104 protein-coding genes and 2 pseudogenes (1 of these 106 running past the window's edge) are annotated in these 113,474 nt (G+C 63.2%); 68 read left to right on the top strand and 38 right to left on the bottom strand.

The window, feature by feature from the left end; all coding sequences use genetic code 11:
- A protein-coding gene (locus tag M5B96_RS28915; protein ID WP_248800341.1) for an aspartate aminotransferase family protein crosses the window boundary here: on the bottom strand, positions 1–561 show its 5' portion. It extends 789 nt beyond the left edge of the window; 561 of the gene's 1,350 nt are visible here — the first part of the coding sequence; it begins with the start codon at positions 559–561; its stop codon lies beyond the left edge, outside the window.
- 137 nt (positions 562–698) lie between these two features.
- Here M5B96_RS28915 and M5B96_RS28910 point away from each other — a divergent pair, with 137 nt between their 5' ends.
- From M5B96_RS28910 to M5B96_RS28900, 3 genes are all read left to right on the top strand, one after another.
- Positions 699–1,619 (top strand): LysR family transcriptional regulator, encoded by a 921-nt coding sequence (locus M5B96_RS28910; RefSeq protein ID WP_248800340.1) that lies wholly within the window; start codon positions 699–701, stop codon positions 1,617–1,619.
- A 284-nt stretch (positions 1,620–1,903) separates the two neighbouring features.
- A complete protein-coding gene (locus M5B96_RS28905) occupies positions 1,904–2,554 on the top strand; it encodes a TetR/AcrR family transcriptional regulator (protein WP_248800339.1) in 651 nt (216 codons plus the stop codon).
- 27 nt (positions 2,555–2,581) lie between these two features.
- The gene (locus M5B96_RS28900) at positions 2,582–3,169 is read left to right on the top strand and encodes an IMPACT family protein (protein ID WP_248800338.1); all 588 of its coding nucleotides are present in this window, start codon (positions 2,582–2,584) and stop codon (positions 3,167–3,169) included.
- Between the two features lie 391 nt (positions 3,170–3,560).
- Here the strand turns inward: M5B96_RS28900 and M5B96_RS28895 are convergent, their stop codons facing one another.
- Positions 3,561–3,983: a hypothetical protein gene (locus M5B96_RS28895; protein WP_248800337.1), complete on the bottom strand. Its 423-nt coding sequence runs from the start codon at positions 3,981–3,983 to the stop codon at positions 3,561–3,563.
- Between the two features lie 86 nt (positions 3,984–4,069).
- On the opposite strand from M5B96_RS28895, the gene M5B96_RS28890 reads away from it, so the two are divergent.
- From M5B96_RS28890 to M5B96_RS28880, 3 genes are all read left to right on the top strand, one after another.
- Positions 4,070–4,453, top strand: coding sequence for a MerR family transcriptional regulator (locus tag M5B96_RS28890; RefSeq protein WP_248800336.1), 384 nt, complete (start codon positions 4,070–4,072; stop codon positions 4,451–4,453).
- The gene (locus tag M5B96_RS28885) at positions 4,446–5,129 is read left to right on the top strand and encodes an SDR family oxidoreductase (RefSeq protein WP_248800335.1); all 684 of its coding nucleotides are present in this window, start codon (positions 4,446–4,448) and stop codon (positions 5,127–5,129) included. The genes M5B96_RS28890 and M5B96_RS28885 overlap by 8 nt, the downstream gene beginning before the upstream one ends.
- Positions 5,130–5,330: 201 nt before the next feature.
- Positions 5,331–6,284, top strand: coding sequence for an adenosine deaminase (locus M5B96_RS28880; RefSeq protein ID WP_248800334.1), 954 nt, complete (start codon positions 5,331–5,333; stop codon positions 6,282–6,284).
- Positions 6,285–6,444: 160 nt separating this feature from the next.
- On the opposite strand, the gene M5B96_RS28875 is transcribed toward M5B96_RS28880, so the two are convergent.
- The 3 genes from M5B96_RS28875 to M5B96_RS28865 form a co-directional block, all read right to left on the bottom strand.
- Positions 6,445–7,818, bottom strand: coding sequence for an MFS transporter (locus tag M5B96_RS28875; RefSeq protein ID WP_248800333.1), 1,374 nt, complete (start codon positions 7,816–7,818; stop codon positions 6,445–6,447).
- A 125-nt stretch (positions 7,819–7,943) separates the two neighbouring features.
- Positions 7,944–8,657, bottom strand: a complete 714-nt coding sequence (locus M5B96_RS28870; RefSeq protein ID WP_248800332.1) for an ArsR/SmtB family transcription factor — start codon at positions 8,655–8,657, stop codon at positions 7,944–7,946.
- 260 nt (positions 8,658–8,917) lie between these two features.
- The gene (locus M5B96_RS28865) at positions 8,918–9,838 is read right to left on the bottom strand and encodes a LysR family transcriptional regulator (protein WP_248800331.1); all 921 of its coding nucleotides are present in this window, start codon (positions 9,836–9,838) and stop codon (positions 8,918–8,920) included.
- 118 nt (positions 9,839–9,956) lie between these two features.
- Here M5B96_RS28865 and M5B96_RS28860 point away from each other — a divergent pair, with 118 nt between their 5' ends.
- Entirely contained in the window at positions 9,957–10,970 is a 1,014-nt protein-coding gene (locus tag M5B96_RS28860) for a zinc-binding alcohol dehydrogenase family protein (RefSeq protein ID WP_248800330.1), read from the top strand.
- A gap of 268 nt (positions 10,971–11,238) precedes the next feature.
- Entirely contained in the window at positions 11,239–11,418 is a 180-nt protein-coding gene (locus tag M5B96_RS28855; RefSeq protein WP_248800329.1) for a hypothetical protein, read from the top strand.
- A gap of 15 nt (positions 11,419–11,433) precedes the next feature.
- Here M5B96_RS28855 and M5B96_RS28850 read toward each other — a convergent pair whose 3' ends face one another.
- Positions 11,434–12,621 (bottom strand): multidrug effflux MFS transporter, encoded by a 1,188-nt coding sequence (locus M5B96_RS28850; RefSeq protein WP_248800328.1) that lies wholly within the window; start codon positions 12,619–12,621, stop codon positions 11,434–11,436.
- Between the two features lie 97 nt (positions 12,622–12,718).
- Complete coding sequence (locus M5B96_RS28845; protein ID WP_248800327.1) at positions 12,719–12,919, bottom strand: heavy-metal-associated domain-containing protein; 201 nt, start codon at positions 12,917–12,919, stop codon at positions 12,719–12,721.
- A gap of 148 nt (positions 12,920–13,067) precedes the next feature.
- Between M5B96_RS28845 and M5B96_RS28840 the strand changes: the two genes are divergently transcribed.
- The 3 genes from M5B96_RS28840 to cueR all read left to right on the top strand — a co-directional run bounded on the left by M5B96_RS28840 (position 13,068) and on the right by cueR (position 16,317).
- The gene (locus M5B96_RS28840; RefSeq protein ID WP_248800326.1) at positions 13,068–13,454 is read left to right on the top strand and encodes a hypothetical protein; all 387 of its coding nucleotides are present in this window, start codon (positions 13,068–13,070) and stop codon (positions 13,452–13,454) included.
- A gap of 63 nt (positions 13,455–13,517) precedes the next feature.
- Positions 13,518–15,905 carry a heavy metal translocating P-type ATPase gene (locus M5B96_RS28835; protein ID WP_248800325.1) on the top strand — a complete coding sequence of 796 codons (2,388 nt, stop codon included), beginning with the start codon at positions 13,518–13,520 and terminating at the stop codon, positions 15,903–15,905.
- Between the two features lie 10 nt (positions 15,906–15,915).
- Complete coding sequence (cueR, locus tag M5B96_RS28830; RefSeq protein WP_248800324.1) at positions 15,916–16,317, top strand: Cu(I)-responsive transcriptional regulator; 402 nt, start codon at positions 15,916–15,918, stop codon at positions 16,315–16,317.
- 137 nt (positions 16,318–16,454) lie between these two features.
- Here the strand turns inward: cueR and M5B96_RS28825 are convergent, their stop codons facing one another.
- Positions 16,455–17,351, bottom strand: coding sequence for a PA4780 family RIO1-like protein kinase (locus M5B96_RS28825; protein ID WP_248800323.1), 897 nt, complete (start codon positions 17,349–17,351; stop codon positions 16,455–16,457).
- A 446-nt stretch (positions 17,352–17,797) separates the two neighbouring features.
- Between M5B96_RS28825 and M5B96_RS32905 the strand changes: the two are divergent.
- Together M5B96_RS32905 and M5B96_RS32900 are read left to right on the top strand one after the other, a co-directional pair.
- Positions 17,798–18,886: pseudogene (locus tag M5B96_RS32905) on the top strand (cache domain-containing protein); the annotation flags it as partial.
- Between the two features lie 90 nt (positions 18,887–18,976).
- Complete coding sequence (locus M5B96_RS32900) at positions 18,977–19,744, top strand: methyl-accepting chemotaxis protein (RefSeq protein ID WP_412548664.1); 768 nt, start codon at positions 18,977–18,979, stop codon at positions 19,742–19,744.
- Between the two features lie 110 nt (positions 19,745–19,854).
- Here the strand turns inward: M5B96_RS32900 and M5B96_RS28815 are convergent, their stop codons facing one another.
- Positions 19,855–20,646 carry an AraC family transcriptional regulator gene (locus tag M5B96_RS28815; RefSeq protein ID WP_248800321.1) on the bottom strand — a complete coding sequence of 264 codons (792 nt, stop codon included), beginning with the start codon at positions 20,644–20,646 and terminating at the stop codon, positions 19,855–19,857.
- Between the two features lie 219 nt (positions 20,647–20,865).
- Between M5B96_RS28815 and M5B96_RS28810 the strand changes: the two genes are divergently transcribed.
- The 5 genes from M5B96_RS28810 to M5B96_RS28790 all read left to right on the top strand — a co-directional run bounded on the left by M5B96_RS28810 (position 20,866) and on the right by M5B96_RS28790 (position 24,083).
- Entirely contained in the window at positions 20,866–21,720 is an 855-nt protein-coding gene (locus tag M5B96_RS28810; RefSeq protein WP_248800320.1) for a MaoC family dehydratase, read from the top strand.
- 119 nt (positions 21,721–21,839) lie between these two features.
- Entirely contained in the window at positions 21,840–22,145 is a 306-nt protein-coding gene (locus M5B96_RS28805) for a MazG-like family protein (protein ID WP_100944316.1), read from the top strand.
- The gene (locus M5B96_RS28800; protein WP_248800319.1) at positions 22,142–22,891 is read left to right on the top strand and encodes a methyltransferase; all 750 of its coding nucleotides are present in this window, start codon (positions 22,142–22,144) and stop codon (positions 22,889–22,891) included. Before M5B96_RS28805 ends, M5B96_RS28800 begins: the two co-directional genes overlap by 4 nt.
- A gap of 14 nt (positions 22,892–22,905) precedes the next feature.
- On the top strand, positions 22,906–23,502 hold the full coding sequence (locus tag M5B96_RS28795) for a DUF4136 domain-containing protein (protein ID WP_248800318.1): 597 nt from the start codon (positions 22,906–22,908) through the stop codon (positions 23,500–23,502).
- Between the two features lie 20 nt (positions 23,503–23,522).
- Positions 23,523–24,083, top strand: a complete 561-nt coding sequence (locus M5B96_RS28790; protein WP_248800317.1) for a DUF4136 domain-containing protein — start codon at positions 23,523–23,525, stop codon at positions 24,081–24,083.
- A gap of 19 nt (positions 24,084–24,102) precedes the next feature.
- Here the strand turns inward: M5B96_RS28790 and M5B96_RS28785 are convergent, their stop codons facing one another.
- Entirely contained in the window at positions 24,103–25,302 is a 1,200-nt protein-coding gene (locus M5B96_RS28785) for a hypothetical protein (protein ID WP_248800316.1), read from the bottom strand.
- Positions 25,303–25,679: 377 nt separating this feature from the next.
- Here M5B96_RS28785 and M5B96_RS28780 point away from each other — a divergent pair, with 377 nt between their 5' ends.
- The 5 genes from M5B96_RS28780 to M5B96_RS28760 all read left to right on the top strand — a co-directional run bounded on the left by M5B96_RS28780 (position 25,680) and on the right by M5B96_RS28760 (position 29,772).
- Entirely contained in the window at positions 25,680–26,096 is a 417-nt protein-coding gene (locus M5B96_RS28780; protein ID WP_248800315.1) for a response regulator, read from the top strand.
- Between the two features lie 90 nt (positions 26,097–26,186).
- Complete coding sequence (locus tag M5B96_RS28775; RefSeq protein ID WP_248800314.1) at positions 26,187–26,480, top strand: hypothetical protein; 294 nt, start codon at positions 26,187–26,189, stop codon at positions 26,478–26,480.
- Between the two features lie 33 nt (positions 26,481–26,513).
- Positions 26,514–27,863 (top strand): MATE family efflux transporter, encoded by a 1,350-nt coding sequence (locus tag M5B96_RS28770; protein WP_248800313.1) that lies wholly within the window; start codon positions 26,514–26,516, stop codon positions 27,861–27,863.
- An 819-nt stretch (positions 27,864–28,682) separates the two neighbouring features.
- Positions 28,683–29,507, top strand: coding sequence for a hypothetical protein (locus tag M5B96_RS28765; protein ID WP_248800312.1), 825 nt, complete (start codon positions 28,683–28,685; stop codon positions 29,505–29,507).
- Positions 29,508–29,544: 37 nt separating this feature from the next.
- On the top strand, positions 29,545–29,772 hold the full coding sequence (locus M5B96_RS28760) for a hypothetical protein (RefSeq protein ID WP_248800311.1): 228 nt from the start codon (positions 29,545–29,547) through the stop codon (positions 29,770–29,772).
- A gap of 31 nt (positions 29,773–29,803) precedes the next feature.
- Here the strand turns inward: M5B96_RS28760 and M5B96_RS28755 are convergent, their stop codons facing one another.
- From M5B96_RS28755 to M5B96_RS28730, 6 genes are all read right to left on the bottom strand, one after another.
- The gene (locus M5B96_RS28755; protein ID WP_248800310.1) at positions 29,804–30,592 is read right to left on the bottom strand and encodes a DUF4123 domain-containing protein; all 789 of its coding nucleotides are present in this window, start codon (positions 30,590–30,592) and stop codon (positions 29,804–29,806) included.
- Positions 30,589–31,944: a contractile injection system protein, VgrG/Pvc8 family gene (locus M5B96_RS28750; RefSeq protein ID WP_248800309.1), complete on the bottom strand. Its 1,356-nt coding sequence runs from the start codon at positions 31,942–31,944 to the stop codon at positions 30,589–30,591. The genes M5B96_RS28755 and M5B96_RS28750 overlap by 4 nt, the downstream gene beginning before the upstream one ends.
- Before the next feature lie 247 nt (positions 31,945–32,191).
- Complete coding sequence (gene speA / locus M5B96_RS28745) at positions 32,192–34,105, bottom strand: arginine decarboxylase (RefSeq protein WP_248800308.1); 1,914 nt, start codon at positions 34,103–34,105, stop codon at positions 32,192–32,194.
- Positions 34,106–34,332: 227 nt separating this feature from the next.
- Positions 34,333–34,704 (bottom strand): translation initiation factor Sui1, encoded by a 372-nt coding sequence (locus M5B96_RS28740; protein WP_248800307.1) that lies wholly within the window; start codon positions 34,702–34,704, stop codon positions 34,333–34,335.
- A gap of 206 nt (positions 34,705–34,910) precedes the next feature.
- A complete protein-coding gene (locus M5B96_RS28735; RefSeq protein WP_248800306.1) occupies positions 34,911–35,438 on the bottom strand; it encodes an NUDIX hydrolase in 528 nt (175 codons plus the stop codon).
- Between the two features lie 3 nt (positions 35,439–35,441).
- Positions 35,442–36,509 (bottom strand): DUF2333 family protein, encoded by a 1,068-nt coding sequence (locus tag M5B96_RS28730; RefSeq protein ID WP_248800305.1) that lies wholly within the window; start codon positions 36,507–36,509, stop codon positions 35,442–35,444.
- A gap of 305 nt (positions 36,510–36,814) precedes the next feature.
- Here M5B96_RS28730 and M5B96_RS28725 point away from each other — a divergent pair, with 305 nt between their 5' ends.
- The 13 genes from M5B96_RS28725 (at position 36,815) to M5B96_RS28665 (ending at position 53,743) form a co-directional block, all read left to right on the top strand.
- On the top strand, positions 36,815–38,476 hold the full coding sequence (locus M5B96_RS28725) for a response regulator (RefSeq protein WP_248800304.1): 1,662 nt from the start codon (positions 36,815–36,817) through the stop codon (positions 38,474–38,476).
- 54 nt (positions 38,477–38,530) lie between these two features.
- Positions 38,531–40,492: a methyl-accepting chemotaxis protein gene (locus M5B96_RS28720; RefSeq protein ID WP_248800303.1), complete on the top strand. Its 1,962-nt coding sequence runs from the start codon at positions 38,531–38,533 to the stop codon at positions 40,490–40,492.
- Positions 40,493–40,758: 266 nt separating this feature from the next.
- Positions 40,759–41,214, top strand: a complete 456-nt coding sequence (aroQ, locus tag M5B96_RS28715) for a type II 3-dehydroquinate dehydratase (protein ID WP_191485832.1) — start codon at positions 40,759–40,761, stop codon at positions 41,212–41,214.
- A gap of 24 nt (positions 41,215–41,238) precedes the next feature.
- Positions 41,239–41,697 (top strand): acetyl-CoA carboxylase biotin carboxyl carrier protein, encoded by a 459-nt coding sequence (gene accB / locus M5B96_RS28710; RefSeq protein WP_248800302.1) that lies wholly within the window; start codon positions 41,239–41,241, stop codon positions 41,695–41,697.
- A gap of 17 nt (positions 41,698–41,714) precedes the next feature.
- A complete protein-coding gene (gene accC, locus M5B96_RS28705) occupies positions 41,715–43,073 on the top strand; it encodes an acetyl-CoA carboxylase biotin carboxylase subunit (protein WP_248800301.1) in 1,359 nt (452 codons plus the stop codon).
- 270 nt (positions 43,074–43,343) lie between these two features.
- Positions 43,344–44,222 (top strand): 50S ribosomal protein L11 methyltransferase, encoded by an 879-nt coding sequence (gene prmA / locus M5B96_RS28700; protein WP_248800300.1) that lies wholly within the window; start codon positions 43,344–43,346, stop codon positions 44,220–44,222.
- Positions 44,223–44,252: 30 nt separating this feature from the next.
- Entirely contained in the window at positions 44,253–45,545 is a 1,293-nt protein-coding gene (locus M5B96_RS28695; protein WP_248800299.1) for a DUF3426 domain-containing protein, read from the top strand.
- Positions 45,546–45,720: 175 nt separating this feature from the next.
- Positions 45,721–46,734 carry a tRNA dihydrouridine synthase DusB gene (dusB, locus tag M5B96_RS28690; RefSeq protein ID WP_248800298.1) on the top strand — a complete coding sequence of 338 codons (1,014 nt, stop codon included), beginning with the start codon at positions 45,721–45,723 and terminating at the stop codon, positions 46,732–46,734.
- A complete protein-coding gene (fis, locus tag M5B96_RS28685; RefSeq protein ID WP_003186237.1) occupies positions 46,731–47,051 on the top strand; it encodes a DNA-binding transcriptional regulator Fis in 321 nt (106 codons plus the stop codon). The genes dusB and fis overlap by 4 nt, the downstream gene beginning before the upstream one ends.
- 81 nt (positions 47,052–47,132) lie before the next feature.
- Positions 47,133–48,740, top strand: coding sequence for a bifunctional phosphoribosylaminoimidazolecarboxamide formyltransferase/IMP cyclohydrolase (gene purH / locus M5B96_RS28680; RefSeq protein ID WP_248800297.1), 1,608 nt, complete (start codon positions 47,133–47,135; stop codon positions 48,738–48,740).
- Positions 48,741–48,848: 108 nt separating this feature from the next.
- Positions 48,849–50,144 (top strand): phosphoribosylamine--glycine ligase, encoded by a 1,296-nt coding sequence (gene purD / locus M5B96_RS28675; protein WP_248800296.1) that lies wholly within the window; start codon positions 48,849–48,851, stop codon positions 50,142–50,144.
- A gap of 99 nt (positions 50,145–50,243) precedes the next feature.
- Positions 50,244–53,030 (top strand): hybrid sensor histidine kinase/response regulator, encoded by a 2,787-nt coding sequence (locus M5B96_RS28670; RefSeq protein WP_248800295.1) that lies wholly within the window; start codon positions 50,244–50,246, stop codon positions 53,028–53,030.
- 116 nt (positions 53,031–53,146) lie between these two features.
- The gene (locus M5B96_RS28665; protein WP_248800294.1) at positions 53,147–53,743 is read left to right on the top strand and encodes a MarC family protein; all 597 of its coding nucleotides are present in this window, start codon (positions 53,147–53,149) and stop codon (positions 53,741–53,743) included.
- A gap of 2 nt (positions 53,744–53,745) precedes the next feature.
- Here M5B96_RS28665 and M5B96_RS28660 read toward each other — a convergent pair whose 3' ends face one another.
- The 5 genes from M5B96_RS28660 to cobG all read right to left on the bottom strand — a co-directional run bounded on the left by M5B96_RS28660 (position 53,746) and on the right by cobG (position 59,427).
- On the bottom strand, positions 53,746–54,927 hold the full coding sequence (locus M5B96_RS28660; protein ID WP_248800293.1) for an ATP-binding protein: 1,182 nt from the start codon (positions 54,925–54,927) through the stop codon (positions 53,746–53,748).
- Positions 54,928–55,048: 121 nt separating this feature from the next.
- On the bottom strand, positions 55,049–56,755 hold the full coding sequence (cobJ, locus tag M5B96_RS28655; RefSeq protein WP_248800292.1) for a precorrin-3B C(17)-methyltransferase: 1,707 nt from the start codon (positions 56,753–56,755) through the stop codon (positions 55,049–55,051).
- The gene (locus M5B96_RS28650; protein ID WP_248800342.1) at positions 56,752–57,483 is read right to left on the bottom strand and encodes a precorrin-2 C(20)-methyltransferase; all 732 of its coding nucleotides are present in this window, start codon (positions 57,481–57,483) and stop codon (positions 56,752–56,754) included. The genes cobJ and M5B96_RS28650 overlap by 4 nt, the downstream gene beginning before the upstream one ends.
- Positions 57,483–58,109 carry a precorrin-8X methylmutase gene (locus M5B96_RS28645; protein WP_248800291.1) on the bottom strand — a complete coding sequence of 209 codons (627 nt, stop codon included), beginning with the start codon at positions 58,107–58,109 and terminating at the stop codon, positions 57,483–57,485. The genes M5B96_RS28650 and M5B96_RS28645 overlap by 1 nt, the downstream gene beginning before the upstream one ends.
- A complete protein-coding gene (gene cobG / locus M5B96_RS28640; RefSeq protein ID WP_248800290.1) occupies positions 58,102–59,427 on the bottom strand; it encodes a precorrin-3B synthase in 1,326 nt (441 codons plus the stop codon). The genes M5B96_RS28645 and cobG overlap by 8 nt, the downstream gene beginning before the upstream one ends.
- 137 nt (positions 59,428–59,564) lie before the next feature.
- Between cobG and cbiE the strand changes: the two genes are divergently transcribed.
- The 23 genes and pseudogenes from cbiE to ureC all read left to right on the top strand — a co-directional run bounded on the left by cbiE (position 59,565) and on the right by ureC (position 81,815).
- Positions 59,565–60,767, top strand: coding sequence for a precorrin-6y C5,15-methyltransferase (decarboxylating) subunit CbiE (gene cbiE, locus M5B96_RS28635; protein WP_248800289.1), 1,203 nt, complete (start codon positions 59,565–59,567; stop codon positions 60,765–60,767).
- 120 nt (positions 60,768–60,887) lie between these two features.
- Positions 60,888–61,985, top strand: a complete 1,098-nt coding sequence (locus M5B96_RS28630) for a cobalt-precorrin-5B (C(1))-methyltransferase (RefSeq protein ID WP_248800288.1) — start codon at positions 60,888–60,890, stop codon at positions 61,983–61,985.
- Complete coding sequence (locus tag M5B96_RS28625) at positions 61,982–62,713, top strand: cobalt-precorrin-6A reductase (protein WP_248800287.1); 732 nt, start codon at positions 61,982–61,984, stop codon at positions 62,711–62,713. The genes M5B96_RS28630 and M5B96_RS28625 overlap by 4 nt, the downstream gene beginning before the upstream one ends.
- 46 nt (positions 62,714–62,759) lie before the next feature.
- Positions 62,760–62,855, top strand: a pseudogene (locus M5B96_RS28620) (transcriptional regulator); the annotation flags it as partial.
- A 184-nt stretch (positions 62,856–63,039) separates the two neighbouring features.
- Entirely contained in the window at positions 63,040–63,441 is a 402-nt protein-coding gene (locus tag M5B96_RS28615) for a DUF2946 domain-containing protein (protein ID WP_248800286.1), read from the top strand.
- Positions 63,442–63,489: 48 nt separating this feature from the next.
- Positions 63,490–63,984: a copper chaperone PCu(A)C gene (locus M5B96_RS28610; RefSeq protein WP_248800285.1), complete on the top strand. Its 495-nt coding sequence runs from the start codon at positions 63,490–63,492 to the stop codon at positions 63,982–63,984.
- Between the two features lie 21 nt (positions 63,985–64,005).
- Entirely contained in the window at positions 64,006–64,431 is a 426-nt protein-coding gene (locus M5B96_RS28605; RefSeq protein ID WP_248800284.1) for a DUF2946 domain-containing protein, read from the top strand.
- Between the two features lie 96 nt (positions 64,432–64,527).
- Positions 64,528–66,648 carry a TonB-dependent copper receptor gene (locus tag M5B96_RS28600; RefSeq protein WP_248800283.1) on the top strand — a complete coding sequence of 707 codons (2,121 nt, stop codon included), beginning with the start codon at positions 64,528–64,530 and terminating at the stop codon, positions 66,646–66,648.
- A 207-nt stretch (positions 66,649–66,855) separates the two neighbouring features.
- Positions 66,856–68,238, top strand: coding sequence for a PepSY-associated TM helix domain-containing protein (locus M5B96_RS28595; RefSeq protein ID WP_248800282.1), 1,383 nt, complete (start codon positions 66,856–66,858; stop codon positions 68,236–68,238).
- A gap of 221 nt (positions 68,239–68,459) precedes the next feature.
- Complete coding sequence (locus tag M5B96_RS28590) at positions 68,460–69,248, top strand: ABC transporter ATP-binding protein (protein ID WP_248800281.1); 789 nt, start codon at positions 68,460–68,462, stop codon at positions 69,246–69,248.
- Positions 69,245–70,195, top strand: a complete 951-nt coding sequence (locus tag M5B96_RS28585; RefSeq protein ID WP_248800280.1) for an ABC transporter substrate-binding protein — start codon at positions 69,245–69,247, stop codon at positions 70,193–70,195. The genes M5B96_RS28590 and M5B96_RS28585 overlap by 4 nt, the downstream gene beginning before the upstream one ends.
- The gene (locus tag M5B96_RS28580) at positions 70,192–71,202 is read left to right on the top strand and encodes a FecCD family ABC transporter permease (RefSeq protein WP_248800279.1); all 1,011 of its coding nucleotides are present in this window, start codon (positions 70,192–70,194) and stop codon (positions 71,200–71,202) included. Before M5B96_RS28585 ends, M5B96_RS28580 begins: the two co-directional genes overlap by 4 nt.
- A gap of 240 nt (positions 71,203–71,442) precedes the next feature.
- The gene (urtA, locus tag M5B96_RS28575; RefSeq protein ID WP_248800278.1) at positions 71,443–72,708 is read left to right on the top strand and encodes an urea ABC transporter substrate-binding protein; all 1,266 of its coding nucleotides are present in this window, start codon (positions 71,443–71,445) and stop codon (positions 72,706–72,708) included.
- Between the two features lie 257 nt (positions 72,709–72,965).
- Positions 72,966–74,468, top strand: a complete 1,503-nt coding sequence (gene urtB, locus M5B96_RS28570) for an urea ABC transporter permease subunit UrtB (protein WP_248800277.1) — start codon at positions 72,966–72,968, stop codon at positions 74,466–74,468.
- The gene (gene urtC, locus M5B96_RS28565; protein ID WP_248800276.1) at positions 74,468–75,547 is read left to right on the top strand and encodes an urea ABC transporter permease subunit UrtC; all 1,080 of its coding nucleotides are present in this window, start codon (positions 74,468–74,470) and stop codon (positions 75,545–75,547) included. The genes urtB and urtC overlap by 1 nt, the downstream gene beginning before the upstream one ends.
- Positions 75,544–76,404, top strand: a complete 861-nt coding sequence (gene urtD / locus M5B96_RS28560; protein ID WP_248800275.1) for an urea ABC transporter ATP-binding protein UrtD — start codon at positions 75,544–75,546, stop codon at positions 76,402–76,404. The genes urtC and urtD overlap by 4 nt, the downstream gene beginning before the upstream one ends.
- A gap of 224 nt (positions 76,405–76,628) precedes the next feature.
- Complete coding sequence (urtE, locus tag M5B96_RS28555; protein ID WP_248800274.1) at positions 76,629–77,327, top strand: urea ABC transporter ATP-binding subunit UrtE; 699 nt, start codon at positions 76,629–76,631, stop codon at positions 77,325–77,327.
- Positions 77,328–77,357: 30 nt separating this feature from the next.
- On the top strand, positions 77,358–78,197 hold the full coding sequence (locus M5B96_RS28550) for an urease accessory protein UreD (protein WP_248800273.1): 840 nt from the start codon (positions 77,358–77,360) through the stop codon (positions 78,195–78,197).
- 43 nt (positions 78,198–78,240) lie between these two features.
- On the top strand, positions 78,241–78,543 hold the full coding sequence (gene ureA, locus M5B96_RS28545) for an urease subunit gamma (RefSeq protein WP_248800272.1): 303 nt from the start codon (positions 78,241–78,243) through the stop codon (positions 78,541–78,543).
- Between the two features lie 8 nt (positions 78,544–78,551).
- Positions 78,552–79,085, top strand: a complete 534-nt coding sequence (locus M5B96_RS28540) for a GNAT family N-acetyltransferase (RefSeq protein ID WP_248800271.1) — start codon at positions 78,552–78,554, stop codon at positions 79,083–79,085.
- Between the two features lie 6 nt (positions 79,086–79,091).
- Positions 79,092–79,625, top strand: coding sequence for a GNAT family N-acetyltransferase (locus tag M5B96_RS28535; protein WP_248800270.1), 534 nt, complete (start codon positions 79,092–79,094; stop codon positions 79,623–79,625).
- Entirely contained in the window at positions 79,622–79,930 is a 309-nt protein-coding gene (locus M5B96_RS28530) for an urease subunit beta (protein WP_248800269.1), read from the top strand. Before M5B96_RS28535 ends, M5B96_RS28530 begins: the two co-directional genes overlap by 4 nt.
- A 184-nt stretch (positions 79,931–80,114) precedes the next feature.
- Positions 80,115–81,815: an urease subunit alpha gene (gene ureC, locus M5B96_RS28525; RefSeq protein ID WP_248800268.1), complete on the top strand. Its 1,701-nt coding sequence runs from the start codon at positions 80,115–80,117 to the stop codon at positions 81,813–81,815.
- A 103-nt stretch (positions 81,816–81,918) separates the two neighbouring features.
- Here ureC and M5B96_RS28520 read toward each other — a convergent pair whose 3' ends face one another.
- Both M5B96_RS28520 and M5B96_RS28515 read right to left on the bottom strand, forming a co-directional pair.
- Positions 81,919–82,173, bottom strand: a complete 255-nt coding sequence (locus tag M5B96_RS28520; RefSeq protein ID WP_248800267.1) for a hypothetical protein — start codon at positions 82,171–82,173, stop codon at positions 81,919–81,921.
- 97 nt (positions 82,174–82,270) lie between these two features.
- Positions 82,271–82,606, bottom strand: coding sequence for a thioredoxin (locus M5B96_RS28515; RefSeq protein ID WP_248800266.1), 336 nt, complete (start codon positions 82,604–82,606; stop codon positions 82,271–82,273).
- 197 nt (positions 82,607–82,803) lie between these two features.
- On the opposite strand from M5B96_RS28515, the gene M5B96_RS28510 reads away from it, so the two are divergent.
- Positions 82,804–83,943: a sensor histidine kinase gene (locus M5B96_RS28510; protein ID WP_248800265.1), complete on the top strand. Its 1,140-nt coding sequence runs from the start codon at positions 82,804–82,806 to the stop codon at positions 83,941–83,943.
- A gap of 174 nt (positions 83,944–84,117) precedes the next feature.
- On the opposite strand, the gene M5B96_RS28505 is transcribed toward M5B96_RS28510, so the two are convergent.
- Both M5B96_RS28505 and M5B96_RS28500 read right to left on the bottom strand, forming a co-directional pair.
- Entirely contained in the window at positions 84,118–84,423 is a 306-nt protein-coding gene (locus tag M5B96_RS28505; RefSeq protein ID WP_248800264.1) for a chaperone modulator CbpM, read from the bottom strand.
- Between the two features lie 2 nt (positions 84,424–84,425).
- Positions 84,426–85,376 (bottom strand): DnaJ C-terminal domain-containing protein, encoded by a 951-nt coding sequence (locus tag M5B96_RS28500; RefSeq protein WP_248800263.1) that lies wholly within the window; start codon positions 85,374–85,376, stop codon positions 84,426–84,428.
- A gap of 309 nt (positions 85,377–85,685) precedes the next feature.
- On the opposite strand from M5B96_RS28500, the gene M5B96_RS28495 reads away from it, so the two are divergent.
- Positions 85,686–86,951 (top strand): Hsp70 family protein, encoded by a 1,266-nt coding sequence (locus M5B96_RS28495; protein WP_248800262.1) that lies wholly within the window; start codon positions 85,686–85,688, stop codon positions 86,949–86,951.
- Between the two features lie 142 nt (positions 86,952–87,093).
- Here the strand turns inward: M5B96_RS28495 and M5B96_RS28490 are convergent, their stop codons facing one another.
- From M5B96_RS28490 to M5B96_RS28475, 4 genes are all read right to left on the bottom strand, one after another.
- A complete protein-coding gene (locus M5B96_RS28490) occupies positions 87,094–87,837 on the bottom strand; it encodes an outer membrane beta-barrel protein (RefSeq protein WP_248800261.1) in 744 nt (247 codons plus the stop codon).
- Between the two features lie 341 nt (positions 87,838–88,178).
- The gene (locus M5B96_RS28485) at positions 88,179–89,189 is read right to left on the bottom strand and encodes an AI-2E family transporter (RefSeq protein WP_248800260.1); all 1,011 of its coding nucleotides are present in this window, start codon (positions 89,187–89,189) and stop codon (positions 88,179–88,181) included.
- Between the two features lie 205 nt (positions 89,190–89,394).
- Positions 89,395–89,760: a PsiF family protein gene (locus M5B96_RS28480; RefSeq protein ID WP_248800259.1), complete on the bottom strand. Its 366-nt coding sequence runs from the start codon at positions 89,758–89,760 to the stop codon at positions 89,395–89,397.
- 84 nt (positions 89,761–89,844) lie between these two features.
- A complete protein-coding gene (locus tag M5B96_RS28475) occupies positions 89,845–90,630 on the bottom strand; it encodes an AraC family transcriptional regulator (RefSeq protein ID WP_248800258.1) in 786 nt (261 codons plus the stop codon).
- A gap of 101 nt (positions 90,631–90,731) precedes the next feature.
- On the opposite strand from M5B96_RS28475, the gene M5B96_RS28470 reads away from it, so the two are divergent.
- On the top strand, positions 90,732–91,607 hold the full coding sequence (locus tag M5B96_RS28470) for a DMT family transporter (protein WP_248800257.1): 876 nt from the start codon (positions 90,732–90,734) through the stop codon (positions 91,605–91,607).
- 23 nt (positions 91,608–91,630) lie between these two features.
- On the opposite strand, the gene M5B96_RS28465 is transcribed toward M5B96_RS28470, so the two are convergent.
- The 4 genes from M5B96_RS28465 to M5B96_RS28450 form a co-directional block, all read right to left on the bottom strand.
- Positions 91,631–92,752, bottom strand: a complete 1,122-nt coding sequence (locus tag M5B96_RS28465; RefSeq protein ID WP_248800256.1) for a GNAT family N-acetyltransferase — start codon at positions 92,750–92,752, stop codon at positions 91,631–91,633.
- Positions 92,753–92,914: 162 nt separating this feature from the next.
- On the bottom strand, positions 92,915–93,418 hold the full coding sequence (locus M5B96_RS28460) for an OmpA family protein (protein WP_248800255.1): 504 nt from the start codon (positions 93,416–93,418) through the stop codon (positions 92,915–92,917).
- Positions 93,419–93,422: 4 nt separating this feature from the next.
- The gene (locus M5B96_RS28455; RefSeq protein ID WP_248800254.1) at positions 93,423–94,694 is read right to left on the bottom strand and encodes a diguanylate cyclase domain-containing protein; all 1,272 of its coding nucleotides are present in this window, start codon (positions 94,692–94,694) and stop codon (positions 93,423–93,425) included.
- Positions 94,691–95,266 carry a YfiR family protein gene (locus M5B96_RS28450; protein WP_248800253.1) on the bottom strand — a complete coding sequence of 192 codons (576 nt, stop codon included), beginning with the start codon at positions 95,264–95,266 and terminating at the stop codon, positions 94,691–94,693. The genes M5B96_RS28455 and M5B96_RS28450 overlap by 4 nt, the downstream gene beginning before the upstream one ends.
- A 333-nt stretch (positions 95,267–95,599) precedes the next feature.
- Between M5B96_RS28450 and M5B96_RS28445 the strand changes: the two genes are divergently transcribed.
- The 4 genes from M5B96_RS28445 to M5B96_RS28430 all read left to right on the top strand — a co-directional run bounded on the left by M5B96_RS28445 (position 95,600) and on the right by M5B96_RS28430 (position 100,096).
- Entirely contained in the window at positions 95,600–96,451 is an 852-nt protein-coding gene (locus M5B96_RS28445; RefSeq protein WP_248800252.1) for a sugar phosphate isomerase/epimerase family protein, read from the top strand.
- 12 nt (positions 96,452–96,463) lie between these two features.
- Positions 96,464–97,522, top strand: coding sequence for an isopenicillin N synthase family dioxygenase (locus M5B96_RS28440; RefSeq protein ID WP_248800251.1), 1,059 nt, complete (start codon positions 96,464–96,466; stop codon positions 97,520–97,522).
- 43 nt (positions 97,523–97,565) lie between these two features.
- On the top strand, positions 97,566–98,354 hold the full coding sequence (locus M5B96_RS28435) for an ABC transporter substrate-binding protein (protein ID WP_248800250.1): 789 nt from the start codon (positions 97,566–97,568) through the stop codon (positions 98,352–98,354).
- A 194-nt stretch (positions 98,355–98,548) separates the two neighbouring features.
- Positions 98,549–100,096: an amino acid ABC transporter permease/ATP-binding protein gene (locus M5B96_RS28430; RefSeq protein ID WP_248800249.1), complete on the top strand. Its 1,548-nt coding sequence runs from the start codon at positions 98,549–98,551 to the stop codon at positions 100,094–100,096.
- A 52-nt stretch (positions 100,097–100,148) separates the two neighbouring features.
- Here M5B96_RS28430 and recD read toward each other — a convergent pair whose 3' ends face one another.
- Genes recD through recC form a run of 3 tightly spaced genes read right to left on the bottom strand, consistent with a single transcriptional unit; the run spans position 100,149 to position 109,374 of the window.
- Positions 100,149–102,236 carry an exodeoxyribonuclease V subunit alpha gene (recD, locus tag M5B96_RS28425; protein ID WP_248800248.1) on the bottom strand — a complete coding sequence of 696 codons (2,088 nt, stop codon included), beginning with the start codon at positions 102,234–102,236 and terminating at the stop codon, positions 100,149–100,151.
- On the bottom strand, positions 102,233–105,919 hold the full coding sequence (gene recB / locus M5B96_RS28420) for an exodeoxyribonuclease V subunit beta (RefSeq protein ID WP_248800247.1): 3,687 nt from the start codon (positions 105,917–105,919) through the stop codon (positions 102,233–102,235). Before recB ends, recD begins: the two co-directional genes overlap by 4 nt.
- Positions 105,916–109,374 carry an exodeoxyribonuclease V subunit gamma gene (gene recC, locus M5B96_RS28415; RefSeq protein WP_248800246.1) on the bottom strand — a complete coding sequence of 1,153 codons (3,459 nt, stop codon included), beginning with the start codon at positions 109,372–109,374 and terminating at the stop codon, positions 105,916–105,918. The genes recB and recC overlap by 4 nt, the downstream gene beginning before the upstream one ends.
- On the opposite strand from recC, the gene tnpA reads away from it, so the two are divergent.
- A complete protein-coding gene (gene tnpA, locus M5B96_RS28410; RefSeq protein WP_248800245.1) occupies positions 109,373–109,729 on the top strand; it encodes an IS66-like element accessory protein TnpA in 357 nt (118 codons plus the stop codon). The genes recC and tnpA overlap by 2 nt on opposite strands.
- 1 nt (position 109,730) lies before the next feature.
- Here tnpA and M5B96_RS28405 read toward each other — a convergent pair whose 3' ends face one another.
- Together M5B96_RS28405 and M5B96_RS28400 are read right to left on the bottom strand one after the other, a co-directional pair.
- Positions 109,731–110,915, bottom strand: a complete 1,185-nt coding sequence (locus tag M5B96_RS28405) for a M20 aminoacylase family protein (RefSeq protein WP_248800244.1) — start codon at positions 110,913–110,915, stop codon at positions 109,731–109,733.
- Between the two features lie 68 nt (positions 110,916–110,983).
- Positions 110,984–112,294, bottom strand: coding sequence for an MFS transporter (locus tag M5B96_RS28400; protein WP_248800243.1), 1,311 nt, complete (start codon positions 112,292–112,294; stop codon positions 110,984–110,986).
- A gap of 161 nt (positions 112,295–112,455) precedes the next feature.
- Here M5B96_RS28400 and M5B96_RS28395 point away from each other — a divergent pair, with 161 nt between their 5' ends.
- The gene (locus M5B96_RS28395) at positions 112,456–113,376 is read left to right on the top strand and encodes a LysR family transcriptional regulator (RefSeq protein ID WP_248800242.1); all 921 of its coding nucleotides are present in this window, start codon (positions 112,456–112,458) and stop codon (positions 113,374–113,376) included.
- The last annotated feature ends 98 nt before the right edge of the window (positions 113,377–113,474 follow it).

Raw genomic sequence — 113,474 nt, 5'->3', positions numbered from 1 at the left:
CAGGGTGTGGGGCAAATGGTCGACATCCATCATCGCCTGACCGAACAGCTTGCGGTTGCCGTTGACACCACCGAGGCTGGTCCCGGCGATGTTCACCCCGTGATAACCCCGGGCGCGACCGATCATCTTGGTCTTGGTCGCCTGGCCTTTCAGGCGCCAGTAGGCACGGACCATTTTCACCGCGGTATCGGCGCACTCGGAGCCGGAGTCGGTGAAGAACACATGGTTCAGGTTGCCCGGGGTCAGCGCGGTGATTTTCTCCGCCAGCTGGAACGACAACGGGTGACCGTACTGGAAGCCCGGCGAGTAATCGAGGGTGCCCAGTTGCTTGGCTACCGCCTCCTGGATTTCCTTGCGGGTGTGCCCGGCGCCACAGGTCCACAGGCCGGACAGCGAGTCATACACCCGGCGGCCCTTGTCATCGATCAGCCAACTGCCTTCGGCGGCAACGATCAGCCGCGGGTCGCGCTGGAAGTTGCGGTTGGCGGTGTAGGGCATCCAGTGGGCATCGAGCTTGAGCTGGCTGGCCAGGGAACCAGGGGCGTGTTCGGGCTTGTTCATCGGAGAAACCTCACAGGGCAATAAGCGGCGCGGGAGTTGAAAGCGCTCTTGCAGCTAAATTGCCATGGCGATAAAGTCTGTGAAATCCAACTTTTCTAATGTTCAGTCAGTAGATCACTAAACTATATGACCAAGCCATGAGCAGCCGCCGCCCCGACCCCCTGGCACAAGTCAGCGACTTTGATATCCGCTTGCTGCGCATCTTTCGCAGCGTGGTGGAGTGCGGCGGCTTTTCCGCGGCGCAAAGCGTGCTCGGCATCGGTCGCTCGGCCATCAGCCAGCAGATGAGCGATCTGGAACAGCGCCTCGGGCTGCGCCTGTGCCAACGCGGACGGGCCGGGTTCTCGCTGACCGAGGAAGGCCAAGAGGTCTATCACTCGGCATTACAACTGTTGGGCGCATTGGAGAGTTTCCGTACCGAGGTCAACGGCCTGCACCAGCACCTGCGTGGCGAACTGACCATCGGCCTGACCGATAACCTGGTCACCTTGCCGCATATGCGTATCACCCATGCACTGGCCCAGTTGAAGGAGCGCGGGCCGGATGTGCAGATCCAGATCCGCATGATCGCCCCCAACGAGGTGGAGCAAGGCGTGCTCGACGGGCGCTTGCATGTCGGCGTGGTGCCCCAGGCCAGCGCCTTGTCGGGCCTGGAGTATCAGCCGCTGTACAGCGAACGCTCGCAGCTCTACTGCGCGGTGGGCCATCCGCTGTTCTATGTCGACGACAAGCAACTGGACGATGAACGCCTCAACGCCCAGGACGCCATCGCCCCGACCTTCCGCCTGCCGGCCGAGATCCAGGCGCATTACCAGGCGCTCAATTGCACCGCGAGTGCTTCGGACCGCGAAGGCATGGCGTTCCTGATCCTGACCGGACGCTATATCGGCTACCTGCCCGATCACTACGCCAACCTCTGGGTCCAGCAAGGTCGGTTGCGCGCACTCAAGGCCAGTAGCCGTTTCTATGACTTGAGCCTGGCTTCGGTGACACGCAAGGGCCGACGGCCGCACCTGGTGCTGGAAAGTTTCCTCGAGAGCCTGGCGGCGACCCGCTGAAGATAATCACGCCCCCTGTCCCGCAAGAACAATACACGGCTCCAGGGCCTCTTAGCGGCGGCGCGGCGAAGGCGTCTTCAAGGACAACGCCAGGCTAGAATCCCCAATCGCCAACAAGCCGGCGCCGGCAAAATATCGCGCCCACTCCACTGCCGCGGATAGTTGCCCCGAAAGCGACAGAATCAACCCGGATCAACGCTTTATATGATCACAGGACTTGTCTCAACCCCCCGGGTACGCTATCTGTGCAGGGGTTGCACCCACAGACCCGTTCGGAACTGCCTATGACCGTTGAAGCCCCTGCCCATGCCGGAAAGCCCGCCAGCCGAATTCGCCAGAAAAACCAGGAAGCGATAATCAAGGCCGCCGAAGACGAGTTCGCCCGCCACGGTTTCAAAGGCACCAGCATGAACACCATTGCCCTGAACGCCGGGCTGCCCAAGGCCAACCTGCATTATTACTTCACCCACAAGCTGGGTCTGTATATCGCGGTATTGAGCAATATCCTCGAGCAGTGGGACAGCACCTTCAATCACCTCAGCGCCGAAGACGATCCGGCGCAGGCGCTGACCCGCTACATTCGCGCCAAGATGGAATTTTCCCGGCGCCAGCCACAGGCCTCGCGGATCTTCGCCATGGAAATCATCAGCGGTGGCGAATGCCTCACCGAGCACTTCAACCAGGACTACCGCACCTGGTTCCAGGGCCGGGCGAACGTGTTCCAGGCCTGGATCGACGCCGGCAAGATGGACCCGGTCGACCCGGTACACCTGATCTTCCTGCTCTGGGGCAGCACCCAGCATTACGCTGACTTCGCCACCCAGATCTGCCGGGTCACCGGTCGCCCGAGGCTGACCAAGCAAGATATGGAAGACGCCAGCAACAACCTGATCCGTATCATCCTCAAGGGCTGCGGCCTGACGCCGCCGCTCTGACCCTCTTGAACTGAAGCCGAATCCCGTATGCCTTTTACCCTTGCTGGCCTTTGCGAATACCGCGAGGAAATTCGCAAAAGCCGCTTTATCACCCTCGCCGCCCCGATCACCAGCGTCGCCGAAGCCCAGGCTTTTATCGAGCAACACAGCGACCCGGACGCCACCCACAACTGCTGGGCCTGGAAGCTCGCCGACCAGTACCGCAGCAGTGACGATGGCGAACCCGGCGGTACCGCGGGCCGACCGATCCTGGCCGCCATCGAAGCCCAGGATTGCGATCAGGTCGTGGTGCTGGTCATCCGTTGGTACGGCGGTATCCAATTGGGCACCGGCGGCTTGGCCCGTGCCTATGGCGGCGGCGCCAACAAGTGCCTGCAGAGTGCCGAGCGCCTGCCACTGATCAGCCGGGTCGCACTGAACTGCGCCTGCGGCTTCAGCGAACTGGCACTGGTCAAACTGCGGGTAGCCGAACTCGGCGGCCTGATCGTCGAGGAGCAGTTCACCGCCAATGGCGTGGAACTGCAGTTGGCGGTGGGCCAGGCGCAGATCGATACACTGCAACGGCAATTGGCCGATCTCAGCCGCGGACGCATTCTCTTGCAGCGCCAGGAGTAACCGGCCCACCCCAGCGGTTGCCCACAGTCACTGTGCACCCGACTGTGGATAACCTGAGTACATCCGGCTGTAACCCTTCTGCAACGTGGCTTTGCGGTCGCTGATCAGTTTTTGTCCAATATCCCTTCAGCGGCGTAAAAATCCCCTCCAAACAGCGAGTTACCTAGGTTTATCGCGTTTGGAAAATAGCCGAATGGCCTTTATGCCCAAGCCTCGAGCTTGCACACAGATACTGTGGAGCAACCTGTGGATAAGCCGTGCAAGGGTGGCCGGGCAGCCGATCCGGCCGAGCCCGCGCGAAATCGATCGTTTTTTGATCAACACCTATGACCCGGAGTTGCCTGCGATGGCGATGGCGAAGCTGATCTCGCCATCGCCGGCAAGCCGGCCCCTACAAAGTTGGTGCGGCGCTCGACAGCGCCGGGCGTACCGGCAATAGCTGGGCGATCCCCCAGGCCAGTTCAAAGAACAGGAACACCGCGATAATCATGCTCGCCCCCTGGCTCAAGGCATAAGCCTGCCAGGTCGCGAACAGCATCCGGCCCGCCGCGTCATAGCGGCCGAATACCTGTTGCGGGTCGCGGATACGCAACACCGCCCAGACGCAGACGATCGAGCCCAACAGGTTCGCCATCAACAGGTGTGCCGGCGCAAACGGCGGAAAGCTGCCGGGCAAGTTCAGCGCCGCGGCCAACGCCAGCAACGCCCCGTGCAGGGCGAGAAAACTCCAGGGCGTGACAAAACCCGCCGTGACGATCAAGTCATACCAGCCACTGGCCCGAACCAGCCGACGATACTGTGCTGCGCTCCACATACTGCATCTCCATGGACAGTCAAAGAGCACAGAGGCTAAAGCCTGGAGTATGCTCCAAGGTCAAGTCTTTCCAGAGAGCGAGCAGCATGCGTATCGGTGAACTGGCCCGGGCCTGTGCCGTCAGTTGCGACACCCTGCGTTTCTACGAGCAGCGCGGCTTGATCGTTGCCCAACGCAGCGCCAACGGCTATCGGGACTATCCCACCGAAATGGTGCAACTGGTGCAGTACATCAAGACCGCCCAGCGCCTGGGCTTCAGCCTGGGCGAAATCGGCAGCAGCGTCGCCGGGGTGTGGAATGCAGCGGATGCCGACGGCGCCGTCACGCAACTACTGCAAGACAAGCTCACGCTGATCGAAGCGCGCATCGCCGACCTGGGCGAATTGCGTTTGGAATTGCAGTATCGCCTGCAACAGAGTTGTCCTCTGAGAACCGGACTTTCATCTGACAAGGAGTTTGCTCATGAGTAATAAGAATGCATTGATCATCGGTGCTTCCCGCGGCCTCGGCCTCGGCCTGGCCAAACAACTGCTGGCCGACGGCTGGGACGTGACCGCCAGCGTGCGCGACGGCCACAAGGCCGAGGCCCTGAAAGCCCTCGGCCCGGTACGCATCGAGGTCCTGGACATGGATGATCACGCGGCGGTGAGCGCACTGGCGCAACGCCTGGAAGGCCAGGTGTTCGATCTGCTGTTCGTCAATGCCGGCGTCAAGGGGCCTGACGACCAGCGGCCGGGCAGCGCCTCGTTGGCGGAGATCGGGCAATTGTTCATGACCAATGCCATCGCCCCCGTGGCCCTGGCCCAGCGTTTCGTCGGCCAGATCCGCCCGGGCAACGGGGTGATCGCCTTCATGAGCTCGGTGCTGGGCAGCGTAACCATGCCCGATGCACCGAACCTGGCCTTCTACAAGGCGAGCAAGGCGGCGCTGAACTCCATGACCAGCACCTTCCTGAGTGAAATCGAAGCACCGACCTTCACCGTCCTGTCGATGCACCCGGGCTGGGTGAAAACCGACATGGGCGGCGACGGCGCGGATATCGATGTGGCAACCAGCGTCCGCGGCCTGGTCGACCAGGTCAATGCCTATGCCGGTCGGGGCGGGCATCATTTCATCAACTACCGGGGCGAGAGCATTCCCTGGTGAACACCGCCTCCCCTTGTAGGAGCGAGCGTGTTCGCGATGGGCGTCAACGATAACGCGGGGAGCCTGATGCCCCGCAGAGCCTGGGCTACCATCGCGAGCAAGCTCGCTCCTGCAAGGGGTACGAATTCGAGCTGGATTTAGCCGGTGTCCCGGCGACACCTGTAGAATGCCCGGCATCTGCACCTGATGAGAAAAACGACCATGTACGACTGGCTCAATGCCCTGCCCAAGGCAGAACTGCACCTGCATCTGGAAGGCTCGCTGGAGCCGGAGCTGCTGTTCGCCCTGGCCGAGCGCAACAAGATCGCCCTGCCGTGGAGCGACGTGGAGACCTTGCGCAAGGCCTATGCCTTCAACAACCTGCAGGAATTCCTCGATCTCTATTACCAGGGTGCCGACGTGCTGCGCACCTCCCAGGACTTCTACGACCTGACCTGGGCCTACCTGCTGCGCTGCAAGGCGCAGAACGTGATCCACAGCGAACCCTTCTTCGATCCGCAGACCCACACCGACCGGGGCATCCCCTTCGAAGTGGTGCTCAACGGCATCGCCGCGGCGCTCAAGGACGGCGAACAGCAACTGGGCATCAGCAGCGGCCTGATCCTCAGCTTCCTGCGCCACCTCAGTGAAGATGAAGCGCAGAAGACCCTGGACCAGGCGCTGCCGTTCCGCGACGCCTTTGTCGCGGTCGGCCTCGACAGTTCGGAATTGGGTCACCCGCCGAGCAAGTTCCAGCGGGTCTTCGATCGCGCCCGCGGCGAAGGTTTCCTGACTGTCGCCCACGCCGGCGAGGAAGGTCCGCCGGAGTACATCTGGGAAGCCCTCGACCTGCTGAAGGTCCAGCGTATCGACCACGGCGTACGCGCCATCGAGGACGAGCGACTGATGCAGCGGATCATCGACGAACAGATCCCGCTGACCGTCTGCCCACTGTCGAACACCAAGCTGCGCGTATTCGAGCACATGTCGCAGCACAACATCCTCGACATGCTTGAGCGCGGCGTGAAAGTCACGGTGAACTCCGATGACCCGGCCTACTTCGGTGGTTATGTGACCGAGAACTTCCACGCCCTGTACACCGACCTGGGCATGACCAGGGAACAGGCCCAGCGCCTGGCGCAGAACAGCCTGGATGCGCGCCTGGTCAAACCCTGATGTAGCCGATCTGATAAACGCCGTCGAACTGTAGGAGCAGGGCTTGTCGGATCGCCGCGCCGCCGCGAAGGGGGCCGAAAGATCGCCAGAAGCTTCGCGGGCAAGCCCTGCTCCTACAAACTTATGCCGTACTCGCTGTTTGCGCTCGACGCCACTGCGCTTATGCCACCTCGCTCAACTCCTCCAGCGCCTTGCCTTTGGTTTCCATGCCAAAGCGCCAGACCAGCAGCGCCGCAATCGCGAAGCACAGCGCCCCCAGGGCAAAGACCCCGCCCTGCCCCATCACCGGGAACACCAGCCCGGTCACCAGCGGCCCGAGCAACGAGCCGATCCGGCCCACCGCCGAGGCAAAACCGGAGCCCGTGGCCCGCGCCGACGTCGGATACAACTCCGGTGTATAGGTGTACAACACCGCCCACATGCCGAACAGGAAGAACTGCATCAACAACCCCGAGCCCACCAGCAAGCCGACATTGCCGCCGAACACCGCGCTCTGCCCGTAGAAAAACGCCATGACCCCGCCCCCGAGCAAGGTGACGATGCACACCGGCTTGCGCCCCCAGCGCTCCACCAACCAGGCCGCCATCAGGAAGCCCGGAATCCCGCCCAGGGAAATCAGCACCGTGTAGTACACCGACTGGGTCACCGCGAAACCCGACTGCTGCAACAAGGCGCTGAGCCAGGAGGTCAGGCCGTAGAAGCCGAGCAGGGCAAAGAACCAGACGCTCCAGATCATCATGGTGCGCTGGCGGTACAAGGGCGACCACAATTGTTGAAAGGCCGCAAAGAAGCTCGGCGCGCGGTCCACGCCACGGGGCAGGCGCAGCGGAATCGGCAGCGCCGTGCACTTGAGCGAGACCCGCACCCGTTCCTCGATATCGTCCAGCACCTTGTCCGCCGCCGCATGATGCCCGGCCTGCTCCAGCCAGCGCGGTGACTCGGGGATGAAAAAGCGAATCGCCAGGACAAACACCGCCGGGATCGCCAGCACCAGGAAGATGTCACGCCAGCCCACCAGTGGCAGCAGGAAATACGACAGTACCCCCGCCGCGACAAAGCCGAGGGGCCAGAAGCCGTCCATCAATGCGATATAGCGCCCACGGCGTTTGGCCGGAATCAGTTCCGAGAGCATCGACTGGGCAATCGGAAACTCCATGCCCATGCCGAACCCCAGCAGGATGCGGAACAGCGTGAGGCTCTCGACGGTCTGCGTGGTGGAGCACAGGTAACTGGCCAGGCCCCAGAGCACGATGCTCCACTGGAACACCGGCTTGCGCCCGAAGCGGTCGGCGAGCAGGCCCGATAGCGAAGCACCGACCACCATGCCGAAGAAACTCGAACTGGCCAGCAGACCGGCCTGGGCACTGCTGAGGGCGAACTCGGCTTTGATCGAGCCGAGCAGGAAGGTCATCATCGCCAGGTCCATGGAGTCGAAGAAAAACGCCAGGGCGATGATGATGAAAATCAGCCGGTGATAACCGCTGATGGGCAAGCGTTCCAGTCGTTCCGCCGCGCTGTAGCCTTGAGCTGCCATGGGATATCCCTCGATTCGAATCTTCGATCGAGTGTGCGGTATCGTCAGGAGGGCTTGTTTCTGGTTACGACCTGCTCACAGCCTTGAGCGACGCCCGCCGCATCCATGCGGCAGGCCACCGGGGCTCAGCCGGCCAATTCGAGCTCGACTTCACAGGCCAGCTTGCCGATCTGCCGCTGCCCGAGCGCGGAGACCTGCAAGGCCCGGGAATCTTCCCGCGAGGCCAACCAACCGGATTGCAGGAACAGTTGCAGCAGGCCGGCACCCAGCGCCCCGCCCAGGTGCGGACGACGTTGCAGGTCGTGGCAGACACAGGCGATCTCACGCTGCCCATGGGCCAGCGCCTGGATGTACAGGCCGCGCTCGGCCAGGCGCGCCGCGCCCTTGCTGGTGACCCGCAATCGCAGTTCCTGCTGTTCGATCCAGCCCGCCACCAACAGGCGCTGGTAAAGCTCGCTGGCCAGTTCACCGCCCAGATGATCGTGGCACACCCGGGCGTGACGCAGGGCCTCCGCGTCGGGGGCCAGGGCCTTGAGCGCATGCGCCATCGCCAACGGTGCACTGGCCAATGAAGCGCTGGCCAGGGCTTGCACCGCCGTAGCCACTTCCGGGGCGGCGAGGCGGAAGAAGCGCTTGCGCCCGCGCTCCTCGATCCGGACCAGGCCGCCCGAACTCAGGCGCGCCAGATGGGCGCTGGCCGAGGACAGCGACAGCCCCGTGCACAGGGCCAACTCATCGGCAGCCCGGGCGCTGCCATCCAACAACGCCCACATCATTGCACTGCGCTTGGGGTCGGCAAGCAGCGTGGCAATCTGACTGACGCAAGGTGCATATTCCATGTATTCACTCCCTGTTGAAACACTGATCGAACGCACACGGGGCATACTGAGGAGTAATCCCGTCCAAGCCAAGACGCGAAAATGCCAAAAACTGGGCGATTTTTTCATCGTTTGGCAATCAACGGCGGCGAATGAAACAAAATGCATCATCCGCCGAAAGGATATTGGATCCAATATCTCCAGCCTAAACCACAATGTGCATGGAGCCGACCTTTATTCCTGAACGGGTTGTAACAGAACCTCTTTGAGATCGACGTGCCTCATACCCGGGAAACCGGCGCCAGGCGCCCGAGTTGTGCGCAGCGCCGGCTCAGCATCTCGCGCAACAGGTTCACCGGCTTACTCAATTGAGCGCGATGAGCGCACAACAGATTCAGTGGAGCGCGCTCACAACGCAGTTCCGGCAACAACACCTGCAAGCGTCCCGCGAGGATATCGGCCGACACATCCAGCCAGGATTTGTAGGCGATACCGACCCCGGCCACGGCCCAGCGTCGCACCACATCGGCATCGTCGCTGAAGCGGTCGCCGCTGACGGTCAGGCTGACTTCGCGCTTGCCGTCATGAAAACTCCAATGGTCATGCACCCGGCTGCTCAGCATGTAGAGCAGGCAGTTGTGCTGCGCCAGTTGCGCCAAGGTCCGCGGTTCGCCGTGCCGTGCCAGATAACCCGGGGCCGCGCACAGCACCCGGCGGTTATCCGGGGCCACGGGCAACGCCACCAGGCTGGAGTCCTCCGGCTCGCCATAACGCAAGGCAATGTCCACCGGCTGGCGGAACAGATCGGCGATGCGGTCGCCCAGCAGCAGGCGCACGGTCAGTTGCGGGTGTTCGCGCTGGAACTCGTCCAGCCAGGGCAGCAGCAGGTTGCGCCCGAAGTCCGAGGGCGCCGATAACTGCAGGACGCCGCTGACCTGGTCCTGCCCGCGCGCCAGCAGCCGGCGCCCCTCATCGAGTTGGCTCAACGCACCCCGGGCATATTCAAGGAAACCCTCGCCCTCGGCCGTCAGCCTCAGGCTACGGGTCGAGCGCGCCAGCAGGCGCGCGCCCAGTTGCTGCTCAATCCGCTTCAAGGCCGCGCTGGCCACCGCCGCCGACATGTCCATGACCCGCGCCGCCGCCGACAGGCTACCCAGGTCGGCGGCACGGACAAACAACTGCAAGTCATCGAAACGCAGCATGGCGCCCTCGTCATTATCAAAAAAATATTGAAAGAGCCTGCTGTTTTAGCCGGTTTTATCTTCAAGGGAAATAGCCAATCATGGCGCCATCGAAATCACAGCCCTCTGGAGTTTTCACATGAAAGCCATTGCCTTCTACGCGGCCCTGCCCGTCAACGATCCGCTGTCCCTGCAGGACATCGAGCTGCCCGCCCCGGTCGCCGGTCCCCGCGACCTGCTGGTGGAGGTCAAGGCCATCTCCGTCAATCCGGTGGACACCAAGGTCCGCCAATTCATGCCCCCGGAAAACGGCGAGGCCAAGGTGCTCGGCTGGGATGTCGCCGGGGTGGTCAAGGCGGTGGGCAGCGCCGTCAGCCTGTTCAAGGTCGGCGACGCGGTTTTCTATGCCGGCTCGCTGACCCGTCCCGGCGCCAACAGCGAACTGCACCTGGTCGATGAACGCATCGTCGGGCACAAGCCGAAAAGCCTGGGTTTTGCCGAAGCCGCCGCCTTGCCGCTGACCGCCATCACCGCCTGGGAGCTGCTGTTCGAGCGCCTGCGGATCGCCGAGGACAAGGCCGATCAGGGCCAGAGCCTGTTGATCGTCGGCGCGGCCGGTGGCGTGGGTTCGATCCTGACCCAGCTCGCCAGCCAGTTGACCGGCCTGAAAGTCATCGGCACCGCTTCACGCGCTGAAACCCGGGACTGGGTAACGGCATTGGGCGCCGACCTGGTCATCGATCACAGCCGGCCGTTGAGCGAAGAACTCAAGGCCCACGGGCAGACGCAGGTGACCCATGTCGCCAGCCTGACCCAGACCGACAGCCATCTCGACCAACTGGTCGAAGCCCTCAAGCCGCAGGGCAAGCTGGCGCTGATCGACGACCCGAAAGGCCTCGACATCAGCAAGCTCAAGCGCAAGAGCCTGTCGTTGCACTGGGAGTTCATGTACACCCGCTCGATGTTCGAGACTGACGATATGATCGAGCAGCACAACCTGCTCAACCGCGTCGCCGAGCTGATCGATGCCGGGGTGTTGAAAACCACGCTGGGTGAGCATTTCGGCCAGATCAATGCCGCCAACCTGCGCCGTGCCCACCAACTGCTGGAAAGTGGCAAGGCCAAGGGCAAGATCGTGCTGGAAGGGTTCTGAGTCGAATCCCCCACACCTGTCGACCTGCCCCCCTGTAAGAGCCGGCTTGCCGGCTCCTTCAGGGTTCGTGGTACCTTCAGAATAATGCCCCTGGGAGGAAGATCGCGCCTGCCAAGCAATCCGGGCAACCACCAGTCAGATGATTGAGCCAGGTCATCTATCAGTAGGAAATCAGCGCTACACTCGTACCCTCACTGCTGTTTTGGTTTTAATGCAGTCATTTTCAAGCAACAGAGAATGAGTCGTTACCAACAGGAGGAAGTCCGCAATGAATATACTGCTCAAAGAACTGCCCCGGCCCCACGGCAATCAATGGCAGGTCCGTCTGGACCAGCACGTGGTGACCTTCCGTAGCGAATCCGAAGCCCGCGCTTTTGTCAGCACCCTGCAAGCCAGGTTGCAGGCCCCCCACGTATTCCCCGAGCACCAGCAACGCGCCGTCGGTTGATCCCGCGCCGGGAATCTAGCCCTGGATGACTCGCGCGTTCTGCACGCGTCGAGTCGACATGGCCAGGCTGACCACCAGTACACCGCACAGGCTGATGACCAGGGCCATCGGCATGGCGCTGCCATCGTGCAGCACCCCGACCAATGACGCGGCGGCCGCCGCCACGCCGAACTGCAGGCAGCCCAGCGTCGCCGACGCACTGCCGGCGCGCGCGCCCTGGCCGTTCATGGCACAGGCCGAGGCATTGGGCAGAATGCAGCCCAGGCTGGAAATACAGATGAACAGCGGCACCAGCAACGGCCACAACTGCTGCGGATGCAGGCTGCTGATCGCCAGCAACGCCAGGCCGGCCGCCAGGTAAACCCACACCGCGCGCACCAGCAGAAAGGCCGGGCCGCGCTTGGCCAGCAAACGTGCATTGACCTGTGCCGTCAGGATGAACCCCGCGGCGTTGGTGCCGAACAACCAGCCATAGTGCTCGGCCGGTACGCCATAAAGCTTGATGAACACGAACGGCGAACCGGCGATATAGGCAAACATCCCGGCAATCGCGATCCCGCCGGTCAGGGCGTGGCCGAGGAACAGGCGATCGCCCAACAACCGGCCATATTGGCGCAACGCCCCGGACAACGGTGGACGTGGCTGATTGGCCGGCAGGCTCTCGGGCAGGCCAAGAATCACCGCGATGGCCGCCAAGGCACTGAAGAGCGTCAGGGCGATAAAGATCGAATGCCAGCCATAGAGATTGACCAACACACCGCCGAGCATCGGCGCCAGGATCGGCGCCAGCCCGACCACCAGCATCAGTTGCGAGAAGACCTTGGCCGAGCCCACGGCGTCGCATTTGTCGCTGACCACCGCACGGGAAATCACCATCCCGGCGCAACCGCCCAGGGCCTGGACAAAACGCGCGGCAATCAACCACTCCAGGCTCGGGGCGAAGGAACAGGCCAGGGACGCGACAGTGAACAGCGCCACCCCAACCAGCAACGGCAGCCGCCGACCGAAACGGTCGGCCACCGGCCCATAGGCCAACTGGCCGATGGACAGGCCGAGGAAATACACCGCCAGGGTCAGCTGGATATGTTTTTCATCGGTGCCGAAGGCCGTGGCCATGGCCGGAAACCCCGGCAGGTAGAAGTCGATGGCCAACGGTGCGAAAGCGCTCAGGGCGCCAAGAATCAGGATGGTTCGCAGGTTCATCAGGTGTCCAGGGAAGATCGGCGCGGGCCGCTAGTCTAGCGGCGCGCGGCGGCCTTGAACATTCTGATAGGTCGCTAACTATTAAAAAAACCGGGGGTCAACCGGCCAGCTTCGCCTCATAACCCTCTTCACTGATGGCGCTGAGCACTTCCTCCGCCGACAGCCGACTGTTCACGCCGACTTCCTTCGCCGCCAGGTCGACCCGCACTTCGGCCGCCGGGTCGCGGGCCTGGACCGCCTGGGTGATCGCCCGTACACAGTGACCACAGGACATACCCTGGACATTGAAAACTTGCATGACACGGCTCCTTTCATGGGGGAATGCCAGTAGTCTCAAGCTTGCCACCATGGCAAGGTCAAGTTCCTGATGACACTGCCGGGCTGGCATTTAACGCGAGCCTGCGCCAAGCTTCGGCATCGACGATCAAACCGTAGGAGATTCAGCCATGCGCTGGTCAGCATTCAGCCTGTTCGGCCTTCTCAGTATTTTCGGTGCGAGTCCTTTCGCCAGCGCGGCCGGAGAGAACTACGCCGTACTGATCATTTCTCGCGAGCGCCTGGAAGTCTCCACCTCCTGCGAGATCGGCATCTATTTCCAGGATCAACTGTCCGGCCGCTTGTTCCAGGAACAGTCCAGTTCCTTCAACCTGCCGCCAGGCAACGTCTCCATCCGCTTGAAATTCTTGCCCGGACAGACCCCAGGCTGCGCCGCCGGCATGCTCACCACCCCCGAGCAGGTGATCAAGCTCAACGGCGGCGATGTGCGCAAGTTCTCCATCGTCGGCGGCCCGGAAGGCCTGCGCCTGAAACCGGCATCGCTGGGTTATCAATAAGCGCTTGACCTTGCCAAGGGGGCAAGGTTGATCCTTGGGCCAACTTCTCCAGGAGTATTGCCCATGCTCGCCCCAACCCTTTTCGACCTGCCGATCGCCGGCATGACCTGCGCCAGTTGCGCCGGTCGTGTCGAGCGGGCCCTGAGCAAGGTCGCCGGCGCCAGTGCCGTCAGCGTCAACCTCGCCACCGAACAGGCCCGCGTCCAGGCCCCGGCCGATAGCCTGCCGGCACTGCTGCGCGCCGTCGAGCAGGCCGGCTACAGCGTGCCCACGCAGACCCTGGAACTGGATATCGGCGGCATGACCTGCGCCTCCTGCGCCGGCCGGGTCGAACGGGCCTTGAGCAAGGTTTCCGGCGTGCAGCGGGTCAGTGTCAACCTGGCCAGTGAACGCGCCCATCTGGATTTGCTCGGCCAGGTCGATGCCGCCAGGCTGATCGCGGCTGTCACGAACGCCGGTTACACCGCCAGCCTGCGGCAAGGCGAGGCCGCCGTCGCCCTGGACCAGCAAGGTCGCCTGCGCCGCGAGCGTTTGTCCCTGCTGTTGGCGATCGCCCTGGCCCTACCGCTGGTGGTGCCGATGCTGGTCCAGCCGCTGGGCTACCACTGGATGCTGCCGGCCTGGCTGCAATGGGCCCTGGCCACTCCAGTGCAATTCATCTTCGGCGCGCGCTTCTATGTCGCCGCCTGGAAAGCGCTCAAGGCCGGGGCCGGCAACATGGACCTGCTGGTCGCCCTGGGTACCAGCGCCGGTTATGGCCTGAGCCTGTATCAGTGGGCCAATGCCGCCCCGGGCAGCATGCCCCACCTGTACTTCGAAGCCTCGGCGGTGGTGATCGCCCTGATATTGCTGGGCAAATATCTGGAAAGCCGCGCCAAGCGCCAGACCGCCAGCGCCATCCGCGCCCTGGAAGCCTTGCGGCCGGAGCGGGCGATCCAGGTGATCGATGGCCGCGAGCAGGACGTCGCCATCAGCGCCCTGCGTCTCGATGACCTGGTGCTGGTCAAGCCCGGCGAACGTTTCCCGGTGGACGGCGAGGTGGTCGAAGGCCGCAGCCACGCCGACGAAGCGCTGATCAGCGGGGAAAGCCTGCCGGTGCCCAAGCAACCCGGCGACTCGGTCACCGGCGGGGCGATCAACGGCGAAGGTCGATTGCTGGTAAGAACCCGGGCGCTGGGCGCCGAAACCGTGCTGGCGAGGATCATCCGCCTGGTAGAGGACGCCCAGGCCGGCAAGGCACCGATCCAGAAACTGGTGGACAAGGTCAGCCAGGTGTTCGTCCCGACTGTCCTCCTGCTGGCCCTGGCGACGCTGCTCGGCTGGTGGCTGCACGGCGCACCGCTGGAGACCGCGCTGATCAATGCGGTGGCGGTGCTGGTGATTGCCTGCCCATGCGCCCTGGGCCTGGCCACGCCGACCGCGATCATGGCCGGCACTGGCGTGGCCGCGCGCCACGGCATCCTGATCAAGGACGCCGAAGCCCTGGAGCGTGCCCATGAAGTCAGCGTCGTGGTCTTCGACAAGACCGGCACCCTCACCTCCGGCACGCCGCGCATCGCCCACCTGATCAGCACGGAGGCTGACGAGGACAACGTGCTGCAACTGGCCGGGGCCCTCCAGCGCGGCAGCGAACACCCCCTGGCCAAGGCCGTGCTGGACGCCTGCGCGGAACGCGGCCTGGCCCTTGCGGATGTCAGTGACAGCCGCGCCTTGAGCGGACGCGGCATTGCCGGTCGTCTCGGCGAACGCGCCCTGGCCCTGGGCAATCAGCGTCTGCTCGACGAAAGCGGCCTGGACGCAGGCGCATTGGCCGAGTCGGCGAGCGCCTGGGAGGCCGAAGGCCGGACCTTGTCCTGGTTGATCGAGCAAAGTCCGCAAGCACGGGTGCTCGGCCTGTTCGCCTTCGGTGACACCCTCAAGCACGGCGCCCCGCAAGCCATCGAGCAGCTCAAGGCCCGGCAGATCAGCAGCCACCTGCTGACCGGCGACAACCGTGGCAGCGCCAGGGTGGTCGCCGAGGCCCTGGGTATCGACGATGTCCACGCACAAGTACTGCCGGCAGACAAAGCGGCCATCATCGCCGAGCTTAAGCGCAAAGCTGTGGTGGCGATGGTCGGCGACGGTATCAACGACGCCCCGGCGCTGGCCGCTGCCGATATCGGCATTGCCATGGGCGGCGGCACCGATGTCGCCATGCACGCGGCGGGCATCACCCTGATGCGCGGCGATCCGCGACTGGTGCCGGCGGCCCTGGAGATCAGCCGCAAGACCTATGCGAAGATCCGCCAGAATCTGTTCTGGGCCTTCGTCTATAACCTGATCGGCATCCCCCTGGCCGCCTTCGGCCTGCTCAACCCGGTACTGGCCGGGGCGGCCATGGCCTTGTCCAGTGTCAGCGTGGTGAGCAACGCGTTGCTGCTCAAGACCTGGAAACCCAAAGATCTCGACTGAAGGAGTTGTCATGAATATCGGCCAAGCAGCCCGCCAGAGCGGCCTGAGCGCGAAGATGATTCGTTACTACGAGTCCATCGGCCTGCTCAAGGCCGCCAGCCGCACGGACAGCGGCTACCGTTTGTACAGCGCGCAGGATTTGCACAGCCTGGCCTTTATCAAGCGTTCCCGGGACCTGGGTTTCTCCCTGGAAGAGGTCGGCAAGCTGCTGACCCTCTGGCAGGACCGCCAGCGCGCCAGTGCCGACGTCAAGGCCCTGGCGCGCCAGCATATCGATGAGTTGAGCCGCAAGATCGAGGAGTTGGCCAGCCTGCGCGATACCTTGCAGGACCTGGTGGAACACTGCCACGGCGATCAGCGCCCCGACTGCCCGATCCTCAAGGACCTGGCATCGGGCGGCTGCTGCAATTGAAAAATCCGGCGTCAATGGCGATGCTATCCACTTAAAGCCGAACACAAATCTTGTGGGAGCGGTGCTTGCCCGCGAAGCTTTTAGCGCTCTCAGGGGCCTCTTCGCGGGCAAGCACCGCTCCCACAGTTTTTACGCGATCACTGCTGCATCCACGGCGGAGGCGGCTCTTCAGCCTTGCCCGGCGGCTTGTCATCCGCCGCGCGGATCGCCTGCCGGCGCTCCTCCTCGAACCGTGCCGCTTCAATTTCACGCATCACACTGCCGACATCCGCCAGTTCTTCCGGATCGTCGAACTCACCGGTCAGGATGCTGCCCGGATGCAAGGTGCCGGCTTCGAACAAGGCCCACATTTCCTTGGCATAACGGGTGTGCCGCAGCTCCGGAGCAAAACGCCCGAAGTACGAGGCCATGTTGCCGACGTCGCGCTCCAGCATGCTGAAGGCATGGTTGTTGCCGGCCGCATCCACCGCCTGGGGCAAGTCGATGATCACCGGTCCCTGTGGCGTCAACAGCACGTTGAACTCCGACAGGTCACCATGCACCAGGCCGGTACACAACATCAGCACGATCTGGGAAATCAGGAACGCGTGGTACTCGCGCGCCTGATCCGGCTCCAGCACCACATCGTTGAGGCGCGGCGCGGCATCGCCGTACTCGTCCGCCACCAACTCCATCAACAGCACGCCTTCCAGGAAGTCGAACGGCTTGGGCACCCGTACGCCGGCGCTGGCCAGACGGAACAATGCCGCCACTTCCGCGTTCTGCCAGGCGTCCTCGGTCTCCTTGCGACCGAACTTGGAGCCCTTGGCCATGGCCCGGGCCTGCCGGCTGTTACGCACCTTGCGGCCTTCCTGATACTCGGCCGCCTGACGAAAACTTCGTTTATTCGCCTCCTTGTAGACCTTGGCGCAACGTAGCTCGTTGCCACAGCGCACCACATAAACCGCTGCCTCTTTGCCACTCATGAGTGGGCGCAGCACCTCGTCGACCAGACCGTCCTCGATCAGGGGTTCAATGCGTTTTGGAGTCTTCATCAGCTTTTATTGTGGGTCCTTTATTGCCAAACACGCGAATGTCACTCGTTATACGGCAATCCTCTCACAGCGGGGAGAGGATGCCGACCTCGAATACTCTCCAATGCACTCAATGTGCCAGATTATTCCGACGAATCGACCAGGAAAAAGCTGCGCCTCAAGAGAATAGCCGAGGATTACCAAGCTACTGTTCACGCTGCACCTTCAGGTTTCCGATCACGGATGAAAGGCCGAGGCTCAGAAAAAATCAGAATATTCCCCTTGTTCCTCAACTTTTTTCCGCGCCAGCCGAAGCGCTTTAAAGACACAGGCGTATTTGTCGAACAATCAGGCACGCCACCAGCGAGACGGATTTTCAACACGACCACCCCCCTTTCACAGCTGCCCTAATACCGACCACACGTGATCAGCACGTATGGGATCTACAAGAAAAATCTGGAGCGCGGATGAACATCAAGCAGAAATTGACCTGGGCGTTTGCAATCGTCGCCTGCTTACCGGTGGTACTGGTTGCCACCCTGGTGGTATTGAACCTGCGCAGCGAAGCCCGCGGCAACTTTGTCGACGGCAGCGGCCGGGAGATCCGCCAGGTCAGCAACGCCATGCAGCTGTTCTTCGACGGCGTCAGCCAGAACGTCGAATACCTGACGAACCAGCCGCTGATAAAAAACTCCGACGGTGTGCTCAAGAGCTACCAGAGCGCCGATGCCGCGCAAATTGCCCTTAACGAGCAGGACAAGCAGATCTACGACCTGCTTGAGGGCATGAGACTGGCCCACCCGGCTTACTCCTACGTGTCCTACGGGGTTGGCAACGGTGGCTACGTCTCCACGCCGGCCGACCCGAAACTGGCCAACTACGACCCACGTGTGCGTCCCTGGTACAAGACCGCGATAGCCAATCCCGGCAAGACCCTGCGGACCTCCGCCTACTACTGGGCGGCCGACGACGCCGTCATGATCGGTACCGTGCGCACCGTGGACAACAAGCTGGGATCCCAAGGGGGGGTCATCGGTGTCGACGTGACCCTCAAGCAACTCACCGAAATCGTCAAGCAGATCAAGCTCGGTGAAAGCGGCTACCTGATGTTGATGGAGAACAGCGGCAACCTGCTGGTGGACCCCAAGCAGCCTGAGCACAACTTCAAGGCCCTGGGCAGTCTCGGTGGCGGTTACGCCGACCTGGCCAAAGCCGGCAAAGGCCTGGTGGAAGTCGACATCAACGGCGAGCACTACATGGCCAATGTCTGGCCATCGGAGCAGTTGGGCTGGACCTTTATCGGCCTGATCAAGCAGAGCGAAGTGATGGCCTCGGCCAACCAGCTGACCTGGCTGGTAGCAATCATCGCCGCCGTGCTCGCAGTGATCTTCGCCATCGTCGGCGCCAGTTTCGCCAGCCTGATCGTGCGGCCGATCCGCAGCGTGGCCAGCGGCCTGGAAGGCATCGCCCAGGGCGAAGGCGACCTGACCCAGAACCTGCAGATCCGTGGCAGCGACGAAACCGCGCAACTGGCGAACTGGTTCAACCAGTTCCTCGGCGCGATCCGCAGCCTGATCCAGCACATCGGCCTGTCGGCCAACAAGATTCTCGATTCGTCGCGTAATTCCACCCGGGTCTCCGGGGACATGGCCGACGCCGCCGGGCGCCAGCGCGAGGCGGTGGACATGGTGTCGACGGCCTTCCACGAGATGGTCGCCACCGCCAACGAGGTCGCCCGTTCCTGCAGCCAGGCCGCGGAATCGGCCGACAGCGGCCAGCGCCAGGCCCGCGAAGGCCAGCAGCAGATCGACGCGGCGGTCAGCAGCGTCGACCAGTTGAGCCAGGAGATCGAGCAGTCGGCCCAGTCGATGCAGCAACTGGAAAGCGACAGCAACAATATCCAGTCGATTCTCGGCACCATTCGTTCGATTGCCGAACAGACCAACCTGCTGGCGCTCAACGCCGCCATCGAGGCCGCCCGGGCCGGTGAACAGGGCCGTGGCTTCGCCGTGGTGGCCGACGAGGTGCGCGCCCTGGCCAAGCGCACCGCCGACTCCACGGCGGAGATCGACGGTCTGCTCGGTAACCTGGCCAAACGTACCAGCCAGGTCGCGCAACAGATGCATGCCAGCCTCGAGGTGTCGCAGGAATCGGTGAACCGTATCGGCCTGGCACGCACCAGTTTCGGGCAGATCCGCGAGTCGGTGGACGTGATCCGCGACATGAACACGCAGATCGCCACCGCGGCGGAAGAGCAGCACCATGTGGCTGAGGACATCAACCGGCATATCAGCCAGATCCATGGCGATGCGCAGTTGGTGGCGGAACTGGCAAACTCGGCGCGGCTCGATTCCCAGGGCCTGGCGGGGTTGTCCAACGAGCTCGATGCGTTGGTCAAGCGCTTCCGGACCTGAGACACGCAAGCATTGTCGGAGCGGTGCTTGCCCGCGAAGCTTTTAGCGCCCTCAAGGGCCTCTTCGCGGGCAAGCTCCGCTCCCGCATTAGTGCCGCGGTGTTTCGATATTCAGTGGCGGAACAGTTCCCCCGGTGTATAGCCAAACAAGCCCTTGAACGCGGCGATAAACGCTGACGTCGAATCATAACCACAGGACAGCGCGGCCCGGGTCACGCTGTCACCCGCCTCCAACGTCCCCAGCGACGAGAGCAATCGCGCACGCTGGCGCCAACCACGAAAACTCAATCCAGTCTCGCGCTGAAATAGCCGCATCAAGGTTTTTTCCGACATGCCCAGGCGCCCGGCCCATAGCCCCAGGGTCACCCCCAGTTCGGGGTTTTCAATCAGTTCGTTGCACAAGCCGAGCAACCGCGAGTGGCGCGGCAGCGGTAGCGAGAACCCCACCTCCGGCAACCCCGCCAACTGATCCAGCAACACCTGCACCAGGCGCCCTTCGCGACCACCGTCCTCGGGATAATCGGCCGGCAACAGGCAGAAACTCTTGATCAGTTCCCGAGCCAGCGGCGTCACCTCCAGCACCCGGCAGCGCGCCGGCGCCCACAGGCAATCCTCGCGACGCACATACAGGCTGCGCATTTCCGCACGCATCGAGGTGACCACCTCATGCTCCAGCCCATCCGGAATCCACACGCCCCATTGCGGCGGCGCGAAGAAACTGCCCTCGGCGGTGTGCACCCCCAGCACCCCGCTGATGGCGTAGGAAAACTGCACCCAATCATGCCGATGACGTGGCGTCCACGAGCCGGCGTTCAGGCTCTCGGCGCGGGCGTACAGCGGGCGCGGCAGGGATGTCAGCGTCGGAATCTGACGTTGGGGACCACGTTGTCCGTTGGTCGGCATGGAGAGACCTTATGTCGCAAGACGGCTTTCAGGCTGCGACCTTAGGCCAAGCCATGGTTTCTGACAATGCCGACAGGGCGATCCGCGCTCGACAGTGGCTCGCGCCTGTCACCACGGCAACACAACGCAAAGAATCAGCCCCACAACTAAAGAGATATAGCCTATAAAGCTGAAAGTCTTTTCCTACAAACAAAGCAAGCATCCATTGAGAGCCCACGCATGCCCGTGAACTGGCAATACCTGACCGCCGCGCCGAGCTTGCCCGCGCTTTACCTGCGCGCCGCGACACGACGCATCATCGCGGGCCAAGAATTGCCAGATCGAGGGCTACGCAGCTGGGTGACCGTCGATGAACGGCGCCTGGCCGCCTATCGCCGGGTCTGCGGTTTTGCCGAGGGCAGCCCGATGCCGGCGACCTATCCCCATGTGTTGGCCCTGCCCCTGCAACTGCAATTGCTGACAGCCAAGGAGTTTCCCTTTCCGCTGCCGGGCCTGGTTCACCTGAACAACCGTATCCGTCTGCTACGCCCCCTCGGCGGCATGCACAATCTGCGGATCGGCGTGCGGGTGCGCAACCTGCAGCCGCATGTCCAGGGCGCGACCTTCGATCTGCTCACCGAGATCGACGATGCCCTCGGCCCGCTTTGGGAAGCCGAAAGCCGGCTACTCTGCCGGGGCGTCACCCTGGACGCCAAGCCGGCGAAGAAAAAAAAGGCCGCGCCCCTGCCCCTGACCGAGCTGACGCACTGGCAGGTTCCAGTCGATATCGGTCGGCGCTACGCCAGGGTGTCCGGTGACTACAACCCGATCCACCTGACGGCCCTGAGCGCCCGCCTGTTCGGTTTCCCCCGGCCCATCGCCCATGGTTTGTGGAACAAGGCCCGTATCCTCGCGGCCCTGCACGAGCACCTGCCGAGCGCGAATATCGAGATCGAAGTGGCGTTCAGAAGACCGGTGCGCCTGCCCGGTGAAGTCGGCCTGTGGAGCAGTGCGCCAGGCTCCAACGGCGCGTTCAAATTGTCCGGGGCCAAGGGCCTGGAGCATCTGAGCGGACGCTGGCAGCCGATTGCCTGACACAGCGCCTACCCGCCCTGACGAATATTTCATCGGCTCCAGGTGTTATCCCTACAGCAAGGCCCTTGCTTCCCGTTCTCATCCACCGGAAGCTAGACGCCTTGAAGGAGAACACCCGCATGAACCTCGATGAACTGACCCAACGCCTGCACGGCATCCGCGATCGCAACGACTGGAAAACTTTCCACAGCCCGAAAAACCTGGCCATGGCCGCCAGCGTGGAGATGGCCGAACTGGTGGAGATTTTCCAATGGCTCAGCGAGGATCAATCGCGCCAGTTACCGCCGGAAAAACTCGCCCATGCCGGGCAGGAGGTCGGCGACATCGTCCTCTACCTGCTCCTGCTGTGCAGCGAACTGGGGCTGGACATGAACGAGGTGGTCCGCGCCAAGCTGGCCGACAGCGAACGGCGCTTCGCCCAATGAGCGACCGTCATTTCGACCAGCTGGCCACCCGCTTCGCCGAGAAGATCTACGGTGGGGCCAAGGGTGCGATCCGCCTCGCCGTGCTCCAGGCCGACCTGGCCGAGAGCTTGCCGCAGCGCCCGTTGCGGGTGCTGGATATCGGCGCGGGCCTCGGTCATATGTCATTGTGGCTGGCCGAGCGCGGTCATCAGGTGACCCTCGCCGAACCCGCCGAACCGATGCTCGCGGGCGCGCGCCAGCGCTTTGCCGAAGCCGGACAACCCGCGACCTTCATCCAGGCACCATGGCAGGAGCTGCTCGGCCAACTCACCGAACCCTATGACCTGGTGCTCTGCCACGCGGTGCTCGAATGGCTGGCCGAACCCCATGCGATCCTGCCGGTGCTGCACCAGTTGTGCACACCGGATGGCTGGCTGTCCCTGGCCTTCTACAATCGCGATGCACTGATCTATCGCAACTTGCTCAAGGGCCATTTCCGCAAGATGCGCAAGAACGACATGGCCGGCGAAAAGCACAGCCTGACCCCGCAACAACCCCTTGATCCACGGGAGCTGGCGGCGCAACTTGAAGGTCTGTGGCGGGTCGAAACCCAGAGTGGCGTGCGGGTTTTCCACGATTACATGCCGGTTGAATTCCAGGCCCGCGCCGCCCTGGCGGACCTGCTGGAAATGGAACTGGCCCACCGTCGCCACCCCGGCTTTGCCGGGCTGGGACGTTACCTGCACTGGATCTGCCGTCCGGTCTGAATACGGAGGATGCAATGAGTCGCCGTTTTTGTCTGCTCGCGCTGTGCCTGGGTGTGACTGCCTGCCAGAGCAACAACCCCTACACCGCCAGCTCCATGCCCCTGCCGCCCGCCCCGGCGCAGGTCGCGCATGCCCCGGACCTCAGCGCCTACCCGGCGCCGCCACGGGACTACGCGCGCTACCGCACCTGGGCCTGGAGCAACGACCGGCTGCCCGCCGGCACCACTTGGGCCGATCCGGCGCAACTGGCCGAAGTGGTGGGCAACGCCCTCGAACAGCAGGGCTTGCGCCCACGCCGCGACACGGCGCCGCCGGACCTGCGGGTCAGCGCCGAACTGCATGTGGAAAAACGCCTGCGCCAGGTCCAGGAAGACTACGGTTACGCCGGCGGTCCCTATGGCAACCGTTATGGCATGTACCCCAGCGCCCCGATCGTGCGCACCTATGAGGTGCAAGTGCTGGTGGTGCGTATCAGCCTGTTCGACGCGGGCTCCGGCCAACCGGTCTGGAGCGCCAGCGCCGAGACCGGCACCCAGGGCGATCAGCTCGAACGCGCGGATGCCTTGCGCGACGCAGTGAGCAAAGCCCTGGCCAGTTATCCACCCAGCTAGACAACTCCCGGAGAAAAATCATGGTCCGCCGTCTCGCTTCAGTGGCTTTTGCCGTGCTGCTCAGTGCTTGCGAAACCACCCGGGTCAACCACGACTTCGACGCCAGCCGCGATTTCGCCGCTTACCGTAGCTGGAGCTGGAAAGAGCCGGCGTTGCAGTACCGACCGGACGATCCGCGGATCAAGAGCGACCTGACCGAGCAGCGGATTCGCCAGGCGGTCGGCGAACAGCTGGACCAGCGTGGCTTACGCCCGGCCATGGCCGGCGGCAAGGCCGATGTGAAGGTCCAGGCGTACCTGATCGTCGATAACCGCCAGCAGCAGGTCAGCACCAGCTACGGCGGCGGTTGGGGTGGCCCTTGGCAGGGCGGTTTCTGGGGCGGCCCGGGATACACCGAAACCCGCAGCGTCGACTATCAGGTCGCGACGATCCAGGTCGACCTGCTCGATGGCAAGGACGGCAAGCTGGTCTGGCGCGGCAGTGCCGAGCAGACGGTCAACGACGGCTCGACACCGGCTGAACGCAGCGCGGCGATCAACCAGGCCGTGGCCAAGTTGATGAGCGCGTATCCGCCGAAGTAGTCGCAGCGGACATGGCGACCTACTTCTGACTCTCGATATCACTGATATCAAGCATGAAGCCAATCATCCGCAGGCTGTCGCCGACACCCAGCACCTGTCCCTGAAGGCGATACCACTGTGGGGGCTGGAATGCATCCTCAGCATGACGGCGCACGATTTGCAGCAGCGCCTTGCCCTGCTGCAAATCGTGCATGCGGCTGGAAAGTTCCTCGCGATCGGAGGCATGGAACAGCCTCAACCAAGCCTGCAGCGATAACATCCCGTACGATGCCTCCACCCCCAGCTCCCGGGCCAATTGCGGAGCCAGTTGCAACTGGTCAATGGCCGGCGTCCATTCCCACCAACCGGTGCCCAACAAGCCTTGCAACACCTCCAGGCGCTCCAGTTGATGATGGTGCGCCTGCTGCCGCAGGCGGGCCAACAACGGCGCGGCCAAAGCCGCCGCCAGTTGCAGCCAGTCACGGTCCTCCAACCGCGCCGCCCGTTGTTGCGCCGGGTAAAAACCGCCGAGCAACCAGGCCGCCACCCCATGGTCGTCGCAAAAAGGAATGAGCAAGCCATCGGCATCGCCCATCACCCCTTGCAGGCGCATATGCTCACTGAGACCTTGTTGTGCGCTAAAGTACAGCGGCACCATGCCGTTTAGGCTGTCCAGGCCACGACCCAGGACTTGACCGGTCTGCCACAGGGCCGGAGCGTCGTGGGCCCGATACTCGCTGTGCACCATCCACTGCTGCTGATGTTCGTCCAGCAGCGCCAGGGCGACACAGGGAATCCGCCAGTGTCGGGACAGCCCCTGCAACTGCTCGTTCAGCACCTGGGGTAAGCGCGCCAGGCTGCACAAGCGCAATTGTTCGCTCATTTGCCCGGCGAAATACTGCAACTGCTCACGTAGCGACGAGCGCAGATTGTGTTCGAGCAGGTCGCCGATATCCACGGCCTGCAGCCACCAGCCCGTATTGCCGGGCTGGACCCAGGCCCGGGTATGCAGGACTTGCCCGGCCGGGCCGATGAAATCCAGGTCCAGGCCCTGCCCGAGCCAATCCGCCGGCACGCCCTCGACACACAGACGGCTGGAGAGCAGCAGCAAGTCGCGCAACTCGCATACTGCATCCCGCGGCGCCAGGTCATGGCGCAAGGGACCGTCGACATTCAATACCCGACCGTCATCGTCGAGCCGGATCTGCAAGCCGAACACCGGGGCGGACAGATCGTGCACAGGCTCGGGCGCCGACTCGCGGCTCCGTCTCAGCAGGAGACCGAGGAGTTTGTCTCCCGCGCTCAAAATTGCCGACCCAAGGTAACGATGATCGTCAGCACGCACACAAGGTCGAACTCAACGGCTGCGGCATCCTTGGTTTTTCTAGGGAGGCTGGGGTTCATGACAACGTCTACCCTGACAACTGCACATTGCTATCAGCATAGAATCATTCGCCGGAAAGGGTGTTTTTTAGCCGATGCATAGCCTGGCTCTATTGGCTTGGTTGGTACGCTCTGCGATCCAGAATCCGGGCCATCCACACCGGGTCGTCGCTGACCTCATCCGAGCAAAGAGGCGCTACACTAAGGAGCGAACTCAGTGACAGGAATGGTCCAATGAACGCCTCTTCCCCCCCACGCCAACAGCTCCTTCTAGTGGACGACGAAGAGGACGCGCTGCTGGAACTGGCCGAGCTGCTGGAGGGCGAAGGCTTTAGCTGCTTCACCGCCACCTCCGTCAAGCTCGCGCTCTCGCACCTCACGCAGCACCCGGATATCGCCCTGGTGATCACCGACCTGCGCATGCCGGAAGAAAGCGGCATGTCACTGATCAAGCGTCTGCGTGAACACACTACGCGTCAGCACCTGCCGGTGATCGTCACCTCCGGCCACGCCGACATGGACGATGTCAGCGATATGCTGCGGCTGCAGGTCCTCGACCTGTTCCGTAAACCCATCTATCACGTGCGCCTGCTGGAGACCCTCAACAACCTGTTTCCACAGCCCCGGATGCATCTGGCCAACCCCTCCTGATGCGCTGTCTGGACAACCTTCGGGGAGGCCTGTAAAACCTGCTCCCTGCGAGTGCGGCGCGTCAGTCGACTTATTCATCAGGGGTAGCTAATGCAGGTAGAAAGTTTTTTTGAATGGCTGGGCCAGGCACTCGGCTCGGTGATCCGCTTTATCATCGATTGCCTCAGCGGCTTCTTCAACGCCCTGACCCATGCCGGCGGCAACTTTATCGACGGTTTCGCCCGCGCCCTGGGCATGAGCCCCTCGTTCTTCAGCATCCTGATCCTGATCTTCGGCCTGATGCTGCTCTACTCCGCGGTGCGCGCCTTCATGCGCGCCTCGATCTTTCTTGGCATCCTCTGGCTGGTGCTCGGGCTCTGGTTGTTGAGCTGGGTCATCCACTAGTCGCTACACTGCCCGCTCTTGCGAGGAGCCCGCATGTCCTCCCTGATCGCCGACTGGCGAGACCGCCCGACTCACCGCCGGGTCTGGGCGCTCGCCGCGCCCATGATCCTGTCGAATATTTCCGTGCCGCTGGTGGCGCTGGTCGACAGCAGCGTGATCGGCCACCTGCCCCATGCCCATCAGCTCGGCGCGGTGGCGGTCGGGGCCAGCCTGTATATCTTTCTCGCCTGGGCCATGGGCTTCCTGCGCATGGGCTCCACCGGTTTCGCTGCCCAGGCCGCCGGGCGCGGCGACGGCGCGGCGTTGCGCCAGGTGCTGGTCCAGGGGCTGCTGCTGAGCCTGCTGCTGGCGCTGTTCCTGGGGAGCATCGCGGTGCCGTTCAGCCAACTGGCGCTGACCTTCATGCAACCCTCGCCCGAGTTGCACGCGCTGACCCTGGACTTCTTCCACATCCGGCTGTTCGGGCTGCCGGCGGCGCTGGCCAGCTATGCCCTGGTCGGCTGGTTCCTCGGGACCCAGAACGCCCGCGCGCCGCTGGCCATCCTGCTGAGCACCAACCTGGTGAATATCGCCCTGAACCTGTGGTTCGTCCTCGGACTGGACTGGGGCGTGGTCGGTTCGGCCCGGGCCTCGGTGATCGCCGAATGGACCGGCGCCCTGCTCGGCCTGAGCCTGACCGGCAAGGCCCTGCGCGCCTACCCCGGGCACATCGCCTGGGCGGCGCTCAAGCTTTGGCGCAACTGGCGCCCGTTGTTGACGGTGAACCGCGATATCTTCATTCGCAGCATGGCGCTGCAATCGGTGTTTTTCCTGATCACCGTCCAGGGCGCGCGCCTGGGCGACGCCACTGTCGCGGCCAACGCCCTGCTGCTCAATGGCCTGTTGCTCACCGCCCACGCCCTGGACGGACTGGCCCATGCCGTGGAGGCGCTCTGTGGCCATGCCATCGGTGCCCGCGATCGCGACACCTTGCGGCGTGCCCTGGTGGTGGCGGCGGGTTGGTCGCTGTTGGCGAGTCTCGGCTTCGGCTTGCTGTTCCTGCTCGGCGGCCACCTGTTCGTCAGCCTGCAGACCGACATCCCCAACGTGCGCGACCTCGCCTTCGGCTACCTGCCTTACCTGGCGCTGTTACCGCTGATCGCGGTCTGGAGCTACCTGCTCGACGGCTTGTTCATCGGTGCCACCCGCGCCCGGGAAATGCGCGACAGCATGCTGCTCAGCGTACTGTTCAGCCTGCCCTGCGCCTGGTGGCTGAGCCGCTATGGCAATCACGGCCTGTGGATAAGTTTCCTGCTGTTCATGGCCCTGCGCAGCCTGATCCTGGGGCTCTACGCCCTGAAACTGCGGAGCAACGACGGCTGGTTCGGCGGCGCCTCCAACTGAGTCAAGTTCATCGCAACAAACACCGTGACGAGCGGAAAATGAACCCTGTTGCCGATCAAGCTGAACCAAAGCTGAACGGGGCTGAAGTTATCAATTCAGGATTGAAGGAAATGGGACGCATTCCTGGCTTGAGAGGCGGCTTTACGGGTCCGCAGGATAGAAAACCATCAGTCAATTGTAAGGAGGACGTTACCTGGCGATCGCGTTGAAAAATAGCTGCCGCCACTGAAAGTATTGATGCGCCGAGCCAACAGGGCCGAGTCGAAGTACAAACTCGCACTTTAATATTTATTTACTGATACAAACCAGCTCAGTTGAAATAGTTCCCCGTGTACGCCCATCAACAAGCGTGGGCAAGCCAAAGCCCGCTTTTTCCGGAGAGTAATAGGTGCTAGCCTTTAATGGCTTTTTGATATTCGATTCAAATCGGTATCAACTTCAAGTTTTTGGAAAGCCCGAATTTTAGCGAAAACCTCTTTTGCCTGTATTCGCCCGCTCAAGATGGATTCGTCGTGCCGGTCATAGCACGATGAACTTCCCTCTGTCGTGAGTGCTATTGAGTTGATATGCCTGATTGTAACGCAAGGAGCAGCGTTTCGCCTGAGACGCTACAACCCACAGGAAGTGAAGACCGTGACATTGCCTCACTCGTTGTCATCGCCCGACTCTCGGTGTCGCCGTCAGTGCCGAGAGTTTCAGGCACCTGTCGGGACTGTCCCGAGCACCTGCAACAAAACTTATGAACATGCTGGCCCGTCACGGCCTTGATGGCCGCTTGCGGCCGGTTGAGTATTGTAGTTTTTAACTTGAGGGAACAAATTGAAAATCAATCAGATAGCATTTTTTGTAGCCACTGCGGTATTGTGCACCACGGCATTGGCTGGAACAGATGATATAAAAACCTCGAATAACCAGTTTGAGGTCCAGGCCATTTCCACGAAAGTCGATTATCAGGAAACCGCCGATGGAAGAGGCGGTAGCTTTTCCGGAAAATATTATACGGAAAAAGGCTATATCCCCGGTTTTGCATTATCGATTTCCTTGATGAAGGACGTGTGGCTGGGCAACGACTTCCTTCAACTTCAGTATAGTAAAAGCGACGGAAACACCGATTATAAGGGCGTACTCAGGCCAACTCGAGTTTATGGCACTGCGACTGGACAGGTTGGCGCTACCGTTTCCGACTACAGTCTGCGTTGGGGAAAAGGTTTTGCGCTTGACGGGGCGTTCATGATCACCCCTTACGGCGAACTTGGTCGTCATGAGCAGCAGATCAAATCCAGTTCTGACGCAACTTTTACCCATAACTGGTATGGAGCAGGCACGCTCGTTCAATACTCGCCTTTTCCCCATTTGGTGTTTACCGCCAATGCCTTGGTTGGGCGCACGTTCGCGGCAGACTTTGATCAAAGTGGTCCCTATGGATATTCTGGTGCGCTCGGAAATTCCAATCTGTATAAGGCCGGCTTGGCCACAGATTATGCATTCACGAAAAATTTCCATGGCAACGTGGGCATCGATTACACATCCTTTAAATATGGCAGCACTGCGACGCACGGAACTTCGGGCGGAACACTGGCATGGATGCCAGAGAGCCGGACTGACGATACAACTTTCAAGATTGGGATCGGCTACGCTTTTTAAGTAGCGCGCCGAATGGTTCAAGCACTAGGACAACCATATGAAAGAAGAGGCAACCAAGTTTTTGCAAACGACCGCCAAGGCTCGAAAAGTTTTGCTGATTTTGTCGATCATATGGTTCACAGCCGTTCGGCACCATCAGGACATCTACCCGGAGGCCCAGATCAGTCAGTTGCAGGAGGTCTTGATTTCACTCGCGCTACCCGTAGTGATCATCATCCTGGCTTGCATCTGGTATCGAGTTTTCAAGTACAAACCTGAGAAATGACCGGGGCTGAATCAAGTAGTGCTGCTGACGCTCAATCGTGGCCTGCACTCCAGATCCGGCGCAGGCTTTCCAGACGCTCGACAGGAGAGTCCCCCGACGAGTCCGGCGGAATCGGCGCAGCCGGATACGCTGCGCGCAGATGCAGCCAGCCATCGAGCAGGCCGTAGTCACGAAAGCCCTGGGTGATGCCCTCCTGCACATGGCACCAGGTCCGGTCGTATTCATGCCCGCTGCAGCGGCTCCACTGGTAGGCGTGGCGCTCCAGCAGGCAGGTTTGCAGCCGGCGCTGCTGGCGGCTGCTCAGGACCGGCGGCGTGGCGAGGGCGGGAACCTCGAGCCCGGGGTTGAACAACTGCTGCCAACCGACACTGCCAATGGCCTTGTCCGCCCAGGTCCCGCCATGCCAGTACAGGCAGTGGATGGGGCCGAGCCAACCACTCAGTTCGTGGGGATCCGACGAATCGAAAAAATAGCTCGCGGTCTGCGGGTTGTAATAACTGAGCAAGCCCCGATGCTGGTCGTCGAAACCCACCACCAATATCTGCCGCAGGTGGGCCAGCAACGCCCGCACCGGTGCCCGGCTATGCAGGAACAGGCCCGGCCAGAGACTCGGGTTGGCCTGGATGAGGCGGTTCAACGGACAATCCCCGGCCAGTTGCAACAGCCGTGGAGCCACTTCACCCTGGCCCTGAAACGGCGTGCCTTCGAACAGGTTGTAAGCCAGGTAGGACGCATAACGCTCCTTCAACACCTCAATCGCCGCCGGCGCTCCAAGCACATCCAGTAACAGCCACTGGCTGCATTCATCCGTCGTCTTCATGACAGGCCCCTTCCCGGCAATGCCCCCCGGCAGGCGCAATCCTGCGCCACGCAATAACGTTCGCTGCCGCCCATGGGTTGCCCACACAGCAACACCAGCGGATAACCACCGTGCAGTGACTCGAGCATCGGGTCACGGCGCGCACGTTGCGTACTGCCGGGCGGCGGCCCCGACCACCGGACATCGCCACGCATGACAATGCGCGGCGCCTGCGGATCGCCGTCCTGAAAGCGCACCCACACCGCCATCCCCACCGTCAGCGCCGAACCGTTTCCCTCGGCCTCCCGTTGCAACGAGCCGGCCAACGGCAGCCAGCAAGGAGCCTGTGGTGAAGCGCCGCCTTGGGAAAAGGCATCAATACGTACCGCCACCCGCCCTTCTGCATCACGAAAGCGCCCCTGCTCATCGGCGTCGACCACCTGCGCCCGGAACAGCCCGGATAACACAGGGCAGGGGCAGCGTCTTCGGGAACGAAACGCCACCTCCCAGGAAGTCGCCGCGAAGGCATTGCCATAGCGCACCTGCGGCCCGGCGTCGGCGGACTCGCCAGGCAGGCTGGCGCCACGGTGGCGAAGCCGGGTGACCAGCCACAAACGGTTCCAGGCCGCGCAAGGGTGGCCGGAAACGGGCAGATACGTGCCGCAGGCCAAACCGGGCAGATCGCTTTCGCCCTCGGCCACCTGAGTCCCACAACCGGCCCGCCGGCGGCGGCTATCGGCCAGCGTGACGCAAAGATCGAGCACGCCCGGACCTGTCTCATCGGCGAAGCGCGCTCGATGAGCCCGTCGAAATGCCCCCTGGTGATCGGCAAAGACCAGCAAGTGCATGTCCCGGCTGTGCTGGAAGTGGAAATGGATACCCTCCTGCGCGCAGAGCCGCCGCACAAAGGCCAGGCTCGACTCCTCGTACTGCACGCAATACGCACGTCGGGCATAGTGGCCCTTGAGCGAGAAACGCACGGCATCGTCGCCCAGGCCATGTTCCTCGAGCACCCGGGCAATGATCGCCGGGACCGAGCAGTGCTGGAACAGGCGTCGGCCCACGCGCTGCGCCAGACACACCAGGCGCGGTCCCAGGGACAGGCGGCAGTGGCCCCGCGCCAGCCCCTGGAGCGTCAGGTTGACGCCCTGTATCTGCGCGTGGAACCCGCCGTTCCCAGTCCCCAGCGCCAGGTAGCAACTGCGGTACATCAACCCGCCCAGGTCCAGTTCGCCTTCCTCGTCGAGGACATCCAGCTCAAAGGCAAACAACTCGTCGATCGCTTCCTCACCGGTAAAGGCGCTGACAATCAGGGGATGGGACAAGCCCGCTACATCCAGCCGAAAAAACGGCTCGTTGACTGGATCGAACATTGGCTTTCCTCACACGTGGGACCAGCCAAGGATTCTCGCCGAGAGACAAGGCCGAGTAGAGGGCTGAAGTAGTGTTAGAGAAAAGGCCTACGCAAAACACGGAACAGGGGAAGCCATCATCTTGACTTCAGAGCATAAAAAAACCACCTCTGAGGGTGGTTTCTTTCACAAACAGACATCGCCTACAAGCTCACAGGAAAAGACCAGCTTAAAACAAGGCCATTTCCCAGGAACTATTGGCGTCGCCTTATGAGGACAGGTACGAGGAGCGGGTCAGCCCCAGACGCAGGGCGTCCAGATACTGGGTACGTTCTTTCACGCTGATATTCGCACTGGCGACTTTGTCGCGGTAGTGGGTCATCAGTTCCTCCGGCGACAAGTGCACATAACGCAGCATGTCCTCGATGGTGTCATGGGTTTCGATACCGGCGTGGTACACGCTGCCATCCGGGTTCTGGTAGATGTTCACCGAATCGGTGTCACCGAACAGGTTGTGCATGTCACCGAGAATTTCCTGGTAGGCGCCCACCAGGAAGATCCCCAGCAGGTAGTCCTCGCCGTCGTTCAGGGCGTGCACCGGCAGGCTGGTTTCGATGCTCTGCTCGTCGACGTACTGCTTGATCTTGCCGTCGGAGTCACAGGTCAGGTCTTGCAGCACGGCACGGCGCAGCGGCTCTTCGTCGAGACGGTGCAGCGGCAGGATCGGCAGGACCTGGCCGATGGCCCAGGTGTCCGGCAGGCTCTGGAATACCGAGAAGTTGCAGATGTACTTGTCGGCCAGCTTGTCGTTGAGTTCGTCGAGCACCTGGCGGTGCGAACGCTGGCGGGCCTTCAACGAGTTGTGCAGGCGCCGGCAGACCGCGAAATAGCACTGCTCGGCCAGGGCTTTCTCGGCCAGGGTCAGCTTGCCGTCGGCGTACTGGGTGGCGATATCGCTCATGTAGTGCGTGGCGCGCCAGTAGGTTTCGGTGACCATCTCGATATCGGTCGGCCCCAGCAACTCCACCAGCCACTGCACGGTTTCCGGCAGGTTCTCGGGGTTATCGATGTGCGGCACGTCGTCGTTGTGTTTCTCGACGTCGGTCACCTGCACCACCAGCATGGCGTGGTGGGCGGTCAGCGAACGACCGCTCTCGGAAAAGATGTTCGGATGCGGCAGGTTCTGCGCATCGCAGAATTCCTTGAGCATGCCGACCACGACACCGGCGTAGTCGTCCATGTCGTAGTTGATCGAGCTGGCGTTGCGCGAATGGGTACCGTCGTAGTCCACGCCCAGGCCGCCGCCGACGTCGATGTGGTCCACCGGCAGGCCGAGGTTGCGCAGTTCGCCGTAATAGCGGATCGCTTCCTTGAAACCATACTGGTAGTCCGCCAGGTTGGCGATCTGCGACCCCATGTGGAAGTGCAGCAAGCGAATGCCCTGGTCCAGGCCGGCGTCGCGGAAGCGCTCGACCACCGACAGCAACTGCGCCGCCGAGAGACCGAACTTGGACTTCTCGCCACCGGTATCGGCCCACTTGCTCGAGGCCAGGGACGACAGACGCACCCGCAGGCCGATCCGCGGCTTGACCTTGAGGGCCGCCGCCTCCTCGATCACCAGTTCGACCTCGGATTCTTTCTCGATCACGATAAACACCGTGTGACCGAGCTTCTGGCCCATCAGCGCGAGGCGAATGAACTCACGATCCTTGTAGCCGTTGCAGACAATGGTGCCGCCCTTCGGCGCCAGCGCCAGCACCGCCAGCAGCTCCGGCTTGGAACCGGCTTCCAGGCCGATGGAGACGTTCTGGGTGGCGATGATGTTCTCGATCACCGCTTCCTGCTGGTTGACCTTGATCGGGTACAGCGCGGTGTACTTGCTCTGGTATTCCAGGCGTTCGATGTTGGCGTCAAAGGCCCCGGTCAACTGGCGGACACGGTCCTGCAGGATATCCGGGAAGCGCACCAGCAACGGCAAGGACAAACCACTCTTGCGCAGTTCGTCGACCTGCTCGAAGAGATCGATGGGCGAACTGCTCGGACCGTTCGGACGAACCTCGACGCGACCGGCGTCATTGATCGCGAAATACCCGGCCCCCCAATGGCGAATCCCATAAACACTGCGGCTGTCCGCAACTGTCCATTGGCTGCCATCGTCTTTGCGTGTGCGTCGTACGGACATCGAAGTCCCCTATAAAGAAGTCAAATAGCGCCACCTGGGTCCAGGCTGCGCGCAGTCTAAAGAATGAAAATGACGATTCGCCTGCATACAGGAGGTTCAGACCCTGAATCCAGCACCGAGTTTAGAGGCTGTTCGGGAACAGCCTCTGTGAAAACCATGGGGACGACAGCCCGACCTCGTTCAGCCGGGCCGGCGGGTCAACTTCACAGTGGTTTTCACAGAGGCTGCTAGCCGCCGGACTTCTTCGCCTTGAAACCGTGTTTTTCCAGCTCGGCCAGCAGCAACTCGACATGATCGCCCTGGATCTCGATCACGCCGTCCTTCAAGGCGCCACCGGTCCCACAGCGTTTCTTCAACGCGGTCGCCAGGTCCTTGAGGGCGTCTTCGGCCAATGGCACGCCAGTGATAGTAGTCACCGTCTTGCCGCCACGGCCCTTGCTTTCGCGGCGCACACGAGCAATGCCGTCACCGGCTGGGAGCACACTTTGTTTGCAGATACAGGCAGCCACCGGCTGGCTACAGTCCGGACAATGTCGACCTGCGTCGGTGGAAAACACCAGGCCACCGAGGGCGGCGAAGGATGCGGCTTTTTTGGCCACCGGCAATCCTCTTGGGAGGACTAAAGACTGGTCACACCCCCGGGAGGGGCCTGCGACCGCGAAGCCCCACTCAGGCAGGGGCAGCGCAACTGCGGCGGGCAATGCCGCCACAGCTTTTGAAAGTCGCGCAGTGTAACGGCAAAAAGCCCCCGGCCCAATAGCCAATCGGCGCCAATTCATGAAGCTTTTGCGACGTCGGCACGGTGTTATTGCAGATAACGTTTCAAGGCCGCCAGGGAGTCCGGGCAATAGGGCTTTGCAAGGGTTTCCGCCAGGGCCTGCGCGACCGGTACAAAGCGCGCCTCAAGCACCTCTTCCGGCTGCAAGCGCAGCGGTCCGTCCCAAACCGCGCTGAACACCGCGCACCAGAGGCGATTGCCCGGCTGGTCGAAGAAAAAGTGCTCATGCTCGGTCAGCGGCACGCCACTGACCCCCAGCTCCTCTTCCAGTTCGCGCGCGGCGGACTCGGCATAACTTTCATCGGCCTGGACCATGCCGCCAGCGGCCACATCCCAATAACCCGGGTAGATGGCCTTGCTCAAGGTGCGCCGATGCACGCACAGCTCGCCGGCGGAGTTGAACAGCAGGATATAGGTGCCGCGCCCGATCAGCCCGCGCTCGCGCAACTCGGCTCGGGCCAGGGCCCCGAGCAGTTGGTCATCGGCGTCGACCCAGGCGATCTGTTCGGCGTCGGAGGCGGCACGGTGCCGGGCCTCCCGCAAGGCCTTATCCATGGCTCAACCCTGGTTCAGCAGTTGGCGCAAATCGATCACCGCCGCGTTAGCCCGGGAAATATAGTTGGCCATCACCAGCGAGTGGTTCGCCAAAATGCCGAAGCCGCTGCCATTGAGGATCATCGGACTCCAGACCGGTTGCTGGGAGGCTTCCAGTTCGCGAATGATCTGACGCACGCTGACCGTGGCGTTCTTCTTCGCCAGGACGTCGGCGAAGTCGACCTCGACGGCCCGCAGCAGGTGCGACAGAGCCCAGGCCTGGCCGCGCGCCTCATAGAACACATTGTCGATCTGCAACCACGGGGTCTCGACGATTTCCTCGTCAACCTGCGGCACCTGCCCCGGGATCACGCTTTCGGTTTTCAGCGCGGTGTTGAGCTTGACCCGCCCGACACTGGCCGACAGGCGCTGGGACAACGAGCCGAGACGGGTGGCGACATCGCCGAGCCAGTTGTTCAGGTTGTCGGCCCGGGCATAGAACAGCGCGTTGTTCTGGTTCGGGTCGGACAAGCGGGCCTGGTAACGGCTCAGGGAGTTGATCCCTTCCTGGTACTCCGACTCGCTGGACGGCAGCATCCAGCTCTTGTTGTCGAAGTTGAAGCGCGGTTCGGCCTTGGCCAGGTCGGCATCTTCAGCCGATTGCGACTGGGAACGCGCGAAGTCCTTGCGCAGGGCACGGGTCAGATCGCGGACCTGGACCAGCACGCCGTATTCCCAACTGGGGATATTGTCCAGCCAGACACCTGGCGGAAAGCGGTCGTTGGACAGGTAGCCACCGGGCTTGTTGAGCAAGGTGCCAGCCACGCTCTTGAGGGTTTCCACGGTGGTGTAGCCCACCACCATCTTGCGGCCTTCCTTCTCGGCGGCCAGTTGGGCGTTCTGCTGCACTGGAAACAACGCCGGTTCCTGGCTCCAGTACCAACCGATGAGGATCGTGGCCAGCAGGTACAAGCCCAGCAGGGTCGCCAAAGCGCGACTGAACAGCATCCCGCGCAAGTAACCACGGGTCGCCGACTTGGCTTCGGCGGCACGCTCCGGCGCGCTGTCTTCGCGGTTTTTCCAGTCCAGCATGGCTCTATCCTTTTCCTGAATTCATCGGTTCGACCACAACCCTGCTCCATCGTGCCTTTCCCGGCATTGCGCAAGGTCAAGGGCACGGCAGCGTTGCCATCCGTGCGAGCACTATAAATCAAGCCCCGGCGGGACGCCTCCTCGATACGACCTCTGCGCTTCTGTTGCAGGAAGCAAAACCGCGAAACCCATGGGTCATCAAATGAATCAGGTTAATTGACGGATGACACCGCCATAGACGAAAAGAGCTGCTAGCATAGAGCCATTAGTCGACCCCAGCCGTTCCCCTAACTAGTAGTCAGGATATGACCGAGCCAGAAGACCCCAGCCGCGAGCGCCTCAAGCAGCACTTTGCCCAGCGGGTCATTCATCAGGCCCGGCAGATCCTCGAGATCTGGCAACGCCTGCAGCGCAGCGAATGGTCGAGTGCCGACATGTCAGAGCTGAGCGAAGCCAACCTGCGCCTGCTGCGCTTCGCCGAGCGCTTCGAACAACCCGAACATACCCAGTTGGCCCGCCATATCAGCCACTCCCTGGAAGAGGTGAGCGCCAACCGCGGGCGTCTGAGCAGCCGCCTGATCACCGAACTCAATCGCCTGATGCAGCGCCTGTCGCGCACCGGCCTGCGCCACGCCGACCAGCTCGAACACACCTTCCTGCCGCCGCTGCGCAAGCCGGTCTACGTGATGCTGCAAGACCACGACCGCGCCGAGCGCCTGGCCAAGCAACTGGAATTCTTCGGCCTCACGGCCCAGTCGCTGGAAAGTGTCGCGGCGTTCCGTTCGTCAATGGCCGAGCGCTTGCCTTCGGCCATCGTCATGGACGTCGACTTCAGTGGCGCCGGCATGGGCCTGCACCTGGCCGCCGAAGCGCAGCTGGGCCTGGAACACAAGTTGCCGCTGTTGTTCTTCAGTCTCCATGAAACCGACACCCCGACCCGCCTGGCCGCCGTGCGCGCCGGCGGCCAGGAGTTCCTCACCGGGACCCTGGAAGCTTCCAGCCTGCTGGAAAAAATCGAAATCCTCACCTGCGTCGCCCAATACGATCCGTACAAGGTGCTGATCATCGACGACTCGCGGGCCCAGGCGCTGCACGCCGAACGCCTGCTCAACAGCGCCGGGATCGTCACCCGGACCCTGATTGATCCGATCCAGGCCATGGCCGAACTGGCGGACTTCCAGCCCGACCTGATCATCCTCGACATGTACATGCCGGCCTGCACCGGCACGGAACTGGCCAAGGTGATCCGCCACAACGACCGTTATGTCAGCGTGCCGATCATCTACCTGTCGGCCGAAGACGACCTGGACAAGCAGCTCGATGCCATGAGCGAAGGCGGCGACGACTTCCTGACCAAACCGATCAAGCCGCGCCACCTGATCACCACCGTGCGCAACCGCGCCGCCCGCGCCCGCAACCTCAAGGCACGGATGGTCCGCGACAGCCTCACCGGCCTGTACAACCACACCCATATCCTGCAACTGCTCGAAGACTGCAGTTTCCGCGCGCGCCGCGAGTGCAAGCCGCTGAGCTTCGCGATGCTCGATATCGATCACTTCAAGCGGGTCAACGACAGCCACGGCCACCCCATGGGCGACCGGGTGATCAAGAGCCTGGCGCTGTTTCTCAAGCAACGCCTGCGCAAGACCGACTTTATCGGCCGTTATGGCGGCGAAGAATTCGCCATCGTCATGCCTGACACCGACATTGAGTCGGCCGTTAAAGTACTGGATGAAATTCGCCAGCGCTTCGCGGAAATCCACTACCCCGCGCAACCCCAGGACCTCTGGTGCACCTTCAGCGCCGGGGTGGTCGAATTGCAAGCCGATTCCGACGGCCTGATGATGGCGACCCAGGCCGACGAAGCGCTCTACCGCGCCAAACATGCCGGACGCAACCGCGTGCAAGCGGCAAGGCAAAGTGCCAGCTTTTCATCGGATTCCACCGACTCGGTCATGACACTGTAACAAAACAGCAATAACTTCAGGCACTTACCACTTTTGTCGTGGATAGAATCCTGAATGCGCCTGAAGCTGCTGACCAATCTCAACACCCTGTTGCTCGTCGCCGTATGCCTGGCGCTCGGAGCCACGCTCTGGTGGTCGCAACAGGCGCTGGAGCGCCCCTACCAACTGATGGAGCGTTACCTCAGCCTGTCGCAGCAGTTCCAGAACCAGGCGGCGCGCAATATCGAAGACTACCTGGGTAGCGGCGACGCCCTGCGCCTGAGCAGTGCGAGCCAGGCCATCGAGCAGCTGGAAAAGCAGCTCGGCGCCCTGCCGCCGGACATGACCGCCAGCCTGCGCCCGAGCCTCGCCGCCCTCAACGACTTCAGCAAGACCGAGTTGCTTGCCGCCGGCAAACTGGCTGGCGACCCGCAAGCCCTGTTGCTCCAGGCCGAACGCGAGCTGGGCGGGAACCTCGATCAACTGAGCCAATACGCGACCCAAACCAAGGCGCCGGAAGCGGCGGCCTACCTGCCCCTGCTGCTGACGGCTTCCTCACACCTGGCCAGGTTGAGCCTGGCGCGGGACAAGCTGGTCAGCAGCGGGCGCAGCGAACTGGCCGCCGACGTCGAGCGCGAACTGGCGAGCATCCGCGGCCAGGCCGAACAACTGGAAGCCCTGCCCCTGCTCGGCGTAACCGCCAGCAGCGAATCCAACAGCGACGATTTCAGTGCCATGATGGGCCTGGAGAACACGGAAAAAGCCGTGGCCCAGGACACCGGCGTCGACCTCAAGCGCGAACTGCACGGCCTGCTGAGCCGCTACCCGGCGGAGCTGAGCCGCACCCGCGAGCAGATCCAGAAGCGCTCGGACCTGGCGACGGCGACCCACCTCAAGATCAACGCCGTGCAACAGGCGATCGCCGCGCTGGAGCCGGTGGTCCGTGCCCAGCATGGCAAGATCCAGGGCGACGTGCGACTGATACAGGGCTTAATGATCGGCCTGATCCTGCTGATCGCCCTGTTGATCGATACCCTGCAGCGCAAGCTGTCACGGGTCCTGAGCAACCTCGCGCCGGCACTCTCGACCTGGGCCGAAGGCGATTTCAGCCGGGATATCCAACTGGGCAAGACCAACCGCGAACTGCACGATATCGAAGCCTCGCTGAACCGCCTGCGCGCCTATCTGGTGGACCTGGTGGGCACCATCCGGCAGAACGCCGAGGAAGTCGCCGGCAGCAGCCGTGCCCTGGCCGACCTCAGCGGCGGCCTGCACAGCGGCGCCGAGCGCCAGGCCGGCGATACCGCGCAGATCCGCGACGCCCTCGGTGAATTGGAAGCCACCATCCAGCAAGTCGCAGGCGACGCCAGCCAGGCCGCCGATGCCAGCCGCAGCGCCGGCAGCGCGGTCGAACACGGCCAGCAGGTCATCGGCCTGAGCCTGACCGGTTTGCACGCGCTGGTGGGCGAAGTCCAGGGTAACGCGCAGATGATCGAGAAACTCGCCGAGGAATCGGCCACCATCGGTGGCGTGCTGACGGTGATCCGCTCGATTGCCGACCAGACCAACCTGCTGGCGCTCAATGCCGCCATCGAAGCCGCCCGCGCCGGGGAAATGGGCCGTGGCTTCGCCGTGGTCGCCGAAGAAGTACGCAGCCTGGCGCAACGCACCGCCGGGGCCACGGGCGAGATCCAGACCCTGATCGCCGGCCTGCAAAGCGCGGCGCGGCAGTCAGTGGAAGGCATGCGCGCGCAAGTCGAACATGCCGAAGCCACGGCCAGCCAGGCCCAGGCGGCGGACGGCGCGCTGGACAAGATTGTCGGCGCAATCCAGACCATCGCCGAGACTGCGGTGCGCATCGCCGATGTCACCGCCCAACAAAGCGGTGCGGTCAGTGAAATTCGCGATCACAGCGAGCGTATCCACCAACTCGGTGGCGACAACCTGCTGCGCATCGGCGAAGGCCGCAGCCAGGGCGAACACCTGCTGGTGCTGGGCGGGCAGTTGCGTACCGCCGTGCAGGCCTTCCGCGTCTGACAGCCCCCGAACCCCGCCCTGCAGCCCCGTCCCGCGTCCGCAACAGCAGCAAAATCGCCCTTGCGAACAGGCATCGGTGACAGCGCCGCGGCGAACTTCGTCGAACCGGCCGCCGCGACGAATGACTGGATCCGAGAAATCAGTCATAAATTTCGCGCGAACATCGGACATCGTGCTGGCTATTGCAGGTAACTGGACAGTCGCCAAAGCTTTCCGGCATAGTCGGCCCGCACCGACAACTGCACGTGAATAACAAGGAACAACCGATGGCGACCCTACTGGTCCTGCACGGACCCAACCTGAACCTGCTCGGCACCCGCGAGCCGGGTGTCTACGGCGCGGTGACGCTGCTCGAGATCAACCAGGACCTGGAGCGCCGGGCCCGCGAGGCCGGGCACCATCTGCTGTACCTGCAAAGCAACGCCGAGTACGAACTGATCGAGCGGATCCACGCCGCCCGTGGCGAAGGCGTGGACTTCATACTGATCAATCCAGCGGCTTTTACGCATACAAGTGTCGCATTACGTGACGCGCTGCTGGCGGTGAGCATCCCATTCATCGAAGTGCATTTGTCGAACGTGCACAAACGCGAACCTTTCCGCCATCACTCCTACTTTTCAGATGTCGCTGTGGGAGTGATCTGCGGCCTTGGCGCCAGCGGTTATCGACTGGCCCTGGAGGCCGCCCTGGAACAGCTTGAATCACAGGCTAAACACCCCTGACCGACCCTTGGGAGTTGACGATTAATGGATATCCGTAAAGTTAAGAAACTGATCGAATTGCTGGAAGAATCCGGTATCGACGAGCTCGAGATCAAGGAAGGCGAAGAGTCCGTACGCATCAGCCGCCACAGCAAGACCCCGGCGCAGCAGTACTACGCTCCGGCACCGATGCCCGCGCCGGTTGCCGCCGCTCCGGCAGCCGCCCCCGTGGCAGCCGCCCCGGTCGCCGCCGCGGCCCCGGCATTGAACGGCACCGTAGCCCGTTCGCCGATGGTCGGTACCTTCTATCGCAAGGCTTCGCCTGCTTCCCCATCTTTCGTCGAAGTCGGCCAGAGCGTGAAGAAAGGCGACATCCTGTGCATCGTCGAAGCCATGAAGATGATGAACCACATCGAAGCTGAAAGCAGCGGTGTGATCGAGTCCATCCTCGTCGAAGACGGCCAGCCGGTTGAGTACGACCAACCGCTGTTCACCATCGTTTGAAGCGCGGAGAGACAACGATGTCGAAACCTGCGAAGTTGGAAAAAGTCCTGATCGCCAACCGCGGTGAAATTGCACTGCGGATCCTGCGCGCGTGCAAGGAACTGGGGATCAAGACCGTCGCCGTTTACTCCAAGGCCGACAAGGAGCTGATGCACCTGGGCCTGGCGGACGAATCCGTGTGCATCGGCCCGGCGCCTGCCGCCCAGTCCTACCTGCACATCCCGGCCATCATCGCGGCGGCGGAAGTCACCGGTGCCACGGCGATCCACCCGGGCTACGGCTTCCTCGCGGAAAACGCCGACTTCGCCGAACAGGTCGAGAAATCCGGTTTCGCCTTCATCGGCCCGCAAGCCGACACCATTCGCCTGATGGGCGACAAGGTTTCGGCCAAGGACGCCATGATCAAGGCCGGTGTACCGACCGTTCCCGGTTCCGACGGCCCGCTGCCGGAAGACGAGGAAGAAGCGCTGCGCATCGGCCGTGAAGTCGGCTACCCGGTGATCATCAAGGCCGCCGGTGGCGGTGGTGGTCGCGGCATGCGCGTGGTGCACAAGGAAGAAGACCTGATCTCCTCGGCCAAACTGACCCGCACCGAAGCCGGCGCGGCGTTCGGCAACCCGATGGTGTACCTGGAAAAATTCCTCACCAACCCGCGTCACGTGGAAGTCCAGGTGCTGTCCGACGGCCAGGGCCACGCCATTCACCTGGGTGACCGCGACTGCTCGCTGCAGCGCCGCCACCAGAAGGTACTGGAAGAAGCACCGGCCCCGGGCATCGATGAAAAAGCCCGCCAGGAAGTCTTCGCCCGCTGCGTCAAGGCGTGCATCGACATCAACTACCGTGGCGCCGGCACCTTCGAGTTCCTCTACGAGAACGGCAACTTCTACTTCATCGAGATGAACACTCGCGTGCAAGTGGAACACCCGGTATCGGAAATGGTCACCGGCATCGACATCGTCAAGGAGATGCTCAGCATCGCCGCTGGCAACCCGCTTTCCTACACCCAGGAGGACGTGGTGATCCGCGGTCACTCCCTGGAGTGCCGGATCAACGCCGAGGACCCGAAGAAGTTCATTCCGAGCCCGGGCACCGTCAAGCACTTCCACGCCCCGGGCGGCAACGGCGTTCGCGTCGATTCGCACCTGTACAGTGGTTATGCGGTACCGCCGAACTATGACTCGTTGATCGGCAAGCTGATCACCTACGGCAAGGACCGAGACGAAGCCCTGGCGCGCATGCGCAACGCCCTGGACGAAATCGTGGTGGACGGGATCAAGACCAATATCCCGCTGCACCGCGACCTGGTTCGCGACGAAGGCTTCTGCAAGGGTGGTGTGAACATCCACTACCTGGAGCACAAGCTCGCGAACCAGTGAGTGCGTGATCCGATCGACAAGGCCGCTTAATTGCGGCCTTGTTGTTTTTGCTCCCTTTGTGGGAGCAGAGCTTGCTCGCGAAGGAGCTCTCAAGATCGCCAAAAGCTTCGCGGGCAAGCTCCGCTCCCACCAAGCCACGCGCCTACAGGGGATTGCGCCAGGCTCAGGTTCGCTTTTTTGAATACCGCCCAAGGCGCTGCTCAAGTAGACTTGCGCGTTTCTCGCAGCCCCCAGCGGTTGCACACTCCATTTTTGCAAAGGTGCCCCGCCATGCCTTGGCTGCAAGTACGCCTGGCCATCAGCCCGGAACAAGCCGAAACCTACGAAGACGCCTTCCTCGAAGTCGGCGCCGTTTCGGTCACCTTCATGGATGCCGAAGATCAACCGATCTTCGAACCGGAACTCAACACCACCCCGCTGTGGTCCCACACCCACCTGCTGGCCCTGTTCGAAGGCGGCACCGAGGCGGCCAGCGTGCTCGCGCACCTGGAACTGCTGACCGGTGCGCCCCTGCCCGAGCACCACAGCGAAGTGATCGAGGACCAGGACTGGGAACGCAGTTGGATGGACAACTTCGAGCCGATGCGCTTCGGCCGCCGCTTGTGGATCGTCCCGAGCTGGCACGCCGCGCCGGAACCGGAAGCAGTCAACCTGCTGCTCGACCCGGGCCTGGCCTTCGGCACCGGCACCCACCCGACCACCGCGCTGTGCCTGGAATGGCTCGACGGCCAGGACCTCAAGGACTGCAGCGTCCTGGACTTCGGCTGCGGCTCGGGGATCCTGGCGATTGCCGCCCTGCTGCTGGGCGCCAAGGAAGCGGTCGGCACCGATATCGACGTCCAGGCCCTGGAAGCCTCCCGCGATAACGCCGGGCGTAACCATATCGCCGAGGCGCTGTTGCCCCTGTACCTGCCGCAAGACCTGCCCCAGGTCCAGGCCGACGTGCTGGTGGCCAATATCCTCGCCGGCCCGCTGGTGTCCCTGGCGCCGCAGCTGTCCACCCTGGTCAAGCCCGGCGGTCGCCTGGCACTCTCGGGGATCCTCGCCGAACAAGGCGCGGAAGTGGCCGCCGCTTATGCCCAGGACTTCGACCTCGACCCGATTGCCGATCGCGATGGCTGGGTGCGCATCAGTGGTCGTCGGCGCTAGAATGGGCGCCTGCATGAACCGGATCGCCGCATGACCGACAGCTTCGTCACCCAGTGCCCGCATTGCCAGACCAGTTTCCGCGTCAGTCACGCTCAATTGAGCGTGGCCCGTGGTGTGGTTCGCTGCGGCTCCTGCCTGCAGGTGTTCAACGCTGCGCGACAACTGCTTGAACAACGCGCGGCCAGGGAAGCGGCAAGCGCCGCCGCGGCAAAACCGCCAGCAGCGCCAACGCCTCCGCCGCCTCCGCCGCCAGAGCCGCCGGAACAACCACGAGCCATCAGCCAGCGGCAATGGACCGCCGAAGAGCTGGATCTGGACAACCTGGACCTGGACGAAGAACTGGCACGCCTGGAACAACGGGAAATCCAGCCGACCAAGGCCTTCGGCCAGGACCGTGGCGGCAAGGGCGAGTCCCTCAGCGCCCGCCGCGACGGCCCAGACACTGAAGAAGAGCAATGGCCTGGCAGCCTGTTCAGCGAGCCGCCGAACCAGCACATTGACACCGAGCACGCCGATGACGGCGAAACGGCCGCCGCCAAGGTCCCGGAAAAGAAAACCGAACAACCCAGGTCGGCGCGTACCGAGCCTTCGCTGTCCTTCGACCTCGCCAACCTGGACGACGAACCGCCCGTCCCCCGCCTGCAGCTCGAGCACGACGAACTGGAAGACGAAGCCTTCCACGCGGCCCCGGCGACCGAACACATGGACGAAGCGCCCGTCGAAGACGAACGCAGGAAATCCAAGCCCAAGCGTGAGCGCAACGAGCCCGGCCTGCACGACGACGTGCTGCTGGACCTGGTCGACGACCCGATCCAGCTCGACTGGCAACGCCGCCGCTCGCCCTGGGGCCGGCGCCTGCTCTGGCTGCTGCTAGTGCTACTGGCGGCCGGCGCCCTGCTCGGCCAATACGTCGGTTATCACTTCGACGAACTGGCGCGCCAGGATCAGTACCGCCCCTGGTTCCAGCAACTGTGCCCGGAAATAGGCTGCAAAGTGCCATCAAAAGTCGATATCGCCCGGATCAAGAGCAGCAATCTGGTGGTGCGCAGCCACCCGGACTTTGCCGGTGCCCTGGTGGTCGACGCGATCATCTACAACCGCGCGCCGTTCTCCCAGCCTTTCCCGCTGCTGGAGCTGCGCTTCGCCGACCTGAACGGCCATCTGATCGCCAGCCGCCGTTTCAAACCCGCCGAATACCTCAGTGGCGACCTCGCCGGCCAAGGCGAAATGCCACCGCAGACACCGATTCATATCGCCCTGGACATCCTCGACCCGGGGGCCAAGGCCGTGAACTACAGCTTGAGCTTCCACTCGCCCGAGTAGCTGGCGCCCATCGCCCGGCGGGACGGCAGTTTTCCGGCGGCAACCAAACCGCCAGCGATAAGCGAATAACTGCTCAGATTTTATCCAATTTTGCCTTTATCCAGTCATCGAGAGCGGGTATCATGCCAACCCTTTTTCGAACTCTCATGATCCGGCCCCACAACAGGGAAGTCCTATGTCGGCGGTACGCATCGGCCCATATACATTGCACAATGGCTTGATTCTCGCCCCCATGGCGGGCGTCACCGACCAGCCCTTTCGTCAGTTGTGCCGACGCCTGGGCGCGGGTCTTGTAGTCTCGGAAATGGTCACCAGCGACATGAGCTTGTGGAACAGCCGCAAATCGCGTCTGCGCATGATCCACGAAGGCGATCCCGAGCCCCGCTCGGTGCAGATCGCCGGTGGCGACGCACAGATGCTGGCGCAGGCGGCCCGGGCCAATGTCGAGCTGGGCGCACAGATTATCGATATCAACATGGGATGTCCGGCGAAGAAGGTCTGCAACAAGGCCGCCGGCTCGGCGTTACTGAAAGACGAAGCACTGGTGAGCGAGATCCTGCACGCTGTCGTGGCGGCGGTGGAGGTCCCGGTCACCCTGAAGATCCGCACCGGCTGGGACCGGGCGAACAAGAACGGCCTGACGGTGGCGAAGATTGCCGAACAGGCGGGCATCACGGCGCTGGCGGTGCACGGGCGAACCCGTGCCGACCTGTATACCGGTGAAGCCGAGTACGACACCATTGCCGCGATCAAGCAGGCGGTGTCGATCCCGGTCTTCGCCAACGGCGACATCGATTCGGCTGAGAAAGCCCGGCACGTGCTGCACGCGACCGGTGCCGACGGCCTGTTGATCGGCCGGGCCGCCCAGGGGCGGCCATGGATTTTTCGTGAGATCGAGCACTTTCTGCGTACCGGTGAAACCCTCCCGGCACCGGAACTGTTCGAGGTGGAACGTATTCTGCTAGAGCATCTGGCCGCGTTGCATGCCTTCTATGGGGAGGTGATGGGTGTGCGTATCGCCCGCAAGCACGTCGGCTGGTATCTCGCAACCTTGCCGGGCGCCAAGGAGTTTCGCGCCCACTTCAATCGTGTGGAAGATACGGAAGCACAATGCGCCAACGTTCGGGAGTTCTTTGCCGAGCGTTACAAGAGCCTGGTGACAGGGGAAGGAAGAGGGGTGGCCGCATGACGATGATGACCGAGACTTTAGTGAGTGGAACAACGCCCGTGAGCGACAACGTCAATTTGAAACAGCACCTCAACACGCCCAGCGAAGAAGGCCAGACCCTTCGCGGGAGTGTCGAGAAGGCGCTGCACAATTATTTCGCCCACCTTGAGGGCGCGGCCGTCACGGACGTGTACAACCTTGTGCTCTCGGAAGTCGAGGCGCCCTTGCTGGAAAGCGTGATGAACTACGTCAAGGGCAACCAGACCAAGGCCAGCGAGCTGCTCGGCCTGAACCGCGGCACCTTGCGCAAGAAACTCAAACAGTACGATTTGTTGTAAGCATTCAATCAAACCAGAAAGGCGCCCGCGTTAAAACGGTCGCCTTTTTTGCTGACTCCTTTGCTTTTGATGGAAATTGAGATGACCGACCAGACTACCCGCCTGCCGATCCGCCGCGCCTTGATCAGTGTTTCCGACAAGACCGGGATCCTCGAATTCGCCAAGGAGCTGGAAGCCCTGGGCGTGGAGATCCTCTCCACCGGCGGGACCTTCAAGCTGCTGCGGGACAACGGCGTGGCCGCGGTGGAAGTCGCGGACTACACCGGCTTCGCGGAAATGATGGATGGCCGGGTGAAGACCCTGCACCCGAAAATCCACGGCGGTATCCTCGGTCGTCGCGGCATCGACGACGCCATCATGAACGAACACGGCATCAAGCCGATCGACCTGGTGGCGGTCAACCTCTACCCGTTCGAAGCCACCATCAACAAGCCCGGCTGTGACCTGCCGACCGCCATCGAGAACATCGATATCGGCGGCCCGACCATGGTCCGCTCGGCGGCCAAGAACCACAAGGACGTGGCCATCGTGGTCAACGCCAGCGATTATGGCCAGGTCCTGGACAACCTCAAGGCCGGTGGCCTGACCTACGCCCAGCGCTTCGACCTGATGCTCAAGGCCTTCGAACACACCGCGGCCTATGACGGCATGATCGCCAACTACCTGGGCACCGTGAACCAGGCCGCCGAGACCCTGAGCACAGAAGGCCGTAGCGAATTTCCGCGGACCTTCAACAGCCAGTTCATCAAGGCCCAGGAAATGCGCTACGGCGAGAACCCGCACCAGAGCGCGGCGTTCTACGTGGAAGCCAAGCCCGCCGAAGTCGGCATCGCCACCGCCACCCAGCTGCAAGGCAAGGAACTCTCCTATAACAACGTGGCCGATACCGACGCCGCGCTGGAATGCGTGAAGAGCTTCGTCAAGCCGGCCTGCGTCATCGTCAAGCACGCCAACCCGTGCGGCGTGGCCGTGAGCCCGGACGCCGAAGGCGGTATCCGCCAGGCCTACGAACTGGCCTATGCCACCGACAGCGAATCGGCCTTCGGCGGCATCATCGCCTTCAACCGCGAACTGGATGCGGAAACCGCCAAGGCCATCGTCGAGCGTCAGTTCGTCGAAGTGATCATCGCCCCGTCGGTGAGCGAAGCGGCGCGTGCCGTTGTCGCCGCCAAAGCCAACGTGCGCCTGCTGGTCTGTGGTCAGTGGGACGCCAACCGTGCCCCGGCCTGGGACTACAAGCGTGTCAACGGTGGCCTGCTGGTGCAGAGCCGCGATATCGGCATGATCAGCAGCGACGACCTGAAGGTCGTGACCAAGCGCGCACCGACCGAGCAAGAGATCCACGACCTGATCTTCGCCTGGAAAGTCGCCAAGTACGTCAAGTCCAACGCCATCGTCTACGCCAAGAACCGCCAGACCATCGGTGTCGGCGCCGGCCAGATGAGCCGTGTCAACTCCGCTCGCATTGCTGCAATCAAGGCCGAGCATGCTGGCCTGCAGGTACAGGGTTCGGTCATGGCCTCGGATGCGTTCTTCCCGTTCCGCGACGGTCTCGACAATGCGGCCAAGGCCGGTATCACCGCGGTGATCCAGCCGGGCGGCTCGATGCGTGACAATGAAGTGATTGCTGCAGCGGATGAAGCGGGTATCGCCATGGTATTTACTGGCATGCGCCACTTCCGTCACTGATAACACAGCCCCTGTGGGGGTGGCTTGCTTCAGGCCGCTAAAAGCTTCGCGGGCAAGCTCCGCTCCCACAATGCTCTCTTAGAATTCAGCGTCATCGAGGTTTTTGAAATGAATGTCTTGATCATCGGCAGCGGTGGCCGTGAACACGCCCTGGCCTGGAAAGTGGCGCAGGACCCGCGTGTCGAGAAAGTCTTCGTGGCTCCGGGCAACGCCGGTACCGCCATCGAGGCCAAGTGCGAGAACGTCGCCATCGACGTCCTGGCCCTGGAGCAGCTCGCGGACTTTGCCGAGAAAAACGTTTCCCTGACCATCGTCGGTCCGGAAGTACCGTTGGTCGCCGGTGTCGTCGACCTGTTCCGTGCCCGTGGCCTGGACTGCTTCGGTCCGACCGCCGGCGCCGCCCAGCTCGAAGGCTCCAAGGCCTTCACCAAGGACTTCCTGGCCCGTCACAAGATCCCGACCGCCGACTACCAGAACTTCACCGAGATCGAGCCGGCCCTGGCCTATCTGCGGGAAAAAGGCGCCCCGATCGTGATCAAGGCCGACGGCCTGGCCGCCGGCAAGGGCGTGATCGTCGCCATGACCCTGGGCGAAGCCGAAGACGCCGTGCGTGACATGCTTGCCGGCAATGCCTTCGGTGAAGCCGGTTCGCGGGTGGTCATCGAGGAATTCCTCGACGGCGAAGAAGCCAGCTTTATCGTCATGGTCGACGGCAAGAACGTCCTGCCCATGGCCACCAGCCAGGACCACAAGCGCGTCGGCGACGGCGATAGCGGCCCGAACACCGGTGGCATGGGCGCCTACTCACCGGCACCGGTGGTCACCGCCGAGGTGCACCAGCGGGTCATGGACCAGGTGATCTGGCCCACCGTGCGCGGCATGGCCGCCGAAGGCAACGTCTACACCGGTTTCCTCTACGCGGGGCTGATGATCGACCAGGCCGGCAACCCGAAAGTCATCGAGTTCAACTGCCGCTTCGGCGACCCGGAAACCCAACCGGTGATGCTGCGCCTGCAATCGAGCCTGATCCTGCTGATCGAGGCCGCGCTGGCCCAGGCCCTGGACAAGATCGAAGCCCAATGGGACCCGCGTCCGAGCCTGGGCATCGTCCTGGCCGCCGGCGGCTACCCGGGCGACTACGCCAAGGGCGCGCTGATCAAGGGCCTGGATGCGGCCGCGAGCCTGGAAGGCAAAGTCTTTCACGCCGGTACCGCGCTGAAGGATGGCCAGGTCGTAACCTCCGGCGGGCGCGTACTCTGCGCCACAGCCCTGGGCAACAGTGTCGGCGCCGCACAGCAGCAAGCTTACAAGCTCGCGGCTAAGATTGATTGGGACGGCTGCTTCTACCGTAGCGATATCGGCTATCGTGCAATTGCACGCGAACGCGCAGACTCAAAGGAATAAACTATCCGAAGGGATAGGCAAGGGCCTTCAGCCCTTGCCGAACTATTCCAGCCCTGCGCATAGTTATCACCAGGCATCAACCTACGAAGGGATTTCGCCGTGCGCTGGCTCAGGATCGCCATAGGTTTTACTGTCAGCTTGCTGACCCTGCTCTGCCTTGCTCCGGCCCAGGCCTCGCAAGGCATTGGCTGGGCGTCATTGTTTGACGATCAGGCCGACCTGCAATTGAGCGATATCCGCTCTTCGCGCTACACCAACCAATTCAGTCCGGTCGAGCTTGAACGCCTGACCGCCGCCCAGCCCGAAGGCGCCTTGTGGCTGCGTTTTCGCCTGCAACCGGGTAGCCACGAACAAGTCCTGCGGGTGTTCGCCCCCGACCTGGCCCGTCTCGACCTCTATACCCTCGACGGCGACAGCCTGATCGCCCAGGTGCGCACCGGCAACGACCTGCCCCAGGCCGAACGGCCACTGCCCAGCAGCGATTTCATGCTGCCGCTGGTACAAAGCAACCGACCGCTGGATATCTACCTCAGGCTGGTATCCAAGCACGAGCTGCGCCCGCACATCACCCTCGAACCGGCCATCAGCGTCGCCGCCGACCAGAGCCAGTCACTGCTCTATGGCCTGCTGTTCGGCTGCCTGACGATGCTGATCCTGCACAACCTGATCCGCTTCGCCTACACCCGCTCGCGCAGCAGCCTGTGGCTGGCGGCCTGCGAGAGCTTCCTGCTGCTCAGCGCGCTGTTCCTGCTGAACCTGGTCGGCCCCTGGCTGCCCGACTGGCATGGCGCGCAGACGCCCGCCTCCTACGTGGCGCTGCTGCTGACCGCCCCCTGCGGATTGATGTTCACCTACTCGTTCTTTTCCCAGTTGGGCCCGCATCCACTGAACAAGCTGCTGCTGGGCGACATCCTGGTCATCAGCCTCGGCGGCCTGTTGCTGTTGTTCGTCGACACCCTGCCGCTGAACATCATGACCTATGGCCTGGTGGGCCTGGCGAGCCTGAGCATCCTGCTGGTCTCCGCCTATCACTGGCAGAGGGGCTACCGCCCGGCGCGGCTGTTCGTGGTGGCCATGGTGGTCTTCAACATCGGCACGCTGGTGATCCTGCCCGCGCTGCTGGGGCTGACCCTCGTGGCGCCGCAAGGCCTGATCGTCGCATTGCTGGTATTTATCTGCATCAGCGGCCTGTTGATGAGCGTGGCCCTCGGCGAGCGCCGGCGCAGCATCACCGAAGACCAGTTCAGCCTCAGCCGCGACCTGGCGGCGAGCAACGCGGAGATCGCCGCCAAGGCCGAGTTCCTGGCGAAGATCAGCCACGAGATCCGCACGCCGATGAACGGCGTGCTGGGCATGACCGAACTGCTCCTGGGCACGCCGTTGTCGGTCAAGCAACGCGACTATGTACAGACCATCCACAGCGCCGGTAACGAGTTGCTGACCCTGATCAACGAGATCCTCGATATCTCCAAGCTGGAGTCCGGGCAGATCGAGCTGGATGACGTGCAGTTCGACCTCAACGCCCTGATCGATGACTGCCTGAGTATTTTCCGCGCCCGGGCCGAGCAGCAGAATGTCGAGCTGATCAGCTTTATCCAGCCCCAGGTCCCACGGGTGATCAGCGGTGACCCGACGCGCTTGCGCCAGACCCTGCTGAGCCTGCTGGAACACGCCCTGAAGAAAACCGACGAGGGCGAGATCCTGATTGTCGTCGCCCTCGACGAGCGCAGCGGCCAGCCGCGCCTGCGCATCGCGGTGCAGGACAGCGGCGTGCCGATGGGCGACGAAGAACGCGACGCCCTGCTCCACGCCGAACTGCAGAGCAAGAACTTCCTCGCCGCGACCCGCCTGGGCGGCAACCTCGGGCTGGTGATCGCCCGCCAGTTGGTGCAACTGATGCAAGGCGAGTTCGGCATCAAGAGCGGCACCCATCAGGGCAGCACCCTGTGGCTGACCTTGCCGCTGGACCCGTTGCACCTGGAGAACCCGACCTCCGACCTCGACGGTCCGCTGCGCGGCGCACGGGTGCTGGTGGTCGACGACAACGACACCTGCCGCAAGGTGCTGGTGCAGCAATGCAGCGCCTGGGGCCTGAACGTCAGTGCCGTGCCGTCGGGCAAGGAAGCCCTGGCACTGCTGCGGACCAAGGCCCACCTGCGCGACTACTTCGACGCGGTGCTGCTGGACCAGAACATGCCCGGCATGACCGGCATGCAACTGGCGGCGAAGATCAAGGAAGACCCGAGCCTGAACCACGACATCCTGCTGATCATGCTCACCGGCATCAGCAACGCGCCGAGCAAGATCATCGCGCGCAATGCCGGGGTCAAGCGCATCCTCGCCAAGCCGGTGGCCGGCTACACCCTCAAGACCACCCTGGCCGACGAACTGGCCCAGCGCGACAAGCGGCCGGGCCAGGGTCCGACACCTACGCCCACGGCGAGTCCCGAGGTGGTGGAGCCGATCACCGTACCGAGTGACTTCCGCATCCTGGTGGCCGAAGACAACAGCATCTCCACCAAAGTGATTCGCGGCATGCTCGGCAAGCTCAACCTCAAGCCCGACACCGCCAGCAATGGCGAAGAGGCCCTGCGGGCGATGAAGGCCCAGCGCTACGATCTGGTGCTGATGGACTGCGAGATGCCGATTCTCGACGGTTTTTCCGCCACCCAGCAATTGCGCGCCTGGGAAGTCGGCAACCAGCGCGTACGCACCCCGGTAGTAGCGCTAACCGCGCACATTCTCACCGAACACAAGGAACGCGCGCGACAGGCCGGAATGGATGGGCATATGGCCAAGCCGGTAGAACTCTCGCAATTGCGCGAACTGGTGGAGCACTGGGTAGCCGAGCGCGCCCAGCAGCAGGCCCAGGTCCCGACGCCTTGATGGCAGGGCCAAACCCCGCCCCCTGAAAATCATCCCGGCCCGTTCCCGGACAGAGCCGACAGCGTGGGCAACGCCTGATAGACTGCCGTCGCCCTCCTCCGTCACGAGCCCACACCATGCTCCACGTGTTATTCAGCGTTTACCTGAAGATGCTGGTGCTCTACAGCCCATTCTTCGTCCTGTCCTGCTTTATCAGCCTGACCCGTGGTTACTCCAGCAAGGAGCGGCGACGCCTGGCCTGGAAGGTCGCATTGGCGACGCTGGTGTCCAGCGTGCTGCTGTATCTGTTCGGACGGGTGATCTTCAGCGTGTTCGGCATCACCGTGGATGCCTTCCGCATCGGCGCGGGCAGCGTGCTGTTTATTTCGGCGCTGGGCATGGCCCAGGGTAAATCGGCGGTGCAGACCGACAATGTGCAGCAGGACGTGACCATCGTCCCGCTGACCATCCCCCTGACCGTCGGCCCCGGCACCATCGGGGCCCTGCTGGTCATGGGGGTCAGCCAGCCGCACTGGGACGACAAGCTCTTTGCCATTATCAGTATCGCCCTGGCGAGCCTGACCGTCGGAGTGGTGCTGTACCTGTCCAACCGGATCGAACGCATCCTCGGCGACCAGGGCTTGCAGATCGTCAGTCGCCTGATGGGGCTGTTCGTCTGCGCCCTGGCGGCGCAGATTATCTTTACCGGGGTACGCGGGTATCTGCTGCCTTGAGCTCAGGACTCATTGCGACCGCTCTTGAGTCCCTGGAGCAACCCCTCGTCCTCCAGCGCGGCGACGACGCTTTGCTCCTCGACCGCGTAGACCCCACGTGCCGCCCGCCATACCAGCTTCTTGTCCTGCAATGCCACGAGCGCCTGTTGCACCCCCGGGATATCGGCTTTCGCCACATCGGCAGCAATGCCGGCAGCCCGCAGCGCTACAGCGTAAAGCAGCATGGTCTGGCTCTCGAAAGGGGCGTAGGCCGCTCCCGCAGCGGCCATCACTCGCAACACCGCGGATTGAATAGGGGTGAGGCTGTGCACTACACGCATCAACTCCTGGTTCATGTCCCGCGCTTGAATGAGTACTTCCTCGGCAAAGCGCGCAGGCCCATTCTCATCGGTCAGGTCGAACTCGTACTGTAAAACTCCCGCCGCCGCCGCGAGCACCTCGGGACGGCTTGAGGCCTGCCTGAACAACTCGAGTACCGACTTGGGCTCCAGAGAGAAGGGCAAAGCCACATTGGCACAGAACCACTCAATGTAATCGGCGCCCAATGGCGGGAACTTGATCAGCGGCGCGCCGAAGAATGCCTGGTCCTTGCTGTTGCGCAGCATCGCCAACTTGTCACTGTTGGACCCGGTACAGACCACACGCAAACCAAAGTGCCGACTGCTGTTGAGCTCGTCGCGGGCGGCCTTGAGGGCAAACATCGTCGCCACTCCCGCCTCGGTGGTGATCGCGTGCTGGGCTTCATCGATGATCAGCACAATCATCTTGCGCGTCTCATCCGAGAGTGCAGCCAATGCGGCGCTCAAGGAAATATCCTTGCCCAGGCCGATACGATCAAGATCGAACGACAGCCCGCCAACCTTGAGCTTGTCCATTCCGGCGCCCTTGGCCAGGCGCTGGATAACCCCTTCGTTTTTTGCCAGTTCGCTACGAATGGCACTCAGGATAACGCTCCCCGGATCGGCCGACATGTTTTCCCAGAGGTCGGCGTACACCACCAGGGTCCCAGCCGCCTCAAGCGCCGGGCGCAAGTCTTCACGCATGAAGGTGGACTTGCCGGTTCGACGCGGTGCCGCGAAAAACAGACCGGAGCTGGCAGCACTGCCGATAGCCGTGCTCAGGATATTTTTGGTGTACGCCTGGGCCTGGCTTGCACGATGGAAAAACGCTTGCTGGGAGGACATGGCAGGCTTCTTTATAGTCAATTATAGTTAATTATAGATGATTATAGAGAAGCCGTTTCATAGCCAATTACATACGATTATAGAGAATTATAGATACCGCTCTTTCTGAGGCCGCAGCCTCTCAAGACCGGGGCTTTTCACCGTACCAGCGCGGGGTGTAGACCCACTCGCCGCCCTCGGCGCGGGGGAAGGTGCAGGTGGTGGACGAGCCGATGATAACCATCGTGCGCATGTCCACCTGGTCCGGCGTCAGCTCACCCAGGCTGGTCACCCGCAAGGTCTGTCCCGGCCGGCCGATATCCCGTCCCAGCACCACCGGCGTCTGTACCGTGCGATGCGCGGCGACAATCTCCAGGGCCCGGCCCAACTGCCAGGGGCGTGAACGCGAGATCGGGTTGTAGAAGGCCAGGGCCAGGTCGGCCTGGGCCGCCAGGTCGAGGCGTTTCTCGATGATGCTCCAGGGCTTGAGGTTGTCCGACAGCGACATCACACAGAAGTCATGCCCCAACGGCGCACCGGCCTGGGCCGCCGTCGCCAGCGAGGCGGAGACTCCCGGCAGGATTTCCAGGTCGACGCTGTGCCAGCTCGGGTCAGTCGATTCGTGCAGGGCTTCGAGCACCGCCGCCGCCATGGCGAATACCCCCGGATCGCCGGACGACACCACCACCACCGAGCGTCCCGCGGCCGCCAGTTCAAAGGCGTGCCGGGCACGCTGCATCTCTTCGCGGTTGTCGGTGCAATGCAGCACCTGATCGGCGCGGAACGGGCCGGCCATGCGCACATAGGTTTCATAACCCAGCACATCGTTGGCTTTCGCCAACTCGGCCTTCACCGCCGGCACCATCAATTCGGCGGCACCGGGGCCGAGGCCGATCACCGCCAGGCGACCGCGTGGACGACCGATGCGCTCCGGTTCCAACGGTTGACTGGCGACCGCGATCGCCAGGCCTTCGCCGACCGAGATCGGCGGCAGCAACTGCGGTATCGCCTGTTGCGCCATGTCCGCGACAGAACCGCTCGCGGCACTGAAACGCAACGGCACGCCCAACTCGACAGCTGCTTCGCGCAGCGCGGGACTGGCCATCTCGCTGTCCGCCGCCAACAGGCAGGCCAGCGACTGGCGGGCGATACCCGCAGCGTGCAAGGCTTCGCGCACCGCACTGGCCAGCTCCGGCACATGTGCCGTGACCGCCACCAGCACGCTGCGTGGATAAATCAGCAACTCATTGGCCACCGGCGCACGCTCGGCACTGCCGATATGAATCGACAGGCGCGCCTGGCGATCTTCCGGCAAGTGCGCCTGTGCCAGCCAGGGCGCCGCGCCTTCGATACGCACGCTTTCGCCGGCCAGCAGGTCGGAGACAAAACGCTTGCCCAGCTCCAGGTCGCCCAAGGCGTAACCGCTCGGCGGGTTCAGCAGGCAAGTGCCGAAACGCAGCTCGCCGCTGGTGGTGATGGCCGCCGCGACACCGAGGCCGGCGGCCATTTCCCGGGCCATGACATTCACCCCACCCAACCCGCCCAACAGCGGCACCACGGCGCTGCCGTCCTCGGCCACCGCCAGTACCGGCGGCTCGGCACCTTTCTCCAGCAGCACCGGGGCCAGCGTGCGAATTACGATACCGGCGGCGCACAGGGCAATGATCGGCGTGTCCTGCTGATAAAGCTGGCGCAGCGTCGCGCCAAACTCGTGATACAGCCGATCCGCGCCGTCGACCCGTTCCGCCAACCCGTAGACCAGCGCATCCGGATAAATCCGTTGCAGCCGGCGGGCCGTTGCCAGGCTGCCATTGCCGAGGATGACAATGGCCGGTTGCGCGCGGCTCATCCCTGCCACCGTTCGCCAGGCACGATGATCAGCGAGAAGTACGGCGAGGACATCGGCTCGACCTGATCGAGCGGGACGATCTTCTGGTTGGCCATGGTCGCGCGCTCCACATACAGGGCGCGCTCGGCCAGACCCAACTCTTCCAGCACCTGGCGAACCTTGGGGAAGTTGCGCCCCAGTTTCATGATCACCGCTGCGTCGGCATCGGCCAGGCGGCGCTTGAGTTCGTCATGCGGCAGCACGCCGGACAACACCGACAGGCTCTGGTTGCGGTACACCAGCGGCACACCGAGCACCGAGGCGCCGCCAAGCATCGAGCACACCCCGGGAATCACCTCGGTCTCATAACGCTCGGCCAGGCGGTCGTGCAGGTACATGTAGGAGCCGTAGAAGAACGGGTCGCCTTCGCAGATCACCGCCACGTCGCGACCGGCATCCAGGTGCGCGGCCACTTCCAGGCTGGCCTCGTCATAGAAGTCGCTGATCACCTGTTCATAGGACAAGGGCGCCGGCAGCGCCTCGGTGGTCACCGGATAAACCAGCGGCAACAGGCCCTGGGCGTCCTGCAAGTGCGCCTCGATAATGCCGAATGCGTTGCCTTTCTTGCCCTTGGCGACGAAGTACGCCACCACCGGCGACTCGCGCAACAGGCGCAAGGCCTTCACCGTAATCAGTTCCGGGTCACCGGGGCCCACGCCGAGGCCGATCAGACGTCCAGGCTGCTGCATCATTCAATCTCCGTAGCGAGGGCATTCACTGCCGCGGCGGCCATGGCGCTGCCACCGAGCCGGCCTTGCATGATCACGAACGGCACGCCACGGCTGTCGGCCGCGAGCATCGCCTTGGATTCGGCGGCGCCGACAAAGCCCACCGGAAAACCGAGGATCAACGCCGGTTTCGGCGCGCCGGCATCGAGCATTTCCAACAGGTAGAACAGCGCCGTCGGCGCGTTGCCGATCACCACCACGCTGCCTTCCAGATGCGGCCGCCACAGTTCCAGCGCCGCCGCCGAACGGGTATTGCCCAGCGCTTGCGCCAACTCCGGCACGCGCTCGTCGCGCAGGGTGCAAATCACCGGGTTGTTGGCCGGCAGGCGCGCACGGGTCACGCCTTCGCTGACCATCCGCGCATCGCAGAGAATCGCCGCGCCGGCCGCCAGGGCCGCGCGCCCGGCCTTGCCGGCCCCCGGGGAAAATTGCAGGCCGTCGATGGCGTCGACCATGCCGCAGGCGTGGATCACCCGTACGGCGAGCTTTTCCAGGTCCGCGGGAATCCGTGCCAGGTTGGCTTCCGCGCGAATGATCGCGAAGGAGTTGCGATAGATCTCCTGACCGTCGCGGATGTAATCAATCATCGGTGTTGCTCCGTGAGCGGGCTGCCAGCAGGGCGCCCGCCGCATCAATAGTAAGGTGGCGGGCGTGCAGCCGGCCGAAACCCGGGTGCGCGGCATCGCGGAAATAGAGGTCGTAATGGCCGGGGGCAACCGCCAGCAAGGTGGCCGGTGCCACATGGGCCGCCGCGCAGGAACGCGCGCAGCCGGACAGGTGCACACCCTGGGGCTGGTCTTGCAGCTGCAGCGCCAGGGTCCGGGCATCGGCCTTGGTCTCAGCCAGGCCCTTGCCGCAACCGGCCGAACCGGTGCAGGCGATCAGTTGCGCCAGGGCGTCAGCGGCGTCGCATAACAAACCGAGGTGTTGCAGCTGCGTGGTAACGGCAGCCGCATCTTCGACCCGGATATTGGGTAGCAACAGGCTCTGCCAGGGCGTCAGGCGCAGGCTGGCATCGCCGAATTCACTGGCCAGCCGGGCCACGCCGTCGAGCATCGCCGCGTCGAGCCGGCCCAGCGGCGCCACCGCGCCAATGCAAACACGCCCTGGCTGGCGCTGTGGATAAGTACCGATATGCAGCAGCCCGGGAGCAGCGGATCGATGCCAGGCCGGGACCGCAACCGGCTCAAAACCGAGGCGTCGGGTCAATTGAGCGAGGAATTCAGCGGGCGCGACTTCAGCCAGCAGATGGCGCATGCGCGTCTGCTCGGGGCGGGCCAGCTCGAGAAACAGTTCCAGTACCGCCACCACCAGCGCGTGCCCCGCCGCCAGCGGCACGGCGGCCAGCGGCAGGTCGTGGGCCGGACAGCCGGCCAGGCCGAACGCCAGGTATGGCTGATCGTCCAGCCGCAGCGCCGACAACCACAGGTCGTGGGGATGCTCCAACATCGCCAGGGCTTCGCCGCCGTCCAGTTGCAGCGCGAACTTGGCCGACAGTTCATGCAAGCGCGGATGAGTCTGCAAGGTCGCCAGGATCTGTTCAGCCAGGGGCCGGGTGTCGATCAACAACTGACGGTCGATACCCGCGCTCGGGCTGAGCATCAGGTTGCGCACATCGTCGCCCGCCGGCGTGGTCGGCCCGAGACCTGCGTCCAACAGTGCGTCGATCAGCGCCGCCTGTTGGTCACCGATACCGCGAATCTGCAGGTTGGCCCGGTTGGTCGCCTCGATCACCCCACCGGCATAGCGTTCAGCCGCCCGGGCCACGGCCTGGGCCTGGGCGCTGCCGATCGCCCCGCCGGCCAGCTTGATCCGGCAGATACCACCATCCAGCGCCGGGACGATACGCAGCAATCCCGGGCAGGCCGAGGGACGAATAGCAGTGGCGGGCGGACGTTGGTTCAAGGGGCGACCGGCAGTAAAGGAAAGGTATAGGCTGTTATCGAAGAGCATTTCGCCCTTGCAGGCACGGTATTATGCCTGCTTTGTCCGATGGCATGAAAAGCCTGCCCGTCGGAACCGCTGTGTTTTGAGGATTTTAGATGGCGCCTTGGCTGACAATCGTGGGAATCGGTGAAGACGGCTTCAGTGGCCTGGGTCAGCAGGCCCGGGAAGTCCTGTCGACGGCTTCGCGGGTATTCGGCGGCCAGCGGCAGCTCGACCTGCTGCCGGACGCCATCCGTGCCGAGCGCATGGCCTGGCCGAGTCCGTTTTCCCTGGAGCCGGTACTGGCCCTGCGCGGCGAGCCGACCTGCGTGCTGGCCAGCGGCGATCCGATGCTGTTCGGCGTCGGCGCCAGCCTGGCGCGCCGGGTCGCCGCCGAGGAGATCCAGGTATTGCCGGCGCCCTCCTCCTGTTCGCTGGCCGCTGCCCGTATGGGCTGGGCCTTGCAGGACGTGGTGACGCTCTCGGTGGTCGCCCGGCCGCTGGCGGCCCTCAATGCGCACCTGCACAGCGGCGTGCGCCTGCTGGTGCTGAGCAATGACGGCCTGAGTCCGGCGGCGATTGCCGCGCTGCTGCGCGAACGGGGTTTCGGCCCGAGCCGGATCAGCGTGCTGGAGCACCTCGGCGGCCCGGCGGAACGGCGTATCGACGGGCTGGCCGACGACTGGCGCGACCCGCTGATTGCCGACCTGAACCTGGTCGCCATCGAATGCCTGGCCGCCCCAGGCACGCCGCGCCTGTCGCGTATCGGCGGGCTGCCGGACAGCGCCTTCGAGCATGACGGGCAACTGACCAAACGCGATGTCCGCGCCATCACCCTCGCCCGTCTCGCCCCGCTGCCGGGCGAGCTGTTGTGGGACGTCGGCGCGGGCAGCGGCTCCATCGGTATCGAATGGATGCGCGCGCACCCCGGTTGCCGGGCCATTGCCATCGAGGCCGATGCCAGTCGCCAGCAGTTGATCGAGCGCAACCGCGACAGCCTCGGCGTGCCAGGCCTGCAATTGATTCGTGGCAGCGCACCCGAGGCCCTGGAAGGATTGGAGCCGCCGGACGCGATCTTTATCGGCGGCGGCGTCACCCGTCCCGGGGTGCTGGACAGTTGCTGGGCCCGGCTCAAGCCGGGAGGCCGGCTGGTGGCGAATGCGGTGACCCTGCAAAGCGAACTGCTGTTGACGAACTGGCGCCAGGCCCATGGCGGCGAACTGACCCGCATCCATATCGCCCAGGCCCAACCGCTGGGGGATTTCGACACCTGGCGCCAGGCCTTGCCGATCACCTTGCTCGACGTGATCAAGCCGTGAATCGCCCAAGACAACACCGCTCCGCCGCAGGAGCCGGCTTGCCGGCGATGGCGTCAGCATTGCCTCCGCTGGGGTCAAGGGCCTTGGCACCGGCCAGTCGGCCCCCACAGGTGCTTGATCATGCGTGAAGAAACCGCCGAACAACCCGCGCCCCTGCGCAGCGGCCTGACCACCGGCAGCTGCGCCACCGCCACCGCCCTGGCGGCGGCGCGCCTGCTGCTCAGCGGCGTCAGCTGCGACGCGGTGCAGATCACCCTGCCCAAGGGCAAGCGCGTGGACCTGCGCCTGGAGTTCTGTCGCCGCCATGACGAGAGTGCCGAGGCCGGCACGCTCAAGGATGCCGGCGACGACCCGGATGTCACCCACGGCGCCCTGCTCTACTCGCAAGTGCGGCTGACTGCCGAACCCGGCGTGCGCTTTCATGCGGGCAAAGGCGTCGGCACCGTCACCCGCCCCGGCCTGGTCCTGGCCGTCGGCGAACCGGCGATCAACCCGGTGCCGCGCCGGATGATCACTGAACACCTGCTGCAACTGGCCGCCGAACTGGACTACACCGGCGGTTTCGCGGTCACCGTCAATATCCGCGACGGCGAGGCCCTGGCGCTGAAAACCATGAATCCACGGCTGGGAATTCTCGGCGGGCTGTCGATCCTCGGCACCAGCGGCATCGTCCGGCCGTTTTCCTGCGCGGCCTATATCGCCTCGATCCACCAGGGCATCGACGTCGCCAGGACCAACGGCTACCTGCATATCGCCGCCTGCACCGGCAACGCCAGCGAGGACACCATGCGCCGCGTCTACAACCTGCCGGAAATCGCCCTGATCGAAATGGGCGACTTCGTCGGCGCGGTGCTCAAGCACCTGCGCAAGGTTCCGGTGGACAAACTGAGCCTGTGCGGCGGTTTCGGCAAGATCAGCAAGCTGGCCGCCGGACACATGGACCTGCACAGCCGGCATTCGAGCATCGACCTGCCGCAACTGGCCGAATGGGCGGCCGAGGTCGGCGCCGACCAGGCCTTGCAGGACGCGATTGTCCAGGCCAATACCAGCCAGCAGGCGCTGGCCATGGCCAGTGCGGCCGGCATCGCCCTCGGTGACGCGGTCTGCCGGCGCGCCCGCGACTTCGCCCGTAGCGTGGTCCCCAGGCAGGTGCAAGTGGAAGTCTTCGCCATCGACCGCCAGGGCGGCGTCGTCGGTCATGCCGGAGTGCTGTCATGAAACGCCTGTTGCTGCTCGGCGGCGTTACCGAGGCGCTGGCGATTGCCCGGACCTTGGGCCCCGAGCATATCTACAGCCTCGCGGGGGTCGGGCGGGTCCCCACGGACTTGCAGTGCCAGGTCCGGGTCGGCGGTTATGGCGGCGCCGAGGGCCTCGCGCAATTTATCCAGGATGCAGGCATCGACCTGCTGCTCGATGCGACCCATCCCTATGCCGCGCAAATCAGCGGTAACGCCGCCACGGCCGCGCGCCTGAGCGGTATCCCCTGCTGGGCGCTGCGACGCCCGGCCTGGGTCGCGGAGCCCGGCGACGACTGGCGCGAAGTCGCCGACTGGGTCGATCTGGTCGAAGCCCTCAAGCCCTTCCAGCGCCCGCTGTTCACCCTTGGCCGCGAGCCCCTGCAACATCTGGAAGAAATTCCCGCCGGGCAATTCTGGACCCTGCGTGCCCTGGATACTTATCCGGGCAATGCCCGCTGCGAAGTGATCGGCGCCCGCGGGCCTTTCCTGCTGGAAGACGAGCGCGCCTTGTTCGAGCGCCGCGCCATCGACGTGCTGATCAGCAAGAACAGCGGCAGCAGCGCGACCGAACCCAAGCTACAGGTGGCTCGGGAACTCGGGATACCGGTGCTGATTCTGCAGCGGCCGGCATTGCCAGCGGTGGAGCGGGAGTTCCAGACCCTTGGTGAAACACTCGCGGCGTTGGCAAAGTACCTGCCACAACAGTAACCTAAACGTTACCTTTAACGCGCAATGATCAATGTCGACAAACTTCATGGCCCTTACTCGCAGTTTCAAACAGATCATCGCCGAGCGGGCGCAGCGCGACCCGGCGTTCGCCCAGGCGTTGCTGGATGAAGCCGCCACCCTGGGCGTGAAGATCGAGGTCCATGCCGTTCCGGCGATGTGACGGCAGCCTGCTACGCTTGTGCACACGGATCACCGACAAACCTTACACAAGCTTGCGACCTTTCACCGCAGCTTGCGCTTTTACTTATGAAGGACGTTCAGGCTAAATAACCCATCTGTTTGAAAACCCTCACGGAAATCCTTCCATGCCCCGACAACGGCTAGCAATTGCCTGGATCGCCTGCTTTGCAGTGCTGTTCAATCTGCTCGCCATGCCAATGTCCGGAGCCATGGCGCAAACCTCGCAAGGCCCGATCCCGGAGCAACTGCTGTGGGGCAGTTTCTGCTCGGCCAGTGGCACCCGGCTGGTGGCCATCGACCTCGGCAAGCTGGAACAGCAAGCCCCGCGCAACGACGACCATTCCAGCATGCAGCACTGCTGGTGCTGCGCGGGCTTTGCCTCGCTGCTGGCGTTGCCCGGCCATGCTCCACAGTTGCCGGTGGCGCGGGACGAAACCCGCCCGGTGCGTCCCGCCCCCCAGATCGATATCCCCACCCCGCGCCAGCAATGGCCCTCGCTCAATCCCAGGGCTTCTCCACTAGCCTGATTCACACCCAAAGTCCGTGTGCGTCATGAATCGTTATGGAGAACCACCATGTTCAAGAATGCCCTGTTGCTGGCCACCCTGCTGCTGCCCGCCTGCTTTGCCCATGCCCATGAGTTCAAGGTCGGCGATCTGAAAATCAGCCATCCCTGGTCCCAGGAACTGCCACCCAACGCACCGACGGTGGCGGCCTATTTCGTCATCCACAACCCGGGCAGCAGCGCCGACCGCCTGACCGGCGTCGACAGTCCCATCGCCGGCAGGGCCGAATTGCATGAACATGTGATGCAGCTCGACCTGATGAAAATGCAGCAGGTCGCCAGCGTCGACGTGCCCGCCGGCGGCGAAGTGAGATTCGCGCCCATGGCCTATCATGTGATGTTGCTGGACCTCAAGGACCGCAGCCTGTTGCAGGATGGCAAGCACTTCCCGCTGACCCTGCACTTTGCAAAGGCCGGCGCGGTGACCGTCGAAGTGTCGGTGCAGAAACAGCCGCCGGCCGGGACGGATGAGATGAGCCATATGGACCACGCGCACGCTCAATAACCGACAACGCCCTTGAGCGCCATGCGCACCGCACGCTTCAGGTCACCCCGCTCCCGCGCGCAAATACGCGGCAGCTGGCTGAGCCTGTTCGCCATGTTGATGATCTTTATCGGACCGCTGATTTCCCAGGCGATGCCGATGGATCACCGCATGCCCATGTCGATGGACATGGACATGTCGATGCAGATGCCCGGGCAGGCAGACATGGCCATGGCGCCAAGTGCCGACGAGCATCACGCCCCCAGCGCCGAGCACCACGCGTTGTGGGAAAAATGCGGCTATTGCACCCTGCTGTTCAGTTGCCCGGCCCTACCGCAAACCCCGGGCTTCGCCGCCCTTGACGGCCCCAGGCCGACCACCACGATCGTCCCCCAGCCCCGCCTGGGCCACGCCCGGCAAAGCATCTTCCCGGGTGCCCGCACCCGTGCCCCGCCCGCGTTCCATTAAGCCACGACACACCACCTTCCCACCCGGCCCGCCTGGACTGTAACCCACAGTTCCAGGGCGCGGCCGTGTTGTATTCGCTTGAATGATGGAACGCTTATGTCCACTGCAAACACTCGCCTGCGCGCTGCCCAGGCGTCTCCCCTGTCCGCCCTGAACGAGGCCCGCGCCCGCCTGCGCCAGAGCTCCGCGCTGCTGTGCGGCGCCTTGCTCGCCCCCACGGTCTTCGCCGCCGAGCCGGCGGACGACAGCGCCCGGGAAATCGCCCCGACGGTGATTACCGCCCTCGCCCCGAGCTCGCCGCTGACGGTGATCACCGATCCCAAGGACCCGCGCCAGCCGGTCCCCGCCAGTGACGGCGGCGACTACCTCAAGACCATCCCCGGCTTTGCCCTGGTGCGCAACGGCGGCACCAACGGCGACCCGGTACTGCGCGGCATGTTCGGCTCGCGGCTGAACATCCTCACCAATGGCGGCCAGATGCTCGGCGCCTGCCCGGGCCGGATGGACGCACCGACGTCCTACATTTCCCCGGAAACCTACGACAAGCTGACAGTGATCAAGGGGCCGCAAACCGTGCTCTGGGGCCCGGGCGCCTCGGCCGGGACCATCCTCTTCGAGCGTGAGCCGGAACACTTCGGCGAACTCGGCACGCGGGTCAATGCCAGTGTGCTGGCCGGCTCCAACGGCCGTTTCGACAAGGTGGTCGATGCCGCCGCCGGCGGCTCGCGGGGCTATGTCCGGGTAATCGGCAACCAGGCCCGTGCCGGCGACTACAAGGACGGCAACGGCGACCGCGTGCCTTCGCGCTACGACAAGTGGAACGGCGACGTCGCCCTGGGTTGGACGCCGGATGCCGACACCCTGCTGGAGCTCACCGCCGGCAAGGGCGACGGCGAAGCCCGCTACGCCGGGCGCGGCATGGACGGCTCGCAGTTCCAGCGCGAAAGCCTCGGCCTGCGTTTCGAACGGTCGAACCTCGGCGAAGTGCTCGACAAGCTCGAGGCCCAGGTCTACTACAACTACGCCGACCATGTGATGGACAACTACAGCCTGCGCCAGCCCTCCGGCACCGGGATGATGGCCGGGCCCATGGCCGCCAACGTCGACCGCCGCACCCTCGGCGCGCGGCTCAAGGCCACCTGGCGCTGGGCCGACTGGCAACTGATCGGCGGCCTCGACGGGCAGACCGACGAGCACCGCCAGCGCAGCAGCATGGGCATCGACACTTTTGAGAGCCTGCCGCGCAACCAGGACGCCGAGTTCCACAACTACGGTGTCTTCGGCGAACTGACCTGGTACGCCGCCGAACGCGACCGCCTGATCAGCGGCGCCCGGTTGGACCGGGCCTCGGCCAAGGACTTTCGCCAGCGCATCGGTTCCGGAATGAGCGCCCAGCCCAACCCGACCGCCGGCCAGACCCGTGCCGACAGCCTGCCCAGCGGCTTCATGCGCTACGAACATGACCTGGCCGACACCCCGACCACGCTGTACGCCGGCCTGGGTCACAGCGAACGTTTCCCGGACTACTGGGAACTGTTCTCCCCCGACCAGGGCCCGAGTGGCTCGCTCAATGCCTTCGCTGCCATCAAGCCGGAGAAGACCACCCAGCTGGATGTCGGCCTGCAATACAAGACCGAGGATCTGGAAGCCTGGGCCTCGGGTTATGTCGGCCAGGTGCGCGACTTCATCCTGTTCAACTACCAGCCCGGGATGATGGGCACGACCTCCCAGGCGCGCAATGTCGACGCACGGATCATGGGCGGCGAGCTCGGCGCGGCCTACCGGCTGACCGCCAACTGGAAAGCCGATGCCAGCCTGGCCTATGCCTGGGGCAAGAACACCAGTGACGGCAAGGCGCTACCGCAGATGCCGCCGCTGGACAGCCGCCTGGGCCTGACCTACAGCCGCGACAACTGGAGTGCCGGGGGCCTCTGGCGGGTGGTCGCGCGACAGAACCGCATCGACCAGAACGAAGGCAACGTGGTCGGCAAGGACTTTTCCAAGAGTGCCGGCTTCGGCGTGTTCTCCCTCAACGCGGCCTATCGGATCAATAGCCACGTGAAGCTCAGCAGCGGCGTCGACAACCTGTTCGACAAGGCCTACGCCGAACACCTGAACCTGGCGGGCAACGCCGGGTTCGGCTACCCGGCCAATGACCCACGGGCCATCAACGAACCGGGGCGCACGTTCTGGACCAAGGTCGACATGAGTTTCTAAGCGTAATGGTGGCGAACGGGCTTGTCGGGACGCCGTTCAGTCAAGGCGATTTGAAGTCGAACGCGGACTTGTGGCGAGCGGGCTTGCCCGCTCACCACAAATCTCGGCCGGACTTAAGATCGTTTTTAACTGAACAGCATTACGACAAGCCCGCTCGCCGCACTGCCACCGTATATCCAATGACCAATACCTTGCGGAGCGCTCCTGATGAGCCAACCTAGAATCTCCTTCTACAACCTGGCCTGGCGCTGGCATTTCTATGCCGGGCTGTTCGTCGCGCCGTTCATGGTCCTGCTGGCCCTGACCGGGATCATCTACCTGTTCAAGCCGCAACTCGACCCGCTGCTGTACAGCCACCTGATGACGGTCCAGGCCGGTCCGCACAGCCTCAATGCCGACGACCAATTGCGCCGCATCGAGATGGCTTATCCGCAGGTGCGGATCAAGCAGTACCTGCCACCACTCAACGCCGAACGCAGCGCGCAGTTCGTGCTGCTGCGCGACGGGCGCGAGCTCAATGTGTTCCTCGACCCCTATCGCGGCAACATCCTCGGCGAGCAGGATGCCAAGCTCAACCTGCAAGCCGTCGCCCGTGCCCTGCACGGCGAGTTGATGATCGGCACGCTCGGCGACCGCCTGGTGGAACTGGCCGCCGGTTGGGGGGTGATGCTGGTGGTTTCCGGCCTCTATCTCTGGTGGCCGCGAGGCCGCTCCAGCGCCGGCGTGCTCTGGCCTCGCCTGGGCAAGCGCGGCCGCATCGTCTGGCGCGACCTGCACGCCGTCAGCGGTTTCTGGGGCGCCGGATTGCTGCTGTTCATGCTGCTCAGCGGCATGACTTGGACCGGGGTCTGGGGCAAGCAGTACGCCGAGGTCTGGAACAAGTTTCCCGACGCCATGTGGAACAACATGCCCAAGTCCGACCTCGCGGCCCGCAGCCTCAACGAGGCGACCCGCCAGACCGTGCCCTGGGCCCTGGAAAATACACCGATGCCGATGTCCGGCGACCACGCCGAGCACATGAACCACGGCGCCGCTTCGACCGGCCCGGCGGCACCGGGCATCGGCCTGCAACAACTGGTAGACATCGCCAGCGCGCGCCAGGTCGAACCCGGCTACAGCATCACCCTGCCGACCAGCGCCGAAGGCGTGTTCACCATCGCCGTGTTCGCCGACGATCCGCGCAACGACGCCACCCTGCATGTCGACCAGTACAGCGGCACGGTCCTGGCCGATGTGCGCTGGCAGCACTACGGCAATGTCGCCCGGGCCACGGAGATGGGCGTGATGCTGCATGAGGGCAAGCTGTTCGGGACGCTCAACCAGTTGGTCATGTTGCTGGTGTGCCTGATGATCCTGCTCAGTGCCGTCAGCGGCGTGGTGATGTGGTGGAAACGCCGTCCGCAAGGCGGTCTCGGCGTACCGCCGCTGCGCCACGATCTACCGCGCTGGAAAACCGCCCTGGTGATCATGTTCGCCCTGGCGATTTTGTTCCCCCTGGTCGGGGTCTCGCTGATCGTCGTCTGGCTGCTGGACTGGACGCTACTGTCACGCCTCAAGGGCGAACCTGAGTCAGCTTCATCTTCAACCTGAAAAGGTTGAGAGGCACGCCACAGGGGAATCTGTAGGCTTTTAATGCGAAACTATTGCAAACGCATATTGTTACAGTATAACAATGTGCATCGCGAAATTTGTAGGAGCCGGCTTGCCGGCGATGAAGCCCTTGAGCCTTGCATCGGTCTTCCTGCCGCCATCGCCGGCAAGCCAGCTCCTACATAAAGCTCTGCGTACACTCCCCTGACCCTGAGTAACGAATGACCTCGCTGACCCTCACCGATCTCGCCTGGACGCCTCCCGGCCATGACCGCTGCCAACACCAGTTCCAGCTGCGTGACGCCAACCTGCGGGTGGCCGCCGGAGAGTTCGTCGGCCTGATCGGTCCCAATGGTAGCGGCAAGACCAGCCTGCTGCGTTGCGCCTATCGGTTCAGCCAGCCGGAACACGGCGAGGTCCTGCTCGAACAGCAGAACGTCTGGAAACAATCGCCACGCTGGTGCGCCCAGCGCATCGCCGTGGTGCTCCAGGAATTCCCCGATGCCTTTGGCCTGACCGTTGAAGAAGTGGTCGCCATGGGCCGCACCCCGCACAAACAACTCTTCGAAGGCGACACCGAGTCCGACCGCCGACTGGTCCGCCAGTCCCTCGAATCGGTGGGCATGCTGGGCTTCGAAGACCACGCCTTCGCCACCCTCTCCGGCGGTGAAAAACAACGCGTGATCCTCGCCCGTGCCCTGACCCAGCAACCGCAGTTGCTGATCCTCGACGAGCCGACCAACCACCTCGACCCACGCTTCCAGCTGGAGCTGTTGCGTCTGCTCAGGCAGTTGAAGATCGGCATCCTGGCCAGTATCCACGACCTCAACCTGGCCGCCGCATTCTGCGACCGCCTGTATGTGCTCCAGCACGGGCGCATCGTCGCCAGCGGCACACCCGCCGAAGTCCTCAGCGCCGAGTTGCTGCGTGAAGTGTTCGGCGTCGAGGCGCTGATCGATAGCCACCCACTCTCCGGCTACCCGCGAATCACCTGGATAACCCAACCATGAAGCTACGGCACCTGGCGCTTTGCCTCGGTTCACTGTTCACATCCATGACCGCCCTGGCCGAGTCGACGCATTACCCGTTGACGGTCCGCAGCTGCAACCGCGAGGTAACCTTCAAGGAGGCGCCCAGGCACGCGCTCAGCCATGACATCAACATGACCCAGATGATGCTCGCCCTCGGCCTCAAGCCACGCATGGCCGGCTACAGCGGGATCAGCGGCTGGAAATCGGTGACCGCGCAGATGGCCAAGACCCTCGACGGCCTGCCGGAACTGGCGGCCAAGTACCCGTCGGTGGAAACCCTGCTCAATGCCAACGTCGATTTCTTCTTCGCCGGCTGGGACTACGGCATGACGGTCGGCGGAGCCCTCACCCCGGCGACGCTGACGCCCCTGGGTATCAATGTCTACGAGCTGACCGAGTCCTGCGCCTTCGTGATGAAACGCCCGGGCGCCAGCCTCGACGACACCTACAACGACCTGCGCAACCTGGGCCGGATCTTCGATGTGCAGGACCGCGCCAATGCCCTGATCGAGGCGATGCAGGCGCGCGTCGCCGCCGTGCGCAAAAGCCTGCCGGCCGAGCGTCCACGGGTATTCCTCTATGACAGCGGCGAAGACCGCGCCATGACCTCCGGCCGCCTGGCCATGCCCCAGGCGCTGATCGAAGCCGCCGGCGGGCGCAACGTCCTCGACGACATCGATGCCAGCTGGACGCGGGTGAACTGGGAAAGCGTGGTGGCGAAGAATCCCCAGGTGATCGTCATCGTCGACTACAGCGAAGTCAGCGCCGAACAGAAACAGCGCTTCCTCGAAAGCAACCCGGCATTGCAGTCGGTGGACGCTATCCGCAACAAGCGCTTCGTGGTGATTCCGTATGTCGAGGCGACGCCGGGCATCGATAACGTCAAGGCCATCGAAACCCTGGCCAAGGCCTTCCACCCACAATGATGAATCGCCGCTATGGCTCGTTGCTGGCCGCTCTCGGCGCCCTGTTGCTGCTGTCCTGCGTCCTCTCCCTGGGTTTCGGCCCGGCACGGGTGCCGGTGGAGGTGGTCTGGCGGATTCTCTCCTACAAGACCCTGGGGCTGGGCGAGGTGAACTGGAGCGCCGGGCAGGAGCATATCGTCTGGCTGATCCGGGTGCCGCGGATGCTCCTCGGCGCGCTGGTGGGCGCCGGTCTGGCGTTGATCGGCGCGGTGTTGCAGGCGGTCACGCGCAATCCCCTGGCCGATCCGCACCTGCTCGGCGTGACTTCCGGGGCGACCCTCGGCGCGGTGATCGTGGTGCTGCATGTGGGCGAAGTCGTCGGCCTGCTGACCTTGCCCATCGCCGCCTTTATCGGCGCCCTGGGCAGCATGCTGGCGGTGCTCGCCATCGCCAGTCGCAACGGTCGGCTGGACAGTGACCGGTTGCTGCTGTGCGGGGTCGCGGTGTCCTTCGTGATGATGGCGCTGGCCAACCTGCTGCTGTTTCTCGGCGACCACCGGGCTAGCTCCGCGGTGCTGTTCTGGATGCTCGGTGGCCTCGGCCTGGCGCGTTGGGAGCTGCTGCCGATACCGGCGGCGAGCGTGCTGCTGGGGCTGGTGTTGCTGGTGAGCATGGCCCGGCCGTTGAACGCCTTGATGGCCGGCGAGCAGACCGCCGTAACCCTCGGCCTGAATGCACGCAATGTGCGCCTGAAGGTGTTCCTGATCGCCTCGCTGATGACCGGCGTACTGGTCTCCATCAGCGGTTCCATCGGCTTCGTCGGCCTGATGGTGCCGCATATCGCCCGCTACCTGGTGGGCGCGGAACATCGGCGCCTGCTGCCGGTGTCGGCGCTGTCGGGGAGCCTGTTCCTGGTCTGGGTCGATGTCGCCGCGCGCACCTTGATCGCTCCGGAAGACCTGCCTATCGGGGTGGCCACGGCAGCCATTGGCGGGTTGTTTTTTATCGGGCTGATGCGCCGCCGCTGAAGTATGGGAGCGGTGCTTGTGTGGGAGCGGAGCTGTTCGCAAAGACGGTACAGCACCAATCTGGTACTCCCCGCGCACCGCAACGCCCATGTCGCCCCCGCTTGGTGCGACTGTTCAGACCAGCGCCTTTCAAACACGACTGTTTCTTGCCTTTCCCCGACTAGGCACACCCTTTGCAAAAGCCCCTTCAGTGTCTGCATCTGCCAACCAAAAAACTTTGAACATCTGGAGATCGCACCAATGAAGCGTCGTAGTCTGATCAAGGCTTTCACATTGACGGCATCCATTGCCGCCATGGGCATGACCTGGGCCGTCCAGGCTGCCGAGACCATCAAGGTCGGCATCCTGCACTCGCTGTCCGGCACCATGGCAATCTCCGAAACCTCGCTCAAAGACATGGCGCTGATGACCATTGATGAGATCAACGCCAAGGGCGGGGTCAACGGCAAGATGCTCGAACCGGTGGTGGTCGACCCGGCCTCCAACTGGCCGCTGTTCGCCGAAAAAAGCCGCCAGTTGCTGACCCAGGACAAGGTCGCGGTGGTGTTCGGCTGCTGGACTTCGGTGTCGCGCAAATCGGTACTGCCGGTGTTCGAGGAACTCAACGGCCTGCTGTTCTACCCGGTGCAGTATGAAGGCGAGGAAATGTCGCCGAACGTGTTCTACACCGGTGCGGCGCCGAACCAGCAGGCGATCCCGGCGGTGGAATACCTGATGAGCGAAGACGGCGGCGCGGCCAAGCGCTTCTTCCTGCTCGGCACCGACTACGTCTACCCGCGTACCACCAACAAGATCCTGCGTTCGTTCCTGCACTCCAAGGGGGTAGCGGACAAGGATATCGAAGAGGTCTACACCCCGTTCGGCCACGCCGATTACCAGACCATCGTCGCCAACATCAAGAAGTTCTCCGCCGGCGGCAAGACTGCGGTCATCTCCACCGTCAACGGCGACTCCAACGTGCCGTTCTACAAGGAACTGGCCAACCAGGGCCTGAAAGCCACCGACGTTCCGGTGGTGGCCTTCTCCGTGGGCGAGGAAGAACTGCGTGGCATCGACACCAAGCCGTTGGTGGGTAACCTGGCGGCGTGGAACTACTTCGAGTCGGTGGATAACCCGGTGAACAAGAAATTCGTCGCCGACTGGAAAGCCTATGCCAAGAAGAAAAACCTCCCGGGTGCCGACAAGGCGGTGACCAACGACCCGATGGAAGCCACCTATGTCGGCATCCACATGTGGGCCCAGGCGGCGGAGAAAGCCAAGTCCACCGATGTCGACAAGGTGCGTGAAGCCCTCGCCGGCCAGACCTTCGCCGCGCCGTCGGGCTACACCCTGACCATGGACCCGACCAACCATCACCTGCACAAGCCGGTGATGATCGGCGAGATCCAGGCCGACGGTCAGTTCAACGTGGTCTGGCAGACCAAGGGACCGATCCGTGCCCAGCCGTGGAGCCCGTTTATCCCGGGTAACGACAAGAAACCTGATTATGCGGTGAAGAGCAACTGAGTGAGGGACTGGCCCCAAGCCTGAAGCCCGATAGGGAAACAGCGGTGCTTGGGCGGGCTCTGAGGTTGTGTGGGAGCAGAGGTTATGTGGGAGCGGTACTTGTCGGATCGCCGCACCGCCGCGAAGGGGGCCTTGAGGCCGCTAAAAGCTTCGCGGGCAAGCTCCGCTCCCACACAAGCACCACCCCCACATAACCTCTGCGCCCACACAAGCACGATCGCTTGAAGTTCGTCTTTTCCATGTGCCAGGCCATTGATATGCCCACTGCCCTATACCGGTTTCTCCTCGCCCTCGCGCTGCTGTTGCCGATGGCCGCCCACGCCGGCGACGCCGAAGACTTCGTCGCCGCCGACTCCAGCCAACAGGCCACCCTGCTGGAAACCTGGGCCGCGCACCCGGAACCGACACGCATCGAGCTGGTCAACGCCCTGCAAAGCGGCCAGTTGACGCTCAACGGTGAAACCAAGACCTTGCGCCTGAACAACCGTCTGCGCGGCCTGATCGACACCGCCGTCGCGGCCCAGCAACTGCTCGCCGCCGATGCCAAGGTCCGCCTGGCCGCCGCGCAGCAACTGCAAAAAAGCGCCAAGCCGGCGCAACTGAAATTCCTCGACCAGCAACTGGCCGGCGAAACCAACGCCGCCGTCCGCGCCGCCCTGAGCCTGGCCCTGGCCAATCTGCAACTGGTCGACAGCGATCCGGCGGTGCGCCTGGCCGCCGTGCGCCTGCTCGGTGACAGCGGCGAGCCGCTGGCCCGCACCCGCCTCGAAGGCTTGCTGCAACCCGGGGTCGAAACCGACGCCGGCGTGCGTACCGCCACCGAAACCAGCCTGGCGCAAGTCAAACGCAAGCTGATGATCGGCGAATGGCTCGGCCAGGCCTTCAGCGGCCTGTCCCTGGGTTCGATCCTGTTGCTGGCGGCCCTGGGCCTGGCGATCACCTTCGGCCTGCTCGGGGTGATCAATATGGCCCACGGCGAAATGCTCATGCTCGGCGCCTACGCCACCTATGTCGTGCAGTTGCTGTTCCAGCGCTTCCTGCCCCAGGCCATCGAGTTCTACCCGCTGGTGGCACTGCCAGTGGCGTTCTTCGTCACCGCCGGGATCGGCATGGCCCTGGAACGCACGATCATCCGCCATCTCTATGGACGCCCACTGGAAACCCTGCTCGCCACCTGGGGCATCAGCCTGATGCTGATCCAGCTGGTCCGTTTGCTGTTCGGCGCGCAGAACGTCGAAGTGGCCAACCCGGCCTGGCTTTCCGGCGGTATCCAGGTGCTGCCCAACCTGGTCTTGCCCTACAACCGCCTGGTGATCATCGCCTTCGCGCTGTTCGTGGTGGTCCTCACCTGGCTGCTGCTGAACAAGACCCGCCTGGGCCTGAACGTCCGTGCTGTCACCCAGAACCGCAATATGGCCGCCTGCTGCGGCGTGCCCACCGGACGGGTGGACATGCTCGCCTTCGGCCTCGGCTCCGGCATCGCCGGCCTCGGCGGCGTAGCGCTGAGCCAGATCGGCAACGTCGGGCCGGACCTGGGCCAGAGCTACATCATCGACTCCTTCCTGGTGGTGGTGCTCGGCGGGGTCGGCCAGTTGGCCGGCAGCGTCATGGCCGCCTTCGGCCTGGGCATCGCCAACAAGCTCCTCGAACCGCAGATCGGCGCGGTACTGGGCAAGATCCTGATCCTCGCGCTGATCATTCTGTTTATCCAGAAACGCCCGCAAGGACTCTTCGCACTGAAAGGACGGGTGATCGACTGATGAACCAGCCCCTGATGCTCACCGCGACACAAAAGGCCGGGCCCGGCCTGACGATCGCCATCGGCGCGATCGTGCTGGCGCTGCTGCTGGTCTTGCCGCTGCTGTCGCTGCTGCCGCCGGAGAACCTGTTCCACGTCTCGGCCTACAGCCTGACCCTGGTGGGCAAGATTCTCTGCTACGCCATCGTCGCCCTGGCCCTGGACCTGGTTTGGGGTTACGCCGGCCTGCTGTCCCTGGGCCACGGCCTGTTCTTCGCCCTCGGCGGCTATGCCATGGGCATGTACCTGATGCGCCAGGCGTCCGGCGACGAACTGCCGGCGTTCATGACCTTCCTGTCCTGGACCGAGCTGCCCTGGTACTGGACCGGCACCAGCCACTTCCTCTGGGCCTTGTGCCTGGTGGTGCTGGCGCCGGGGTTGCTGGCGCTGGTGTTCGGTTTCTTCGCCTTCCGTTCGCGGATCAAGGGCGTGTACTTCTCGATCATGACCCAGGCCCTGACCTTCGCCGGGATGCTGCTGTTCTTCCGCAACGAAACCGGCTTCGGCGGCAATAACGGCTTTACCAACTTCCGCAGCATTCTCGGCTTCGGCATCACCGAACCGGGCACCCGCGCGGCACTGTTCTTCGCCACCGTGGTGTTGCTGGTTGCCAGCCTCTACAGCGGCTGGCGCCTGGCCCGGAGCAAGTTCGGCCGGGTGCTGACGGCGCTGCGTGACGCGGAGAACCGCCTGATGTTCTGCGGCTACGATCCCCGTGGTTTCAAACTCTTCGTCTGGGTCTTGAGCGCGGTGTTGTGCGGTCTGGCCGGGGCGCTGTATGTGCCGCAGGTGGGGATCATAAACCCCAGCGAAATGTCGCCGACCAACTCCATCGAGGCCGCCGTATGGGTGGCCCTCGGCGGGCGCGGCAGCCTGATCGGCCCGTTGCTCGGCGCAGGCATGGTCAACGGCATGAAGAGCTGGTTCACCGTGGCCTTCCCTGAGTACTGGCTGTTCTTCCTCGGCGCACTGTTTATCGGCGTGACCCTGTACCTGCCCAAGGGCGTGATCGGGTTGCTGAAGAAAAGGGGCGAACAATGAGAGTCACCGCGACCGCCGAATTCATGCTCGAACCGATCCTTGAGCCAAACAAAGACGCCGGCAGCAGCCGCGACGCCATCGGGCTCGGCCAGGCCAGGGGCGACGGCCTGGATACCCGCCATGGCACCATCCTGACCCTGGAGGACATCAGCGTCAGCTTCGACGGCTTCAAGGCCCTGAACAACCTGAACCTGTACATCGGCGTCGGCGAGCTGCGCTGCATCATCGGCCCCAATGGCGCGGGCAAGACCACCCTGATGGACGTGATCACCGGCAAGACCCGGCCCAGCCACGGCAAGGCCTGGTTCGGCGAGACCCTCGACCTGTCGACGATGAGCGAAGTACAGATCGCCCAGGCCGGGATCGGCCGCAAGTTCCAGAAACCGACGGTGTTCGAAGCGCTGACGGTGTTCGAGAACCTGGAACTGGCGCAGAAGACCGACAAGTCGGTGTGGGCCAGCCTGCGGGCGCGTTTGAGCGGCGAGCAGAAAGACGGGATTGCCCGGGTCCTGGAAACCATCCGCCTGAGCGGCTCGGTCAATCGCCCCGCCGGCTTGCTGTCCCACGGCCAGAAGCAGTTCCTGGAGATCGGCATGTTGCTGGTGCAGGCCCCGCAACTGTTGCTGCTCGACGAGCCGGTGGCGGGCATGACCGATGCCGAGACCGAGTTCACCGCCGAGCTGTTCAAGAGCCTGGCCGGCAAGCATTCGCTGATGGTGGTGGAGCACGACATGGGCTTTGTCGGGGCGATAGCCGACCATGTCACCGTGCTGCACCAGGGGAGCGTGCTGGCCGAGGGGTCGCTGGAGCAGGTGCAGGAAAACGAGCGGGTGATCGAGGTCTACCTCGGGCGATAGCTGTACCGATTCCCCCTGTAGGAACGGTGCTTGTGTTGGGAATGGTGCTTGTGGGAGCGGAGCTTGCCCGCGAAGCTTTTAGCGGCCTCAAGGGCCCCTTCGCGGCGGTGCGGCGATCCGACAAGCTCCGCTCCCACACAAGAACTGCTCCCACAGGTTAAGCCGTGAGACAGCCCATGCGTCCACCCCAATCAGAATTTGCGACAGTTGATGAGAGCCTGACCATGCTGCAAGTCGACAAACTGCACCAGTACTACGGCGGCAGCCACATCCTGCGGGGCCTGTCCTTTGACGTGAAAGTCGGCGAAGTCACCTGCTTGCTGGGCCGCAACGGCGTGGGCAAGACCACCCTGCTCAAGTGCCTGATGGGCCTGCTGCCGGCCAAGGAAGGCGCCGTGCAGTGGGAAGGCCAGGCCATCACCCGGCTCAAGCCGCACCAGCGGGTCCACGCCGGCATCGCCTACGTGCCCCAGGGCCGGGAAATCTTCGGCCGCCTGAGCGTGGAAGAAAACCTGCTGATGGGCCTGTCACGTTTTCCAGGTTCTGAAGCCAAGGAAGTCCCGGCCTTTATCTACGAACTGTTCCCGGTCCTGCTGCAAATGAAGCAACGCCGTGGCGGCGACCTTTCCGGCGGCCAGCAGCAACAGCTTGCTATCGGAAGGGCCCTGGCCAGCCGCCCGCGCCTGCTGATCCTCGACGAACCCACCGAAGGCATCCAGCCGTCGGTGATCAAGGAGATCGGCGCGGTGATCAAGCAGCTCGCCGCCCGCGGCGACATGGCGATCCTGCTGGTGGAACAGTTCTATGATTTCGCCGCCGAGCTGGCCGATCAGTACCTGGTGATGTCCCGGGGCGAGATTGTCCAGCAAGGCCGTGGAGAAAATATGGAAGCCGAAGGTGTGCGCGGCTTGGTTACGATCTAACCTGTAACGTCCCGACGATAATTAGAAACCATGAATTTACCTGCCACTCACGCCCTGTTCACCCCCAGCTGGCATGCCGAACTGGAACTCGGCTATGCACGCTTCGGTGATTGCACGCGCCCGGTCACCCGGCGCCACCTGGGCCCGTTGCGGGTGCAAAAACACCTGTACGCCGAAGGCCCGCAAGTCTGCCAGCACATCATCGTCCACCCGCCGGGCGGAATTGCCGGCGGCGACCGGCTGGCGATCAGTACCCGCGTCGAAGCCGATGCCTGGGCGCAACTGACCAGCCCCGGCGCGGCCAAGTGGTATCGCGCCACCGGGCCGGCCTACCAGACCCTGGACCTGCAGGTCGCCGCCGGGGCGACCCTGGAGTGGCTGCCGCAGGAAACCATCGTGTTCAGCGCCGCCCAGGCCGAACTGCGCACCCGCATCGACCTTGAAGGCGATGCCCGGCTGTTCTACTGGGACATGGTCGCCCTCGGACGCCCCGCCAGCGGCGAGCGTTTCGACCTCGGGCATTTCCAGTCGCAGCTGGACATCCACCGCGACGGCCGCTTGCTCTGGCACGAACGGCAGCGTATCCAGGGCAGCGACGGCCTGCTCGACTCGCCCATCGGCCTCGACGGCCAGCCGGTCTTCGCCACCTTGCTGGTGACCGGCGAGATTGACAGCGAGTTGCTCGAACGCTGCCGTTCAGTAGCGACTCGGGTACGCGGCGACCTGACCCAACTACCCGGCCTGCTGGTCGCTCGCTGCCTGGCCGGCGAGGCCCTGCACGCCCGTGCCTGGCTGATCGAACTGTGGCGGCTGTTGCGCCCGGCCCTGCTGGGTCGCGAGGCCGTGCCACCACGGATCTGGAACACATGACTATGCCGACCTTCTTTTACTGCCTGCCAACGGACTCTTAACCATGGACCTGACCCCCCGCGAAAAAGACAAACTGCTGATTTTTACCGCTGGTCTGGTGGCCGAACGGCGCCTGGCCCGTGGGGTGAAACTGAACTATCCGGAAGCCATGGCCTACATCTCGGCGGCCCTGCTGGAAGGCGCCCGCGACGGCCAGACCGTGGCCGAGCTGATGCACTACGGCACCACGCTGCTCAACCGTGAACAAGTGATGGAAGGCATCGCGGAAATGATCCCGGAGATCCAGGTCGAAGCCACCTTCCCCGACGGCACCAAGCTGGTCACCGTCCACCAACCCATCGCCTGAGGCCGAGCATGTCCTATGTCATCCGTGATGCCGCCCACGCCGACCTGCCGGCGATCCGCGACATCTACAACGATGCGGTGCTTGACACCACCGCCATCTGGAACGAACAACCCGTGGACCTGGGCAATCGCCAGGCCTGGTTCAGCGCCCGCCAAGGCCAGGGTTATCCGATCCTGGTGATCGTCGACAGCGCTGACACGGTGCTTGGCTATGCCTCCTTCGGTGACTGGCGGCCCTTCGAGGGCTTCCGGCACACCGTCGAGCACTCGGTCTACGTACGCAGCGACCAGCGTGGCAATGGCCTCGGCCCGCAGTTGATGGCGGTGCTGATCGAGCGCGCCCGTGGCTGCGGCAAACATGTGATGGTCGCCGCCATCGAAAGTGGTAACAGCGCTTCCATTCGCCTGCATCAACGCCAGGGCTTCGCCATTACCGGACAGATGCCCCAGGTGGGGGTCAAGTTCGGCCGTTGGCTGGACCTGACCTTCATGCAACTGACCCTGAATCCGGGCGCCCTGCCGCCTGCCGTCAACCAGGAGTAACCCGCCATGAACGCCGCCCAACTGCGTCGTGTGAATAACGAAAGCTTTGCGCACTACCGCCAGGGTTTGATCGATTTGCTGCTCGATGCCGTTCGGCACGGCGCCAGCGTGGGTTTCATGGCCGATCTCGATGCCGGCCAGGCCCGCGACTACTTCGACACGGTGCAAGCCGCGCTACAGGACGGCAGCCTGCTGCTCTGGGTGGTGGTGCGTGACGAACAGGTGCTGGCCAGCGTGCAACTGAGCCTGTGCCAGAAGGCCAACGGCCTGAACCGCGCCGAAGTGCAAAAACTGCTGGTGTACAGCGAGGCCCGCCACCGCGGTCTCGGCCAGCAACTGATCCAGGCCCTGGAACTGACAGCGAAACAGCACAAGCGCGGCCTGCTGTACCTCGACACCGAGGCCGGTTCCGAAGCCGAAGCCTTCTACAGCGCCCTGGGCTACACCCGGGTCGGCGAACTGCCGAACTACTGCGCGACACCGGATGGTCGCTACAAGGCCACTGCCATTTACTTCAAGACCCTGGGACAACCCGAATGATTCCTGGCGAATATCAGATCCAGCCCGGCGACATCGAACTCAATGTCGGGCGCCGGACCCTCAGCCTGACTGTGGCGAACAGCGGTGACCGACCGATCCAGGTCGGCTCGCACTATCATTTTTTCGAGAGCAACGACGCCTTGAGCTTCGATCGCGCCGCCAGCCGCGGCATGCGCCTGAATATCCCGGCCGGTACCGCCGTGCGTTTCGAACCGGGGCAGAGCCGCGACGTTGAATTGGTGGAGCTGGCCGGGTTGCGGCGGGTGTTCGGCTTTGCCGGACGAGTGATGGGCGACCTGGATTGACGCTGCTGATAGTGGCGAGGGGGCTTGCCCCCGTTCGGCTGCGCAGCAGTCGTCGAATCATAGAACGCGCTCTATCTGATAGACCGAAGTGTCGGCTTTTAGGGGCGCTGCGCGCCCCAACGGGGGCAAGCCCCCTCGCCACAAAAAATCGCACATGCCTCCATTTTGTGTTCAGGGAAACCCAATGAAGATTTCCAGACAAGCCTACGCCGACATGTTCGGCCCCACCGTCGGCGACAAGGTGCGGCTGGCCGACACCGAACTGTGGATCGAAGTGGAAAAGGACTTCACCACCTACGGCGAAGAAGTGAAGTTCGGCGGCGGCAAGGTGATCCGCGACGGCATGGGCCAGGGTCAACTGCTCGCCGCCGAAGTCGTCGACACCCTGATCACCAACGCCCTGATCATCGACCACTGGGGCATCGTCAAGGCCGACGTCGGCCTCAAGGACGGCCGTATCAAAGCCATCGGCAAGGCCGGCAACCCGGACATCCAGCCCGATGTAACCATCGCCGTCGGCGCCAGCACCGAAGTCATCGCCGGTGAAGGCATGATCCTCACCGCCGGCGGCATCGACACCCATATCCATTTCATCTGCCCGCAGCAGATCGAAGAAGCGCTGATGAGCGGGGTCACCACCATGATCGGTGGCGGCACCGGCCCGGCTACCGGCACCAACGCCACCACCTGCACCTCCGGGCCCTGGCACCTGGCGCGCATGCTCCAGGCCGCCGACGCCTTCCCGATGAACATCGGCTTCACCGGCAAGGGCAACGCCAGCCTGCCGCAGCCGCTGATCGAGCAGGTCGAGGCCGGTGCCATCGGCCTCAAGCTCCACGAAGACTGGGGCACCACGCCGGCGGCCATCGACAACTGCCTGAGCGTGGCCGACCAGTACGACGTACAGGTGGCGATCCACACCGATACCCTCAACGAATCCGGCTTTGTCGAAACCACCCTCGCCGCATTCAAGGGCCGCACCATCCACACCTATCACACCGAAGGCGCCGGTGGCGGCCATGCCCCGGACATCATCAAGGCCTGCGGTTTCCCCAATGTGCTGCCCAGCTCGACCAACCCGACCCGGCCGTTCACCCGCAACACCATCGACGAACACCTGGACATGCTGATGGTCTGCCATCACCTCGATCCGAGCATCGCCGAGGACGTGGCCTTCGCCGAAAGCCGTATCCGCCGGGAAACCATCGCCGCCGAAGACATTCTCCACGACCTCGGCGCGTTCTCGATGATCAGCTCCGACAGCCAGGCCATGGGCCGCGTCGGTGAAGTCATCACGCGGACCTGGCAGACCGCCGACAAGATGAAGAAACAACGCGGCCCGCTGCCGGGCGACGGTGAGGGCAACAGCAACTTCCGGGTCAAGCGCTACATCGCCAAATACACCATCAACCCGGCGATCACCCATGGCATCAGCCATGAAGTGGGCTCGATCGAAGTCGGCAAATGGGCCGACCTGGTGCTCTGGCGCCCGGCGTTCTTCGGGGTGAAACCGACACTGATCCTCAAGGGCGGGGCAATTGCCGCCAGCCTCATGGGCGATGCCAACGCCTCGATCCCGACACCGCAGCCGGTACACTACCGGCCGATGTTCGCCAGCTACGGCGGCTCATTGCATGCCACCAGCCTGACCTTTATCAGCCAGGCCGCGCAGGCCGCGGGCCTTCCCCAGAGCCTGGGCTTGAAGAAAAAGATTGCCGTGGTCAAGGGCTGCCGCGATGTACAGAAAACCGACCTGATCCACAACGACTACCTGCCGCACATCGATGTCGACCCGCAGACCTACCAGGTCAAGGCCGATGGCGTGCTGCTGTGGTGCGAACCGGCGGACGTGCTGCCGATGGCACAACGCTATTTCCTCTTCTGAGCCCTGTATCAGGAGCACGGCTTGCCAACGATGCTTTTGCCCTCAAGGCCGCCTTCGCGACGGTCTGGCGTCCCGGCAAGCCCTGCTCCTGCAACAGTGCCGATCAGGATTGAATAGCAGAGAACAGGGTCTTCGTGGACTCGACCAGCCCCAACTGCTGCAGGCAGTCATTGATCGCGTCCATCATGCCGAGATCTCCCGGATGGGGCTTGCCATTCAAGACCCGGTGCAAGGCGCATAGGAACTCCAGCTTACCGACGGCATTGTCGCTGGCCATATCCCTGGTGCCGTCGGCAATGCTCAGTGCCGTTTGACTGATCTGGGTGGCGACATAGCTCAGTAGCTCGATTTGGGTCACGATATTCAATCTCCGGATAGTTATTTCAAACTTCTGAAATCACGAACGAGATCCGGACAACTCAGCAGCAACGAACAACCCGGAGGGATAAAGCACCTTATGCCAGCAACTCATCGGCCAGGGTGTCCGGCCGCCCATCATTGTAATAACCAAGCAACTGCTTCGTTTTTATATAAACCAGTGTCGAGGGATCCCCCGGATTGACGTTGTATCGCCTGGCAACAGAGGAGCCGGCGATCAGCTCCATGCGCAGGGCTGTAATTCTGCCGTCGTATTTCTCGGCCAGCTTATCGAATACTTCAACCATCTTGCCGCTCGAGTTAAGCGAACCGTCGCTCTTTTTCGTCGGCCCGACGATTTGCAGGATGACTGGAAGTTTGGTTTTCGCAAACTCATCATCAAATGTTTGATCGGTCACGCTGATAACAGTCATGATCAAGCTCCTTTAACAGAGTGCGCGGTGGCGGGAAGGGCTCGCGACTTCACACTATGCCTTCGGAGGAACGGTCGTCTACTGTCAGAAATGACAGGTATAGACGAGCCGGTGCGCCTGTAACCCGCCCCGCCAAACGGACGCAAAGGCGCTAAGCTAGCCATTACACTGGCAGCCACCCCTTCGAGATAACGAGCATGCACTTATCCACCTTTATCGTGCAGCAGGTCGACAGCATCGTCGATGAGTGGGAACAGTTCGCGAAAACCCTGACTCCGGCAGCGGATGCCATGGGCCGGGGTGACCTGCGCGACCACGCCAAATCGATCCTGCTGGCCGCCGCCCGGGACATGCAAACCCAACAGAGCGCCAGCGAACAGACCGCCAAGTCCAAGGGCGACAGCCCGGACAGCAGCCCCGGCCTGGACATTGCCGCCGCCAGCCACGGCGAACTGCGCCACACCGCCGGTTTCGACCTGATGCAGATGACTTCGGAGTTCCGGCACCTGCGTGCCTGCGTGATTCGTCGCTGGGTCGGCAGCCTGGTCTCGCCTGAGCTGGAGCATTTCCAGGAGATGATTCGCTTCAACGAAGCCATCGACGAAGCCCTGACCGAATCTACCGCCGCCTACGCCGAACAGGTGAACCGCTCACGGGATATTTTCCTCGCCATTCTCGGCCATGACCTGCGGGCGCCCTTGCAGGCCGTGAGCATGTCCACCGAAATGCTGGTGCGCAAGACCCGCCTGGACGCCGACGGCCTGCTGTATGTCGCCAGTATCAGGCGCGGCGCCCGACATATGGGCAGCATGATCAGCGACTTGCTGGAGTTTGTCCGCAGCCGTCTGGGCAGCAGCCTGCCCATCGACCCGGCACCGATGGACCTGAGCAGTGCGGCGAAGGCCGTGATCAATGAAGCCTGGGCCGGACAGCCGGATTGCCTGCCGCTGCTGAAGGTGGAAGGCGATGTGCACGGGGTGTGGGATCGGGGACGCATCGAGCAACTGCTGCAGAACCTGATCGGCAATGCCTTGCAACACGGCGCCAGCCATCGGCCATTGACGCTAAGCCTGGAGGGTGGCGCCGACACTGTCAGCCTGACCATGCACAACTTCGGTACGCCGATCCCAAAAGAAGCCCTGGCGACTATCTTCGATCCGCTGGTGCGTAGCGCCAGCGAAGAGATCGGCCAGCCGGGTACCGCCACCAGCCTGGGGTTGGGACTGTATATCGCCAAGGAAGTGGTGACGGCCCATCAGGGCACGATCGAGGTCAGCTCCAGCAGCGAGGACGGGACACGCTTTACCGTGGTCCTGCCCAGGGTGTCACGGGCCTAGCGACGCGATCCATCAGGTACACCGCGTCATCGTTCGTCGCCAGCAAACCGGCTCCCACAAGGGATTTGTGCCCGCCACAAATTCCTTGTCCGACACAGCCCCCCTGTGGGAGCTGGCTTGCCAGCGATCCGCCTCAGGCGGCCATTCCACCCGGCTACTGGATACAGACCCCATTCAATCGTGCACAAAGCGCCCCAGGCGCTGGCGCAGCATCTGGTTTTCCGCCCGCAGCCGCTGCACTTCAGCCAGCAGGTCCAGCGCCAGGGCGACGCCTTCCCACTCCAGCTCCAGCTCCCGATGCAGCTTCACCGCGCGGCGGGCAATACCCGGGGCCTCATCGCCAAAACGCCAGGCCTCGGGCGAACGCCCCTGAGGTTCAAGAATGCCGTGCTCGACGATTTCGATCACGTAGGCAACCGGCAATTGGGTCACCTCACAAAAAGCCTGCATATCCAGTTGAACGTTCAAGGGGCTGCTCATGATTAGCTACTCCATTGCTCTCTCGGGTCGAAGGCGGCCTTTTTCGCCAGTTCCTGCCACAACGCCTTGACGGCGTCGTCGTTCTGCCGGGGCATGACCGCCTTGAGTTGCACGAACAGATAACCGCGCTGCCCGGCCTTGTTCAACAAGCCATGGCCCTTGGCCCGCATGCGCTGGCCGTTCTGGCTGCCCGCCGGGACCTTGAGGTTGATCTTGCCGGTCAAGGTCGGCACCGCGACCTCGGCCCCCAACGCCAGCTCCCAGGGGGCCAGCGGCAAGGTGATGATCAGGTTCTCTCCTTCGACATCAAATTTTGGGTGAGGTGCGAAACGAATCGTCAGATACAGGTCGCCATTCGCCCCGCCGCCGACACCCGGCGCCCCCTGGCCCTTGAGGCGGATACGTTCGCCGTCGGTGACACCGGCCGGAATCTTTACGTTCAGGCTCTTGCTGGTGTTACTGACATGCTGACCAGCGGCGTTGTGCTGCGGGATCTGGAAACTGACCTTCTTCGACTCGTTGGACAGGCTTTCTTCCAGGAAGATCGGTAATTCCAGCTCCACGTCCTGCCCTCGCCGGCCGGCGCTGCGGCCCGCTTGTCCACCACCAAAACCATTGCCGCGCGAGCCGAAGATCGAACTGAAGAAGTCCGAAAAGTCGCCCGTGTCCGCGCCGCCGCCACCGAAGCCGCCACGTCCCTGCCAACCCGGCGGGCCCTGGAACGGCTGGCCGTGCTGGCCGTATTTACGCAGATCGTCGTATTCGGCGCGCTTGTCGGCGCTTTTCAGCGCTTCATAGGCCTCGGAGGCGTCCTTGAATTTCGCCTCGGCGTCCTTTTCCTTGCTGACATCCGGGTGGTACTTGCGCGCCAGCTTGCGGTACGCGGCCTTGATGGTCTTGTCGTCCGCCGTCGGCTCCACACCCAGGATCTTGTAATAGTCTTTGAAGTCCATCTAAGGATCACCATCCGTTATCGATATCGCGCCGCTCGGCAAGACACAGCATGCGCGCATTCGCGCGGCAAAGATTGACCGATCTCAAGGCTGTGACTCAGGGGCGCTGCAGAAGTTTATCGGCGGTCACTGCGATTTCTTGTCATCGACAGACACAAACCGAACCAATGACTGCAAGTTTGGGGACGATTGCCCGCCTTTCAAGTCCAATCCGTTACAAGAACCGCTATTTAACGGATCACCGGCCTTCGAATCCGTGCGCGACTGGCATACACTGCGCGGCCGTTTTGCAACCGGAACCCGAACACCATGAACAACGCCTCTGGCGCCCGTGCCTGCGGTATCGACTTCGGCACCTCCAACTCCACCGTCGGCTGGATCCGCCCCGGCATGGAAACGCTGATCGCGCTGGAAGACGACAAGATCACCCTGCCGTCGGTGGTCTTTTTCAACTTCGAGGAGCGCCGCCCGGTCTATGGCCGGTTGGCCCTGCACGAGTACCTGGAAGGCTACGAAGGCCGGCTGATGCGCTCGCTCAAGAGCCTGCTGGGCTCCAAGCTGATCAAGCACGACACCAGCGTGCTCGGCACGGCGATGCCGTTCAAGGACCTGCTCGGGCTGTTTATCGGCCAGTTGAAGCTGCGCGCCGAAGCCACCGCCGGTCGTGAGTTCGAGCAAGTGGTGCTGGGCCGCCCGGTATTCTTCGTCGACGAAGACCCGGCCGCCGACCAGGAAGCCGAGGACACCCTGGCCGAAGTGGCGAAGAAGCTCGGTTTCAAGGAGGTGTCCTTCCAGTACGAGCCGATCGCCGCGGCTTTCGACTACGAGTCGACCCTGGACCGCGAGGAACTGGTGCTGATCGTCGACATCGGCGGCGGTACCTCGGACTTCTCCCTGGTGCGCCTGTCACCGGAGCGTCGGGGCCTGGACAACCGTCACGACGATATCCTCGCCACCGGCGGCGTGCACATCGGCGGGACCGACTTCGACAAGCAACTTTCGCTGGCCGGCGTGATGCCGCTGTTCGGCTACGGCAGCCGGATGAAGAGCGGCGCCTATATGCCCACCAGTCATCACATGAACCTGGCGACCTGGCACACGATCAACTCGGTGTACTCGCAGAAAACCCACCTGGCCCTGGGTAGCATGCGCTACGACATCGAGGACACCGGCGGTATCGATCGCCTGTTCAAGCTGATCGAACAGCGCGCCGGACACTGGCTGGCGATGGAAATCGAGGAAACCAAGATCGAGCTGACCCATGCCGCACAGCGCCATGTGCCACTGGATCGCATCGAACCGGGCTTGAGCGTGGAGTTGAGCCGGGCCCTGTTCGAGTCGGCCATCGACAACCTGCTGGAGCGCATCCGCAACAGTGTCAGCCAGTTGCTCGGCGATGCCGGGGTCGGGGTCGCGCAGGTCGACACGGTGTTCTTCACCGGCGGTTCCAGCGCCATTCCGGCACTGCGCCAGAGCGTCTCGGCGATGTTGCCCAACGCCCGGCATGTGGAAGGCAATATCTTCGGCAGCATCGGCAGCGGCCTGGCGATCGAAGCGAAGAAGCGCTACGGCTGAACCCCAGGGAGCTGAACTGACACGCGCCCCCCGTAGGAGCCGGCTTGCTGGCGATGCGGCCAGTGAGCCTTGCATCGCCTGAACGGCCGCTATCGCCGGCAAGCTGGCCCCTACAGGGTTTTGTGGTGTTTTCAGTATGTTCTCAGAACACGATACCGACCCTGGCCCCAAACTCATCACGCTGAAGTCTGACCTTCCGGGCCAGGTTGTCGTTGATATTCAACTGATAGCCGGTCTGGCTGTAGTAAACCCCGGTGATCACCGGCAACGAACCGTGCTGATTGAATAGAAAGTCGGCCTGTGCATAAGGATTGCTCCGATCTTTCAAATCGGCGCTCGTCACATCCACGCCGTTGACCTTGAGTTTCAAATCACTTTCGCTCGTGCGCCGAACCCCCGCCTCCAGGCGCAGGGTGGCGGAATCAAAGCGGTGGGTATAACCCATTGCCGCCTTGAGGAAGGGCGAACGGCCAACCAGACCCATCTCGTAGCGGCCGAGGCTGGTCGTATAGCGACTGCGTGTGTAGCCACCGCCACCGATCAGATCGAGGGAGTCACGCTCACCCAGGGCCATGCGCCAGCCCAGATCCAGATCACCCTGCAGATCCCTGAGCTTGTCGCCATGCTCCTTGCCGGACTTCATGTCAATCCCCGCCTGATAGATAAAACCGGCCTCGGCGGTCATCTTGTTGCCGAAGTTATAGAACAGGCCTGCCTCGGGCAGCGAGTCTTTCTCGCTCTGGCCGGCGCCATTGAAGCTGAAGTTGTTATAGGTGCCCAGGATACCGAATTGGGAAACCGGGTCGGTGGACGTAGCGGCCATTGCCAGCAAGGGCGTTGTCATCAAGGCAACGGCCGCGGAGGTGATGATCAATTGAGTGAGCATGGGAAACGACTCCATCTGAGAAATAAAGACTGAGCGAAAGTCAAAAGACACTTTTCCGACACGCACGCTTGCGCACTTGCATGGATAAGGAATGCGGGGCGAATAGCTCAATTCAGAATGGAATGTTACGTAACAGGAGCGGTGGACGAATTAGGCCCAATTGAACAGGGACAGTCGGATACAGCCCTGACTTACGCGCCCTATTGCTCAGGTCGCGGTAGGACATGTTTCGTCTTGAAACTTTCTGAACAGCACAGGTCTCTGTGCTGGGGGAAAGGCGATGCCAACCCTGTCGGCCGCATCGCCGGCAAACCGCTCCTGCTGGAGTGACGCCAGTCGCGTCAGACCAGCTCAGCCAGCTTCAGCTCGCTCTTGATGTACGCATAATAGATCGGTCCCGCCACCACCCCCGGCAGGCCGAACGCCGCCTCGAACACCAGCATGGCCATCAGCAGTTCCCAGGACTTGGCACTGATCTGCCCGCCGACGATCCGCGCGTTGAGGAAGTACTCCAGCTTGTGGATAAACATCAGGTAGCCCAACGCCGCCGCCGCGACCCAGATCGACAACGACAGGCCGACGATGGTGATCAGGGTGTTGGACATCAGGTTGCCGATCACCGGCAACAGCCCGAGCAGGAAGGTCAGCACGATCAGGGTCTTGGTCAACGGCAGCTTGATCCCGAACAGCGGCAGGATCACCGCCAGGAAGATCGCGGTGAACGCAGTGTTCAGGGCCGAGATCTTGATCTGCGCGAAGACGATATTGCGGAACGCCTGCACCAGCAGGCGCAGGCGGTCGAACAACGCTGCCGCCAGGGGCTTGCGCTGGGTAACGTCCGATGCATGCTGCAGGGCCACGATCGCCCCCAGCACCATGCCGATCAACAGGGTCACGAACATATGCGCGGCGTCCTTGCCCACCAGTTGCAGCTCGCTCAGGTGCTTGCTCAGCCATTCGCCGATAGCGACCTGGAACTCGGCCGCGCTGGCTGGCAGATAGGCGTCGATAAACGGCGGCAATTGTCCACGCGCCTTGTCCACCACCACCATGAACTTGCCGAGGGAGGCGCCGGGGTTTTCCGCTTCGTGCAGCAGGAAACTGATGGCCCCGGCAAAGATCAGGCTCAGCACACTGACGATCAGGGTGCCCAGCAACGCCACCGCCAGCCAGCGCGCACGCCGCCCGGCAATCAGGTGCTCAAGCTTGGGCGTGAGCATGTTGACCAACTCGAATACCAACAGCCCGGCCAACAGACTGGGCAACAACCGCAACGGCAATGCCAGCAACAACCCACCGAAAACAAGGATCAAACTGGCCAGGACTACGTAACGCTGGGAAAACGCTGACATACAGCCTCAAAAAGAACGGCGCGAAAAGACAGGCAGTCTGCCAGCGTTCTCCTGGCAGGACCAGCGGCAGGTGCCAGAAGGACGGTGGCCTGGCATCTTAATGGGCGGTTGTGACAGGCAGACGACGCAGAATCATGAAATTTCGCGGCGGCGGGGCTTGCCGCAAAGCCCGTCAGTAAAAAGCACGTCTCAAGCCAAGCCGAAACTACTTTTTCTTCAGGCAATTGCTGATGTAGGTCTTGTACGCATCACCCTTGAGCCCCTGGGGTCGGTTGGCATTGCAGTCCTTCATCTTCTGCTGTTGCGGGGTCAGCACCTTGGCCGGCGCGGCCGCGGTGGCGGGCTTGGTCGTCGGCGTGACCGCCGGAGTGGCGGCAGGCGTAGCCGCTGCAGCGGCCGGCGCGGCTTTCAGGCAATTACTCATAAAGGCCTTGCGTGCGTCACCCGCAAGGTTCTGGGTCTTGGCGTCCGCGTTGCAAGTGGCCATCTTGCTTTGCTGAGCCGTCGCCGCAAAGCTCTGCGAGCAAAGTAACAAGCCGATCAACAACAATGGGATACGAAGCATCTTCATGGAGTTTTCTCCTTGTTACCGTACCGAAGGGCACGGCATGCCTTCAGTGTAGACAAACGCTGTTACACATCCAGCAGCGCCAGGCTAGGCCGTGCGCGCCTGGCGCCGGTACTGCTCCGGCGAACACCCGGCCTGGCGCTGGAACATCGCAATGAACGCCGAAGCGGTGCTGTAACCCAGATCGAAGGCGATCTCCTGCACGCTGCGACTGCCTTCCAGGGCCTGCAGCGCGCCGATAAAGCGCAGGCGCTGGCGCCACTCACCGAAGCCGACCCCCAGCTCGCGGACAAACAGCCGGGCCAGGGTTCTCTCGCTGACGTGCAACTGCGCGGCCCACTGCGCCAACGGGCGATTGTCCGCCGGATCCTGTTGCAATCCTTCCAACACCCTGAGCAAGGCCGGATCGTCGGAGTACGGCAGGTAACCATGCTGCACCTTGGCCTGGTGCAACTGGTCCACCAACACTTGCGCCAGGCGCACATCCGCAGGCGTGGTGGGAATTTTCATATCGCGCCGGGCGAAGTCATTGAGGATCGACTTGAGAATATCGCTGATGGCCAGGGTGCTCGCCTCGGCGGGCAGATCGCGACAATGCTCCTCGGCCAGGTACACCGAGCGGTAGACAATCGCCTGGGCATTGTGGGAGCTGTGCACGGTGTTCGGCGGTATCCACAGCGCGTAGCGCGACGGCGACATGAACCGCCGGCCGGCAACCTCGTAATGGATGACGCCATGGGACACATAGTCGAGGGAACCCCAGGGATGACAATGGGCCGCCGCATGGCGGTCGGGGCCGAACTCGGCATAGCGGAAGTACACCGGGGCCGGCAAACAGGGAAAATCGGGGATATCGATGTAGCGCTTGCCCATGCTGTCCGGATTCCAACGCAGATTGACTGGATCGAAGTATAGGCTTTTATCCAGACACGAGGATAATCCCTGCTCATTGACGATTCTGGTTGTAACACCCCATGCAATACGCTTTCCCTCTGCTGGCGATCCTGATCTGGGCCGGCAATACCGTGGTCAACAAGCTGGCGGTCGGCGCGATCTTCCCGGCGGAGATCGGCTTCTACCGCTGGTTGCTGGCGGGCCTGTTGTTCACCCCGTTCATGCTCAGGCCGGTCATGGCGCACTGGAGCCAGATCCGCCCGAACCTGGGCCGGATCTTCGTGCTCGGGGTACTCGGCATGGCGGTCTACCAGAGCCTGGCGTACTTCGCCGCGACCCTGACCTCCGCCACCAACATGGGCATCATCCTGTCGTTGATGCCCTTGATGTCGTTGACCCTGGCCATCCTCACCCTCGGCCAGCGCCTGACCGCCGGCGCGCTGGCCGGGGCGCTGCTGTCGTTTTCCGGGGTGCTGGTGGTGGTGTCGAGCGGCAGCCTGGCAGCACTGCTCAGCCATGGCGTGAACCTGGGCGACGCGATGATGCTGATCGCCACCCTGGCCTATGCGATCTACAGCACCCTGCTGAAAAAATGGCAACTGCGCCTGCCGCCCCTGGTGCTGCTGTACCTGCAGGTGCTGGTAGCGGTGGTGGTGTTGTTCCCGCTGTTCTGGCTGTCGCCGAAGACCGGACCGAACCTGCACAACCTCGGGCTGGTGCTGTATGCCTGCCTGCTGGCGTCGATGCTGGCGCCACTGGCGTGGATGAAATCGGTGGCCACCCTGGGGCCGAGCCGGACCACGCTGTTCTTCAACCTGCTACCGCTGATCACCGCGCTGATCGCCGCCGTGGTCCTGCACGAAGAGTTGGCGCGGTATCACCTGCTGGGCGGGGCGCTGACCCTTGGCGGGGTGATCCTCTCGGAACGCTGGACCACACCGTTGCGCCGCGCCTGAACGGGATACGCCAATAACCGCGGCTACTGCTCCTCGGCCATCGTCCGCAGATCCGGGTCCAGGCTTTGCCAGGTAATGCCCTTGGCCACCGCACCGAAGACCCGATGCAGCAACGGATTGCGATGGCGGCAATAGCAGTCCAGCGCAACCAACTGGTGGCCGAGTTCGCGCTTGACCCGATAGCCGGTCTGGCCACTGTCCAGACGAATGGCGCCGACACTGTAGGACCACTTCACCGCCTGCTCCCATAGCTGGAAATACAGGTGCAACTGCTTGTCCGCCTGGTAATCGATGCCGATGAACTTGTTGATCGCCTTGTCACCGAGCAGGAAGCAGAGCATGAACGCCACCATCTTGCCGGTCTTTTCATCGCGCAACAGGATGAAATGCGCCTCGGGCTTGAGGGCAATCTGGCGAAAGAACTCGAACGTGAGCTTTTCGAATTTGGTCTTGCCCTTCTCGTAGGTTTGCAGGAAGAGACTGTACAACTCTTGCAACGTTGCTGCATCCGGTTGCTGCACGACCCGCACTGCCAGGGGCCCCGGCGCCAGACCGTGCTTGAGTTTCTTTTTCAGCAGATACCGGTGGCGGCTTTTGAGGGTCTTCAGATAGCCCTCGAAACCACCCGGGGCCAGATCGACCGCCGTTCCCGGAAAACTCACCATGGGAAACAGCCCGTGGCTTTCGCACAACCCTTCAAACGCCGCTTTCTGCTCCTCGCCAAAGTCCTTCCAGACCATCATCGCCGCGTTCTTGGCTTTCGCCCGCCGGCTCAGCGCGTCTTGCAACGGGCCGACGATATCCGCCAGCGGATAACCCGGCAGCAAGCCGATGGTGCCCTCGTCGGAGCAAGGTGAGCCGACAAACAGGGTGCGCTGGTAACGCAGTGCGGGGATCACCCGGAGCATCTTCGCAATGATGGGCGGGACGACCAACTCCATGGGCACGTTCATGATGAACGTGGGAGCCACGCCAATCGGCTGCCCATCTTTCTCCAGAATCGCGTAGGCAAATTCGAACTGATCTTCAAGCCCACCGTCTTCCAGGGCTTCATACCACCAACGACCTTCGACACCGCTAAAACAGCTTTCCCACAGTGTGGCGGGAACAGACGCAGCGTGGCTGGCCCATTGAACTTGAAGCATTGAAACATCCTCTCAGTCGACTCCCTCCTGAGAGGGCCCATCCTTATACCCGCATGCAGGTGCATCGAGAAAGGACGGAAGCCAATTATTTCAACCGCTGTCACGCGGCTCACCACGCCGCTAAAGACCGCGCCCGGGCAGTGCCGAGGTGACGGGCGTCGCTCAGTCGGCAATCACCACAATCGACACCCGACGGTTCTCGGTACGCCCCTCTACCGTGCTGTTGCTGGCTACCGGCACGCGGCTGCCAAAGCCGCGCAACTGGATATTCGCGTGTTTCATCCCCGTCTGCTCCAGCACCGTAGCCACGCTGTTGGCCCGACGCACGGAGAGCTGTTCGTTATAGGACTCCTTGCCCGAGGCATCGGTATGCCCGTCCACCCGCACCCGCTCGATCCCCACGCCCAACAGGGCCTTGGCGATGCGCTCGACGATATCGTGGCTTTCCTTGTTCAACACCTCCAGGTCACTGCCGAACAACACCTTGCCCGACAGGCCGAAGGCCCAGCCCTCATCGGTCAGTTGGAAGCCCTGTTGCTTGAGCACGGTGATCTGCGCCGCGCTCAGGCCTTTGGGCGGCGCGGTCTGGCAGCCGGCCAGCGCCAGCAGCGCGGTGAACAGGGCCAGGGTGAAAAAACGCAGGGTCTGGCGAGTCAGTGTGTACAAGGGTTCAACTCCTGGTTTGAACAGTGGCGACGGGGTGCTCCGACTCCGCCGTGTGTTGCCCGCCTCGGGCGAGGCGCTTGGCGTGGTACATCGCCGCATCGGCGGCGTTGAGCAGCGCGCCCGGGGTCGCGCCATGGTCGGGATAAACCGCGATGCCGATACTCAGCGAGGTCAGCACCTGGGCCTCGCCGGGCACCGCAATGGGAGCGTCCATGCTGGCAATTATCTTGTCGGCAATGCGCTGGGCGTCTTCGATCTTGTGCAACGGCGTGAGCAGTACGGCGAATTCATCACCGCCCAGGCGCGCCACCAGATCCTCTTCGCGCAGCTGCGCACGCACCCGCGTGGCTACGGCGACCAGCACCGCATCGCCGGCCGCATGGCCGAAGTTGTCATTGATCTGCTTGAAGCGATCACTGTCGAGAAACAGCACGCCGACCCGCTCGCCCTGCTTGGCGGCATTGCGCAACGCGCGCATCAGCCGGCCTTCGAAGAAAGCCCGGTTCGGCAGGCCGGTCAGGCTGTCATGGCTGGCCTGATGGGCCAGGGATTCGTTTTCGCTGCGCAGATGGGTCTGCCAGGACTCCAATTCGTCGAGCAGGGCGTTGAAGTCGGTGCCGAGGTTGTCCAGCTCGGCAATTTGCGCCGGCGGCACACGCCGGTCGAAGGCCCGGTCGACGCGCGCGGCGTGGGCCACCTCGGCCAGGCTGCGCAACGGGCCGATAATGCCGCGCAGCAGACGCCGCGCCAGGTACAGCCCGAGCCACGCCGCCAGGGCGCTGCAAACCACAATACCGAGTAGACCGCTGATCAGGAAACGCAGCAGGCTGCCGCCATGCCCGGTCAGGCGGATGCTACCGACCTCGCGGTCCTGATGCACAATCGCCAGACGGATCGGTTGTTCGAGCAGGGCCCGCGCCAGTTGCATCTCCACCTCGGAGAGCAAACCGGTTTCCGGCCGCTGCCAGCGCGCCAACAAGTGACCGTGGGCATCGAAGACTTCGGCATCGGCCACTTCCTCGGTCTCGGCGATCAAGGCCAAGGCCTCGGTGACCGCGCTGCTGTCGTTGAACACCACCGCGGCTTCCACGGTGTAGCTGATGGAGCGGGCGATCAGTTGCAGGTTATGCTCGGCATAGACCCGCAGGGCCAGCACGCCGAGAAAGGTCAGCGAGACACTCACCAGGCCCACCGCGGCCATGGCCGCCAGCAGGTGCCCGCGACCCAGCACCGAGCGCAGGCTGGGGGGCGTGCCAGAGCGGATCCAGCCGATCATGGCTGGACGCTCCGGCGCCGCGAGAGTTGCAACACGCTGGGGTGAATACGCACGCCGCTGCGGGCGACCGAGTCGAGGTTGACCTCGAACGACACCTGGCTATCGGCGACCCGCAGGCAGAACAGGCTGCCGACGGTGCATTGGTCGCCGCCTTCGCTGATGCTCAACACCGCGTGGCCGCTCAGGGCACTGAACAACTGGTTGCGTTCTTCGCTGCTCAGCTTGCCGATATAGACGGCGTCACAGGCACTGCCAAGGGCCGGGCTGCTCGCCAGCAGACGCTGGACCAGCACCGGTCGCCCGGAAGCCTGGGTGGTGCCCTTGACCAGATCGTCGGTGTACTCGGTCGGGCCGACAATGCACAGGCGCAGTTGCGCCGGCTCCACCGGCCAGCGCGCATAGCTGAGAATCCCCAGCACCACCTGGGTGACCGCCTGGGCACGCTGATCGGCCGCGTCGCTGGGCACGGCGTCCTGGGCAAAGCCGGTGTGCGTCAACGAACAGAGAAGGACCGACAGGCAGAACTGTCTCCACCGCCAAAAGCGCCCTGTCGTCGAGACAGCCACGTTCATGCAGGAATTCTCTTAAAACCACGTAGGAATAGTGCCGAACAATAGCACACCCCATGGTTCGCCAGAATGGATCCGCAGCACTAGATAGCCAACTATTGGTTTACGAATCTCTGAAGTATGGATTTGAGCTTTCCTATTCTTCTCCGTGCGCTGGGCTGCCTAAGATCGACACCATGCTCCCGCAGGGGGGGAATGCTCTCCCCTGATCGGATGTCAGACCGGCTCCGCAGAGAACTGGCTGGACAAACGCCCTCTGTTACTGCCGTAACCGCTCGTCCCGGTCCGACACCGTGACGCGCATCGAACCGTTCAAGGCTTCGTTGAGGCGCACCGATGAAACTGGAGATTTTCCGTACCCTTTGGGGCTATACCGCCAGCAAGGCCCAGGCACTCGACGAGTTGCTGGCCGCCGGCTTCGATGGCATGGAGGCGCGCCTGCCGCTGGAAGCCGCTGAACGCAGCGAGTTCGCAGCCTTTCTGCGGGCCAATCGCCTGGGTTATATCAGCACCGTTTTCACCGCCTACGACGTGCTCCCCGAACAAGCCGCCGCCCCCGCCGAACACCTGCAGGACCTGGATCGCAAACTGGCCTGGGCCGCCGAGCTGGAACCGCGCTTCGTCAATGTGCTGGCCGGCAACGACCGTTGGCCGCTGGCACAGCAGGTGGAATTCTTCGGCCAGGCCATGGCCCTGGCGCAACGCCACGGTCAGGTCTGCGCCTTCGAAACCCATCGCTCGCGCTCGCTGTTCAATCCCTGGCTGACTCTGGAACTGATCCGGCAACTGCCCGACCTGCGCTTCACCAGCGACATCAGCCACTGGATCGTCACCTGCGAACGCCTGCTGGACGATCCCGCCGATGACCTCAGCGCCTTCGTCGAGCGCGTTCACCATATCCAGGCACGGGTCGGCTACGACCAGGGCCCGCAAGTGCCGCATCCCGGCGCCCCGGAATACGCCCGCGAGCTGGCTTTCCACCAGGCCCACTGGGAAAGCATCTGGCGCGCCCAGCAAGCACGGGGCTACACGGTCAGCACCTTGACCCCGGAGTTCGGTGCCGACGGCTACCTGCATCACCTGCCCTTCACCAACGTGCCGGTCGCCGACCTGTGGTCGCTGAATGTCTGGATGGCCCGGACCGAGCGCGAGCATTTCCAGCGTTTCAGCCAATCAACCTATTCCTGAGGTGTTTGCGTCATGCCTGAGAACAACCCCAACCGCCCGGTCCAAGCCAACTTCCAGAGTATCCCGCGGGTGAATATCGCCGGGCTGTTCAGCGTCGAGCTCGAGCACCGCCTGGCGGTGGCCGAACAACTCGGGGCCGCCGCCAGCGAAGTGGGCTTCCTCTACATCACCGAGCACGGCATCGACCAGCAGTTGATCGACAACCTGCGCCAGGCGGCCAAGGACTATTTCGCCCAGCCGTTCGAAACCAAGATGCGGCATTACATCGGTACCTCGGCCTCCCACAAGGGTTTCGTCCCGGAAGGCGAAGAGGTGTATGCCAAGGGCAAGCCAGACCACAAGGAAGCTTTCGATATCGGCTTCGAAGTGCCGGCGGACGATCCGCTGGTACTGGCCGGCACGCCGCTACTGGGGCCGAATGACTGGCCGCCCCTGCCGGGCTTCAAGGAAGCGGTGCAAGCCTATTACGCGGCGGTCTTCGCCCTCGGGCGCAAGTTGTTCGGCGGTTTTGCCCTGGCCCTGGGGCTGGAGGAGAACACCTTCGATGCCCTGGTGACCCGGCCGCCGTCGAAGCTGCGGTTGATCCACTACCCCTTCGACGACGCTGCCCAGGATGCCCCCGGCATCGGCGCCCACACCGACTACGAGTGCTTCACCATCCTGCTGGCGGACAAGCCCGGCCTGGAAGTGATGAACGACCAGGGCCAGTGGATCGATGCGCCGCCCGTGCCGGGGGCCTTCGTGGTGAATATCGGCGACATGCTCGAAGTGATGAGCGCCGGGGCCTTTGTCGCCACGGCCCACCGGGTGCGCACGGTGAGCGAAGAGCGGTATTCCTTCCCGCTGTTCTATGCCTGCGACTTCCACACCCTGATCCAGCCGCTGCCGGGTTTCGCCGAGGCCGGCCAGGACTACGAGCAGATCGCCATTGGCGAGCATATGTACGGCCAGGCCTTGCAGACCTACCAGTACCTGCGCAAGCGCGTGGAAAACGGCGAGATCGCCCTGCCGGAGAAAGCCCGCAAGCCGTCGAGTTTCGGTCATTTGAAAAACCAGTCGCAGCCGTCCTGAACCCAGCCCTCACCCCCCAGTCTTGACCCCGGAGCCACCAGATATGTACAAGAAAACAACCTGCCTGACCCTGATCGCCAGCAGCCTGCTCTGCGCCAGTGCCGCTTTCGCTTCGACGGCCACCCCCGGCCAATTGAAGGTCGGGATGGAAATCACCTACCCGCCGTTCGAGTCTTATGATGCCGACAAGAACGTGGTCGGCTCCGATCCGGAGTTGTCCCAGGCCCTGGCCAAGCACCTGGACGCCAAGGCGCAGTTCGTCGACACCAAGTTCCCGAGCCTGATCCTCGGCCTCAACGCCGGGCACTACGATGCGATCATTTCCGGCATGTACATCACGCCTGAACGCCAGACCCAGGCCATGACCATCCCCTACGCCAAGACCGGCGCGGCGATCATGGTGCCCAGCGGCAGCACGCTGAAACCCGGTACTCCGGAGGACCTCTGTGGGTTGAAGATCGGCCTGGAGCAAGGCACCACCTGGGTCGCGCAATTCCAGAAGCTGTCGACCGATTACTGCGTGCCCAAGGGCAAGGGCGCGATCACCGTGAATGAATATCCCTCGGCACCGGAAGTGACCCAGGCGCTGCTGTCCAACAACGTCCAGGCGCAGGTGGAAATTGCCGGTGCGGCGAAGCTGATCGCCGAGAAGACCAAAGGCCGCGTGGTGGTGACCAGCGAACACCTGGTCTACCCGCAGACCCTCGGGATCTTTGTGAAAAAAGGCAACGACGCGACGTACCAGGCATTGCTCAAGGCGTTCGCGGAAACCAAGAAGAGCGGCGAGTACGCGACCATACTGAGCAAGTACAGCCTGGAAGCGGCGGAATAAGGCCCACCGCAGGGCTTGAGCCCTGCGCGGTCAATGTGGGAGCGGTGCTTGCCCGCGAAGAACGATGACGCGGTATGTCTGGAAAACCGCGGCGACTTCATTCGCGGGCAAGCTCCGCTCCCACAAAAAAAGCGGTGCCCCCACCAGAGGGCGGCATCGCTCAGTAACCGCTCTATCGCAACACCGAGGTATCTATGCAATTCGATTGGCCCTACTTCTTTTCGCTGTTCTCCATGCCGGCCTTCTGGCAAGCCTGCGTCACGGTGGTCGAACTCAGCGCCCTGGCCTGGTTTATCGGCATGCTGCTGGGCTTCTTCCTGGCCTCGGCCAAGCTCTCCGCCTCGGCCTGGCTACGCCTCCCGGCGACGGCCTATATCTGGTTCTTTCGCAGCATTCCGCTGCTGGTGCTGGTGGTGTTCGTCTACAACCTGCCGCAGCTGTTCCCGAGCACCGGCGGCGTACTCTCCGATCCCTTCTATTCCGGGTTGCTCGCGCTGGTGGTCACGGAGGCCGCGTACATGGCCGAGATCCATCGCGGCGGGTTGATCTCGGTCGCCAGGGGCCAGAAGGAAGCCGGCCGCGCCCTCGGCATCGGCATGCTCGGCCTGCAACGCTTGATCGTGATTCCCCAGGCCTTTCGTATCTCGTTGCCGACCCTGATCAACGAATACATCACGGTGGTGAAACTGACCTCGCTGGTCTCGGTGATTTCCCTCACCGAGCTGCTCACCGTCGGCCAGCGCCTCTACGCGCAGAACTTCCTGGTGATGGAAACCCTCGGCGCGGTGGCGGTGTACTACGTGCTGATCGTGAGCCTGTTCGGTTGGCTCCTGCAGCGCCTGGAGCAGCATCTCGACCTGGGCCAGCGCAAGCCGCAAACCCTCGATGAAAACGCCATCGCCCAGCTCCGGGCCGCGCAGCCGGTGCCGGCCCAATCGCCGCGCACGCAGTCGGCCAGCGGCGCTCCGCTGGCGCTGGATCTGCGCAATATCCACAAATGCTATGGCAACCATGCCGTGCTCAAGGGCATTGACCTGGCGGTCGGCACTGGCCAGGTGATTTCCATCATCGGCCCGTCCGGCTCGGGCAAGACCTCGCTGATCCGTACCATCAACGGCCTGGAAAGCATTGACCAAGGCAAGATCGTGCTCTTCGGCGAAGGCTTTATCACTGCCGCCAATCACCCCAACAATCCGCAGATTCGCCGGGGAGTGCGACGCATCGGCATGGTGTTCCAGAACTTCAACCTGTTCCCCCATCGCTGCATCCTCGACAACATCACCCTGGCATCGCGCTACCACGGCGTAGCCCGCGAACTGAGCGAACAGCGGGCACTGGCCTTGCTCGACAAGGTCGGCCTGCTGGCCCATGCCCGCAAGTACCCGCATCAGTTGTCCGGGGGACAGCAGCAGCGGGTGGCGATTGCCCGGGCGCTGGCGATGGAACCGCAGATCATGCTGTTCGACGAACCGACCTCGGCACTCGACCCGGAGCTGGTCGGGGAAGTGCTGAAGGTGATTCGCGAGTTGGCGGATGAAGGGATGACCATGCTGATCGTGACCCATGAGATGGATTTCGCCATGTCGATTTCCGATCGGGTGGTGTTCATGGAGAACGGGGTGGTGCAGCTCGATGCCAGCCCACAGGCGATCCGCGAGGAGGCGGAGGGTGAGCGGGTGCGGCGGTTCATGGGGATCGAGGGAGCCGCGGGTGTCGAAGGGGGCCTGAGGGGTGTTGGGTGATCTTACGGGCCTCTTCGCGGCGGTGCGGCGAAGAGGCCGGCACTGACAACCCCTAACCCAGCTCCAGCATCAGCCCGCTGAGCCGCTTGACCTTGCGCCCCACCGCCTCCTCGAACACCCCGCCACGGGGTTCGATCAGGCTGAACCAATCCTTGGCCCGGGTGATGCCGGTGTAGATCAGCTCCTTGGTCAACACCGGATTCAACGCCTGCGGCAGGATCAAGGCGGTATGGGCAAACTCCGAGCCCTGGGACTTGTGCACCGTCATCGCGTACACCGTCTCCACATCGTTCAACCGACTGGGCAGGACAAAGCGCACCCCACCCTGGCCGTCATTGCGCGGGAACGCCACCCGCAATACCGCCTCGCTGGCCTCGGGCCCATCGCGCTCCGGCAGCTTCAAGGCGATACCGATATCGCCGTTCATCAGGCCCAGGCCGTAGTCGTTGCGGGTCATCAGCACCGGACGCCCTTCATACCAATGCTGGTCGCTGTCGATCAGCCGATGGGCGAACAACGCCGTGGTAATCCGCTGGTTCAAACCCTCGACACCCCAGGCGCCCTTGCGCACGGCACAGAGCAACTGGAACTCGTCGAACGCCTGGAGCACCGTGCGCGCCCAATCGGTCCAGCGCGCATCCGCCAGATCAGTGCCGGCGGCGGGACGCTGGCCGTGCAACACCCCGAGGTAGTGCCGGTAGCCTTTCGGACCGACGCCTTGGCCATCCAGCACCAGGCGTTCGAACTTCCGGTCCTGCTCGCCCTTGAGCGCCAGGGCAAACAGATCCGCGTGACTGCCCGCCGCCAGCAGCGCCCGCGCCTCGTCCGCTGCCTGGCGATTGACCAGCCGGGCCAACTGGCCGATGCCGCTGCCTTCGCCGAAACGTCGTGAGTGGCGCAACATCACCACCTGCTGGGCCAGCGGATGGCTGCCGTCGAGGTCCTCCTGCAAACCACTGCCATCCAGTTGCTCGCCACTGAGTGCTTGCAGCCAGTCACGGGTCGCCGCGCTGTACCAGCCTTCCTCGGCATCCCGACAGAGGTCGCCCAAGACCGCGCCGGCTTCCACCGACGCCAGTTGGTCCTTGTCGCCCAACAGCACCAACCGCGCATGATCAGGCAAGGCATCGAGCAGGTTGGCCATCATTTCCAGGTCGATCATCGACGCTTCGTCCACCACCAGTACGTCCAGCGGCAGGCGGTTGCCCGCGTGGTGGCGGAAGTGCCGGGTGCCCGGTCGGCTGCCCAACAGGCGGTGCACGGTGGTGACGTCGCTGGGGATCTTGCCACGCACGCCATCATCGATATCCAGCGAGCGCACCTGCGCACTGATGGATTCGGTCAGCCGCGCGGCGGCCTTGCCGGTGGGCGCCGCCAGGCGAATGCGCAAGGGTTTTCCCGCGGCCACCGCCGGCGCCTGGAGCAAGGCCAGCAGACGCACCACGGTGGTGGTCTTGCCCGTACCGGGGCCACCGGTAACGATGCTGAACGCTCCGCGCGTGGCCAGGGCACAGGCGAGTTTCTGCCAATCGATACGCGCGCCGGGCTGCGCCACGCCGAACAACGCGGTCAGGCGCTGCGCCAGGTCGTCCGGGGTCTCTTCCCGTTCGGCCAGGCGCCGGCGCAAGGCCTCGTCGATACGCCGCTCGTAAGCCCAGTAGCGGCGCAGGTACAGGCGTCGGCCACTGAGCACCAGTGGACGCTGCGCGGCCTCGATGCCCGGTTCGTCCGCCAGCGCCACCAATGGGCTGGTTTGCAGCGATCGACACCAGCGCTCGCCGTCCAGGGCCACCAGCAGTTGCGACGGCAGCAACAACGCCCCGTCCTGCACATCGCCTTCCGGCGGCAGCGACAGGGCGAAGTCCGGCTCCTGCAAGGTGGCGAACAGATCGAGGCAGACATGCCCGTGTCCCAACTGGTGGCTGGTCAGCGCCGCCGCCAGCAACACCAGCGGCTCGGCCGTGGGATCAAGTTCATGGAGAAAGGCCACGAAGGCCTTGTCCAGCGCCCGCAACCAACCGCGTTCGACCCAACGCTCCAACAGCAACAACAAGTCCGCCGCCTGGCTCAAGGGCGCCAGTCCAGCCAGGCTGTCATCGCTCAGCGCCGTCGGTAGGATTTCCGAAAAAGAACGTTTCATAGCAGACTCCCCTGCTCCCAGGCGGGCTCGCCGCGGGGCACCGGTTTACCCTGGAACAGCAGGTCCAGGTGCTCGATCAGCTCCCGTGGCGGGCGGGTGAAAAACACCCCCTGGCTCGGTGCCCGGGTGCCGCGCAGGAACAGGTACAAGGCCCCACCCATATGCCGGTCGTAGTCGTAGTCCGGCAGCCGCACCTTGAGCTGGCGATGCAGGGCCAGCAGGTAGAGCACGTATTGCAGGTCGTAGCGGTTGTCGAGGATCGACAGGTTCATGGCCTGCTCGGTGTAGGCCGCGTCGTCGGCGCCCAGCCAGTTGGATTTGTAGTCCGCCACGTAGTAGCGCCCCTGGTGTTCGAACGTCAGGTCGATAAAACCCTTGAACATGCCATTGAGCAAGACCGGCTCGGCCTTGGCCCGGGCGACACCGCCATGGGTGTGACGACGCACCAGTTCGTCGACCTTGAGTACATCCACCGTGTGGCTGGCGAACCAGAACTCCATTTCCACCCGATAGGCCTTCAGGTCCTTGAAGACCACCGGCGGTTGATCGTTACCCAGGCGCAAAGGGGTTTGCAGCAGATCGGCGAGCCAGTCGCTCAGGGCCGCGATCCAGCCTTTCCAGCCCCGCAGGTTGCAGCGTGGCGCGACGGCCTTTTCGATGGCCGCGCGAGCGGCGCCAAAGCCTTCGTCGCCGGCCCATTCGAGCAGGCCATGGAGAAAGGTGCCGGGGTTCGGGCCACGAGGAAAGCGGTGAATGTCAGTACCGCTCGGCACCAGGTCGCGCGGCGCGCTCGGATCGAGGCGTTCGTCATCAAAGAGTTTTTGCGCCTGGGGGCTTTCCGGCGCCTCGTCAGTGTCAGCGCTCTGCGCCTCGCCAATGCGCAAGGCGCTGTAGGAGGCGATCCACCAGTACTCGGAGGCACTGCGCTTGGGCATGCGCGGGGCAAGCAGGACGGCTTCGTTGCGGGGCGCCTGGAAGGTTTCGCTGGTGGCCGCCGGCAACGGCTCGCAGGCCAGCGCCGGACAGTCCTGTTGCAGGTCCAGCAACCAGCGCTCAAGGCCGGCGGATTCGCCCAACACAGCCCCGCCACCAAGCAGATAACCGAGAGCGGACAGGTGCAGCACCGAAGCGTTGTGATTGCCACGCTTGAGGTCGGCCAGCCCCAGCCAGCAGGCATGCTGGGCCCGGGTCAAAGCGACGTACAGCAGGCGCAGGTCTTCGGCCAGGCGCTCGGCGTCGGCCTGGACGATCAATTCGGCGGTGGGTTTCAGGCTGACCTGGGCCTTGCGCTCGGCATCGTGGTAATGCAGCGGCAGGCGACTGCCATCCACCGGTTTGACCGAGCAGATGAAGGGCAGGAATACCAAGGGGTACTCCAGGCCCTTGGACTTGTGGATCGTCACCACCTTGACCAGTTGTTCATCGCTTTCCAGACGCAGGATCTGTTCTTCACCCGCCTGCCCGGAGGACGCCAGGTGCTCGCCGAGATGGCGGATCAGTGCCTGCTCGCCGTCAAGCTCGGCGGCCGCCTGTTGCAGCAGTTCGGACAGGTGCAGCAGGTTGGTCAGCACCCGTTCGCCGTCGCCGCGGGTCATCAGCGCCTGGGGCAGGTGGAAGTCATGGATCAGCCGACGGAGCATCGGCAGCACGCCTTGTTTGCGCCAGATCTCACGGTAGCGGCGGAACTGCATGACCCGCTGCTCCCAGGCCAGCTCATCCTGGTTCAGGCGCTCCAGTTCAGCCAACGACAGGTTCAGGGTGATGCAGGCCAGGGCCGCACGCAGCGGACGTTCGACATCCGGCTCGGCACAGGCCTTGAGCCAGGCCAGCAGGTCGTGGGCCTCCTGGGCGGCGAACACCGAATCCTTGTCCGAGAGATAAACGCTGCGCACGCCACGGCTCGCCAGCTCGCCACGGACCGCCTGGGCCTCCTTGCCGTCACGCACCAGGATCGCGATATCGGAGGGCCGCACGCCCTTGAGCACGCCGTCGCGGACGAAGCCGATACGCTGCTGTTGGCCGCCATTGAGCAATTCGACAATACGAGTGGCGCAGGCCGCGGCCAACTGCTGGCGATACAACGCGCCGGACAGCGGTTGCTCGCTCGCCAGTTGCCAGAGGTTGAGCGCCGCAACGGGCTGGCCGTCGATCTGCAAGACCTCCTTGCGCCCCTGGGCCGCCACCGGCAGAAATGGCACCGGGTTCTCATCGCCCTCGCGAAACAGGAACGCACCGCGCCCTTGCTCGCGCTGCTCGGCGCGTTCGAAGACATGATTGACCGCAGTGACCATCGCCTGGCTGGAGCGGAAGTTGGTGCCCAGGGTATGCAGGCGACCATGGGTAGCCTGGCGCGCCCGCAGGTAGGTATAGATATCGGCGCCTCGGAAGGCGTAGATCGCCTGCTTCGGGTCGCCGATCAGGAACAGGCCGCACTCGGGGTTGTTGTCCTCGATACGGTAGATACTTTCGAAGATCCGGTACTGCACCGGATCGGTGTCCTGGAATTCGTCGATCAGCGCTACCGGGAACTGCTCGCGGATCAGGCTCGCCAAACGCTCGCCGCCGTCGGCCTGGAGCGCCGCGTCAAGGCGCAGGAGCATGTCGTCGAAGCCCATCTCGGCGCGCCGGCGCTTCTCTTCCTCGAAGCGCGCGCCGACCCAGCGGGCCGCGTGCTCGAGCACGGCGGCGTCCGGCGTGGGCAAGGCATCGAGGCTGGTTTTCAAGCCGCCCATGGCGTCGAGGGCCGGATGGCTCGGCGGCTCGCCCTTCCAGGCTTCGGCCAGGCCCGCGGCGGTCAGCCGGCTGAAGCCGGTGCCGATATCCAGTTGTTCCTGAGTCTCGTCCTCGGCCCAGGCGCTGAGTTTTTCGAACCACGGCTCGAAGTAGCGCGCCTGCATCTTGCGACCGTCGACGGTCTTGTTCGCCACGCCTTGCAGGCAGATATTCCGCAGCTCGGCAGCCCATTGCCGCCACGGCGCCTTGAGCTGTACCAGGGCCTGGCGACGCTCCTGAATGCAGGCCTCGATCAACTCGGCCGGCTCTTGCGGGTTGTCGTTGCGGCGTTCGCTGCCGAACAGGGCGCGCACCCGGGGCAGCAGTGTCGCCGGCCCGCCCCAGTTGGCCCGGACCCAGTTCAGCGCATCGCCGTGCATCTTGTAGCAGAACAGTCGCCAGTAATCGCGCAGCACTTCGCCCAGCAGTTCGCTGTGGTCGGTTTCCAGGGTCTGGGTAAACAGGCTGCCGCTGTCGAAGGCGTGTTCGCGCAACATGCGCTGGCACCAGCCGTGGATCGTCGACACCGCCGCTTCATCCATCCACTGGGCCGCGATGTCCAGACGGTTGGCGCACGCCGGCCAGTGTTCGGCCGGGTATTCGTCGCGCAGTTGGGCAATCAGCGCATCGCTGGCCGGGATCTCGTCGCGAAAGAACCGCGCGGCTTCCGCCAGGCGGGTGCGGATACGGTCGCGCAGTTCCTGGGTGGCGGCATCGGTGAAGGTCACCACGAGGATTTGCGGTGGCAGCAATTCGCGGCCGAACCCCGAATCCTCGCCGCCATGGCCAAGCACCAGGCGCAGGTAGAGCGCGGAGATGGTGAAGGTCTTGCCGGTGCCGGCACTGGCTTCGATCAGTTGGCTGCCGCGTAGCGGAAAGGCCAGCGCCAGGGGGGGCTTGTTGTCGGTCATGGGCGCGCCTCCTCGGCGGCGAGTGAACGCCAGGGCGCTTCAAGCAGTGGGCGATAGAGCGCATCACACCAGCCTTCGAATTCCTCGCTGGCGATCAGCGCGTTGTAATCGGCGAACTGGCGGGCCAGGGCCGCGCTTTCCCGGCGCTCGCCTTCGCTGTTCACACCGTCGCCGTCATAGGCCTTGCGCGCCGCGTCCTGGGCCTTGAGCGGGTCCGATTGGGTGAGCCAGGCAAAGGCGGTCTTTACCGCGACCGGCAGCGGCCGACGCATGCCGGACTGCCAGGCCAGCAGCAGGTTACCGAGGATCGCGGCGGCACGCGGCGGTTCGAAAGGCGGCAGCAACAGGGTGTCGTCGCTGGCCACCAAGGCGGTGGTCATCGGCAGTCCGCAGGCACAGGCCACCAGGTGGTCGACCCAGGGCCGGGTCAGGCGGTGCCATTTGCGCGTTTTTATCGAGCCGATGCTGTTGGGGATGGTTGTCACTGTGAGCAGGCCGCCGTCACTGCGTTGGTGCAGGCCACTCAGCCAACCTTCCACCCGGGTAGCGCCGCTGTCAAAAGCGACGGGCACCGCGCTGGTCAGTAGGGTTGGCCAGAGGTCGAGCAGTTGCCGGTAACGTTGCAGCAGGTCCGGCAGCGGTTCGATCAGTTCGTGTTGCAGCAATTCGCCGAAGCCGGCCATGGGCAGCAGGCCGCTGGCCTGCAACCGCCGGGCTTGATGTTGCAGGGCCTCGTCCGGGTGGTCCGCGTGGAGCAGCGCCGCTTGCAGCAGGCTGTCGCTGAGGCTGTAGCGTTGCAGGGCGTCGAGCACGAACGGCTCCTCATCGGCCAGGGGGGCCTGGGCCGCTTCGAAGAAGACCTTCAATCGCTGGCTGAAAAAATGCCGCACCGGGTTGCGCAGAAAGTCCTGGAGTTGAGCCAGGGTCAGCGGTTCGTCCTGCTGATAGGCATCGAGTTCGCTGATGGTTTCGTTCGCGCCTTGGGTCTCGTGCAGTTGCTGCCACTCGCGGGCATAGCTGAACAGCTCGGCATGGCTGTCATGGAAATAGCGGGCGCTGAAGGGTTGCAGCGGATGCGCCTGGGTCAGGGCGTTCAGCAGTTGCTCGCCGTCGCCGTCCTGCAGTCGCCAGCCGGCGGCGAGATGATCGCGCAGTTGGCCGATCAGGACCGAGGCCGGGCGCTCGCTGTTGTCGCGAATACTGTGGCCGACCCAGCTGATGTAGAGCTGATGCCGGGCCGAGAGCAGCGCTTCGAGCAACAGGTAGCGGTCGTCTTCACGTCGCGAGCGGTCGCCGGGACGGTAGTCGCTGCCCATCAGGTCGAAGTCCAGGGGCGGCTGGGCACGGGGATAATCACCGTCGTTCATGCCCAGCAGGCAGACCAGCTTGAACGGGATCGCGCGCATCGGCATCAGGGTGCAGAAGTTCACCGCGCCGGCGAGGAAGCGCTGGGACAGGCGGCCCTGGTCGAGACCGGCCAGCCAGGCTTCGCGCACCACGGTCAGTGGCAGGACTTCCTGCAGGTTCACCGCTTCGCAGGTTTCCAGCCAGTCGGCGCGCAGTTGCTCGAGCTGGATCAACAGGTAGTCGTCGTGTTCGGTACTGGCGAGGAAAAACAGCTGGATCAACGCAAGTAGGCGCTCACCCCATTGTTGCGGCAAGGCCGGCTCGGAAAGCTCCTGGTGGGCGATTTCCAGGGCGTCGAGCAGCGCCACCAGCGGGCCAATCAGGGCGGCGTCGAGGCCGCCGATCTCGTCGTAGGGCTCGATGCCTTCGCAAGCCTCGCCACTGCCGACCGCGTAGCCCAACAGCATGCGCCGTAAGCCGAACTGCCAGCTGTTCTGCTCCAGCGCATCGGGCAGGCCGAGGCCGGCGCGTTGTTCGGCATTCATGCCCCAGCGCACGCCGGCACCCTCGATCCAGCGATGCAGGGTGGGCAGGTCGCGTTCTTGCACATTGAAGCGCGCGCGCAAGGCCGGGACGTCCAGCAGATCGAGGATCTCGCTGACCGGGAAGCGGCTGTCGGGCAATTTGAGCAGGTGTTCGACGGCAATCAGCAGGGGGTCGCGGCCGCGCTGACCCTGGTCGGCCAGGGTGAAGGGGATGAAGCGCGGGTCGCCGCGCTCAAGCTGGCCGAAGACCGCGCGGATGTGCGGGGCGTAGCTGTCGATGTCCGGGACCATGACGATGATGTCGCGTGGCCGCAGGTCCGGCTCGGCGCTGAAGCGTTCGAGCAACTGGTCGTGAAGGATCTCCACTTCACGCTGAGCGCTGTGGGCGACATGGAAGCGAATCGACGGGTCCCGCGCCAGGTCGATGGCCGGCCAGTGTTCGCGGGTTTCGTTGAGCGGGCGCAGTTCGAGGATATCGTCCTGCAATTGATTGAGCAGGGTCAGCGGCACGCTGTCACTGAACAGGTCGATACGGCCGTCGCGGAAAGCCGCGCGATAGCTGGCCGGATCGTCGTAACTGTCCAGCAGGTTGATGTAGTCGCGGCCCTGCTTGCCCCAGGCGGCCAGCAGCGGATGCGCGTGCTGGTGCAGGGTTTGCGGGTCGAGGGCCAGCGGCATCCCGGTCTTGCGGGCCTGGCGTTTGTATTGGTTACGCAGCAAGTCCTTGTCGGCGACGATATCGGCCCAGTGATGACGACAAGGGTTATGTACGCAGAGCAGCACCTGGCTGAAACGGGCCAGTCCGGCGAGGGCTTCGAGGGCCTGGGCCGGGAGCGAGGAGATGCCGAAGACGATGACCCGTGGGGGCAAGCCTGGCGGTGCGCTTTCAAGCTGGTTGATTCGTTCGATAAAACGCTGGTGCACGCCGGCGCGGCTTTGGGCCATGCCGCAGGCGCCGACATCCAACAGCAGCGCACGCCATAACTCGGCCTGCCAGCAATTGGCTGGCGGCAGTGGTTTGATCTCGCCGCGGCCGCTGCGCAGTTGGTGGCGGCCGGCAGCCCAGTCTTCCAGCCAGTCGGCGCGATAGACCTGGTATTGGTCGAACAGGTCGGCGAGACGCTCGGCCAATTGGTAGCGCTTGCGCAGATCGGTGTCGTGAGTGAGGAAGCGTTGCAGCGGCTCGAAGTGCGCTTGGTCGATCAGTTCCGGCAGCAGACGCATCAGGCGCCAGGTCAGCGGGCCTTTATCGAGCAGGGATTTGGCCGGGATTTCGTCGCGGCCCAGGACCATTCGATAAAGCTGCCACATAAAGCTGCCGGGCAGTTGCACATCGATGGCGGCGGCAATGCCGCAGCCACCCTGGTCGTCGTCTTCCGGGTCTTCGGCCAGGGCGAGTTTCAGCCACTGGGCGATACCGTTGCTCTGCACCAGGGCGATTTCGTTCTCCAGGGGCGCCAGGGGATAACGCCGCATCACGTTGATCACCAGGCTGCGCAGTTCCTCGGGGCTGTTGCTCTGCACCACCATGAAGGCGGGGTTGAGTGAGGTCGAGTCCGGCATGCCGACTTCCTTGGAGAATTCAAAACGAAGGCCGGACTTTAACACCTCCGGCGCGGCCAATCCCCCTGCCGGAACACCTATCCCAAACCCTTTTAAAGCTCAAGTCGTCCAGGAATGCTTGCAACCTGGCGTGTCGATGGCCAGCGTAGCGCTACGCCACGGCATCAACGCTAACCTGGTTAGAAAGTGGATACCTGCTTACCGTGATCGTCAGGCGCCAGCGTTGCCGGCTTTCGCTCCGATGACACTGGAGCCCCGAACTCAGGCCGATCAACCAATGCCTATCAGTATCGAGATCCCTTTCGGGCAGCAAAAACCCAGCCAGTCCGGCGTTACGGCAGACCTGGTTTTTTGATTTAGTTTAGATACCGCTCCACCAGGCGCGCCCAGTAGGCAGCACCGATAGGCAAGTTTTTGTCATTGAAGTCGTAAGCCGGATTATGAACCATACAACCATCTTCTCCAACGCCATTGCCCAAGCGTAAAAAACAACCAGGCCGCTGCTCAAGCATGTAAGCGAAGTCCTCGCTGGACATGAGCTGATCGGCATGAGCAATCACATGCTCATCACCCACCAGTTCCCGTGCTACTTGCAGAGCAAATTCGGTTTGCGCTCGGTTGTTGTCGATCACCGGGTAACCCGCCATATAGTCGATTGTGACCGTTGCTCCATAGCTGTTTGCCTGGGCATGGACCAGTGCTTCGATGCGCTCTTTCAACTGGCTACGTACCAGCTTGCTGAACGAGCGGACGCTCAGCTCAAGGTAGGCACTGCTGGAAATCACATTGTTAGCAACCCCCGCCTGAAGCAAGCCGACCGTTACCACAGCAGGTTCAACAGGGTTGATATTGCGCGCGACAATGGTCTGCAGCGACATGACAATGCTGGAAGCCACCACCACCGGGTCCACCGTAAGGTGCGGGCGAGCCGCATGGCCTCCGAGACCATGAATGGTAATCGCGACCTTGTCGCTGGCCGACATGAACGGTCCGCTTCTAAATAGGAAGGTACCCGGGGCCTCGCCGGGGTGATTGTGCATTCCGAACACGGCATCACAGGGAAAGCGTTCGAACAAACCATCATTCACCATGCGTTGCGCACCGCTATCGAACCCCTTCTCCTCTGCAGGTTGAAAATAGAGGTGCAACGTTCCGCGGAAGTTTCGTGTGCGCGCCAGATATTCAGCCGCCCCAAGCAGCATCGCGGTATGGCCGTCGTGGCCGCAGGCGTGCATTTTTCCCTGATGGACACTGGCGTAAGGCAAGCCGGTCTGCTCGGTCAACGGCAGAGCATCCATGTCCGCTCGTATGCCAATGCTCTTGCCGGTGCCTACCGTCAGGCTGCCTACCACACCGGTCTCACCAACGCCTTCGGTTACGCTAAACCCCCAGGCCCGTAAGCGCTCTGCAACGAGTTTAGCGGTTTGAAACTCCTCGTAGGCCATTTCCGGATGCTGGTGAATATGGCGGCGAATACGTGTTAGCTCCTCAACTTGAGGGCGTAAATCATCGACGTTGCAGTAGTGCGGTTCAGTTTTCATCACTGTGAGTTCCTAGCGGTGAATAATGGAGTGCAGGAGTGCTGTCAGTTGGGACGCATCCCCAGCGCCTACGGTTGAGCCTGGGCCGGTAAACGCAACGTCAACGTGCAAAGACCGCCGATCACTAAAAGGACGGCCATTACGGCCATCCCCGCAGCGAACGAGCCGGTGAAGTTCTTCAAGGCGCCGATGATAGATGGACTAACAAACCCACCAAAGGCACCGATGCTGTTGATCAGGGCTATGCCCCCGGCGGCGGCAGTATCTTTGAGGTAGCTAGAGGGCCCAGCCCAGAACACGGCATAGGCAGCGTATGTGGATAGCGTTGCGAGGGTGATACTGCACAGCGCCAACGTGAGGTTGCCGGAACTGAAACCGGTCAGCACCAAGCCTACTGCGCCCAGAAAGGCGGGCACTGCGCCATGCCAGCGGCGCTCGCCCAGGCGATCGGAACTCCGGGCATTGATCAGCATCGCGACAATGGCGGCGCTGTAAGGGATCATTGAATAGAGGCCGATCTCGAAAATATTCGTTACGCCAGCGTCTCGCAGTATGCTCGGCAACCAGAAACTGACGGTATACAGACCGCAGATCAGACAGAAGTAAATGAGGGCCATCAGGTAAATTCGCCAATCCTTCAAGGCGGCAGCGAACGTGTGTTGTTTTGACGCCTGCACCTGTTCCAGATCATTCGCCAGCAAACGTTTTTCTTCTTTGCTCAGCCATTTGGCCTGTTCCGGCGAGTCACTCAAAAAGAAGAACGCAGCTATACCCAAAAGAATGCAAGGCGCCCCTTCGAGGATGAACATCCACTGCCATCCCGCCAAGCCATGAATGTCGGCGAAAGTCCCCATGATCCAGGTCGACAATGGTCCACCGATGACGTTCGAGACGGGGCCTGCCAACAGGACGCATGCCATTACTTGAGCGCGACGCTTGCCTGAAAACCAGAAGGTTAGATAGAGGATCATGCCCGGAGCAAATCCAGCTTCAAACACCCCTAGAAAAAACCTCAGGACATAAAAGGTAGAGCTGTCATGGACAAACAGCATCGAGGTTGAAGCCGCTCCCCACAACAACATGATGCGACTAAGCGTCTTACGTATTCCTATTCGTGCCAGCCAGAGATTGCTCGGCACTTCGAACATTACATAACCGATAAAGAAAATCCCTGCCGCCAATCCATAAGCTGCATCGGTCAGACCGAACTCCTGCTGCATCGCAATCTTGGCGTAACTGATATTGACCCGATCTAAATAGGCGAGGACATAGCACAACAACAGAAAGGGTAATAGGCGCCAACTGATTTTGCGATACATCTTGCGCAGGGCGAGGTCATCGAGGGGGATCGATGTGATCCGTATTGCTGCTTGAGCCATATTGAAGTCCTCGCAAATTCCGCATTTGTTTTTATTGTGTCGATTGAATGAGCTTGGCATCGCCCAATTGACAGGGATTATGGGGAGGGTAGAAACTTCAAACAATAGCTATATTCACTGACAAGTGTTGCTTTAAAGGCAACAGACAGGAGAGCCCTAAATTGCAAAAAATTGGCCTTAGTGAACGTCGGCTTCACTATTTTTCAGAGGTTGCAGAAACCGGCTCGATCCGAGGCGCAGCGGACCGTCTGAATATCGAGCCCTCGGTTGTCAGCCGGCAAATCCATCAATTGGAAAGCGAGTTGGGGGTGCAACTCCTACAGCGCCATGGTAGGGGGATCGTCCCGACAGAGGCTGCCAAGCTGGTGATCAACCATTGTCGTGAACGGCGATCAAGCGAAGCATTGCTGCTGACTCAGATTTCTGAACTCAAGGGTCTGGAGAGAGGTGAGATTCACATTGTTGCGGGCGAAGGCTTCCGCGAGGAATTAGTCCGCTGGGTGCTCCAGGACTTCAGCCAGCAGCACCCCAAGCTGGTCGTTACTCTGGAGTTCGCCAATGCCGTCGACACAGTGCGGATGCTGGCAAGTGATCAGGCTCACATCGGCTTGGCATACCGTCCGCCTATCGATCCCGCCGTGCGTACGGTCATGTTGCGCAAACAGCCGATGTGCGTCATCACCTGGCCCGGCCATCCCCTTACCGAGAAGAAGCAGCCGCTGGCATTGGGTGATGTTTGCCCCTACCCGGTGGGATTGATGTCCAACGGCTTTGGCTTGAGCAATCTGGTTAAGCTGGCGCAATACCACGACCGCATTCAATTCGAATCCAATCTGGTCACCAACTCAATCGCCACCCTGAAGAGCTATGTAAAAGCCCACCTCGGAGTGACCTTTCTGTCCTCGCACGCGGTAGCCAATGAGATCGCGGAAGGTACGCTTGTAGCGCTTAGGACCCGCAGCGAAGTATTCGAAAGTGCTGAGGCCCACCTGATGGTCCGAGCGGGTCGGCAACTGTCAGTTGCGGCTGAAAGGTTGTTGGCCATGTTGAAACAGAAGGCCGTTTTTGATGACCCTGAATAATCTTGATCCAGCTGTCCGGAAAAATAGGTGCATGAGTTTAAATTTGACCCTTATCGCCGGCAATCGAACAGGCGCTACAGGAAGCGGGTCCGGCGCCA

Origin of the sequence: Pseudomonas sp. MWU13-2105 (genome assembly GCF_023242315.1) — a bacterium.
Taxonomy (GTDB): Bacteria; Pseudomonadota; Gammaproteobacteria; order Pseudomonadales; family Pseudomonadaceae; genus Aquipseudomonas.
Note: the sequence above shows the minus strand (reverse complement) of the source record. Positions and strands in the feature narration are given on the sequence as shown.

Bases quoted from the DNA above. Each gene is read 5' to 3' on its own strand.
- M5B96_RS28800 (WP_248800319.1), top strand. From the start codon at position 22,142: ATGAGCGACCGTCATTTCGACCAGCTGGCCACCCGCTTCGCCGAGAAG.
- cueR (WP_248800324.1), top strand. From the start codon at position 15,916: ATGAATATCGGCCAAGCAGCCCGCCAGAGCGGCCTGAGCGCGAAGATG.
- M5B96_RS28455 (WP_248800254.1), bottom strand. From the start codon at position 94,694: ATGATCGGCTGGATCCGCTCTGGCACGCCCCCCAGCCTGCGCTCGGTG.
- M5B96_RS28815 (WP_248800321.1), bottom strand. From the start codon at position 20,646: ATGCCGACCAACGGACAACGTGGTCCCCAACGTCAGATTCCGACGCTG.
- cbiE (WP_248800289.1), top strand. From the start codon at position 59,565: ATGGCGCCTTGGCTGACAATCGTGGGAATCGGTGAAGACGGCTTCAGT.
- M5B96_RS28400 (WP_248800243.1), bottom strand. From the start codon at position 112,294: ATGGCTCAAGCAGCAATACGGATCACATCGATCCCCCTCGATGACCTC.
- M5B96_RS28650 (WP_248800342.1), bottom strand. From the start codon at position 57,483: ATGCAGCAGCCTGGACGTCTGATCGGCCTCGGCGTGGGCCCCGGTGAC.
- M5B96_RS28505 (WP_248800264.1), bottom strand. From the start codon at position 84,423: ATGAGCAGCCCCTTGAACGTTCAACTGGATATGCAGGCTTTTTGTGAG.
- M5B96_RS28910 (WP_248800340.1), top strand. From the start codon at position 699: ATGAGCAGCCGCCGCCCCGACCCCCTGGCACAAGTCAGCGACTTTGAT.
- M5B96_RS28450 (WP_248800253.1), bottom strand. From the start codon at position 95,266: ATGAACGTGGCTGTCTCGACGACAGGGCGCTTTTGGCGGTGGAGACAG.
- accC (WP_248800301.1), top strand. From the start codon at position 41,715: ATGTCGAAACCTGCGAAGTTGGAAAAAGTCCTGATCGCCAACCGCGGT.
- M5B96_RS28895 (WP_248800337.1), bottom strand. From the start codon at position 3,983: ATGTGGAGCGCAGCACAGTATCGTCGGCTGGTTCGGGCCAGTGGCTGG.
- M5B96_RS28510 (WP_248800265.1), top strand. From the start codon at position 82,804: ATGCACTTATCCACCTTTATCGTGCAGCAGGTCGACAGCATCGTCGAT.
- recC (WP_248800246.1), bottom strand. From the start codon at position 109,374: ATGCCGGACTCGACCTCACTCAACCCCGCCTTCATGGTGGTGCAGAGC.
- M5B96_RS28590 (WP_248800281.1), top strand. From the start codon at position 68,460: ATGACCTCGCTGACCCTCACCGATCTCGCCTGGACGCCTCCCGGCCAT.
- M5B96_RS28405 (WP_248800244.1), bottom strand. From the start codon at position 110,915: ATGAAAACTGAACCGCACTACTGCAACGTCGATGATTTACGCCCTCAA.
- M5B96_RS28595 (WP_248800282.1), top strand. From the start codon at position 66,856: ATGAGCCAACCTAGAATCTCCTTCTACAACCTGGCCTGGCGCTGGCAT.
- M5B96_RS28805 (WP_100944316.1), top strand. From the start codon at position 21,840: ATGAACCTCGATGAACTGACCCAACGCCTGCACGGCATCCGCGATCGC.
- M5B96_RS28605 (WP_248800284.1), top strand. From the start codon at position 64,006: ATGCGCACCGCACGCTTCAGGTCACCCCGCTCCCGCGCGCAAATACGC.
- M5B96_RS28840 (WP_248800326.1), top strand. From the start codon at position 13,068: ATGCGCTGGTCAGCATTCAGCCTGTTCGGCCTTCTCAGTATTTTCGGT.
- prmA (WP_248800300.1), top strand. From the start codon at position 43,344: ATGCCTTGGCTGCAAGTACGCCTGGCCATCAGCCCGGAACAAGCCGAA.
- M5B96_RS28665 (WP_248800294.1), top strand. From the start codon at position 53,147: ATGCTCCACGTGTTATTCAGCGTTTACCTGAAGATGCTGGTGCTCTAC.
- M5B96_RS28540 (WP_248800271.1), top strand. From the start codon at position 78,552: ATGTCCTATGTCATCCGTGATGCCGCCCACGCCGACCTGCCGGCGATC.
- recB (WP_248800247.1), bottom strand. From the start codon at position 105,919: ATGACCGACAACAAGCCCCCCCTGGCGCTGGCCTTTCCGCTACGCGGC.
- M5B96_RS28490 (WP_248800261.1), bottom strand. From the start codon at position 87,837: ATGCTCACTCAATTGATCATCACCTCCGCGGCCGTTGCCTTGATGACA.
- M5B96_RS28845 (WP_248800327.1), bottom strand. From the start codon at position 12,919: ATGCAAGTTTTCAATGTCCAGGGTATGTCCTGTGGTCACTGTGTACGG.
- urtD (WP_248800275.1), top strand. From the start codon at position 75,544: ATGAGAGTCACCGCGACCGCCGAATTCATGCTCGAACCGATCCTTGAG.
- M5B96_RS28430 (WP_248800249.1), top strand. From the start codon at position 98,549: ATGCAATTCGATTGGCCCTACTTCTTTTCGCTGTTCTCCATGCCGGCC.
- M5B96_RS28515 (WP_248800266.1), bottom strand. From the start codon at position 82,606: ATGACTGTTATCAGCGTGACCGATCAAACATTTGATGATGAGTTTGCG.
- M5B96_RS28885 (WP_248800335.1), top strand. From the start codon at position 4,446: ATGAGTAATAAGAATGCATTGATCATCGGTGCTTCCCGCGGCCTCGGC.
- M5B96_RS32900 (WP_412548664.1), top strand. From the start codon at position 18,977: ATGGCCGACGCCGCCGGGCGCCAGCGCGAGGCGGTGGACATGGTGTCG.
- speA (WP_248800308.1), bottom strand. From the start codon at position 34,105: ATGTCCGTACGACGCACACGCAAAGACGATGGCAGCCAATGGACAGTT.
- purD (WP_248800296.1), top strand. From the start codon at position 48,849: ATGAATGTCTTGATCATCGGCAGCGGTGGCCGTGAACACGCCCTGGCC.
- M5B96_RS28855 (WP_248800329.1), top strand. From the start codon at position 11,239: ATGAATATACTGCTCAAAGAACTGCCCCGGCCCCACGGCAATCAATGG.
- M5B96_RS28875 (WP_248800333.1), bottom strand. From the start codon at position 7,818: ATGGCAGCTCAAGGCTACAGCGCGGCGGAACGACTGGAACGCTTGCCC.
- M5B96_RS28865 (WP_248800331.1), bottom strand. From the start codon at position 9,838: ATGCTGCGTTTCGATGACTTGCAGTTGTTTGTCCGTGCCGCCGACCTG.
- urtA (WP_248800278.1), top strand. From the start codon at position 71,443: ATGAAGCGTCGTAGTCTGATCAAGGCTTTCACATTGACGGCATCCATT.
- M5B96_RS28850 (WP_248800328.1), bottom strand. From the start codon at position 12,621: ATGAACCTGCGAACCATCCTGATTCTTGGCGCCCTGAGCGCTTTCGCA.
- M5B96_RS28725 (WP_248800304.1), top strand. From the start codon at position 36,815: ATGACCGAGCCAGAAGACCCCAGCCGCGAGCGCCTCAAGCAGCACTTT.
- M5B96_RS28550 (WP_248800273.1), top strand. From the start codon at position 77,358: ATGAATTTACCTGCCACTCACGCCCTGTTCACCCCCAGCTGGCATGCC.
- M5B96_RS28890 (WP_248800336.1), top strand. From the start codon at position 4,070: ATGCGTATCGGTGAACTGGCCCGGGCCTGTGCCGTCAGTTGCGACACC.
- aroQ (WP_191485832.1), top strand. From the start codon at position 40,759: ATGGCGACCCTACTGGTCCTGCACGGACCCAACCTGAACCTGCTCGGC.
- M5B96_RS28600 (WP_248800283.1), top strand. From the start codon at position 64,528: ATGTCCACTGCAAACACTCGCCTGCGCGCTGCCCAGGCGTCTCCCCTG.
- M5B96_RS28645 (WP_248800291.1), bottom strand. From the start codon at position 58,109: ATGATTGATTACATCCGCGACGGTCAGGAGATCTATCGCAACTCCTTC.
- M5B96_RS28485 (WP_248800260.1), bottom strand. From the start codon at position 89,189: ATGTCAGCGTTTTCCCAGCGTTACGTAGTCCTGGCCAGTTTGATCCTT.
- M5B96_RS28790 (WP_248800317.1), top strand. From the start codon at position 23,523: ATGGTCCGCCGTCTCGCTTCAGTGGCTTTTGCCGTGCTGCTCAGTGCT.
- M5B96_RS28825 (WP_248800323.1), bottom strand. From the start codon at position 17,351: ATGAAGACTCCAAAACGCATTGAACCCCTGATCGAGGACGGTCTGGTC.
- M5B96_RS28530 (WP_248800269.1), top strand. From the start codon at position 79,622: ATGATTCCTGGCGAATATCAGATCCAGCCCGGCGACATCGAACTCAAT.
- M5B96_RS28905 (WP_248800339.1), top strand. From the start codon at position 1,904: ATGACCGTTGAAGCCCCTGCCCATGCCGGAAAGCCCGCCAGCCGAATT.
- M5B96_RS28465 (WP_248800256.1), bottom strand. From the start codon at position 92,752: ATGCTTCAAGTTCAATGGGCCAGCCACGCTGCGTCTGTTCCCGCCACA.
- M5B96_RS28470 (WP_248800257.1), top strand. From the start codon at position 90,732: ATGCAATACGCTTTCCCTCTGCTGGCGATCCTGATCTGGGCCGGCAAT.
- M5B96_RS28495 (WP_248800262.1), top strand. From the start codon at position 85,686: ATGAACAACGCCTCTGGCGCCCGTGCCTGCGGTATCGACTTCGGCACC.
- M5B96_RS28760 (WP_248800311.1), top strand. From the start codon at position 29,545: ATGAAAGAAGAGGCAACCAAGTTTTTGCAAACGACCGCCAAGGCTCGA.
- urtC (WP_248800276.1), top strand. From the start codon at position 74,468: ATGAACCAGCCCCTGATGCTCACCGCGACACAAAAGGCCGGGCCCGGC.
- M5B96_RS28585 (WP_248800280.1), top strand. From the start codon at position 69,245: ATGAAGCTACGGCACCTGGCGCTTTGCCTCGGTTCACTGTTCACATCC.
- M5B96_RS28900 (WP_248800338.1), top strand. From the start codon at position 2,582: ATGCCTTTTACCCTTGCTGGCCTTTGCGAATACCGCGAGGAAATTCGC.
- M5B96_RS28780 (WP_248800315.1), top strand. From the start codon at position 25,680: ATGAACGCCTCTTCCCCCCCACGCCAACAGCTCCTTCTAGTGGACGAC.
- M5B96_RS28775 (WP_248800314.1), top strand. From the start codon at position 26,187: ATGCAGGTAGAAAGTTTTTTTGAATGGCTGGGCCAGGCACTCGGCTCG.
- urtE (WP_248800274.1), top strand. From the start codon at position 76,629: ATGCTGCAAGTCGACAAACTGCACCAGTACTACGGCGGCAGCCACATC.
- M5B96_RS28720 (WP_248800303.1), top strand. From the start codon at position 38,531: ATGCGCCTGAAGCTGCTGACCAATCTCAACACCCTGTTGCTCGTCGCC.
- M5B96_RS28695 (WP_248800299.1), top strand. From the start codon at position 44,253: ATGACCGACAGCTTCGTCACCCAGTGCCCGCATTGCCAGACCAGTTTC.
- M5B96_RS28835 (WP_248800325.1), top strand. From the start codon at position 13,518: ATGCTCGCCCCAACCCTTTTCGACCTGCCGATCGCCGGCATGACCTGC.
- ureA (WP_248800272.1), top strand. From the start codon at position 78,241: ATGGACCTGACCCCCCGCGAAAAAGACAAACTGCTGATTTTTACCGCT.
- cobJ (WP_248800292.1), bottom strand. From the start codon at position 56,755: ATGAGCCGCGCGCAACCGGCCATTGTCATCCTCGGCAATGGCAGCCTG.
- M5B96_RS28750 (WP_248800309.1), bottom strand. From the start codon at position 31,944: ATGTTCGATCCAGTCAACGAGCCGTTTTTTCGGCTGGATGTAGCGGGC.
- M5B96_RS28730 (WP_248800305.1), bottom strand. From the start codon at position 36,509: ATGCTGGACTGGAAAAACCGCGAAGACAGCGCGCCGGAGCGTGCCGCC.
- dusB (WP_248800298.1), top strand. From the start codon at position 45,721: ATGTCGGCGGTACGCATCGGCCCATATACATTGCACAATGGCTTGATT.
- M5B96_RS28475 (WP_248800258.1), bottom strand. From the start codon at position 90,630: ATGGGCAAGCGCTACATCGATATCCCCGATTTTCCCTGTTTGCCGGCC.
- M5B96_RS28660 (WP_248800293.1), bottom strand. From the start codon at position 54,927: ATGTCCTCCCAGCAAGCGTTTTTCCATCGTGCAAGCCAGGCCCAGGCG.
- M5B96_RS28860 (WP_248800330.1), top strand. From the start codon at position 9,957: ATGAAAGCCATTGCCTTCTACGCGGCCCTGCCCGTCAACGATCCGCTG.
- M5B96_RS28500 (WP_248800263.1), bottom strand. From the start codon at position 85,376: ATGGACTTCAAAGACTATTACAAGATCCTGGGTGTGGAGCCGACGGCG.
- M5B96_RS28480 (WP_248800259.1), bottom strand. From the start codon at position 89,760: ATGAAGATGCTTCGTATCCCATTGTTGTTGATCGGCTTGTTACTTTGC.
- tnpA (WP_248800245.1), top strand. From the start codon at position 109,373: ATGCCGACTTCCTTGGAGAATTCAAAACGAAGGCCGGACTTTAACACC.
- recD (WP_248800248.1), bottom strand. From the start codon at position 102,236: ATGAAACGTTCTTTTTCGGAAATCCTACCGACGGCGCTGAGCGATGAC.
- M5B96_RS28610 (WP_248800285.1), top strand. From the start codon at position 63,490: ATGTTCAAGAATGCCCTGTTGCTGGCCACCCTGCTGCTGCCCGCCTGC.
- M5B96_RS28445 (WP_248800252.1), top strand. From the start codon at position 95,600: ATGAAACTGGAGATTTTCCGTACCCTTTGGGGCTATACCGCCAGCAAG.
- ureC (WP_248800268.1), top strand. From the start codon at position 80,115: ATGAAGATTTCCAGACAAGCCTACGCCGACATGTTCGGCCCCACCGTC.
- M5B96_RS28440 (WP_248800251.1), top strand. From the start codon at position 96,464: ATGCCTGAGAACAACCCCAACCGCCCGGTCCAAGCCAACTTCCAGAGT.
- M5B96_RS28755 (WP_248800310.1), bottom strand. From the start codon at position 30,592: ATGAAGACGACGGATGAATGCAGCCAGTGGCTGTTACTGGATGTGCTT.
- M5B96_RS28810 (WP_248800320.1), top strand. From the start codon at position 20,866: ATGCCCGTGAACTGGCAATACCTGACCGCCGCGCCGAGCTTGCCCGCG.
- M5B96_RS28870 (WP_248800332.1), bottom strand. From the start codon at position 8,657: ATGGAATATGCACCTTGCGTCAGTCAGATTGCCACGCTGCTTGCCGAC.
- M5B96_RS28630 (WP_248800288.1), top strand. From the start codon at position 60,888: ATGCGTGAAGAAACCGCCGAACAACCCGCGCCCCTGCGCAGCGGCCTG.
- M5B96_RS28770 (WP_248800313.1), top strand. From the start codon at position 26,514: ATGTCCTCCCTGATCGCCGACTGGCGAGACCGCCCGACTCACCGCCGG.
- M5B96_RS28735 (WP_248800306.1), bottom strand. From the start codon at position 35,438: ATGGATAAGGCCTTGCGGGAGGCCCGGCACCGTGCCGCCTCCGACGCC.
- accB (WP_248800302.1), top strand. From the start codon at position 41,239: ATGGATATCCGTAAAGTTAAGAAACTGATCGAATTGCTGGAAGAATCC.
- urtB (WP_248800277.1), top strand. From the start codon at position 72,966: ATGCCCACTGCCCTATACCGGTTTCTCCTCGCCCTCGCGCTGCTGTTG.
- M5B96_RS28580 (WP_248800279.1), top strand. From the start codon at position 70,192: ATGATGAATCGCCGCTATGGCTCGTTGCTGGCCGCTCTCGGCGCCCTG.
- purH (WP_248800297.1), top strand. From the start codon at position 47,133: ATGACCGACCAGACTACCCGCCTGCCGATCCGCCGCGCCTTGATCAGT.
- M5B96_RS28615 (WP_248800286.1), top strand. From the start codon at position 63,040: ATGCCCCGACAACGGCTAGCAATTGCCTGGATCGCCTGCTTTGCAGTG.
- M5B96_RS28795 (WP_248800318.1), top strand. From the start codon at position 22,906: ATGAGTCGCCGTTTTTGTCTGCTCGCGCTGTGCCTGGGTGTGACTGCC.
- M5B96_RS28625 (WP_248800287.1), top strand. From the start codon at position 61,982: ATGAAACGCCTGTTGCTGCTCGGCGGCGTTACCGAGGCGCTGGCGATT.
- M5B96_RS28535 (WP_248800270.1), top strand. From the start codon at position 79,092: ATGAACGCCGCCCAACTGCGTCGTGTGAATAACGAAAGCTTTGCGCAC.
- M5B96_RS28435 (WP_248800250.1), top strand. From the start codon at position 97,566: ATGTACAAGAAAACAACCTGCCTGACCCTGATCGCCAGCAGCCTGCTC.
- fis (WP_003186237.1), top strand. From the start codon at position 46,731: ATGACGATGATGACCGAGACTTTAGTGAGTGGAACAACGCCCGTGAGC.
- M5B96_RS28880 (WP_248800334.1), top strand. From the start codon at position 5,331: ATGTACGACTGGCTCAATGCCCTGCCCAAGGCAGAACTGCACCTGCAT.